Origin of the sequence: Sporosarcina koreensis (genome assembly GCF_000826145.2) — a bacterium.
GTDB classification, from domain to species: domain Bacteria; phylum Bacillota; class Bacilli; order Bacillales_A; family Planococcaceae; genus Sporosarcina; species Sporosarcina trichiuri.
In genome coordinates this window covers 1-115,343 of sequence record NZ_LN651335.1, presented here as the reverse complement: position 1 = coordinate 115,343, position 115,343 = coordinate 1, and the positions used below count along the sequence as shown (strand labels likewise).

Below are 115,343 nucleotides of genomic sequence, written 5' to 3'. Positions count from 1 at the left end.
GGGATGGGCACCGACTGCCGTTCCATGCGTTTGGGCAAGCTCCACGGCCTTCCGCATCACAGAGGGATCCCCTGCATGGAAGCCGCAGGCAATGTTGGCAGATGTTATGTAGTTCATCATTTCCGCGTCTCTTCCTATTGAATAGGCACCGAAACCTTCACCGAGATCGCAGTTCAAATCGATTTTCACTGTTATTCAATCCCTTCCTGGAGTTTCAGGCGGACGGCTGTCTGAAACTCAGCCAGCGCCTGCTCCTGTTTCTGCAGCAGACGGTGCGCCTCTGCAAGGGAGACTTCCTCAAACCGGATGCGGGTCCCCGGCCGCGCTTGTGCAAGCGATGGCAGATCCGCCGTAATGATCTGCGCGATTTCCGGGTAGCCGCCCGTTGTCTGCCGATCCGCCATCAGAATGATCGGCTGCCCGTCCGGCGGCACTTGGACGGTACCGAACGTCACCGATTCCGATGTCAGTTCCTGTGACTTCTTCAGCTGCAGCGCAGCCCCCTGCAGCCGGTATCCCATCCGGTCCGACTGTGAGCCTGCCGTATAGGCTGTCCGGCGGAAGTTATTCAGGCTGCTGCTGCCGAACAGCTGGTAGTGCCTGCCGCGGAGCCAGCGGATGGTGATCTCCGGACCAAGTACAGGACGCAGCCAGCCGGATACCGACCAGCTGGCTGTCCGGAATGGCTGCGCGAAGCTATTTTTCTGCTGCGGCCGAGGAACGGTTATCCGGCCTGGCATTAGTACATCCCCTTTCCGTAGTGCCCGTCCCTCCATTCCGCCGATTCCTGCTCGCAGGAACGTAGACCGGCTGCCGAGCACTTCGGGGACATCGATGCCGCCGGGCAGGGCCATCACAAGTCGGCTGCCCTGTGCCGCCGACCCGGTGGTCAGTATACTCCCCTCCCTGGCATAGACAGGCCGCCAGAGAGGCACAGGCGCCCCATCGATCTCTGGATGAAATTCCCCCCCGCACAGCGCAATCAGAGTCGCCTGCCGGAAATAGATAACCGGCCCGGTCAGCGTCATCTCAAGAACCGCTTCACTCCCGCTGTTGCCGACCAGAAGATTGGCAGTGCGCATCGAAAGCCGGTCCATCGTGCCGCCAGGCGTGATACCGTACTGCTGCCAGCCGGTCCGTCCGGCATCCTGCACCGTGTCCATCAGTCCGGCCCGGAGTAGTTCAAGCATGATGTTTCCTCCCTTATTTCATCATACTGCTGCTGTGTGATCGGGCAGAATTCCAGCAGATCTCCCGGCTCCAGCAAACTGGGCGGCTCCCGGTCCGGCATGAACAGGTCGACCGGTGTCCTGCCGATCAGCTGCCAGCCGCCCGGTGTACTGATCGGATAGACACCTGTCTGCCTGCCGGCAATGCCTACAGAGCGTTCCGGAATACTGAGACGGGGTGTTTGCTTCCTCGGCATGGACAGCGCGGCAGGAAGCCCTGACAGGAATGGAAACCCTGGTGAAAATCCGATCATCCGGACAATATAGCGTCCGGCTGCATGCTGCCGGACGACCTCGTCTGGAGTCATACCGGCGATAGACGCAACATACAGGAGGTCCGGGCCTTCCATGCCGCCATACAGCACAGGCAGCCTGACCGTCCTGCGCGGTATCTGCGTTGCAGGGTCAAGTGACCCGATGAGTGTCGCCAGCTGCTGGCTGACATGATCGTAAGGAGATTTGCCGGCCGGGCAATTCCGGATATCGTAGTAGACTGTGACTGACGTGTAGGAAGAGACGTACTCCGTCAGCCATACAGGCGGCCGGTCGGTAAGCGCCGCGGTCACGCTGCGTATCTTCAATTCGGTGTCGTCCGCATCGGCATCCCCCAGCCTGCAGATCACAGCCTGGTCGCCGAGCGGGTGGATTGTACATTCCATCGGGCACCTCCTCAGTTTCTTTCCTCAAGTATACAAAAAGCCGCCCCTCAAGAGAACGGGCGGCCCTTTCATGATATGGAAAAACCGCCCCTTTGAAAGGGACGGTTCACTTGGATCAGCCTCCGGCGACAGCGTTCTCGCCTTCGACGTTCGGACGGTTGTCTTCTCTGATCAGGGAAGCGGAAATCGTTCCGATGACCAGAAGGAATGCTGCAAAGTAGAAGCCCATGTCCAGGCTTCCTGTAATATCTGTCAGGAACCCGGTGATGTAAGGAGCCAGGATGGATCCGCACATTCCGATGAAGTTATAGACACCGAATGATGTCGAGTATGCATTTTTCGGAGCGTTATCCGCAACGACTGCAACGAGTACTGGGTTCGTACTGATCTTACCGAAGATCCCATACCCGATCAATGCCGCATACAGAACGTACATGTTATCGAATGCCACGATCGATACAAGAGCGATCAGGGACAACGGCAGCATGACGAGCAAGACGGGACGGCGCTTTCCGAGACGGTCAGCGACCCAGCTGAAGAAGATCGAGCCCGGGATGGCAGCCCAAGGGACGAGTGAAGAAACTGTCGCAACTGCGCTTCCTTCGATTCCGCGGGCGTGCTGCAAGTAGTACGGCATCCATGTCACAACTACGAAGAAACCGTAGATTGCACAGAAAATCGTGATATATGACATGACCAAGTTGCGGTTCTTGAACAAGGTGCTCATCTTGAGCTTGTCCTGCTTGTCGAGAACTGCTTTTTTCTCTTTTCCATACGGGTTCTCTTTTACGAGCCACCACATCAGCAGACCGATAATAACAACCGGGATTGCTACGATGTAGAATGGTGCTCTCCAGCTCATACCTGCTTCAAGCGTATAACTTGAAAGGAAGTAACCTGCAGAAAGACCGAAGGCCATACCGCTGTTGATGATTGCAGAACCGACTGTCAGGTGCTTCGGCGGAATCGCTTCAGAAGACAGTCCGTACTGAGGACCATAGTAGAATCCTTGGAACACACCAACCATCAGCCACATTAAGACGAACAGCACAAAGTTCGGCATTGTTCCGGCGATTGCTGCAAAGAGACCGAAAAGGATAATTCCTGGGACCAATACTTTCTTTTTACCGATTTTGTCACCTAAAATACCGGATGGGATGTTAAGACCTGCATAACCGATGAAGAATATAGAGCTGATCATTCCGAGTTGTCCGGCAGACAGACTGAACTCTTCCTGAATGTTATCCATGACAGGGTTCAAAATAGCACGGGTTCCGTATATCGCAACCCATCCCAAGAAGAATACGAAAACGGCTTTCATCCAATAGGGAATCAGTTCTTTTTTCTCGCCGGTTTCGTGTACTTGCTTAGCCATCGAGAGTTCCTCCTCTTTTTTTCTATTGTGTACCTTCAGTAAAATGATCATTTACCTTACATTGGTATCATACGGCAGTTTGCATTGCAGACGAATAAAATCGATTCAGGCAACCTTGCCAAAACATTAAATTTCGTGAACAAATTTGTCTGATCTGCCAGGACTGTGCCGATACCTGCTGTTATCCTTCCCGCTGACTGAGCATTCATGTATAGTACGGACAAATTATATACCGCGGATTGTCCGGCTGTCAGTTTTGGGAGGGCGAGACACTCTTCAGCATGTAGCCGAGCCCGGGATACGTGATGATATACTCCTCCGGCTGCTTGAGCCGTTCTTTGATCTTCCGCCGGATCCGTGCGATGCCGACACGAAGGTACTCTACGTCGTCTCGGTACTGAGGTCCCCACACTTCGGACAGAAGCGTCTCATGCTGGACGACCTTATCCAGATTCAATGCCAGGATCTCAAGCAGGGAGAACTCTGTCTGGGTCAGTTTCAGCTCTTCTTCGTCGATCCAGATCCGCTTGCTTCCCACATCCACTTGGAGTGAACCTGTTTCGATGACGGACGATGCACCGGCTGAACCGTCTGACAGTGCCGGCTGGCTCCTTCGCAGGACAGCATTCACGCGGGCGAACAGCTCATCCAGCGAGAACGGTTTCGTCAGGTAATCATCCGCCCCGAGATTCAGGCCGTTCACCTTATCTTTCGGATTGCTGCGCGCCGTCAGCATGATGATCGGGGTATGGGAAAACTTGCGCAGCTCTTCGAGGACGTAGAAGCCATCCTTCCCCGGCATCATGATATCCAAAAGAATCAGGTCCGGCGAAATCAGATCGTACTTTTCCAGAAGTTCCTCCCCTGAATCAGCGGTGACGACGTCATAGCCGACCGACCGCAAGTTCGCAGAGATGAACCGCAGGATCTTCGCCTCATCATCCACTACGCATATTTTCTGTTTCATCCCTTACGCCCCCTCTCTTAACGGAAAGTAAAGCATAAACGTACTGCCTTCGCCCGGTGTACTCTCCACTTCGATCTTCCCTTCATGCGCCTCCATGATCCCTTCACAGATCGACAGGCCGAGACCTGTACCGCCAGAACGGCGGGTGGCTGTGACATCGACCTGGTAGAAGCGGTTGAAGATCTTCTGAAGATGCTCTTCCGAAATGCCGATCCCGTTGTCGGAAACGGCGATCGTCAGATAATCGCCTTTTTTCTCAAGTGTGACATCGATGCGTTTATGATCACTGTCATTATACCGCAGTGCGTTCGTGAACAGATTGACAAGCACCTGCTGGACACGCGTTTTGTCCGCGTAGAAGAACAGATAATCCTCCGCCCTGTTGTGGAATTCCAGAACGGCGTCTTCCTTCAAGGCGATCGGCACAAGCTCAATCGATTTCTCGATGACATGGTCGGCACGGATCATATTCCGTTCGATATACATGGAGCCTGATTCTATTTTCGAAATATCCATCCAGTCATCGACAAGATGCTGGATACGTTCAATATCTTCATGCACTCCTTCAAGAAGTTCATACTGGAAGTCCGGCTCCCATTCGACGTCTTCACGCAGAAGGGTTTCCACACTTCCGCGGATATTGGTGATCGGCGTCTTGAACTCGTGGGAGGTCAGGGAGATCAGATTGTTCTTCAACGTATCGATCTCTTCTTCTTTCGTAATGTCCCGGATGAGGAGCCCTTCCCCGATCTTCTTATCATCCGAAACGACCGAGAACTTATGGAGCATATAGAAATCGGTATTGCCGGATTTTGTCTTGTACTCGAGTTTCAGTTCACTGTTTTGGTCGTCGAAGAATGCGGTCAGTTCATCCGCAGTGATTTCAAACAGTTCATTGATGCGCCGGAAGACATCGGCCAGAGTGGTCAGCGGGACAGCTGCCCATTCCCCGTCGATGACATTCAGGAAGAACTCGTTCACGTAGTCCACTTGGCTGTTATTGTTCAGCAGCATGATGCCTTCCGACATGCTCTCGAGCACGGCGTCGAGTTCCGCATGCTTGTTGCGGTACCGCTCGAACAGTAATTTGTTCTGCAGCATGATTGCAAGCGATCGGGAAAACGTCTGCAGGAACGACTGCTCTTTCTGGCCGATCATCTGACCTTCCTGCAGGTCGATGATCAGGTACCCGTTCGGCATGCCGTCCAGGATGATCGGTTCCATGTGGTGGTTTGTCCCCTGTACATAACCTTCCAAATATTGCTGAAGACTGATCTCTTCGTAAATCTCATCACGGGTGACCGCCAGCTCACGGAACCAGATGTGCAGGGAGAACGGCACGGTCGGTGCGATATTCTCCAGGCACAATTGGATGAAATGGGGCAGGTCCATCTTGGAAGAGACTGGTGTGATGAGCTGACTGACGGCCTGCAGTTCCGCATTCCGGCTTTCGAGCTTGGCTGTCCGTTCCTGGACGCGTCCTTCCAGCTCGGTGTTCAGGGTGATCAATTCTTCGCGGTTCTCTTCGATTTCGAACAGCATATCGTTGAAATGAGTCAGAAGGTCGGTCATCTCTTGGGGTCCTTCAATCCGCTCGGCGACCTGCACAGGCTGGTTCGTCTTATAGCTTGCGGAATAACGCCGGATCGTATCCAGCAGGTTGCGGATCGTCCGCTCCAGCCGCGCTGTCAGGAACAGGCTCGCCAGTACGACGAACAGGGCCGTCAGTGGGATGAACCAAAGAATCGTACCGGCCGCTTCCCGCAGCGGCTTGGTAATGTGGGTCGACGGATTGGCGATCCAGACCGTCCATCCGAGTTCGGGCGTCTTCGCATAAGTGATGAATTCCTTATCATGGCCTTCTTCTTTGATGGTCAGACTCTTAACTGGGCTGTCCGCATTCCGGTTGATGCTCTTGATAATTTCCGAGTTCGTCAAATTGACCATTTCCGTTTTGGTGTCAACGTCTGGATGGACAATGACATTGTTGGCCTGATCCAGCAGCACCGCATAGCTCGCTTCCCCGGAAATCCGGTTGGAGACATACTTCTCCAGTGCGTTCAGATCGATCGCGCCCAATATATACCCCTGCATCTTGCCTGCAGAGTTGAATATCGGAGACACGATGGCGACGAGCAGTGTGTCCGTTCCGCCACGACCGTGAAACACGTGGGAGACGACCTGTTCATTGGTTTCCAGCAGCTCCTTATAATAGGACCTGTCGCTGAAATCCAAATGCTCCCGTTTCGCTCCGTCCGTATAGACCGAAGGGTAGAAAACGAGTGACTTTCCGTTTTTGTCCCCTACGTACAGATTGACGAACCCCGGATAGTTCACTTTGATATCCCTCAGATTCTCTTCAATCTTGCCCGTATTCCCTTCTTCCAGGGCAGGTGCGATAGCGCTGGACATCGTCTGGATGACCCGGCCGTGCTGCTCCATGTAACTTTCAATATTATCCTCCAGGAACTCAGTCACTTTGATCTGGCTGTCCTGGTTGTCGCGGATCAATGAAGAGAGCTGGAAATATTGGAAGACACCGAGCGATATGATGGATGCCAGCCCGATCGTGAGAAACGAATAAATAAGTTCTTTTCTGAATGAACGCGACTGCCTCTTCTTCATCCGGTCTCCCCCCTCTCCTCTTCACGTCCCGCCGCTTATGTAAACACGCAATTACCCTGGCAAAATAGCAAAAGGGTATTGGCGCCGTACGGTGACGGCAGCCAATACCTTTCAATCTCTTATTTCGTGATTTGCGTACCTGCTTTTCCTTCGACAGCCAAGTCGGCTTGACCGAGTGAACAGATGATCGCGCGTCCGCCCATTTCAGCGAATTTCATAGCTGCTTCCATTTTAGGACCCATGCTGCCTGCAGAGAATTGACCTTCGTCTGCATACTTTTTCGCTTCATCCAGCTTGATGGAGCCCAAAGCTTTCTGGTCCGGTTTTCCATAATTGACGTATACGTTGTCCACGTCCGTCAAGATCATCAGGACATCCGCTTTTGCTTCTTCCGCAAGACGGAATGCACTGCGGTCTTTGTCGATGACCGCTTCGATTCCTGTCAGGCTGCCGTCTTCTTCACGGACGACCGGAATTCCGCCGCCGCCGGAAGCGATGACGATCACTTCGTTGTCCGTCAGCATCTTGATCGTGTCCGAGCTGAGGATGGATTTCGGATTCGGTGATGCGACCACACGTCTCCAGCCGCGCCCTGCGTCTTCTTTTACGACCCAGCCTTTTTCTTTCGCCAGCTGTTTCGCTTCTTCTTCTGAATAGAAGACACCGATCGGTTTCGAAGGGTCCTTGAATGCTTCGTCGTTGCGGTCGACTTCCGTCTGTGTCAGCATGCTGACGACTTGGCGGTTCTCACCGAGTTTCGTCAATTCGTTCTTGAGTGTCTGTTCCATCATGTAGCCGATGAACCCTTGGGATTCAGCACTGCATACATCCAGCGGCAATGCAGGAACGACGTCTTTCGCCTCTTCGTTCTGACGGAGGATATTACCGACTTGCGGTCCATTTCCGTGTGTCACGATGACTGTGTGACCGTTCTTGACAATCTTTGAAATGATTTCCGTACTGATGCGGACGTTCTCACGCTGGTTTTCATATGTCGCTTCCTGTTTAGGCTGAAGGATAGCGTTCCCTCCGAGTGCGATCACTACTTTTTCTGCCATTCCTGTCTCCTCCTTAAGGCTAATAAGCCGAGTAACATGCCGAACACCGTATCCGCCCCTGAACTGTGCCCCATCTCGAGCAATTCAGTGAGCAGCGGTTTCAGCTTATAAATTTCTGTCTTCCTTGTCAATTCCGAAACTGGCCGGACAACCGTCGAACTGAACTGACCATCCAGCGCATAGAGCAGATACTCCCGTCCGATATCGGTCGTCAGCTTTCCGTGGGTCACCAGGCGGCGGAGCACGCTCCTGAATTCATCCGACAGCAGACCGGCTGCCGTATCGATTGCGAGCAGGCCGACGAGGTGATCATCGCCGGATGGCGTCAGCCCCTGTCCGCGTCCCAGGAAAAACCGAAGCAATTCTTCGACTTCTGTTTCGTCTGCTGAATTGACTGCAGCTATCAGATGCCGTATTTGCGTTTCTGTCCAGCTTGAAGGTGCCCGATCTTCCAGATAGGCCGCCAGAAATTCATCGATTTCGACGTCCAATCCTGTTTTCACCGGGGTCTCCAGCAGAACAGCCGCAAGCAGTGCCAAGTTGTCTGTCAGATCGGATACCGATACTTCCCGACGGGGCAGCGTCCAATGGTAAGGTATCGCTTCCCCGAGGGACACGGCATTTTCAGGTCTGCCGATAAGGACTGCCTGTTCTCTCTGGTCCCAGACAGCCAGGTCCCCCTGTTCGATTCCTTCCAAGAGCTGCTGCAATTCACCTTGCGGCAGATGGATACCAAATGGAAGCTGGCCGTTTTTCACCGTACCGATGAAAAACAGCCGTTCCCCCATCCGGATATTAGCCCCGTTCTGAAAGACGCTGTGGACACACCCTTCAGGCTGTTCAGAAAGCAGCAGAGGGATGTGCTGCTCGTATCCCTCTGCCCTCATGACTGGTCCTATTCCGGATGGTCTGTCCATCAGATCAAGCCGAGTTTGACTGCGTAGGCTTCCAATGCTTTTTCGAAGCATTCTTTCGGTGCACGCACTGTACCTGCGCCGACTTGTCCCATTCCTGCTTTTTTGTTTGCAATCCCTGTGTTGATGATCGGCTCGATGCCGGTTTCAACGACTTTACGAGCGTCAATTCCGAGGCATGCACCCTGGAAGTCCCACGTTGGGATTGTGAAGTTACTGTTTTGGGAAATACAGATTTCTGTCATTTCGTTGCTTGTTGCAAGCGCATCGTCAAATCCGCCTGCACCGACGAAACGAGTAACACCTGGTGCTGCGATCATAGCCATACCGCCGACACCGAATGTTTCCGTGATGGCACTGTCACCGATATCCGGATTCGCATCTTCCTGTGAGAAGCCTGTGAAGAACAAACCTTGCGGCGTGTTGACAGGTGCTGTGAACCATTCGTCACCCATTCCGCTGATCCGGATACCGAAGTCTTTACCGTTCCGGCACATTGCAGTGACAACTGTACCATCCTGGATCTGACGGGCAGCATCCATGACCGCTTTTCCTGTCGCCATCGCGATGTTCAGGAAGAACTGGTCTGTATCCGCGAGGAACTGGATGACGTCTTTGCGGTCTTTCTCATCCATATCGAGCTGTACGATGTACGGGCTGATCTCTTTCAGGAAGATGAGGGACGCTGCAATGTTACGCTGGTGGAACTCATCGCCCATTGTAATCGCCTTCGCAATGATGACGTTGAGGTTTAATCCGTCTTCCGTCAGTTTCAGCGCTTTTGCAATGGTAGGACCGAGGATGTCCTGCATCCACTTCAGGCGGTCGATAACTTCTTTCGAGTTTGCGCCGAAACGGAGCACTTTCCCGATTCCTTCGTTCATGATGCAGTACGCTTCGTTGCCGTCTGTACGGTTCTCGACGACAAATACCGGCATGTTCGCAGACGTGATGCCACCCATCGGTCCGACTGCATTCACATGATGGCAAGGGATGAATTTCACTTCACCTGCAGCCAGCTGCTTTTCCGCTTCCTCCTCTGAAGAAGCCCATCCTTCATAGATGGATGCACCGATACATGATCCCTGCATCGGACCTGTCATATCGTCCCACTTGATCGGCGGGCCTGCATGCAAAAGGACTTTTCCGTCATTCAGTTCTTTGATCTTCTCTTTTGCTGGAACTACGTCCACCAGGAAAGGTGCTGATCCTGTGATCTTGTCAATAACTGCTTTGTTCGCTTCATCCATTGACTTATAATTCATAACCGTTCCACCTCATTCATCGTATTTACAGACGCTGCCGCCTGCATGGAAGAGGTCCAGTCCGAACCGGATCAGGACCTCACAAATTCACCACGCTGAAATTATTTAAGCAAGCTAAGGATCTTCGCCATGCGCGCATTGCCGCCGGCAACCGGACGCCAGTCATACTGGACGAACTGTGTGCCTGTGTCTTCCAGCGCTTCTGTGAAGCCTTTCAGACCGACGTTGATGACACGCGGACGCTCTGTTACGAGGTTTGTCAGCTCTTCGGATACGGACAGATCGAACTTCTTGTCCGACTTTCCGCCTTCGACATGTTTCTTCTCATTGTCTTCCACGCTCAGGCCGACAATGTTAAGAGCCGTGCGGACTGCTTCGTTGTTCGTTTCCTTGACGATGACACCCGCTTCTCTCAATTCTTTCACGTGACCGTCATAGCTTTGCGGATCGTTCTTCGTACCGCAGACAGTTGCAACGACGTGAAGTGTGCGGCCGTCTTCTTTAGCGGAAGACACTGCCTTTTTAATGGAAGGAAGCAATGCGCTTGCCATATCGTCGTGAGATCCGTACCCAAGGACGAAGTCGAGCAGGATGACTGCTGTCGATTTGTCAGCGCCGGCTTCTTCGATGAATTTCGAACGTGTTTCCGGATCGATCATCGGGTGCGGCTTTCCTTGTGTATACTTATCGTCTCCAAGGTCGACGATTTCGTGGCCTTCATGCTTCAGCACATAGCCTTCTTCGTTCTTGATGTGCGTGCCGAGTCCGAGTGCATCCGAGATGAGGACAGCTGCTTCGGATGCGAGCGTACCGCCTGAATAGAGGCCTTTCAGTGTTTTCTGGCCTTCTTTCAGGTTTTTGTTCTCCACAGTGAAGTCGCCTGAGTTATAGTCCGGCTTCACGTCGTTGCCGCGTGCAAGGTCGACAGCGATGTGCGCTGTTTCAGCAAGTGTGTACGCCTGGTAGACATTGCCGACATACTCTTCCGGCTTTTCACCGAGGAAGACAGCGACAACAGGCTTCGAAAGGCTCTGCAGAAGTTCCATGACTTCGTTGCGCACGTGCTCTGCAGGCGGCTTCGAGATGATTGTGATGATTTCTGTCTGGCTGTGGTTTTCAAGCGCACGGATTCCATCCATCATCGTGATTGCACCGATCGGATCCTTCAGGTCACGGCCGCCTGTACCGATTGCGTGGCTGACGCCTTCGCCGAGGCGGTCGATGATTGTGGAGACTTCCTGGATCCCTGTGCCGGATGCACCGACAAGACCGATACGCCCTTTGCTGACAACGTTCGCGAATGCAAACGGAACACCGTCAAGAATGCCTGTACCGCAGTCAGGCCCCATGACGAGCAATCCTTTTTCGTGTGCTTTCTTCTTCAGGCGCAGTTCGTCTTCGACAGATACGTTATCACTGAACATGAACACGTGAAGACCGCGGTCCAATGCCTTGTCCGCTTCGTCTGCTGCATATTGGCCGGGCACGGAGATCATCGCAACGTTTGCATTCGGCAATGCGTCGACTGCTTTGTCCCATGTACGGACTGTTTCAAATCCTTGTTTCTTGTTGCTGATGGACTGGTCTTTCAAGTACTGGTCCACTTTCTCGAGCACTTTGTCGACCATGCTGTCATCTTCTGTATCCATGACGATTGCCATGTCGTTCGATTCAGCCGCTTCGAGTTCGTCTGTATGGAGACCGGCATCTTTGAAGATATCCTTGTTCGCCGGTGTCGCCATCATGATTTGCACTTTGTTGAGACCTTCCATCGTTGACACTGAGTTCGTGAGCAGCATCAGGTTGATGGAGTCTTGGTACGAGTTCTTCTTGATAATCGTATGAAGCACAAAAATCACCCCTGTAGTAAATTTTTAAAATCAGCGTACCTACGCTACCATTTGATTCCCTAAAAACCCATGGCAAAACTGTACGAAGGCTGGTTTTATTTTATCCATATCCATTGTAGGGCATACAGCATTGCAGACGAATAAAATCCGGGAGCCGAACATTACAAAAACGTAAAAGATGAAGGCGAATGCTGTATTCTGCGCGATTTGTGACGTACCATGGTAGGTGAATCACCATCAGCAGACGCTGTGAAGAAGGAAATTTCCATGCAGCGGAGAAGTATAGAGATCCAGAGAAGGGGATGCATCATGGCAGAGACATTCGTGTATAAGCAGACAGAAGAGAACAGGATCGAAGGTGTCCTCCACCGCACCCGGGAACCACACGCCCCGCTGCTTGTCTTCATCCACGGCGGCGGCCTGATCTGGGGAACGAAGGATGATATGCACAAGCAGCAGATCGAACGGTACACGGAGGCCGGCTTCCATGTCTTCTCCGTCGATTACCGGCTTGCGCCGGAGACACCGCTGCCGGGCATCCGTGATGATATCAAAAGTCTTCTGGAGTGGCTGAAGACCAAAGCGCCCCGGCAGTTCGGCTTCGACACGGGCCGTATCGCTGTCACGGGCAGTTCGGCAGGCGGCTACCTAGCTTTGCTTTCCGGTACATTCAGCGTCAAGCCGGATGCAATCGTTTCGTTTTACGGATATGGACAGGTGACGGGTGATTGGTACCGCAATCCGAGTCCGCATTTCACGAGCATGCCGGCCGTTCCGGAAATGCTCGCGAAGCAGCTTGTGAAGCCCGCGCCGATTTCCGCGGCACCGATCCAGCAGCGGTACGCCATCTACCTGTACTGCCGGCAGAACGGAACGTGGCTCGACTGGGTGGCAGGTCCGGAACTTGCGGCGGACACCGTGCAGCTGCAGCAATTCGCGCCGGTGCTGCTGGCGGATGCATCCTATCCGCCGACACTGCTCATCCATGGAGATGCGGATGAAGACGTGCCGTACGAAGAGTCTGTCGCCATGAAAGGAAAACTGGACGGAGCAGGTGTGCCGAACGAGCTGCTCACCATTTCAGGCGGCGAACACAATTTTGATGCGAATATGGATGATCCGGACTCTGTCCATGCTGTCAATGAGACGATCCGCTTTTTAAAAGACCGCTTTGCCATGTCGTAAACTACCCGGCAGCTGCTGCCAGAAGGAGTATGGAACATGATTGTGAGCTATGAGGAGATTCGGGAACTGATCGCACGGAAACTGGAAAAAGCAGGCCTGCAGAAAGACCATGCGGAAGTTGTGGCGGATGTGCTGGCACATGCCGATGCACGGGGCATCCACTCACACGGCGCCATGCGGACGGAATATTACGCGGAACGGATCGCCAAAGGCGGCATCACGGCAGATCCGAAATTCAACTTCGCCAAAACCGGACCGGGGACGGCTGTCCTGGATGCGGATAACGGCGCCGGTCACGTTGCCGCGAAGGAAGCGATGGAACATGCAATCGAAATGGCGCGCGAGAATGGAACAGCGATCGTCGGCATCCGGCGCATGAGTCACAGCGGCGCGATGTCATACTTCGTCCAGCAGGCAGCGGAGGCCGGGATGATCGGCATCTCACTCTGCCAATCCGATCCGATGGTCGTGCCGTTCGGCGGCGCGGAACCGTATTTCGGAACAAATCCGATCGGCTTCGCAGCGCCGGGAGTAGGGGATGACAAAATCATCTTCGATATGGCGACGAGCGTCCAGGCATGGGGCAAGATCCTGCATGCCCGGTCGAAAAAAGAATCGATCCCCGATACGTGGGCGGTGGACAAGGACGGCGTGCCGACGACCGATCCGTTCAAGGTGACGGGACTTCTGCCGATTGCCGGCCCGAAAGGCTACGGGCTGATGATGATGGTCGATATCCTCTCGGGTGTCCTGCTCGGCCTGCCGTTCGGCAAACACGTTTCATCGATGTACCATGATCTGACAGCCGGCCGCGAACTCGGTCAGCTGCACATCGTCATCGATCCCGGTGCGTTCACAAGTGCTGAACTGTTCCGGGAACACATTTCCGGGATGATGAAGGAACTGAACGAGGTGAAGCCTGCGCCGGGCTTCGACCAAGTCCTGTACCCGGGACAGAATACGACGCTCCAGGAACAGGCATCGATGAAGAACGGAATCGAGATCGTCGATGATATTCTCGACTATCTGCGGAGTGACACCGTGCACAACAATCAGTATGATCATAAAGATCCTTTCGCCAAATAACAAAAGCGGACCGCGACAGTGCGGTCCGCTTTTGTTATGGGGTCGTCAGATTCCGGATCACGGTCAAATGACGACCGCCTGTCTCAGCAGCATGTCCCGCAGCACTTCAGCTCCAGTCAGCAGCTGTTCCATTGCGGTGAATTCTGCAGGGTTATGGCTCAGCCCATCTTTTGAGGGAACAAAGATCATGCAGGTCGGACAGAAACGGGCCATGTTCATGGCATCGTGACCCGCGCCGCTCGGCATTTCGAGCCAGGTCACGCCATGTTCCCGACAGACGTCTTTCAGCTCTGCAACGAGTCCTTCATCCATCTCGACCGGACTTTCATTCGAGATTTCGTCGATCCATACGTCGAGACCCCGCTTGGCGGCAGCCGCGTCAGCAGCCTCCTGCAGCGCATCCGCCACCCGCTGACGAGATGCCGGTTCCGTTCCGCGGATATCGACATCGAGCTCAGCGGCACTCGGCACAACGTTCATGGCACCCGGTTCGATCGAGAACACCCCCACTGTGCCGACGGTGCCATACCGCAGCTCGGCAAGTGCTGCCTTCTCGACTGCAAGCGCGATCTCTGCGCCGCCGAGCAGCGCATCATGCCGGTAATCCATCGGGGTCGTCCCCGAGTGATCCGCCGTTCCGCCCACATGGACATGGAACCGGACGGGGGCTGCGATGGCCGAGACGACACCGACCGCCGTCTCCCGCCGTTCAAGAACAGGTCCCTGCTCGATGTGGAGTTCAACGAATGCCTTGAACTCATCCCGGAACCGTTTCGCAAGATGGACCTCCTCGAGATCGAGGCCATTCTCTGCGAATGCCTGCATCAGCGTGATGCCGTCCTTGTCCGTCAGCGAGCGGGTGTACGCCGGATCGAGCCGGCCGGACATCGCTTTGCTGCCAAGGGTCGAGACGCCGAAACGGGCGGATTCCTCGCAGGCGAAAATGATCACTTCGATCGGATGCTCCGTCTCCGTGCCGTCATCTGCAAGGGAGCGCATCACTTCGAGTGCAGCCAGGACGCCTGCGGTGCCGTCATAGGCACCTGCTGCATAGACGGAATCGATATGCGAACCCGTCGCCACCACCGGCAGCTCCTCATTCCGGCCGTTTCGCCGGGCGATCACATTCCCCGCATAATCGGTACGGACAGTCATGCCCGCCTGCTCGAACTGTTCGATCATATAGCCGCGTGCCTTGCGTTCCGTCTCCGTATACGCGAGCCGATTGATGCCCTCCCCGTTGTCCGTGAATGCTGCCAGTGCTTCAAATGACTGTCGGAGCCGTTCCAGATTCATCGTCATTTCCCCTCTCCCGCTGATTGGTATGGCCTTTCGAAGTCCCTGTAGTTCCCGTACTGAGCTGCCGCTGTCCGATTCCTCTAATTGTCAAACCGATTCTTCCGGCTGCGGCTCCCCGACAAACTTGTTGCGGCCTGCGCCGATTCCGGAGGCGGTCAGCAGGAGACACATACCTGTCAGCACGGCAAGAGGAATCGTCCAGCTGCCGGTCATGTCATAAATCAGTCCAATGGCAATCGGGCCTGTGGCCGCCAGCAGATAGCCGATCGACTGCGCCATGCCGGACAGCTGGCCTGCCTGCCTGCCGTCACGTGCCCGCATGCCGAGAAACGCAAGGGACAGGCTGATCGTTGCACCGGATGCAAGTCCGATCAGCATGCTCGATACGATAAGGAATGCATGCGAGCCGCCGAGCAGCAGGCCGCCATATCCGAGTGCATACATGAGACCTGCAGCGCCCGCAATTCCGGACTGATGGCTGAATTTCTCCGCGAGGAGCGGAGCGATGAATGTGGAGGGGATGCTGACCATCTGTGCGATGGACAGCACCCAGCCGGCCGCGGACGGAGTAAAACCGTAGTCGGTCAGGATCTGCGGCAGCCAGGAGACGAGTGTATAGAATCCGAATGACTGCAGTCCCATGAACAGGGTCACCTGCCAGGCGAGCATGGAACCGAACAGCCCTTTCTGCTTCCGGGCGACAAAGACTTTCATTTCATCTTCCGGTACGGGGTCTTCCCGTCTCATGACAACGATCCACAGCACGGCACCGGCAGCGGACAGGAGTACCCAGGAACCGAGTGACAGCTCCCAGCCGAGCCCCGCACCTGATGCAAGCGGTATGGAGACACCTGAAGCGGCAGCGGCAAATATGCACATGGCCGTGGAGTAGATACTCGTCATCCGGCCGACTTTGCCGGGGAACTTCTCTTTGATGAACGCAGGAAGCAGCACATTCATCAGTGCAATGCCGAGTCCGATCATAGCCGTGCCGATGAAGAGAAGCGGCGTGTAGGCGACCGAACGGATGATGATTCCGACAGTCAACAGGATGAGTCCTGTCAGAATCATCCGCATGTTGCCGAAACGGTTGCCAAGCCGTGCGGCAACTGTCGACATCGCAGCGAAAGCGATGAGCGGAAGACTCGTGATAAGGCCTGCACTCCAATTCGACAGTCCGAGCTCATCCCGGATGGTGCCGAGCAGCGGACCGACGGACGTTATCGCCGGCCGCAGGTTGAACCCGATGATGATGATGGCAATCAGCAGCAGTGTCCGTTTTGCAGAAGAGGGACGCTGGATCTCTGTTTTTCTCATGGATCGGTCCTCCTTCAAATTATAAACAACCGGCACACTGTCTGGTGTATCGACTGCAGTTTCAACAGTCTATGTTTCCGTACAATTTTCTGCCATATATTATGTGAAGTCAAGGGCTGCAGGAGATTCATTGGATTTTCCATGTTTTTAGCCAAAGTGAAAAGCCGGCTGCTGACAAGCTATCTGTCGGCAGCCGGCTTCTCCAGAAGGGCAAATCAAGCTTGCCACTCCCCTTCCCCCTCGTCTTTTATGTGTTCTTTATGTTCTTCCGTCTTGCTGATCAGCGCGGTACCGACGAGGTCGCCGGTGACATTGAGGGCGGTCGCTCCCATACCGATCAGCGCATCGATCGACGTCAGCAGTGCCACTGCTTCCACCGGCAGTCCGAGCTGGACGAAGACAGTGGCGATCATGACGATCCCTGCTCCTGGCACGCCCGCTGTGCCGATGGATGCCAGCGTTCCGACCAGGACAACCATCAGCATATCAGTGAGTGATAGCGGCGTATTGGCGATATTCGCTGCGAAGACAGCGGACACGGCAATCCGGATGGCAGCCCCATCCATGTTGATTGTCGCGCCGAGCGGGAGGCTGAACCCGTACAGACTGCGCGGCAGCTTCAGGTCTTTTGCAGCTTTCAGTGACAGCGGAAGCGTCCCTGCACTGCTCTGCGTGACGAATGCCGTGACGATGGGTGTCCTCGCATGTTTGAAGAATGTCAGAGGATTGATTTTGAACAGCAGCATGGCAACTGTATACAAGACGATCTGCGCCAGCAGCGCCGCGTACAATACGCCGATCATCCCGCCGAGCTCCACAAGCGTATGGACCCCCTGGCTGCCGACCGTCTTCGCCATGATCGCGAACACACCGACCGGTACGTACTGGAGGATCCCTTTCAGGATGATCAATGCCGCCTCATTCAGTGCTGTGACTGTTTTCAGCAGGTGATCACCGAGCTCGTTCATCTTTGAGGAACTCCGTAGTACCGAAATGGCGATTCCGAATGTCAGCGCCGTGAAGATGATGCCGAGCAGATTCATCTCCGTGAAGGCGCTGGCGATATTCGACGGTACAATATTCAGCAGGACGCTTACGATGCCCGGGTTGTCCGGCACGTCGAATGTTTCGTTTCCACCGAGCGACATTCCCTGGCCGGGCTGGAATAATGAAGCAACGGCAAGACCGACCATGATGGCAGCCGCCGAGCTGAGTGTGTAATAGATGAATACCTTTCCGCCCATCCTCCCCAGATTTCCGATGGTCGTCTGGTTGACACCGACAATCAGCGTGAACAGGATCAGCGGAATGATCAGGAATGTCAGAAGACGTATCAGCAGATCACCAAGCGGGGCAAAGACCGCCGCCTGCTCTCCCATCAGCAGTCCGGCGGCCACACCGAGAATAAGTGCGATAGTAATCTTGAGGATCAAAGATGCGGATGCATACCGATTCCATAGTCTTTTCAAAATGCAGGCATCTCCTTTATCAGTTATTTATTCAATCCCTATATATTTAGTAGGAAATATACTTTTCTACAATAATACAGCGCAGTCACCCTGTCAATTTCATTGCCTGTTTTCCATACTTCCCTGTTTGACGCCCTGTTACTCTGCTGCCGGTCTAATTTCCAGAATATTGTAAGAATAACTGTTTCATAGGCAGCGGTTTGTGGTACTCCTACTAACTAGAACAATGATTTGAAAGGAGGACTCCCTTTGTCCAATCAGGTGAACCAGCTGTTTAACGAAATCTTGGATGAGAACAAACAGGCAGTCGAACAGATCGGCACGTATGATCACCCGCTCCTGATTCTGCTGAAGCAGTCCCTGCAGGATCAGCAATCCGCTCTCCGTGACCTATTGCCGGAATTCGAAGCGACGGAACAGCCGCAGCTGTCTTCCTTCAAAAATCCCTGCACACACGTGTATCATGCAAACGAAGTCTCCATGCCGTTCTATGAGTCGTGGAAGCGCGCAATCGGCTGGATGCCCGACCCGTCACGGGAAATCGAAAAAGACCTCAGCCGTCTGATGGAGAACATGCATCACCATCTTCTGGAAGCGGCTCAGCAGCTCGAATCCGAGTATGGAACCCAATCCGTCAAATATGTCATCCCCACATTCTACTTACCCGTAACACAATAAGGAGGCGAACGTCATGTCTTGGCAGGAAGAACGAATCGACCAGAATGTCTACAGCCAGGGAGACCCTGACAAGTGGGTCTATAGTACATGCAATATCTGCTCTGTCGGCTGCGGTTGCTATGTTGCCGTCAAAGACGATCAGATTGTAGGTATCAAAGGAAACGGAGACCACCCGACAAACCGCGGACGACTCGGACCGAAAGGCGAGAATCAGTGGCAGGCCAACCAGGCGCCCGACCGGCTGATGTCCCCGATGATCCGCAATCAGGACGGCCAGCTGGTGAAAGCATCGTGGGATGAAGCGATGGAACTGATCGTGAAGAAATCGAAAGAATCGATGGAGAAACTCGGGCCGAACAGTATCAGTTTCTACTCGACGGGACAGGGATTCCTGGAAGACTACTATACGACCGCGAAAGTCGGGCGTGCCGGTCTCCGCACCCACCTGCTCGATGCGAATACACGGCTCTGCACAGCGACGACGGAGTTCTGCCTGCTCCAGTCATTCGGCGCTGACGGCACGCCGGCCTCGTTCGATGATGTCGACGAAACCGACGTCCTCATGCTGTTTGGCCATAACCCGGCCGAAACCGGCACGGTCTTTTTCGAGCGTGTGATGGACAGGAAGCAGCGGACCAGCAAGCCGTATCTGATTGTCGTGGATCCGCGCGAGACACTGTCCGCGAAGGAAGCCGATCTGCACATCCCGCTCAAGCCGGGATCGAACCTGCCGCTGCTCAACGGCGTGCTGAACGAAATCCTTCAGAACGGCAAGCTGGATCAGGCGTTCATCGACAGCCATACGGTCGGTTTCGACAAGATGAAGGAATCAATCGGAGATTGGACGCTCGAGCATGCAGCTGAACTGACCGGACTGCCTCTTGAAAAACTCCGGAAACTCGCGGACGTGCTCGGGACATGTGATTCCCTCGTCACGACGACACTGCAGGGGGCATACCAGAGCAGCAATGCAACGACGGCCTGTGTGGCGGTCAATAACCTGCACCTTGTCCGCGGGCTCATCGGCAAGCCGGGGTCAGGCCCGCTGCACATGGCCGGACAGCCGAGTTCTTCCGCCAACCGGACGGCCGGGGGTGTCGGTACCTATCCTGCCCACCGCAATCCGACCAACCCGGTCCATCTGAAAGAGATGGCCGAGCTTTGGAACGTGGACGAATCCACATTGCCGGCAGGACCGGAAAAAGCGATCGAAGACATCATTTCATTGATCGAAAAAGAGAAGGTCGGCGTCTTCTGGAACATCGGGACCAACCCGATGGTGTCGCTGCCGAACCGCGAGCGCGCCCGCAAAGCGCTGGAGAGCACATTTGTCATCGTCCAGGATCCGTTCCTGACGGAGACCTCTTCTGTCGCGGACGTCATCCTGCCCGCTGCCCTATGGGGTGAAAAGGAAGGGACGATGGAAAACGCCGACCGGACCATCAATATACTGAGGAAAGCCATCGAGCCGCCGGAAGGCATCAAAAGTGACTTCGAGATCCTGCTCGATTTTGCAAAACGGATGGACTTCAGGGACAGAGACGGGCAGCCGCTGATCCAGTACAGCACGCCTGAAGCCTGCTTTGAAGAATTCAAGCGGGTGTCAAAAGGACGTCCCTGTGATATGTCCGGCATCACGTATGAACGACTCGAGAAGGAAAACGGACTCCGCTGGCCCGTGCCTGATGAAAATTCGAATGGAACACCGCGTCTCTATACGGATTTCAAGTTCCATACGACGCCTGACGATGCGCAGACATTCAGCAAGGACCAGCTGACGGGCCGTGCGCTCTCAAAAGAGGACTATACGGAAATCGGTGCAAACGGACGCGCGATCCTCCAGCCGACTCCGTACGTACCGCCATACGAGCAGCCGAATGATGAGTACCCGACATGGCTCACGACAGGACGTCTCGTCTGGCACTGGCATACCCGGACGAAAACCGGGCGGTCCCCGCTCCTTCATATGGCTGCGCAGCACGGCTATGTGGAAATCAATGAAAAAGATACAGCGGATATGGGGATCGCAGAAGGTGAAGTCGTCCGTGTGTCCTCACCGCGCGGAGAGATCGAAGTGCCTGCCCGCGTCGGCACGGCCGTTCAGCCGGGACTTGTCTTCGTTCCATTCCATTTCGGGAATCTGGATAAGAAAGAAGCGGCCAACGCACTGACGATCGATCTTGTCGATCCTCTTTCGAAGCAGCCGCTGTTCAAGCAGGCGGCCTGCCGGGTGGACAAGATCCGGAAGAATCACGAAGTGAAGGAAGGCGACACACTGGAGTCGATTGCCGCGAATTATGGCATTACAGCAGAAGACCTGAGGAGAGCCAATCATATCGAAACCCCTTATGAGATCCAGATGGGCATCTCCCTGGAAGTCCCTGCATCGGTCATCAACACACCGATCCAGCCTTATCTGCCGTACCGCAACAAAATGTAGGACCTTGCGAAGACCGCCCACCCGGCGGTCTTTTCCGGCTGATCCGCAATGGGCGATTCTCCATCTATCGGAACCGGCAGTTTTTCCGTATAGTTAAGGCAGGTGATGATAATGAAAATGAAGATAATCGGAAACGATCAAACATGGTTAGGCGGAGTCACATTGCGGGACCCTTCAGCCCCTGAAGAGAACAATATGGCGCTGCATGCATGTAAGGATCCGGACGCAGTACTCGGGAACCGGGCAGCACTTGCAGCCGTTCTTGGATTCCAGGCACAGGACCTGACCTGCGCCAATCAGACACACAGTGCGAACTTTCATAAGGTGACGAAGAAAGATATCGGCCGCGGCGCGCTCAGCCTGACGGATGCCATCCCGGATACGGATGCGCTGTATACAACGGAACCGGGCCTCCTGCTCGCGGGCTTCATGGCAGACTGCGTACCGGTCCTGCTCGTCAATGAACCGGCAGGCGTCGCAGCGGTCGTCCATTCCGGCTGGCAGGGGACGGTGAAGGAGATCACGCCGAAACTGCTGCGCCACCTGGAGACAGAGGAAGGCTGCCGGCCTGAAGACTTCATTGTCCATATCGGCCCTGCGCTGAGCCAGGAGAAATTCCAGGTGGATCAGGACGTCTGCGACCGGTTCCGGGCACTCGGATACGCCGGACCGTTCATTCAATACAACGAGGAAACCGGCAAATTCCATATCGACAATAAGCAGACCGTGAAAACGCAATGCGAACGTGCAGGCATAATTACCGAAAATATTACAGTCGATCCCACCTGCACCTTCAAGAGCGGGGATGGTTTCTCATACCGCGAGAACAAACAGGCCGGGCGCCATCTGGCGTTTGTCGTCCTGCGGTGACCTGAGGAGGGATTCTATGAAAATCCTCATTGCACCGGATTCGTTCAAAGGAAGCCTGACGGCAGGCGACGCAGCTGCCGCGATTGCTGCCGGTGTGCAGCAGGCGGTTCCGGATGCTGACTGTGTCCTTCTGCCTGCAGCAGACGGCGGTGAAGGAACGATGGAGAACCTTGTGAATGCGACAGGCGGCCATACGGTCAGCATAATGGCCGAAGATCCCATCGGCAGGATGGTTTCCGCACGGTACGGCGTACTCGGAAGCGAAACGGCCTGTGTTATCGAGCTGGCGGAGAGTTCAGGGCTGATGCGCCTATTGTCTGATGAATACGCGCCGCTGACCGCATCCACTTATGGCATGGGGCAGCTGCTGCGGCATGCGCTCGACGAAGGTCACCGCAACTTCCTGATCGGTCTCGGCGGCAGTGCGACGACAGATGGAGGGGCCGGACTCCTGCAGGCGCTCGGCATGCAGCTGCTCGACAGCCGCGGAGAAGAACTTCCCCGCGGCGGGGCAGCACTGGCACAGCTGCAGGAGATACGGATGGAATCGTTCGATCCGCGCATCGCAGCCTGTACGTTTCGGATCGCCTGCGATGTGACGAATCCGCTGATCGGACCGGGAGGCGCAGCCGCCGTATTTGCTCCTCAGAAAGGCGCAGGTCGGGAAGATGTTGTACGGCTGGAAACCGGGCTCACGCAGTTTTTACAGGTAATTGAGCGGGCGACCGGCCAGGATCTCAGCCTGACGCCTCACACAGGGGCTGCCGGCGGGACGGGTGCGGCGTTCGCCGCTTTCTTCCCTGCCGAGTTCCAGCCGGGGATCGACCTTGTCCTGGAAGCGCTCCTTTTCCGGCACCATTTGCAGGATGCCGACCTGGTCATCACCGGCGAAGGCCGGTCGGACCAGCAGACGCTTGCCGGGAAAGCGCCGGACGGCATCGCGAGGATCGCAGACGAGTACGGAGTCCCTGCCGTATTGCTCTCGGGAATGATCGACGAACAGGCCATCCCTCTGCTTCAGGCCCGTTTTTCATCCCTGCACAGTCTCGTCACTCCGCACGTGACACGCTTGCAGGCGATGGCGGACGCAGAGTATCTGCTGCAGCAGACGGCATACAGGATCCTGAAAGAACGGGTTGATGGGTGAAATTACCCTGACCAAAAGTGAAACATACGTTCCCTTTCCGCTGGACAAGTCCAACTGTCTGCGGTATACTGTTCCTAACAACGGATCGGAGGGGCTTGCATGATGGAAGAGAAGATTATGCAATTGCTGCTGGATCTCTCAGCGGATATGCGGGACGTGAAGAAAGATATCGGCGGATTGAAAGAAGACGTCGGCGGGCTGAAAGAAGACGTCAGTGGATTGAAGGAAGACGTTGTCAGTTTGAAGACGGGGCTCAATGACTTGCGGACGGAAATGGACAGGCGGTTCGATAAAGTCGATCGGACACTGGAAGGGATCGGCGGTCAATTCGAGCATCAGACGGCCCAGCGTCTGGCCGATAGAAAAGAGATTGACGCGGATATCAGCTCCATTAAAGTCCGGCTGTTCGATTTGGAAACGAAGATGAAGCAGGCAGAATGAAGAAAGCAGACAGCTCTCCTAAAGGGCTGCCTGCTTTCTTTGCTTATAAGTCTGATTCCGCAATCGCCGTCACAATCGCATCTTCGATCGGTGTGACCGGCCCGGTGATGTAGTTATTGATCATGATCGAGAAGACGACGGGAGTTCCCTTGGTCGTCTCGGCATAGCCGGACAGTGCGGAAACGCCGGTGATCGATCCGGTCTTTGCAGCGACTGTTCCTTTCGTCGCCTCCCCTTTCAGCCGGTTGCGGAGCGTCCCGCCGACCATCCGATCCGCTTCCCCTGCGAGCGGCAGCGATTCGCGGTACGCCGGATACCACGGCTCCTGCTGGGCCCGGATCAGCAGCGCCGTCAATGTTTCGGAGGACACGAGGTTTTTGTGTGACATACCCGACCCATCGCGCAGTACGACCGTGTTTTTCGGGATACCGAGCCGTTCCAGCGTATCTCCCATGACGGCAAGACCAGCGTTCCAGCTGCCCTCCCCCTTTACAGTGCGCCCCATCTCCTTGACGAGCATCTCTGCATGGCCGTTGTTGCTCAGCTTCATGAACGGGATGAAGATTTCGCTCAGCGGCATCGACTCCTTGGAAGCGAGCACTTTGGCCGACCCAGGAGCGGCCGCACGCTGCAGCCCTTTCTTGCCGAGGACTTGGATGCCTTCCGCTTTCAGGGCATTTCCGAATACATCGAGCGTCATCTCGGAAGGTTCCCAGACCGCAGTCCACGAACGGGAGGGGGACGCGCCTGCAGGAATGGCTCCCTCGACGATAATCCGGTTCGTTCCGTGTTCGCGGTGGATGGAAATGGACTTCTTCCCGTCCGCTGCCACTGTCTTCGCTTCGTTTACAATTACTGAGGTTTCTGTTGCGGGTGTCAGCGTCACAGACGGCTTGTCACCGGCTGCGGCTCCCGGTTTTACTTCCACGATGACGGTGCCTGTATCATAGTCTTCGTTCGGTGACAGATTGAGCGCAGATACTTGCGCACCGACGTAATTGAATTCGTCCGACCAGTTCAGGTCCTGGGAATAACGGTCATCGTCGTACCACGTGTCGTCCGCGTACAGATCACCCTGCACTTTGCGGATCCCCTGCTGTTTTAGCTGTTTCGCAAACCCTTGCAGGTCACGTTCCAGCAAGGTGGGGTCCCCTTTCCCTTTCAAATAGAGGTCCCCCTTCAGGACGGGTCCTTTCTGTTTTCCTGTTGTCAAAATTTCCGTCTCGTATGTGTAATCGGAACCGAGGACGTCCAGCGCGGCTGCTCCTGTCAGTAATTTCATATTGGACGCGGGGCGAAGACGGATGTCCGCCATATTGGAATAAAGGGTATCTCCCGTATCGGCATTCCGGACACTGACGCCGGTGATGCCGCCCTTCAGTTTCGGATCCGCCAGCAGGATATCCAGCTTTTTCGATAACGAAATGTGAGCGCTTGCAGGCGGGGCGATGAATGCCGCCGAGGCTGTGAGAACAGGCACTGTATGCTCATAGGCAATCGGCAGGACAGCGACGCCCGCAATCGCAACTGCGAGAAAAGCTTTTTTCAGGAAATGTTTGGATACCATTCAACAGCACAACCTTTCAACTTTTCTCCAGTATACCAAGAATTCGGGATAGAATGATGTTATAATAATGAATAATCGGAATTGATAAATTTGTTGTAACCTCTCACACTAGGCCGCCTGTCCTATAGGAGGTCCGTGGATAGATTACGCTATGCATCTGACCGGCCCTGTATTCGAACGGCTATGCAGAGTCCGGCAGGCGGAAAGGAGCGGTTCCTATGCGAGAGCGGACACAGGACGAAACGGTGAATACGCCTTATGACGGTGTGCATCTTGTCATCATCTTGCTGGTGGCGGGAATCGGGTCCTGGCTGCATGTCCCGGAGTGGATCGTTTCAGTCATGCAGGTCGGCTATCTGTTCGTATTTTCCATTTTCACACGCCAGTTCAGCCGGCAAGCATTCATCCGGTATTCCGGGTTGATCGTGGTGCTGCTGTTGCTGCAGAGATTCGTATTCTCATAAGAAAGGACACAGACGGCAGATTCCGTCTGTGTCCTTTTTGCAATTCATCTTCTTTTTTGTACAGCCTCCCGCACACGCGGCGCAACTTCCGCTCCGAGCAGGCGGATGGCGCTCATCACCTCGTCATGCGGCATGGAGCCGACCGGCACGTGAAGGAAGAAACGTGTGATGCCAAGGTCCTTCTCCAGTTTGATGATCTTCTTTGCGACATACTCGGCATCACCGACGTACAGGGCGCCTTCCAGACTGCGGGCCTCGTCGAACGTTTCCCGTGTATAGGGTCCCCAGCCGCGCTCCCGCCCGAGGACGTTCATGGCATACTGGGTCGACGGGAAGAACGCGTCTGCCGCCGCCCTGGTTGTTTCCCCGACAAATCCGTGCGAGTGGACAGCGATCTGCAGCTTACTGACGTCATGGCCTGCCGCAGCCGCTGTCCGCTTATACAGGCGGACCAGCGGCTCAAACCGGGACGGCTCCCCGCCAATGATAGCGAGCACGAGCGGCAGACCGAGCTCGCCAGCGCGCCGGACGGAGTCAGGATTGCCGCCGCTGCCGATCCAGATGGGCAGCGGGTCCTGGACGGGCCGCGGATACACACCGCGCCCGTCAATCGACGGCCGGTGTGTCCCCTGCCAGTTGACGACTTCGTGATCCCTCACTTTCAGCAGCAAATCCAGTTTTTCATCGAACAGCTCGTCATAATCGGCCAGATCCTGTCCGAACAGCGGAAACGATTCGATGAACGACCCCCGGCCCGCCATGATTTCCGCCCGGCCGTTCGAGATGCCGTCCAGCGTGGCGAATTCCTGGAATACCCGGACCGGATCGGCGGACGACAGGACGGATACCGCACTCGTCAGCCGGATGGAGAACGTCTGCGGGGCAGCCGCTGCGAGCAGGACTGCCGGCGATGAGGATGCATAATCTTTCCGGTGATGCTCACCTACACCGAACACATCGAGACCCACTCGATCTGCAAGCACAATTTCTTCCACTACTTCCCGCAGACGCTCCGCGTGGCTTTTTGTCTCTCCCGTCGCCGGATCCGGTGTCGTTTCGACGAACGTACTCACTCCAATTTCCATTCCTGCTCCCCCTCGTGCTTGTTTGTTGTCCCTATTGTAATCCTTCAGGCGGCTGAATGGCGTGTCAGACGCTCCATTTTTGTACGGACTGCCTTCGACACATTCCTTTCTCATAAAAACCGGAACGTTTCGGGTAGTGGTCCGTATACTCAGACAGGGATGAAATCCAGAACCATTCAAAGGAGGCATACATCATGGAACAGACTCCGATTGTGGAGCTGAAGAATTTATCGAAGTCCATCCGCGGCAAGAAGATCATCGATGATGTCAGTCTGCTGCTGTACCCGGGGCAGATCACCGGGTTTCTCGGACCGAATGGGGCCGGGAAGACAACCACGATCCGGATGATGGTCGGGCTGATGAAAAAAAGCGGCGGTGAGGTGGTCATCGACGGCCAGACCCTGTCCGCCGGTTTTGAAGAAGCCCTGTCCAAAGTCGGTGTCATCGTGGAAAATCCGGAGATGTATAAGTTCATGTCCGGTTATAAAAACCTGCTGCATTTCGCACGGATGCACAAAGGGGTCACCAAAGAGCGCATCGAGGAAATCGTTCAGCAGGTCGGGATGCAGAACCGCATCCATGAAAAAGTCGGCACCTATTCCCTCGGTATGCGGCAGCGGCTCGGTCTGGCGCAGGCGTTGCTGCACCGGCCGAAGTTCCTGATCCTGGACGAACCGACCAACGGACTCGACCCGGCCGGCATCCGGGAGTTCCGGACCTACTTGCGCCGGATTGCGGAAACGGAAGGCGTTTCGGTGTTTGTCTCGAGCCATATGCTGTCCGAGATCGAGCTGATGTGCGACCGGATTGCCGTCATCCAGAACGGGAAACTCGTAGATATCCGGGACGTCCGGGAGACGAACGAATCGCATGTCTACATAGAAGCGATGCCTGCCGGAAAGACGGCCCAGCTCCTGGAGACCGCTGGTTTCCCTGCAGAGCCGCTGCAGGATGGATTCATCATCCAGGCAGAGAAGGCCCAGATCCCCGCGATCGTCCAGACGCTCACCACGGAAGGGCTCGATGTTTTCACCGTCCAGCCGCACCGCAAGACACTGGAAGACCAATTCCTAGAGATGACAGGGGGCGGGCAGATTGCTGAAACTTCTGCAGAATGAATGGATGAAGTTGTGGTCGAAAAAAGGGACCTGGGTGATGGCAGGCCTGGTCGTCCTCCTCGTCATCGGGATGGTCGGTCTTGTCAAATGGACGGAAACGCTGACGGCTGACGACGGTACGCCTGATTGGAGAACCGCCGCCCAAGCCGAACTTACCCAAGATAAGAGTTCTCTCGATGCTGACTTGCTGAAGGGCGAGAGCAAACGGATGACCGAAGAGCGGGTGATGATGAATGAATACCGGCTGGCCAACGATATCCCGCCTATCGGGGATATCAGCCGGGAAGGGATGATCTATGATCCGTCCGTCGGCAGCATCGCCCTGCTTTTGACAGTCATCGTCGCAGCCGGCATCGTCGCTTCGGAGTTTTCCCAAGGGACGATCAAAATGCTGCTGACCCGACCGGTCAAGCGATGGAAGATCCTGACGTCCAAGTACGCAGCCGTCCTGCTGTTCGGCGTCCTGCTGATGATGATTGGTTTCGCGACGACAATCCTCTGCGCGTTCATCTTCTTCCCGGCCGGCGGCGGCCAGGCGCTTGCCGTTTCGGGAGGGAAGGTCGTGGAAGTATCCGTCTGGAGCCATGGCCTCTACGTCCTGCTGCTGTCGTTCGGCAACGTGGTCATCACGGCCTCCTTCGCGTTCATGATCGGCAGTGTCTTCCGCTCGAGCGGCATGGCGATCGGCTTGTCGCTGTTCATCTATTTCACCGGCAACATCGTCGTCTCTCTGCTGAGCCGATTCGAGATTGTGAAGTACCTGCTGTTCACACATATGGATTTGACGATCTATGAGTCGAATTTCCGGCTGCATGATGACATTACACTGCCGTTTTCACTTGCCGTCCTGGCTGTATATTGGGTCATTTTCCTGATCATCAGCTACGGAGTTTTCACAAAACGGGACATCACAGCCTGACCGGCAACCGTCTGCATGTTTCTGCAGACGGTTATTTTAATGCTGTGGAAACGGTCTCCAACATCTTTTCTCACTCCATCTCAGCAAGACCCAACTTTGTAACATTTGTAACAAAACTTTAAAGCTAATGAGCATTTATTGTTTATAGCTTCATTTTGCGGGGTAAAATGGCATAAGAGGAGGGACAGATTATGCAGACAGAGTGCGAAAATTATGTGATGATCCGTGAGTTACATCACCTCAACAAAGAATTTCAACTTGCGCCCGCCCAATTGAAGCCTGATATCCTCACTGACATTAACCTGATCCAAAGTGCCCTCAGCCTTTTGAAAATCGATATGTACCCCACCCTATAATGACTCTGATGACTAGGAACTATCATAAACAAGCACAATCCCATTACGGGAAGACACTGGCGTTAACGAAACCGGCATCCAGCAGAAGATTTCACTGCGGCGAGCGCTGGTTTTTTTGTTTTCTTCCTATTTGGGGCTTTCTGTTATGATAGTGATCATAAATTCCGAGTTTTGCCCATAAACCTGGAAAAGTGATCATAAATCCCTGATTCCGTTCATAAACTCACGAAAGTGATCATAAATCCCGGTTTCCGCACATGAAGGAAGCAAGTCAACAACTTGCTTACTCAAGTAAATAATCCCATCTGTTTAAAACAAAGCAAAACCAGCAAACGGCGCTGTGCCGCTTGCTGGTTTTAAAGTACTCTTATTTCGTTTTCACCAGACGATCATCCAGCACTTCTGCTGCATCGATCGTCTGTCCGGCTGCTTTCATGCCGCGCAGATAATCTGCGAACAATTCACGCTGGAAGTCCGGTGTTGAGGTCCACTCCACTTCTCCGAATGTGTCGAAACCATCACCTTCACCTGTTGCAAGGAAATTATTGGTCGCTACGGACACTTTCATATCCGCGAACTTACCATCCTTATAAAGGGATGTACCGTCATTCAGTGCGATGGAGAGAATCCGGTCACCATGCGGCCGGTCTGCGTCAAACTCGACTTTCAACCCTCCATACTGGATGGTCAGGAAGTTGGATCCGTCTTTCAGCGGTCCTTCCAGGATGGCTTTGATCTGCTGTGGTGTCATTTCGGAGACGACATTGTAGTTGTCGAACGGAATGACGCTGAACACATCACCGTACGTGATGTCACCGCTTTCGATCGCTGCCCGGATACCGCCGATATTCTGGAAGGCAACTTGGGTTTGCGACTTTTTCAGCATAGCATCGCTGATCATGTTGCCGAGCATGCTGACACCGTATCTGCCTTCGGTCGGCGTTCGGGACAGGTCACCTTTTGTCGTGCTGACGACTTCTGCTGCAATCTCTTTCACTTGGTCCTGATAGCCCGAGACAATGTCCGCCACCTGCTGGTCCTCTTTGGTCAGTCCCAACTTCGTTTCCAGGATACCTGATTCCGATGAATAGACCTGTTTCGTCTTTTTGTCCACGAACAACTGGATGTGGCCCATTGCCGCCGTGTAACTCTGTGCTTCCACTACCGGGATGTTGTTGACATGGCCAGAGACGCGCTTATGGGAGTGGCCGCCTACAATGGCATCCAGGCTGCCTTTTGAAGCCATTGCAAGGTCTGTCAATTCACCGATGATTTCATCCGAATCCTTTGCATGCTCACCCGGCAGGTGGGATGTCACGATAACGAAATCCGCGCCCTGTTCCCGGAGCTCTGCTGCAAGTTCCTTTGCAATCGGTGCAGGCGTCGGGAAGGACAGCCCCTCTACATGGGTTGCCAGTGTGGTTGCAGGTGTCAGAGGCGTGGCGAACCCGATGATGCCGATTTTATATCCGCCTTTTTCCACCATCGTATACGGCTCCGCCCAATCGACGCGCTTGTTTGTCTTTTCATCGTAAATGTTTGCACCCATCACCGGGAATTTCGCCTGAGCAATCCGGTCTTTGAGCACATCGACCCCCCAGTCGAATTCATGATTGCCGATGGCTGCCGCATCATATTGGATAGCATTCATCGTATCGAACGTCGATGCACCTTCAAACGAGTTGGAGATGAGGGTTCCTTGGAAGATGTCACCGCCGTCAACAACTACTGTGCCGTCAGGGTTCACCGAACGGAATGCATTGACCAGACCGCCGATGATCGCCATTCCGCCGTTCTGGAACTTTTCGTCGAACTCGATATTGCCATGGATGTCATTCGTCGTGAGGAAGTCGATGACATCGAAGACGACCGGTTTGAATGCTTTGGATGCTTCCTGACGGGTGATCTCTTTTTCATAATTGAAAGGCTTGCCATACTCCACGTCAAACGCACCGCCCAAAATGGCATAGGCGATATATGGTTTCATGTAGGCAGGTATTTTCGAAGCATCTGTATAGTTGTTGAGAATGGACAAATCGACCGAAGGAACTTTTCCGCCTGTTTCACTCAACGTGAAAATGACAGCAAACTGACCTTTCGTGAGCGAACCGTTCGGCTTGAACGATTGTTTCGAATATCCGCTGACCAGCTTTGCCTGAACTGCTTTTGAGACGACGTCCTGGTATTTCCCCGGGACGTCCGTGAATGTCAGTTTCGCTTTCTTCCCGTCCAGTTTCCCCGCACGGTCGAGCATCATCAGCAGTTCCACGCGCTGCAGGGCATCATTCACTTTCAAATCGCCATTCGGCAGTCCGAGCAGGATTCCCTGATCCCGCATCAATTCAGCCGGCTCTTTGACGACCTTGTCGAAATTGGTGTTGGCCTCCGCCTGTCCTGCGCCGAACAGTGTCAGCGCCGCTACAGGTGCAGCCAGTGCCGCAAGCACTTTCTTTTTCATTCCCTCTCCTCATTCCCCTATGAATTAGTGACAATTTGTCCATTTCTGCATGTAAGCCCTTACATATAAAAGTAAGACAGGCAGCTGGACAGCAGTCTCATTGTCAACCATACCAAAATCAGCCAGACGCGACAATATGATTTTAACGACAGAACACAGAAAATCCCCGGCAGCGATACCGGGGACTTCATGGTCAGTCTGACGTGCTTCTCCGTCCACCCACCAGCCCGCCATACATCACAAGCGCGAGCAGGCTGCAGGCGAGGATGACGAGGGCGAGCGGCCAGGCGGACTGGTCGCCCGCGAGCCCGACGAGCGGTGACACGATTGCGCCGCCGACGAACGGCAGCAGGCCGAGGAACGCGGATGCGCTGCCCGCCGACTGGCCCTGCTGCTGCATGGCGAGCGAAAATGCAGAAGGCGAGACGAGCCCGACGCTTGCGACGACGAGGAAGAGGGCCGCTGCGATCAATGCGAGCGGTCCTTCCACCGCGACGGCGAGCAGAAGCAGCAGTCCCCCGGCGATCGAGGTCAGCACACCGGCGAACAGGAAACGTCTTTCACCGAATCTGTGGGACAGCCGCCCGGTCAGCTGTGCGGCCGCGATGATGCCCAGCCCGTTCAGCGCGAAGAACAGGGAAAACTGCTGAGGCGACACGCTGTACATGTTCTGCAGGACGAACGGCGAGCCTGCAATGTACGCGAACATCGAGGCCATGATGAACGCCTGCGTCAACGCGATGCCCATGAACGTGCGGTCCTTCAGCAGACGGGAGAACGTCTTGAAGACGGCCAGCACCCCTTTTTCCGCGCGCTGGTCCGGCGGCAGCGTATCCGGGAGGAAGCCTGCCGTCCCGGCAAACATGAGAAATCCGATGGCCGCCAGGACGAAGAACACGACCGGCCAGTCGGCGTACGTCAGGATGACGCCCCCGGCGATCGGCGCGAGGATCGGCGCCGCCCCGTTGACGATCGACAGCAGCGCCATGAATTTCGTCAATTCGTGACCGGCATACAGGTCCCTGGCGCAGGCTCTGGCGATGACGATGCCGGCTGCGCCGGTGAGCCCCTGGACGAACCGCAGGAGGATGAACGGCCAGATCGCCTCCGAGAAGGCGCAGAGCAGGGAGGCGATCGCGTACACGGCCAGCGTCAGGACGAGCGGCTTGCGCCGCCCGTAGATGTCACTGAGCGGGCCGAACAGCAGCTGACCGGCCCCGAGGCCGATCAGACAGGCGGTCAGGCTCAGCTGGACCAGTGACGTCGTCGCTCCCATATCGGCCGCCACAGCCGGCAGCCCGGGCAGGTACATATCCATCGACAGCGGGCCGAACGCTGTCAGCGAACCGAGGAGGACGACGAGCCAGAATGTCGGCAGCGGCGGTTTTTCAGCTATGTTAGTGTTCATGTATCCCAAATCCTTTGCTATGTAATGGAGAGGCCATGGAACGGAGTATAGCATAGATGACGGGTATCCGAGGGAGTGGTGCTTGAGCGCGGGGTTGGGTTGCTTGAGCGTTTCTGCGGCAGTCTTGAGCGCGGAACGTCTTCCTTGAGCGTTTCCGATACTGCTTGAGCGTGGGCAGGATATCTTGAGCGCCGCACCTCTACGCTTGAGCGGTTCGGCGGTTTTCATCCTGGCTGGCACAAAAAAAACAGGGAAAGAGGATCTCCTCTTTCCCTGTCCATTCAGGTTCCGCAATAGGTCCGGTATGGCACCGACGGATCGGCAGCGGCTGTGAAGGGCTCCTGATCCGCCGAGTAGGCATACGGGTCTGCGAGCACCCGGTTCAGCGCATGCACTGGCTGCCAGTCGCCCTGCTCCGCAGCGGCAATCGCCGCCTCCACCTGATGGTTCCGCGGGATGACGGACGGATTGCTCGTCCGCATGCGGTTTCGAATCGCTTCTTCCGCCGCGGGCTGCTGGCTGCGCCGGGCCTCCCATTTGTTCCGCCATTCCCGGAATGGAGGAAGCGCGAACCATGCCGGCGGCTCCATGGCACTGTCGGTCAGTGCCCGGAATGTGTTCGTGAAGTCGGCTTGGGATTCCTTCATGACCAGAAGCAGCTCTTTGGCAAGGGCTTCATCGTCCGGCTGCTCGTCCAGCAGCCCGAGTTTCGCCCGCATCCCTTGCAGCCACTCCCGTTCGAACAATGTCCCGAAACGTGCGAGCTGTCTCTCCGCAATCCGGATGGCCGCCTCCCGATCGTCCGCCAGCAGCGGCAGCAGGGTTTCCGCGAATCGTGCAAGGTTCCATGACGCGATGCCGGGCTGATTGCCGTACTTGTACCGGCCATGGCGATCGATCGAACTGAAGACGGTGTCCGGATCATACACGTCCAGGAACGCGCAAGGCCCGTAATCGATCGTCTCCCCGCTGATCGTCATGTTGTCCGTATTCATGACGCCGTGTACGAACCCCGTCAGCTGCCACTTGGCGATCAGGCTCGCCTGCCGCCCGATGACACCGGCAAGCAGCTGTTCATACGGATTGTCCGCTGCCGCAGCTTCCGGATAGTGACGGGCGATCGCATAGTCTGCAAGTTCCTTCAGATCCTCATCCACCTGCCGGGCTGCTGCATATTGGAATGTGCCGACGCGCAGGAAACTGCTGGCGGTCCGCAGGAGGACGGCCCCTTGCAGAACAGACTCCCGCTGGACGCCATGCCCCGTCAGCGTCACAGCCAGCGAGCGCGATGTCGGAATGCCGAGCGCCTGCATCGCTTCACTGATGATATATTCCCGGATCATCGGCCCAAGCGCCGCCAGGCCGTCACCTCCGCGGGAGAACGCGGTCGGCCCGGATCCTTTCAGTCCGATATCCACTCGTCCTCCGTCCGGCGTCAGCTGTTCACCCAGCAGCAGCGCACGTCCGTCCCCGAGCATCGTGAAGTTCCCGAACTGGTGACCCGCATACGCTTCTGCAATCGGCTCCGCCCCTTCCGGCAGTTCACTTCCCGACAGCACTGCCGCCGTCAGGCCGTCCTCCTGAAGTCCGAGGGATGCCGCGAGCGATAGGTTCAGCAGTACTGTTTCAGGGGCTGCCGATTCTTCCGGAATTTCTTCTGCAAAGAATGCCTCAGGCAGACGCCTGTACGTATTATCGAATTTCCATCCTGCGCTTGTTTTCATCCGATCACCTCTTTTACTACATCGTACCGGCTATGCTGCAAAATAACACGGTTCCCGCTCAGCCGTCAGAACAGCAAAAGCAGCACGGCGTACCCGGCCAATCCGGCAAAGAAAGCCGGAAAACTGCTTTCCCGTTCTTCCGGCAGCTCCTCTTTCATGACGTTCAGCACGACCCCGCCCGCAAGGAACGCCGACAGCACGGACAGCAGGACGTCATTCACTTCGAACAAAGCCCCGGCCAGCCAGCCTGCAAAAATGGAAACCGCCAGCAGCCACCGCCCGTACCGGTCGTAATCCTCCTTATGAGTCGCACGAAGTCCCTTGTCGTTCGTGATGAAATGCACTCCCATGGCGGTGAAGTAGAAGACCATGCCCCAGTGGCTCTGGTACTCGCCTTTCAGCAGCAAGTACCCGATGATCGCGTTGTAGAGGGCGAACGATCCGATATGGAGCCAAAAGACACCGGCGGACGCTTTCGCTTCCTGTCCCGCCTCGGCATTCTGCTTCTTCGACGATTTCGCGAGCTGCTCCAAGCCATAGAACAAGGCCAGACCGAGCATGGCAATGATATAGATGTGGTGCTCCAGGAAATGCAGGCTCGCCTTCAGCTTGCCCTGCAGCTCGTCCTGATAGTCACTAAGCTCCGGCAGCAGATGCAGGAAGACATAGGCGACCGCAATCCCGCCCGCAATGGACAGGAACCGGCTGCGCGGCGCTTCGCTCAGGAATTTCAAGTTTTTAGAGAGCAGGTGGATGACGATGAAGCCGATTGTGAACACAAGGCTGATCCAAGTTTCCAACTGCGACCACCGCCTTTCTTGCTAGATAGTCTCCTATATCCTGAGAGGGAAGAGATAGTGGTGTTTATTAAATGACAGTTCGTTCGATTCGCAAAAAAAGAGCAGCAGATGATCTCTCCGCTTCCCCTGCTGCTTTTATTGGTCGTTCAGCTTGGCTGTATCGATAATATAAATCGGAGTATCAGGTCCTTCCCCATTCACGATTAGCTGGCCTGATTGTGTAAAACGGGGTTTCACCAACCGGTCCGGTGAGCCTTCCAGCAGGCTGAGGGACTCCATCTGATCGTTCATCAACCGATACAAAGCAACGGTGTCCGACTCACCGTCAGGATGACTGATGGCGAGATAGCTGCCATGAACTGCAAAATCCCCGTCACTCGCCGCAGCAGTCGCTTGGTACTCTCCACTGTCCAGGTCCACATAGCCGACAGCCATTTTACCGGCCTGATCCGTGAACCTGCCGTACACCCTATTTCCGTCCAGCTGAAGACCCGCGGCGTCTGCAGCCTGCAGTTTAATTTCCTTCATATGGCTGCTGGTCTCCCAGTTATAGACAGTCAGATACACGAACACCCCTTCTGCAGTCTCCCGCTGTTCCACGGCTACAAACAGATTGCCTGTTACCAGAGGTTCGCTGTGGCTGACGCCGTCCAAGTCATGGAGTTTTGTAATCTTGCCTGACAACAAGTCTCTGGTGAAATAGGCCATTACCCGCCCGTCCGGTTCTATGTCGTCTATATAGAACAGCCGATCATCCCGAAGCAGCTGCGTGCCGAGTACAGAATCCAGGCCCAGGTGATCACCGGTCTGCCGGTCCACAATGTGCAGAATGTCTGTCTCCCAGACGAGCCAGCGGGCGTTCGCTTGGATCGTCACGCTGGAAAAGGGTGTGTCCGATGGAAGATCCGCCAGCTTTTCATCAGTCCGGTTAACAATAGAATACGTATAGATTCCGTCGCTTTTCGCATGGATGATTTCATCATTTTCCTCTACAAATACTGATGTAATTAAATCTGGATAAGGCGTGTCAGGAATCACCGCTTTCCGGATGACCTCATGTTTGACGGCTTCTTCGAATGCATGCTTATTCTGCATGTGATCAGCGAACGGGATCAGCAATAAAACAGTCAGTACAAGAGCTGCTGCGCCAGTGATCAATGGAACTAAATTTCGGCGCGGTTTCATAGATCCACCTTCGAACCTTTTCTGTGCCCGCTGCAGAGTCTGCTGTTTCAGTTCCTCGGTCATGCCCTCGTCTTGCGGGCAGGCCACTTCCAGCTGCCTGCGGATCTGTTCAGTCATCAGAGGTTCCCTCCTTCAAGTATCCTTTCATCAGCTTCCGCCCGCGGACAAGCCGGGTTTTCACCGTATTTGCAGAGCACTTCAAAACTTCTCCTACTTCAGCCACGGACAATTCGGCATAATAATGAAGCCAGATCACTTCTTTATATTTCAAGGGAAGCCGATCCAGCAGCCGTTTTATCTCTTCTTGTTGTTCTTTGACTGCGGCCTGTTCTTCCAGGTTCACTGAGGAGACGATCCAGGCTCCCGCCTGCCGGGAAAATTCCAACTTGCGGTAATGCCAGCTCTTGAACAGATTCCGGCATTGGTTGATGGCAATCCGGTACAAATAGGTTTTGACGGAGGATCGGTTTTCGAATTCATCGGTATGCAGGTAATACTGGATGAACACCTCCTGGACGATATCTTCCGCTTTCGATGAATCTTTCACGATTGCCCGCACGACGTGCAGCAAGTAGTCGCCATAAGCATCCATCGCTTCTATAAGCTGCCTGTCACGCTCCAGTCTCTCCAACACACCACCCCCAACTCTCTGTCTGTTAGACAACGCACATCGTGTTCCGGTTTCACTTTCATCTGATTTGCGTGAAAAAGCGGGGAGCTGCGATGCTCCCCGCCCACTTTCGCCCTTACTGCTTCAGGTTTCGCAGTTGCCGGGCCAACTCATTGAACTGCCGATCGAGCTCAGCATATGCCGGGCTGCCGGCGGTCGCCAGGCTCAATTTACCGAGTACTGCCTGTAATTCGGTTTCCAGGCGCATCCGATCCGCCTCGATCGGCTGCTTGGTGCCAACAGCTTGCCGGGCTTCCCATTCCTGCAAACTATATGGCACTTTGCGGATGGCTCCGTCTCCGAACAGCAGCAGACCGTCCGCCATCCGTTCTGTGAAATACCGGTCGTGCGAGGCGAACAGCAGCGTCCCGGGATAGTCCAGCAGCGTACGCTCCAGTTCCTCGCGGGACGGCAGATCCAGATGGTTCGTCGGTTCATCCAGCAGCAGGACATCGGTTTTCCGGCGGATGAAATCGAGCAGTTTCACCTTCAGCCGCTCCCCCTGGCTCAGTGCGCCGAGCGGCAGGTGCCACTGATCTGCTGTGAAGCCGAGATTCGTCAGCTGAATGCGGATCAACCCCTGTTCGTCGAACGAGGGAGTATGGAAGTATTCCGCCATCGTCCGGTCATCGGGCAGGTCGAACGCCGTCTGCCGGAGATAGCCGACTGTCATGCCCTCCGACAGCCAGACGCTGCCGTCATATGGCGTCTCACCGGTCAGCATCCGGAACAGGGTCGTCTTGCCGCTTCCATTCGGGCCGGTCAGCGCAAGCCGTTCCCCCGCCTGGACAGTGAAGGAGACATCCCGGAATACTGTTCTGTGGCCGAAAGACTTCCCGGCGCCTTTCAGTTCCAGGACCCGTCTCCCTTTCGCCCGCGCCCCTTCCAGATCGAATGAGACCGCCGTCTCCTGTTCCGGTGCGTCCACACCGTTCTTCTCCAGTTCTGCCGCCAGCCGTTTCTTCATGGAACGGATCTGCACATTCCGTTTCTTGACCTTCTTCCGGAAGTATTCCTTCGAGCCTCCGCGGGTGCGTGAGGAAGCATGCCCTTTCGCCGACCATTCGTCGAGACGTGCGATCTTCTCCTCCGTTTCGCGGATCAGCTGCTGCTGTTCGTCATACTGCTTCTGCTGCAATGCCCGCTCGTGCTCCTTCTTCTGACGGTACTCCGTGTAGCCGCCTTCATATACGTTGAGTGCCCGGTGATCCAGCTCAAACACCAGATTCGCGGTCCGGTCGATGAAATATCGGTCATGGGATACGAAGATAACAAGCCCCTCGTACACGTTCAACGTATCGATAAGCTGTTCAGTACTGTCCGCATCCAGATGGTTGGTCGGTTCGTCGAGCAACAGCACTTCCGCCTGCTCGGCGAATGCCGCCGCAAGACGCATCTTCACCCGTTCGCCGCCGCTCGCTTTGCTGTATGCCGTCCCATCCGGCACATGCCATCGGCTCTCCTGGGCAAACTGTTCCGTGTTCGACCAGTCTCCGGGCTGCTCCGTTTCCTGCTCTTGCCGATAATAAGCGATGGACGGTTTGCGGCCGATCCACTCGACATGCCCAGCGTCCGGCAAACGTTCGCCTGCCAGCAGTTCAAGCAGCGTCGTCTTGCCGGCGCCATTCGGCCCGACAATCGCTATTTTTGCACCTTCCGGCAGTTCGGCCGCCAAACGGCTGAAAATTGTTTTGTCGCCATATTCGGCTGTCAGTTGATGAAATACTCCTCGGTTCAAAGCCATTCCTCCTAGTTGGAGGGAACACAAAAAGATCCCTCCGTGATTTTCCGGAAGGATCGGTTCTGTCGGTATCTTCAAATAAGCCGCACCCGCTGCAGGGCAGACCGCATACCGTGCGGTGCTCTGAGGGTGAAGGCAGCCTATGAAATGGACAGACCAATCCTGTTTTTCGTACGAATCCATCATTCGTTTACGAGAAATCAGAGATCAGTTATCCATCCGCCACCCTCAGCCCTTTCTGTCATATGGTCTTTCCAGTATACCAAACACCGAATAGTTCGCAAGTGGAGAATTATTTCCCGACAGAATCTCTGTATTTCCCGGGAAATAACTGCAAATTCGACAGGCTATTTCCCGGGAAATCGACAAACGGACATTTATTCCCCCATCACCATGCATTCATACCGCCTTTGACGTTGATGACTTCAGAGAACCCTTTTTTCATCAGCAGACTTGCCGCCCGGCCGCTGCGCATTCCGCTCTGGCACATGACATAGACAGGCTTGTCCTGGTCAAGTTCTCCGAGACGTTTCGGCAGGTCGTTCAGCGGGATGTTTTTGAACTCTTTCACATGCCGGCCGCTATATTCTCCCAGCGTCCTCACGTCGATGAATTGATTCCCTTTCTGCTTCAGCAGCGGTTTCACTTCTTCCGGTGCAGCGATCCGTACTCCTTTCGCAGGCATGGTCCGCCATACGATCAATCCGATCACCAGCAGGATCACAATCCAGCCCATCACAATCTCCCCTAACTGTTTTTCATCAAATATACACTGAGGGGTATACATTATCAATGAATCCGCTTGAATCTTCCCGTAAACAAGTCCCGCGAGGAAACGGGACTGCAGGTCATTTCTTATCCGACAGAGCCAGGAAGAAAGTCGCCACCGGACCAAGCAGCAGCGAGAGCAGGAACCAGTTCAGCCCTGAACGGTTCTTTCCTTGTGCCAGAACAGCGTTGATAAGTGCGAGTGTCCCCCACCCTGCGAAATATCCTTCATTCATCAACATCGCCTCCAGTAAGTATATACGGATTCCTGTATGTCGAAGTTTCACTGTTCCGGCCAGCGGGAATCTATCATACATAGTATTTGGCAATATCTATAGTCAATGATTGCAGCGTGCCAGCTGGATCGCCCGATTCCTGCATGTCTGCAGATCTCCAGTTATCGGTGTATACATTCCCTGGAAAATAGAAGGCTCATTCCACCCCCTCTTAGCAGCATGATGACTGATTCCCCCTTTATAGATACGGTCTGCATCTTCTACAGAGAATCTGAAGAATCATCTTTCCTTTCCAATCATCCAGAATTCCTATACCATTTAGTGCGCGGAACTGCTATTCATGCGCAATGATTTTCCGGTTAATAACCCTTGGCAGCATGCTCCTAAGTAATGCAGGAAGATCCGGTGACTTGGTACTTCCTTCATGCCGACATTCCGTTCAGATAAGTCAGTCGTTTTTCAGCCCGCTATGATAGAATAGGAACAGCTCTGAACGCTACTTATTAACGACCCGGCTCAATAATAGGAGTGTCTGTCTGCTGCCGGCACTCCAAATAATCAAATCCACACCAATAAAACTTCTTAGTCAGGACGTGTTGAAGATGAAATCATTACCTCAATCCACCCAGAATCAATTACTCGAAGCCATGCTCGATGGCAGCCGGGTCGCTGCCCTGGTGACCGATCCGGCACAGCCTGACAACCCGATCATCTATGCGAACCGGACGTTTGAACGAATGACCGGTTACCCAATGGAAGAGACACTTGGAAGGAACTGCCGTTTCCTCCAGGGACCAGAGACCGATCCCTCCACAATTGAGAGGCTGCGTCAGGCAATCGCTGACAAAACAACGATCACTGTAGTGCTGAAGAATTATAGGAAAGACGGGTCGCTGTTCTGGAACCGATTGACTGTCTCACCAATGGAAGCGGACGGCCACGAATTCTTCATCGGAACCCAGACGGATGTCTCTGTCGAATACGCCCAGCGGAAGGAGCTCGAGGGAAAGGAGCTCGAAATCGAGGAACTGATGCTGCCGATCATGATGATCCGTGATGACCTGGCTGCCGTCTCGCTGATCGGGGAGATGAGTCCCCAGCGGTTCTCGGTCCTGACCCAGAAACTCAGTGAGTTCGTCCAGTCGCGCGGGGTCAACAATGTCATCATTGATATCACAGGCCTGTATTGGGATCACGAGTCTCCCCTCTCCAGCCTCCTTGCCGTCCAGGATGTGATGAAGCTGATGGGCTCCCGGCTGTACATTACCGGGATCACGCCGAAAGTGGCGCAATTGCTTGCAAGGGCCGGTTCGATGGAAGAACCGCTTCAGACATTCGCAAACATCCGCCAGGCCATTGAACGGATCCAATGATGCTGAACCGGTTGCCAGCTTCCTGTACGCTGTGCTAGACTCATAGACAATCGAATACGATTCCTTCGGGGCAGGGTGAAATTCCCTACCGGCGGTGATGGGCGGCATGCCCTCAGTCCGTGACCCGGCTGCAGTTCTTGCAGACGGTGGATTTGGTGAAACTCCAAAGCCGACAGTGAAAGTCTGGATGGGAGAAGGAATTCAGCGTTTTTCAAATTTTTCATTTGACTGACGCTTATTTTGTCATGCTTATCCGCCCCGCAGCTGTTTTGCGGGGCTTTTTGTGTTACATGAGGAATCCATATCTTGGGAGTGTTGTACCTTTTGGATAGCGAACAGTATATGCAGCTTGCGTTTTCACTTGCAGCAGGCGCAGCAGGACAGACGTCCCCGAATCCGCCAGTCGGCGCTGTCGTCGTAAAAGACGGCCGTATTCTCGGGATGGGTGCCCATCTGCAGGCCGGCGGGCCGCACGCCGAACGCGTGGCGCTCGACATGGCGGGACCGGCTGCGGAGGGAGCTGATCTCTACGTCACCCTCGAGCCTTGTTCCCATACCGGGAAGACACCGCCGTGTACGGAGGCCGTGCTTGCTGCCGGCGTCCGGCGTGTCTATTTGGCTGCGCAGGACCCGAATCCGCTCATCTCGGGTTCAGGGATCCGTCTGCTGACGGAGGCCGGGCTCGATGTCCGGACCGGCGTATGTGAATCAGCGGCACAGGATCTCTATGCACCTTTTTTCCATTTCATCCGAACCAAACAACCTCATGTGACCATCAAAACAGCAATGACTCTGGACGGTAAGATCGCCGCCTCATCGGGGCACAGCCAATGGGTGACGAGCGGAGAATCCCGGCTCGATGTCCAGTCTCTTCGGCATGCCCATGATGCAATTCTCTGCGGCGTCAATACCATCCTTCACGATAATCCCCTTCTCACCGCCAGACTGCCCCAAGGCGGACTTCATCCTATTCGAGTGATTTTAGATACACAGCTGAAAACACCGCTGGATTGCCGGCTTCTGCTGGATAACAGCGCACCTGTATGGATCTTCTGCGGGTGTGATGCGCCTTCTTCAAAAGAGAACGCGCTTGCGGAGGTGCCGCATGCGGAAGTGATCCGCCTGCCGGAACCGGAAGTCGCGATCCCCGCCGTTCTGAAGGAACTCGGCGCCCGCGGCATTGTCACATTACTGGTCGAAGGCGGCGCAGCGGTCAATGCATCCTTCCTTAGCGCGGATGCCGTGGACCGCATCATTGCCTATGTCGCACCGAAGCTGCTGGGCGGATCCGGGTCGCTGACTCCTGTCGGCGGCAGAGACCCGCTCCGCATGGACGAGGCGGCGGAGTTCGAATTCAGGGAGTTTGAACAGATCGGCCCCGATTTGAAAGTGACCGCAGTTCGGAAAGGACGTGACTGAGTATGTTCACAGGTATCATCGAGGAAATCGGCATCGTCCGGCGAGTCAAAACAGCCGGGCAGTCGATGGAACTCACCATATCAGCGGACGTCGTGCTGGCGGATGTCCGTCTCGGCGACAGCATCGCCGTGAACGGCACCTGCCTGACCGTAACCGGGTTTACCGACCGAGACTTCACCGCGGATATCATGCCCGAAACGTTCCGGGCGACCTCCCTTCACCGTGCAGGTTCCGGCACCCGGGTGAACCTGGAGCGCGCCATGCGGGCGGATGGCCGGTTCGGCGGCCACTTTGTCACCGGTCATGTCGATGGCACAGCTGTTGTCCGGGACTGTACTTACACGGAGAATGCGCTCGTGATGGAGCTGACACTGCCGCCTGAAGGCCGTGCCTATGTGCTGCCGAAAGGTTCGATCGCATTCGATGGCACGTCGCTGACGATTTTCAATGTGCAGGACGATACGGTCACCATTTCGCTGATCCCGCATACGCGTTCAGCGACAGTGCTGGCCGACCGGAAACCGGGGGACCGGGTCAACGTCGAGTTCGACATGCTGGCGAAATATACGGAGAAGATGGTGGTCCCCGCGGATCCTGCAAAACAGCCGCTGACCGCCTCGTTCCTGGAACAGCACGGATTCAAGTGAGGAAAGGATGATCAGGATGTTCGATTCGATCGAATCTGCAATTGAGGATTTACGGCAAGGGAAAGCGGTCATTGTCGCGGATGATGAAAACCGTGAAAACGAAGGGGATTTCGTCTGTCTCGCCGAGCATGCGACCCCCGGAATGATCAACTACATGGCGACGAAAGGCCGCGGTCTCATCTGCACGCCGATCACGGAACGTCACGCCGCCCGGCTCGGTCTGCCAATGATGACCGATCGGAACACGGATGCCCACGGAACAGCATTCACGGTCAGTATCGACCATGCCCAGGCGGCGACAGGTATCAGTGCGTTCGAACGGTCGGAAACGATTTTGAAAATTCTTGATCCAGCATCGGTGCCCTCCGATTTCAGGCGGCCTGGCCATGTCTTCCCGCTAGTCGCGCGGAATGGAGGTGTTCTCGCCCGGACCGGCCACACGGAAGCCTCTGTCGACCTGGCACGTCTTGCCGGCAGTGTACCGGCCGCCGTCATCTGCGAAATCATGAACGACGACGGCTCGATGGCCCGCGTGCCGGAGCTGCGGAGGCTCGCGGATGCGGAGGACCTGAAATTCATCAGCATCGAGGACCTGGTGGCCTACCGGCGACAGCACGAGCGGGCCGTCCAGCGGGAGGCGCTGGTTGCACTGCCGTCGTCATTCGGTTCGTTCACCATGATCGGCTATACCGAGCCGTCGACCGGCAAGGAGCACGTCGCTCTTGTGAAGGGGGACGTAACGGCTGGCGGTCCTGTCCTGACACGGATTCATTCCGAGTGCCTGACCGGCGATATCTTCGGCTCGGCCCGCTGCGACTGCGGCCCCCAGCTGCATGCCGCCCTTGCACAGATCGAAGCCGAAGGACGGGGGGTGCTCGTCTACTTGCGGCAGGAAGGGCGCGGCATCGGGCTTATCAATAAGCTGAAAGCATACGAGCTGCAGGAACAGGGCCTCGATACGGTCGAAGCGAACGCAGCGCTTGGGTTTGCCGATGACCTGCGCGACTACAGCGCAGGGGCAGGCATCCTGCAGGATCTCGGTATTTCGGATGTCCGTCTGCTGACGAACAACCCGCGCAAACTGGACGGCCTCGAAAGCTGCGGCATCCGGATCACCGAACGGGTGCCGATCGAGCTGCCGGTGCTGCCGGAGAACAAAGCATATATGGAAACGAAATCTGAAAAACTCGGTCATCTGCTGACCGTCTAGGAGGCAATCGGAATGGGACACGTATTTGAAGGACATCTCGTCGGCACCGGATTGAAGATCGGCATGGTCGTCGGCCGGTTCAATGAATTCATCACAAGTAAATTATTATCAGCTGCACAGGACGGGTGCATCCGCCACGGCGTATCGGAAGAGGATATCGATGTCGCCTGGGTGCCGGGTGCGTTCGAAATCCCGATGATCGCGAAGAAAATGGCGGAGTCGGGAAAGTATGATGCCGTCATCACACTCGGCACGGTGATCCGCGGGGCGACACCGCATTTCGATTATGTGTGCAGCGAGGCGGCGAAAGGGGTTGCCGCTGCCGGAATGGCCTCGGGCATCCCTGTCATTTTCGGCGTCCTGACGACCGATTCGATCGAGCAGTCGATCGAACGGGCGGGTACGAAAGCGGGCAACAAAGGATGGGACGCGGCCGTATCCGCCATCGAGATGGCGAACCTGTCAAAGCAATTCTCTTAAAACTTCCAGCGGTTTCAAGTAGAATGGGTGTGAACGCTTTCAACCACAGTCACCAGAAACCGGGACGGGGACCGTTTTCCGTGCCGGGCAGAGGGAGGTTTGATGAATGACGATCACGTATACATTCGAAACGGACAAGCTGACGAAAGAGAACCTGCAGGCGCTGTTCGAGTCGGTGGAATGGGAATCCGCTTCCCATCCGAATGACCTGTATCACGGCATCCTGAACTCGGATTCCGTGGTCACCGCCTGGGACGGCGGCAAGCTGATCGGGCTTGCGAATGCACTGTCCGACGGGGCCATGGCGGTCTATTTCCATTATGTGCTGACAGATCCGGCATACCAAGGGCAGGGGATCGGCAAGCAGCTCATGAACCGCATGCTCGAGAAATACGCGCATATGCATACGAAAGTTCTTGTCTCCTACCCGAAGGCAGTCGGCTTCTATGAAACGCTCGGCTTCGAACCGGAAGAGACGAGCACACCGATGTATGTCTTCTCGTAACCGAAAAACGCACACACAGCCAGACGGCCGTGTGTGCGTTTTTTCATCGGGTGAAATCTATTTTCTTTGAAAGAGCGAGCATGATCGCGCCGCCGACGGACATCGACAGCAGTTCGCCGACACCGACCGTGAACCACGTGAGCCAGAACGGCATGCCGTACAGCAGGGTCAGCTGGCCCGCCACGGTGAACATCGAGACAGCGAAGATGAGTGCGGTCCAGACGAACTTCGCCTTGATCGACTTCAGCTTCTTCGTGGCCATCCGGCTGATAAGCAGGACAAGGAACGTCGCGATGCCGCCGACCGGCACGTCCAGGAACCAGGTCGGTGAAAAGAAGTTCGCGAGCACGACGCCTGCTGTCACAGCGATGATATACCGTTTGTGGAACAGGGCGAGATAGTTGAACATCTCAGACAGCCGCAGCTGCACTGCGCCGAAGCTGATGACAGCAAGTGTCAGCGTCACAGCGACATACAATCCGGCCACGATGCCCATCTTCGCAAGCTCGCCGACTGCGATCCGCTGCCGCTCTTTTACGAGAAGTGTCATAGGGAATCCTCCTTTGTAAGACAGCTTGCCGACTGTCTTAGTAGTAACTGCGGCCAAAGGAAGAAAGAGCCGATCGCTCCGTCAAAAAGTGCCGCAGTGCAGGCGAAAAACCTGCCTGCCCAGTATACCAGAAATGCTTGTCCGCTGTGTGGATTATTTTGCGGTCCAGCCGCCGTCGATCGGGATGACCGCCCCGTGGACGTAGTCGGATGCTCTGCCTGCAAGATACAGTGTCAGGGCCGCGACTTCTCCCGGCTGCGCCCAGCGGCCGGCCGGTGTTTCGTCTGCGACCTGTGCCGCCATCTCTCCCGCTCCTGCGAAGTCCGCCGCATTCATCGGCGTCTCGATCGCACCCGGTGCGATGGCGTTCGCCCGGATGCCTGCTCGGCAATAATCAAGATCGACCTGTTTCGTATAGCCGATCACCGCATGCTTCGAAGCCGTATAGGCCGCACCGCCACCTCCACCGACCAGGCCTGCAATGGAGGCCATATTGACGAGGACACCCTTCCCGTTTGCGATCATATGCGGGAGGATGGCGTTCGTCGTCAGATACATCCCTTTGACATTCGTCTCCATGATCCGGTCCCAGAGCGCTTCATCCGTCTCCAGTGTCTTCGTGAACCCGTCGAGCACGCCTGCCGTATTGCACAGGATATCGATAGACCCAAACGCCGCAAGTGCCTGTTCTGCGGCCTTCGCGACGTCCGCCGCCTTCCGGACATCGCCCTGCCTGTATGCAAACGTCCGGGGATGCTCCGCACTGAGCTGCCGAAGCCCTTCTGCGTCCTGATCGAAGCCGAAAACAGCGGCCCCCTGTTCGATGAACGCCTCTGCCTGAGCCCGGCCGATGCCCGATGCCGCCCCGGTGATGAAGACCGTTTTCCCTGCAAATTCTCCGTGTGTCATCCGTTCAGTTCCTCCAATCGAAAAAAGCCCATGATTTCTCATGAGCTCAAGTTTTGGTCATTCGACCGTCGTCCAGTCATCCGCGAGTATATCGCAGACTGTCGGGGTGAACATCGTGTAGCCTTCACCTGTGACGTTAATGACGAAATACGGATTCATCGTCAGTCCGTCCAGTGTGCCCGGTTCCATGAGTTTCACATACAATTCAGCGCCGCCCCAGCCACTGCGGATCACCTTGCTGCCCGCTTTCAGGCGCGGCAGGATTTCTTCAAATGTCATCTATTCTCACCCTTTTTTGTAATTTAGTCAGTTGCGGCTTTATCCGGACAGCCGCCGTTTTCTTTCACCCACGCGAGGATTGTACGGATTACCGGCTCGAAGGCATGCCCTCTGCCGGTCAGTTCGTACTCGACTTTGCGTCCGCCCGGTACGGTCCGTTTCACCGCGAATCCATGCGCTTCGAGTTCCTTCAGCCGTTCCGTCAGCAGCCTGTCAGAGATGCCGTCAATTTCTGAAGCCAATGCGTGGTAGCGTTTCGGTCCGTCCAGCAGATGGTAGATGATGATGCCCATCCACCGTTTGCCGATGAATTCGATCGTCGCATGGAAACTGTCGCACGCGGCGGTTTTCGGTGCTGCGGATTGAATGAGATCTTCAGTTTTCTCCATCTGTACTCCCCCATTCACAGTATAGTTCCACTTTACCACAGTCCCAGTTGACAAACAAACTTACGAATAGTAAGCTTTTGTTCAGTACTTACTAATGGTAAGTTGAATCCAATCTTTCATCCAAAGGAGTTTACCCCATGTCAGAATTATACAAGCCATTGTCCGAAGTGATCCATGCCCGGAAATCCGTCCGCAAATACGATCCCGGCTTCACAATCGATCCAGCTGAAATCGAAGAGATGCTGAAGGAAGCGTCCCTGGCCCCTTCTTCCAGCAATCTGCAGCCTTGGCGGTTCCTCGTCATCCAGGACGATGCGGCGAAACAACGCATCAAGGAATTCTCATTCAACCAGGAGCAGATGGAGACGTCCTCCGCGCTGATCGCCGTCATCGCCGACACGGAGATGTATGAGCATATCGACGAGATCTACCTGTCCAACCTGGAAGCGGGCAATATCGATGAAACGAACGTCCAGGTGCAGATCGCGAATGCGAAGGCGCTCTATCCGAACGCGCCGAAAGAGGCACGGCTCAACATTGCAGCGTTCGATGCGGGTCTGATCTCCATGCAGCTCATGCTGATCGCAAAGGCGAAAGGGTATGATACCGTGCCGATGGGCGGGTTCGACAAAGCGGCATTTGCAGAGGAGTTCGGCCTGGAGGAGCGCTATGTGCCGCTCGTGCTGATCGCCATCGGCAAAGCGGCGGCGCCGGCCTACGGCTCGACCCGACTGCCGCTTGAGAAGATTGCGAAATTCGTATAATAGTTCCATTGGAAAAGGCCCCTGGCGAGGGGCCTTTTTTACATATCTTTCACAGTGAGCGCGCAGACGTACTGCCGATCCTCTTCACTGACGCTCAGCCGGTTCATGTGCCGGCGGAAGGCGCCCATGACGAACGAGTGCATGAACGCCTGCGTGAAGTAGTAGACGAACCACGGCAATGACGGCAGGTAGTCGTGGATTGCGATGATCGCTTCATCCGCCCCCGGGATCTTGCGGAATTCCATCCGGCCGCGCTCGTTGTGCTGCGTATCCGTCAGCAGACCGCCGGTGATGTAGTAGAGGGCCCGGTCCTCCGTACTGCGCTCCCCTGAATACGACAGCTCGAGCAGCGTATGGTCCCCGAGGAAGCCGATCTTGCAGTTCAGCTCGTTATCCGCTGCCGTATGGACCCACGGATTCAGGAACGTCTCGAGCCATCGGACGTAATAGCGGGCAGCTTCATCCGCCGTCCAGCCGCCCGGCAGCCGGATGCGCTGGACGGACCGCACGTCCTGTTTGAGCGGGCCGAAATTCGGCAGGAGCGAGCCCGCCCGCTTCTGCTTCCCGGAACAGCGCTCTTCGTCGAGTGCGATCCGGGCCGCTTCCCGGAACGGTGTCTGGCCGTCGCTCACCCCTTCGACGTAATGGCCCGGCTGGATGACCATCGCATGCCGCAGGCTTTCGACGAGCGGGTACACCATCTCCTTCGGCGTATTCGTCACGAGCCGCAGCCAGAGGCGCGACAGGGTGAGTGTGAAGAACGGCACCCCGATCATCTTCGGGTTCTTGCCCATGACTTCGGCCGTCGCTTTCATCATCGTCCGGTAGGTCATGACGTCCGGGCCGCCGATGTCGATCGACCGGTCCTCGAGTTCGGTGTCGAGGATGACGGCCGTCAGTCCGCGCAGCACATCCTTCAGTGCGACCGGCTGTGTCCGGGTCTTCGTCCACTTCGGCAGCACCATGACCGGCAGCCGCTTGACGAGCTTGGACAGAATGGGGAATGAAGACCCTTTCGGCCCGACAATCAGACCGGCTCTAAGTGCGGTCACCGGCACCCCATAGTCGCGCAGCACGCGTTCCACTTCAAGCCGGCTCTTCAGGTGGCGTGACAGATGGGTTTCATCCTCCTCCGGCACGATACCGCCGAGATAGATGATCTGCTGCACGCCCTGCTTCTTCGCTGCCTGGGCGAAGTTGTCGGCGAGGATGACATCCATGTCCTCGAACGTCCCCTGCGTCAGTTTCGCCGACTTCAGCATGGAATGGACGAGGTAGACGGCGATGTCCGCCCCCTCGAGCCCCTTTTCGGCGTCTTTCATTGAAAACAAATCGCACGAACGCCACGTGACATCCTCCGTACTCTGCCGCCGGCCGCCGCTGCGCGACAGCGCGATAACGTGCGCCTTCCCTTTCAGGCAATCCAGCAGGTTGTGGCCGATATAGCCGCTTGCGCCGGCGACCGCCACTACCGGTTTCCTCGTCTGCATATGTACTCCGCCTCCCTGTTCTCTCGATCTATGGATGCTGTACCCTTCTTTCAGCAGGGGTAAGCGCTGGGGGATGGGTGTTTCAGCTGGCGGCTTGAGCGGTTGATGCGGGGGCTTGAGCGTTTCGCTGTTTGCTTGAGCGTTCGGCTGCTCACTTGAGCGGTTCGACCGGATGCTTGAGCGAATCTGCTTCGTCTTACTTCCAAGATAAATGCCGGCTTGTCTGTTTTCTGCGCGCCGCCGGAGTTCACAGGAAGGGTGTGTGTCCCCGCGGTCTCGGAATTGTGTGCGGATGCCGATAAATTCGGTGATGTGTCCGATACTTCACAGGTTATGTCCGATATGCCGACCGATACGTCCGATACTTCCCAGGTTATGTCCGATACAGCCGCTGAACTGTCCGATAAGGGATCCCGCCCAGCGGCAGGTCGGTGGACGGGCGCACCGCCGGGCCTGGTTACCCGGATTAAATCCCGAGAGACCGGAACTTTTCCTGAGACGCAGCGTACAGATAGTATCAGATTTCCAGGAAAGGGGGATGGCGGATGAAGAAGTCCATCTGGCTGACGGCTATCGGCATGCTCGTGCTGGTTGCGGCGGGTGTCTACAGTGCCATGCACGGTCCGCTGCCGCACGCGCTCCTCACGTCAGCGGACGTCCCGGCATCCGCCGTGTCCGATGGCGCCGAAGACACCGTGTTCCGGACATACCGGGATGGGGAGGATCTATACGTTCTGTATCAGCATGACGAGCGGAACGCCTACGTCGACATCTCAATGGAGGCTTACCGCAAGTTCTCAAAACCGGTCGTGACGGCGACCATCCGCCACGCCCATAATGAGGCCCCTGACATGGGGATCGGCGTGCTGAAACTCCCCGGCCTGGCCGGAGAACGTGTCGCGCTGAAAATCCGTGATGAGCGGTAACCAAATACAAAGCCCCCCGTTAGTTGTCAGAAGGCTGGCGGGGGGCTTTCTGTCAGGCCATTCCTTTCACCGGCAGGACCGTCCGCCAGCCGATGATGCAGGCGATCGCGATGAGGACGAGGTAGATCCACGACCCGTACGGAAGGCCGGCGAGTATGATGTGCGGGATGACGAAGGCGCCGATCAGCAGCATGAAGATGATCTGCTTGGCAGTGCCCGACTGGAGGGACTCGCCCATCGGCCGGGAAAACGGGAGGACTCCCCGGCTGCCCATCCCATAACAGATCGCTGCGTAGAGCACCGCCGCGATCAGGATACCGAGGATGTCGGGAATGATCCGTGCACCGAACAGGATGCCGAATAGCACGGCCTGCAGCAGGTAGATCGGCAGGAACAGCTGCGCCAGGCTCGCCTTCAGCGTACCCCGTTTCAGAACACCCGGCTGCCGGATCGGCGTGACCTCGAAGAGCCAGGCGCCTTTGTACTTTTCCGAGTAGCTGAGCATCATCGTCAGCGTCGCTATGACGAGAAAACTGAAGTACAGCATGTAGAACTGATCCGACTTCCCGATGCTTGAGATTGGCCCCTCCTGCAGGAAGATATACAGGAACAGGAACGGGGCGATGAACCCGATGCCGAGCGATGGATACACTTTCAGCTTGAACTCCCGCTCGCGCTTCATGAGCTGCCAGGCGAACCGGAAACACGCCCGCTCTTCCTTGTCCCGGCACAGAAGTTTTTCCCAAAATGTCATCAGGAACGCACGCGGCGGTGTGCCGCCTTTCATCTCAGAGAGCAATTTCTGCAGGTTCTGCTCGAATTGCGGCATCGTGCGGATGTACAGCGTAATTGCGAGCAGCGGGATCACAACGGCCATGGCGGATAACACCTTCAGCACCGGATCGCCATTTCCGCCGGGCAGCCACTCGAACGGCGCGGCGAACCAGAGCGGCGGCAGCAGCAGATGCCACCAGCGGAACACATACTCGACGGACAGGCCGACAAAGTCGAACGAGCGGATCAGCACCTGGTAGCCGGCGAAAAGCCCGATCGAGAGGGCGATCTGGACGTAATTGATGTAGTCTTTCAGCCGTTCACCGTCGAACAAGCGCAGCATGACCATATAGGTGATCGCGGTCAGCGCGATGATCAGCAGCAAAAGAAGCCCCAGCATCACCAGGAACAGCAGAAAGAAAACCGGGCCCTTCACCGCCAGCATGACAATCGACGGGATGCCGAGCAGCGCAAGGGTCATCAAGGACATGTAGATCGTGATATGGACGAGTTTTGCGGCATTCAGCGTGCGGTCATCGACGGGTGCGGCGGCCAGCAGGACACGGTCGCGGACGTCTAGCAGCACTGTCGAGAAATCGGCGATGAGCGACGTCATGATCATGAACATCGAAATGCCGAACACGAACCCCATCTGCAGCATCGGGCTGTCGCCGAAGAACAGGAACGGGATGGTGACGAGTCCATACAGCACGTAGAGAGCGAGCGATTTCATGAACTGGTTGCCCTCTTTCAGCTTCGTCTGCGAAAACACGACGGGCACCCGCCGTTCATCCATCGTCAGCTTCAGGCCGACGATCGCCCGCATGGCGGGATAGCTGACACCGAATTTGCGGAACATCCCCTGGAACCGGTCGAGGATACGGAGGGAACGGAAGTCAGTCAACGGTTCCACCGCCCGTCACTGTATCGACGAACCGCCGGGCCGTCTGTTCATGCTGATCGAAGCCGGTCAGGGAATTGAAGATCGTCTCGAGCGTCCCCGTATCGTCTTGCCCTTTCAGCTCTTCGAACGTTCCGTCGGCTGCGATCAGTCCGTCATTCAGCAGCACAATCCGGTTGCTGATCTTCTCGACAACATCCATGATGTGGGACGAGTAGAAAATCGTCTTGCCGTTCGCCGCCAGCGTGGCCAGGATATCCTTGACGACCATGACACTGTTTGCGTCCAGGCCGCTGAGCGGTTCATCCAGGAACAGGATATCCGGATTGTGCAGCAGGCTCGAAATGATGAGCACCTTCTGCCGCATCCCTTTGGAGAAGGACGAAATCCGTGTATGGAGCACGTCTTCCAAACCGAGGATCTTCATCAGGTCCCGTGCTTTCCGGCCCGCCAACGTACGGTCCAAGCCATACAGCTCGCCGATGAAGGTCAAGTACTCCATCGGCGTCAGCGTATCATAGATCTCCGCGTTTTCCGGCACATAGCCGATACGGCGTTTCATGTCGCGGTCATCATCCTTCAGATCGCGGCCGAAGATCTCGACCGTCCCCTTGTAATCGCGGATCAAGCCGAGCAGGATCTTGAGCGTCGTACTCTTCCCCGCCCCGTTCGGCCCGATATAGCCGATGATCTGGCCGCGGAATACGTCGAGCGAGATGCCGTCCAGCACCTGCTTCCCCGGAAACTCCATCCTGAGTTCGCGGATGGAGATGATCGGTGTCGTGTCCATCTGAATTCCCCCTGCTTTCGATTGTCTTTGGTGTAAGCCTAACAATAGCGGCCGAAAATTCCAACTATTTTTTTGGGGAAATAGGTGTAATTGGCTGCTTTTTTGAGCGATTCTCTCCCTTGCTTGAGCGTTCCTCCCCCTGCTTGAGCGCTCCTCCCCTTGCTTGAGCGTTTCTCCCCTTTGCTTGAGCGCCCCCACTTCCCGACCCATCAAAAAAACCGCCGACCGGCGGTTTTTTCACTTCTTATGCTTCTGTTCATGCGCGAGGAGCCATTCTTTCCGCCACATGCCGCCGGCGTAGCCGGTGAGCGTGCCGTTCTTGCCGATGATGCGGTGACAGGGCAGGAGCAGGGTCAGTTTGTTCTTTCCATTGGCGGCCCCGACGGCTCGCACCGCCCGTTCACTGCCGACCGCTTTTGCGATGTCCCCGTACGAAGCCGTCCCTCCGTATGGGATGTCCGTCAACGCCTGCCAGACAGCCCGCTGGAAGATGGTACCGTTCACGGTCACCGGCACATCGAAGTCCGTCCGGGTGCCGGCGAAGTACTCATCCAGCTGGCGCAAGCACTCGGCCACAGCTGCTGGTGCGTCTTCCGCTGCCGGGACATCAGCCGGCGGTTCATCCTCCAGGAACAGCACCGAGGACACCGCCTCGTCCGTCCCGGTGATTTCCAGGATCCCAAGCGATGACTTGTAATAGACTGTCCTTCCTGATGACGGCATGTTCTCCTGCACAATTGTAATCGGCAATCTCGCCACCTCTTTCGCTAAATATGTCCAACCCATTTTCTTACGGGCGGGATAGTTTCCGCCCGCCGGTGCATCCTACAGGAAAACGAGGTGTCTATTGATGATGAAACTTGCCCTCGCCGTTATCCTGTTCATTCTTCCGCATGCATCCCAGCCTCTGACCGCCGTCGGTTTCATGGAAGCCGGAACCCCGAGCTATGCAGAATGGTCGCGTCTCGCCATTCAGCGGGCACAGGCGCACTATCCGGACGCGCAGATCATCGACTACTTATATATGGGCAGCCATCAGAAAGACGACGTTACAGAAGAATCGTTCCGCCTCTGGCTGCGCGAACGGGGGCGCGAATATGCCGTTGTGGTCCGTGTCACGTATTTGACCGAGACCGGCAAATTGAAGGACGTCCAGTTCCAGGAGATCCAGCCGCCTGAGTGAAGTCCGTCAGATGAAAAAACGCCTCTCCGGCCTCATGGCGAGCCGGACAGGCGTTTTGCCGTTCATCGATCGACGGTATCGGCCGATTTCTGGCCGTCTGCGATCGCTTTCGCTTCCGGCTGGCGATCCATCATGAACGGTTCCATGTGATCGAGCTTCAGCGTCTTGGCCGTCGCATCTTTGACGTCATGGAGCATCGACGGATTCTCCGCCAGCTTGATGCCGTACGACGGAATCATTTCCTTGAATTTCGCCTGCCACTCGTCCGCCCGGTCCGGGAAGCACTTGTTCAGCAGGTTGATCATGACATGGACCGCTGTGGAAGCACCCGGCGAGGCGCCGAGAAGGGCTGCGATCGAGCCGTCTTTCGCGCTGACGAGCTCCGTCCCGAACTGGAGCGTCCCTTTGCCGCCGGCTTCGGTCTCCTTGATGACCTGCACCCGCTGGCCTGCAACGACGGTGTCCCACTCGTCGACTTTCGCATCGGGCACGAACGCACGCAGTTCTTCCACCTGCTGCTCTTTCGTCAGCATGAGCTGCTCGACGAGGTACTTCGTCAGTGCCATCTCCTTGACGCCGGCCGACAGCATGTTGACGACGTTGCCCGGTTTGACGGACGTGATCAGGTCCATCATCGAGCCGGTCTTCAGGAACTTCGGTGAAAAGCCTGCGAACGGACCGAACAGGAGGGATTTCTGGTTATTGATATACCGTGTGTCCAAGTGCGGAACGGACATCGGCGGCGCGCCGACTGACGCTTTTCCGTACACTTTCGCATAATGCTGCTCCGCCACTTTCGGATTGTTGCAGACGAGGAACAGTCCGCTCACCGGGAAGCCGCCGATGCCTTTGCCTTCCGGAATGCCGGATTTCTGCAGCAGATGCAGACTTCCGCCGCCGGCTCCGATGAACACGAACTTCGCGGTATGACGCTGCACGTCCCCGCTGACCAGGTTGCGCACTTTCACTTCCCAGCGGCCGTCGCTCTTCTGCTTCAGCCCTTCCACGCTGCGGCGGTATTCCACATGGACACCTTCGCGTTCCAGATGGTCGAACAGCATGTTGGTGAGTGCCCCGAAGTTGACGTCGGTCCCCGCATCGATTTTGGAAATGGCGATCGGCTCCTCCGACGCCCGGTCCTTCATCATGAGCGGCACCCATTTTTCGAGTGTCTCCGGGTCTTCGGTATACTCCATGTCGTCGAAGAGCGGATTCTGCTTCATCGTCTCATAACGCTTCTTTAGGAAGGAGACATTGTCCTTGCCCTGCACGAAACTCATGTGCGGGAGCGGGCGGATGAAGTCCTCCGGATTGTGCAGCCGTCCGTTGTCCACGAGGAACGACCAGAACTGCTTCGACACCTGGAACTGTTCGTTGATGTTGATGGCTTTGCTGATGTTGACGGAACCGTCTTCCTGCTCGATCGTATAGTTCAGCTCGCACAAGGCCGCGTGTCCGGTTCCGGCATTATTCCATTCGTTCGAACTTTCCTCGCCGGCCTCCGACAATTTTTCAAACACGGTGATGTTCCACTCGGGCACCAGCTCCTTCAGCATCGTGCCGAGCGTTGCGCTCATGATGCCTGCGCCAATCAGAATCACGTCTGTATTCGTTTCTCCGTTGCTCATTTGACCCATCCTTACACACTGAATTTGCAAAAGAGAGACAGGTTCCTTTTCAAGGAACTACCTCTTTTGTATTGCTGTTCCTCACTCGAATCTATTGGGAGCGATCAGTTAATGAATATACGTTCTTTACCCTACCAATTATAGACTAATTCGAGGAGATACAAAAGGGAGATGTTCGAGATGGCGTCTGATTCCCTATAATCCCTCCAGTCCCCCTTACCTTAGGGACCGGACGGCATGGGAATCAGCCATCCGGTTTCGCAACCCAATGCCCTTCCTTCACTTCCACTAACACTGTATTGGTTACATCAAACATCCTTTCCACTGCCGAGTCTTTACCTGCCGCCTGATGAGGGGCTGTTCTCAGTTTCGGGTCGGGTATCGGGATTGCGGACAATAAAGACTTTGTGTAGGGATGGAGCGGGTTGGTATACAGCTCTTCACTTTCCGCCAACTCGACAATCTTGCCGGCGTACATGACAGCCACACGGTCACTGATATGTTTCACCATCGACAAATCGTGTGCAATGAACAAGTACGTAAGGCCGAGTCGATGCTGCAAATCTTCGAGTAATTTCACAATCTGCGCCTGAATGGATACGTCGAGTGCGGAAAGGGGTTCGTCACATACGATGAAAGCCGGCTCTACTGCCAATGCTCGGGCAATACCGATCCGCTGACGCTGGCCGCCCGAGAATTCGTGTGGATACCGCATGGCGTGTTCCGGTTCCAGCCCTACCATCACGAGAAGATCCTCCACCCGTTTCTTCCTCTCTTGTTTGCTTTTGCTCAATCGATGGATATCGAGTGCCTGCCCGATTATATCCAGCACTTTGAATCGCGGATTCAAAGACGAATACGGGTCTTGGAAAATCATCTGCATATGCCGCCGCATCGCTTTCATCTCTTTTGCAGAAAATCGGCTGATGCCCATTCCTTGGTAGAGCACCTCACCGGCGGTAGGCTCGGTTAACCGGAGGATTGCCCGGCCTGTCGTGGATTTCCCTGAACCGGATTCCCCCACCAGTCCAAGTGTTTCTCCAGGGCGTATGTGGAAGCTGATATCATCCACTGCCTTCGTCACCCCTTTTTTGCCGTTTCCGAAATGCTGCTGGAGCGAGTTCACTTGGACAAGCGGGACAGCCCGGTCCATCCCTTCCCGCAGCTGCGGCACCCGTTTCTCTTTCTTTTTGTCATCCAACCGGGGCAGTGCATTCAACAATCGTTTCGTATAAGGATGTTTCGGACTCTCGAACAATTCAAAAACAGTGCCGGATTCCACGATCTCTCCTTCTTTCATCACGACAACGCGGTCGCACATCTCCGCCACGACGCCGAGATCATGTGTAATGAGGATGATCGAAGTGCCGAAGCGCTGCTGAATACTTTTCATGAGCGATAAAATCTGTGCCTGTATCGTGACGTCCAATGCGGTGGTCGGCTCATCCGCAATCAGCAGGGCGGGCTTACAGGCGAGTGCCATCGCAATCATCACCCTCTGACGCATGCCTCCTGAGAACTCATGCGGGTATTGGTCCACCCGTTCCTCGCTGTTTTGGATACCGACTAATGTAAGGAGCTCGATCGTCTCCTTCCTCGCTTCTTTCTTAGACACTTTCATATGTTTCACTATGCTTTCGGCGATTTGGCCTCCGATTTTCTTTGTTGGATTCAATGAGGTCATCGGGTCTTGAAAAATCATGCCAATGCCGTGGCCACGGATGCTCTCCATATCCTTCTCCGTTTTCAAACTCAGATCTTCCCCTTGGAACTCAATTACTCCCTCTTTTACATAGGACGGCGGAGACGGAAGCAACCTCATGATAGAACGAGCTGTTACACTTTTCCCACTGCCTGATTCGCCCACAATACCCAGTGTTTCTCCTTTGCCGACCTCGAAACTGACCCCGCGGACAGCATCGAAGTCCTTCTGTCGTCCCGTGAATGAAACGTGCAAGTTCCTCACTTTTAAAATCGATTCCATTATGAATACGCTCCTTTTGTCATACTTGATGATTCAAAAAGATAAAATTGACAATCAATAGTGTATATCCTATAGTTTAGTATACCAATCGGAATTAAACAATATGAAGGAGGTGAATTGGATGTCACGCACAGTAATTTCGCTTTTTGAACGCTCTTATAAGAAAGCCAGGGGCCATACCGCCTACCAAGTACTTTTGCTGCTGGCCGGACTGCCTCTCCATCTTTTCACGTATTGCAGTTATATATGGAATAGAAAAGACCGGCAGTACTCGAGCATGCTGAACGCTGCAAGGGTACAACTGGCGGACGAGGGGCGGAAGGAAGAATGGCTGGAGGAGTACAAGGATCAGCTTGAACGGAAGCGGAAATTTTTCGGTGAAAACGTCAGCTCGGCTGACATACACCGGGAAGCAGAGAAGCTGGCAGATGAAAAACTGACCGCAGAGAGTGAGCGGCTCAGTGAGATGCAGCTCACACAGATGGGGAGGCAAAAGGAGACGTACTTTACGTACTTTCAATCGCTTCTTCGGAACCCTGCATTTTTGATCGTTTCGCTGATTCCCGGATTCTTCATGTATGTACTGCTGTTCCTGATGAGCAATCCATTCATCCTCTATATCACAGAGCGGCTTTTGCAAAGCATAGGGGTGATCATCGGAGTTGCCGTTCTGGTCTTTACGATTCTCTATGTCTCTCCGTTCGACCCGGCCACCAACATCTTAGGAGAATCGGCAACGCAGGAACAAATTGCGAATTTCAACCGATTGCATGGGCTCGATTTGTCCTACTGGCAGCAGCTCTGGAACGCTTTGAAAGGAATTGCAACGTTCGATCTCGGGTCTTCGTTCGCGGGGAATGAAAATGTGGCAGCCAGTATTTCCAACAAGTTTCCGGTCACGTTAACGATCGCGTTGTTTTCCGTCATCATGGCGATTGTGATTGCGATTCCTGTGGGGATCCTATCTGCAACGCGGCCCAATTCGTTCCTGGATTATTCGTTCATGTTCGTCGCGCTGATCGGGCTGTCGATCCCGAACTTCTGGCAGGGGCTGATCTTCATCCTCGGGTTTTCCATTCATTTGAATTGGCTGCCGGCGACCTACAGCCCCGGGCATGCGCTTTCACTGATCATGCCTGTTGTCGTGCTTGGAACCGCGCTTACCGCTTCCATCGCGAGAATGATGCGCTCCTCCCTTCTGGAGATCATCAATGAAGACTACATCATTACAGCCCGGGCAAAAGGTTTGGCTTACGGACAGGTGCTGTGGAAGCACGCTGTCGGGAACGCCATGATTCCTGTGATCACCGTGATCGGACTATTATTTGGCGGCATGCTCGGGGGAGCGGCGGTAACAGAAAAAGTGTTCAACATTCGGGGGATCGGCAGCTACATCGTCGACAAGCAGTTCATCCCCGATATTCCGGCGATCATGGGCGGTGTCGTCTACGTCGCCATCACTATTTCGCTGGTCAATTTAGTGATCGATATTTTGTACGCATTGCTGGACCCGCGTATCCGTTCGAAGATTGACCATTCATGAGGCAGGTGAAAGCTATGAAAAAAACAATACGGAAACGTCATTCGTTAGCCGTTTCCACGGAATACACGCAAGCGAATTTCACGTGGGTTCTGTCGCTCGTCCTTACAGGGATCTTTCTCTGGAACAGCATTTCGTTCAAGACCGGCGATATACACCCCTTTGCCTTCAGCCTGTTCGGCGTCTGGGCAGCGACTACTTGTTTTCAGGTGTACATCACTCGGAAGATGAAGAAAGATCTGCTCCAGACGGGTGTCATTCCACCAGCCACGAGACGTCTTGGCTATGTCCAGCTCGTAAGTCTCGCAGCCGGCAACATTTTCGCAGGGGCTTTCGCTTTCAATCTAATCAACGCGAAAAAGTCTGTGGAATATACGTTTGCGGCGTATACGCTGCTGACACAGTTTACGGTGCTCGCCATCAGCGCGGTGAATCTATTCAAACCTTATGTCAGCGATACCTTTTTACCGTCCATGGGAACTCTCCTGCTGATCGGGGTTTTCTATCTCGCCGTACTCATCTTGGTCGTTCGCCATGTACAGGAGTATGAGGCGCCTCGCTGGATGACTTGGGTGGCGCTCTTGCTGCTGGCCAGTGCTGTAACCGGAAACTTATTCGCCCTTCTTTTAGGATGGACTCTCCTCATGAAAACGAGGAGCTCTGATCGATCGCGAATGCTGAAGTGGAACGTCATGTGGGAAAAGATCACACGGAACTCGACCGCGATGCTCGGCATGTTTTTCATCCTCCTGATGCTGGCGATCTCCATTACGAGCCGGTTTACATTCGATTATGCGCTCGCCGTGGAGAATAACTACAGTGCGATTTTGCAGCCGCCGAGCGCTGCCTACCCATTCGGAACAGATAATTTCGGGCGGGATGTGTTTTCGCGAATTGTGTTCGGAGCGAGAATTTCCCTGCTCGTCGGGTTTGCAGCCACCATTCTCCCGGGTGTGATCGGCGGATTTTTAGGCGCCATTGCCGGCTACTACAGCAATCATGTCGATAACTGGATCATGCGGCTGCTCGATATCCTGTATTCCATTCCGGGCATCCTGCTGGCCATTGCAATTATTGCGGCTTTTGGCGCGAATACGGTCAATCTGATCATCGCCCTCAGTGTAGGCGCCATCCCGACCTATGCCCGTACGATGCGGGCGAACGTCCTCATGGTCTCCAATTACGACTTCGTGGATTCGGCGAAGGCGCTCGGCGAATCGAATTTCGCCATCCTGTTCAAACAGGTCGTCCCCAACTCGCTTGCACCGATGATCGTCAAGTCGACACTGACCATCGGCGGGGCCGTCATCGCGACGAGCAGCTTGAGTTATCTGGGACTCGGCGTAGAGCCCCACATCCCCGAATGGGGGAATATTTTAAAAGTCGGAAGTGCATATCTTGAGACCAATTCGTACCTCGCCATCTTCCCGGGACTAGCGATCATCCTGCTCGTCCTCTCCTTCAACTTTTTAGGAGACGGGCTGCGCGATGCACTCGACCCGAAGCTTGACTGATTACAACTACCTACTGTGGAGGGATTCATCGATGGGAAAGAAATTACTATCACTCGCATTGCTGCTCGTTCTTGTGCTGGCAGGGTGCGTGCAGACGAAATCAGAAGTGGAAAAAGAAGGTAAAGACACCGACACCAAAGTCGGACCGGAAGAGAAAGTGAAAATCGAGGTTCTCGGAATGGGGTCAGGTGAGGAAGACCTGAACATTGTGCGCGACCAGCTCATTAAGAATGGATTCGACGTAAAGCTGAACATCCAGCCCGATTACGGCACATTCAAAGCCCAGCAGGAAGCCGGCAACTATGACCTCGCCCTATCCAGCTGGACGACAGTGACCGGGAATCCAGACTATGCAGTTCGTGCGTTATTCAAATCCGATGGAGCGAACAGTCTCGTGGACGATGAAAAAGCCGATGAACTGATTGAGCAGGCAAGTACAGAAACCGTGGATGAATACACGAACTCGTACAAACAGCTGGAACAGCGGCTTGTTGCAGAAAAGGCCTATATCGCTCCGCTTTATAACTCGTTTAAGGCGCAAGGCGTCAATAAGATGGTCTTGAACCCCGACACGGTCCGCCTCGCGAAATCACGTGCAATCGCCTGGGAAACGATCGACTTCAATGACACAGCCAAACGGGCAACTGAACCGCTCGTGACACAGCAGGCGATCGGCGACTTAACATCGCTCGACCCGATCAAAGGAAACGACGGTTCCATCAATACTCTGAACACGAATATGTACGTACGCCTGGTCAATTTGACAGATGACGATAAAGTGGTGCCGGACGGTTCACTTTCTTATAACTTTGCGATGGCAGAAGGGAATTCCGACTACTACTTCCTCCTCCGCAATGACATTAACTTTGCAGCCGTCTCAGATGGAAAAGCGGTCGATACAGGAGAACGTGTCGGAGCAGAGGATGTTGTATTCTCGCTGAATCGCGCAAAAGACAAAGACTCCGTTCCGGATCACCGGACATACAGCCTGCATGAACATATTAAAAATGCAGAAATCGTAACAGATCTCAGTGAGCTGGAAAAAGCGACCGTTTCCGGCAGCGATGAAACCGTTCAAGCAGCTCTCGAAGACGGACTGGACACCAAAGTGTCAGAACTGGTCGATGACAAAACGAAAGCGGACAACAGCAAAGGCAGCTACCAAGTCGTGAAAGTCACAACAACCGAGCCATTCCCGCAAGTGCTGAACTACTTGGCTCACCAATCTGCCGGCATCGTATCGGAGAAGCAAGTGAAAAACATCAACACATATGACGTAGCTTCGTTCGATGTGGACAAAGACATTCCTTACGGTGATCAGCGCACAGTAACGGAAGGCGCCGGTTACAATAACCAACTGTATGCAAGCGGGCCTTACATCCTTGTGAAGAAAAACGATTACCAAGCTGATTTCGTCAAGAACCCCGCATACCGTGCCGGAAGTGAATTTGAACCGAAGATCCCGGCTGTCACTGTACGGTTCATCGAAGACGCGGACAGTGCGCTGTCTGCATTGCGAAACGGAGAAATCCACCTGTTCAACGGAGTTCCCGAAACGAAGTATGACCTCGTCGAAAAAGATGATAACCTGCTGCTGCAAAAGAGCGACAGCAATGCCGTCACCTATTTACAGTTCAATACAACTGGCAGAACCGTCTCGGACAGCGAGAACTTGCGCAAAGCGATCTTGTTCTCCATCAACCAAGATGAGTTCTTAAATTACTACCATGGCAATAAGAAAAAAGCATATTCCACGCTCAGCCCGCTCGTCGATACAGGCAATGAGCTGATTGCTGATCCAAATCAAGTAAACGAGTTCTTAGAAGCCTACCGCAAGGAATAGAAAGTAAGCCGCCCTGCCGCCTGTATAACCAGGTGGCGGGGCGGCTTTTATTGCGGTTGCACGCGTATGTCCGGAGCGGCACAAATAGAGAATCGTGAGAGCTGCTCATAAATCTTGCAAAACGCTCATAAAGCAGCGAAAGTGATCATAAACTCAGGTTTCCGCTCATAAACCACCGCCCATCGCTCATAACTTCACAAACGCGCCGCGCAGAAAAGACAGCAAGTCAAAAGTCTGGCTTGTGGCTCCGCTCTGCTCCGCATTTTCTGTAGAATCGTACCGGCATCGCAGACTTTCATTGAATTACGACTCGAACAGCTCTTCCTCCAGCAGCGTGAACCCTTCGATCATTGTATCTTCTTCCACCTCGATCAGAATACAGCGTTTGCCGTCGACGTTGACCTGCTTCACATACTTCAGGTCCTGAGGGCTGATGGAGATGTTGGCGACTTTCGTGCTGATCTTGATGGATTTCGTATTGTAGTTCGGCACGACGTGGCTCGCTTTCAGCTCGTATGCCTCATCGTCGACAATCGTCTGGAACGCCTCGCGCACTTTCTCGGTGTCGACGTCCTCGATGCCGCTCACTTTCAGCACACGCTCGATCTCCTTCGAGTCGAGCACCGGCACGTAGTCGGCCTCCTCATCCTCTTCTTCCACCGTCGTCATCCTATGAAGTTCATCGTACACACCGGCCAGTGTCTGTGTATTCACCTCGTCGCCGACGACCTGCCTGACGATCTCCTCGAACACCGCCTTGTCGTCCTCCGCCGTCATGATCTCCTCGCCGTCGAGCACGTTTTCGATGAAGGCGTAATCCGGCTTGTTCACCTTTCCGGCCGCATACAGGATATGGTTTACGTCTGCTGCATTGTCCGTGAAGCACGGGAACAGGAAGCCGCCGACCGGTGAGGCCAGTTTGACGACGGGGTCCGCCAGTTCGCTCGACTTGAACTCCCTGCCCGTGAAGTCGAAGATGAGCGACGGCTTCGGCAGCTCGGTATGGTTCAGGCTGCAGAGGATGAACGGCGTCGTATACGTTTCGTCCCGCTCGCCCATCTCACGCTCTTCCAGGTCGTCCTTCGAATGCGTCGGCTTGAAGTACTGCCCGCGGATGAAGGTGATGACGAGATCCTTCTCATGCTGCGCATCCGCTACCATCTTCTCGGCGATCAGCTGCATCTCCCGGCGCCAACCGTCGGCGTCTGCCGCATGCAGACCAGCGTACAGCAGCTGCTGGGTATGGTTCCGCTGGCCTTCCTGGACAGGTGCGAAGCGGACTTCGAACAGCTTCATCGCAAGCTTGCCGCCGAGCACTTTCTTGAAACTCGTCAGGAACAGTTCCTGCCGGTCACGGTCGAGCAGCTCGAACGCCTGGCTTTCTTCATGATAGATCTCACTGCTCTCCTGGCGCACGTAGACGTTGTAGATATCCTGGATCGTCAGCAGATCGGCCTCCGGTTTAAATTGCTTGCGGATTGCAGCAATGTCTTTCTTATTCATGGTATTTCCCCTGCTTTCTCTAGATACAGACTGTAGCCGCCGCGCCACATCAGCGGCGGTTCTCGCATTTTTTCATTATAGCAAGGATTGACGATGCTTAACATGGAAGCAAAGCGGGTATAGAACGGACAGCGTCAAAAAACGATAAGATGAGGAGAAGTGATCACATGGCAGAAACACTATTCACATCCACAGCGACCGCAAAAGGCGGACGGGAAGGGCATGTCCAGTCTTCCGATAATGTCGTCAGTTTTGACACAGCGATGCCCGGTACGAAACGGGCCAAAGAACTCGAGAATTCAACGAATCCAGAGCAGCTGTTTGCTGCAGGATATGCAGCCTGCTTCGACGGAGCACTCCAGCTGGTCGCAGGCAAAGAGAAGGTCAAGTTCGACTCCGAAGTGACAGCGAATGTCAGCCTGCAGAAAGACGAAGCTGACCAAGGGTTCAAACTGGCCGTCAAACTCGAAGTCAAAGGGACAGGGATCGAGAAGGACAAACTGCAGGAGCTCGTCGAAAAAGCGCACCAAGTGTGCCCGTACTCGAAAGCGACACGGAACAACATCGAAGTCACTTTGGAAGCGCAATAAATCCGAAAGAGCGGATCCCTTTCCGCTCTTTTTTCATGCCGGCGCAAGCGGCTTCCGCAATCGGCAAGCCGTGCATATAGTAAGAGGAGTCAAGATGAAGACACAGGAGGAATCGTTTTGGGGAATTTCGGATCGTTCACCGGTACTGTCATGGATATCGAGGACGTGCCGATCGGGCAGCATCAGGAGTCGGACTGTTATAAAATTTATACCGTCGAGCAGGCGACGGATCAGATTGTCCGCTTCACCGCGTTGCCGACGACCTATTTCACCGACCAGGCCGTCGTCATGCCGGGGGACACGGTGACGGGCTTCTATGACGCGGATGCGCCGGTCATCCTGATCTACCCGCCGCAGTACAGCGCGCTCGTCATGAGCAAAGAGATGCCCGGGCAGTTCACGGCGGTCATGCAATTCGATGAGTCGCTCATCAGCAGCGACGGCTCCCTGCAGCTGCTGCTGGACGACGACACCCCGGTCTTCCTGCCGAACGGCCAGCCGTTCAACGGCAGCCTCGCGAACCGGGACCTCATCGTCACCTACAGCCGCACGACCCGCAGCATTCCGGCGCAGACGACCCCAAGCCGGATCGTCGTGCTGTGCCGGCAATAAGAGGAGCAGCTGCATACCAAAAGCACCCAGACGCAAGCGGCTGGGTGCTTTTAGTATGGAGACTTCTTGCTATTTAAGAGTGTCCTGAGCCACCGACAATCAGCCGGTGGGAAGCTGGACGATTCAAATCCTAGCTTTCATCGCCTCTGCTACTAATCTTGAATTTCCGTCTTTTTCTTGATGTAATTTAGAAACGATATGATGATAATCTTCTGCACTTCTATTTTGACTCAATTTATAAGCAGCCTGGACATCTTGCACTTTCACTTCAAAGCCGACAATTCCGGCAATCTGCTTCTTTGTCTGGGAGGAGAGTGTCTCCCACAAAACAGCATTTTTACGACCCTGCTCGTATTTTTGCAATAGAAGCATCAGATCTTCCTGCAATTCCTGCTCACTCAGTATGCGGCCTGCGCCATATACATGGATGGCTTGATAATTCCAAGTAGGCACTTCTTCAGACTGGTACCAGGAGGATGATATATAAGCATGGGGACCTTGAAACATGACCAGAACACTTCCTTGTTCATCCGGGAAAGTCCTCCATTGAGGATTCGTATGAGCCATATGCCCGGTTATATAGTAGTCATCCCCGCGCTTATGCATCTGAACAGGCAGGTGAGTTGCCAACGGTCTGCCTTGGTCGGTCGTCACAACCGTACCAAACGAGTTGTTTTGGATGAATTCTTCAATCTCCCTGAAGTCCTCGACCTTATATTGTTTAGGGATATACAAATCAATCCGCCTCCCATCTACTGACTGAGTGTTTTTATCATAATAATATCCGTCTGTCCTTCATCTCCCATAAAAAAGGAGTGGGAGTCTGCAGATACAAATCCCATCTTCTCGTAAAACGAAAGAGCATTTTCATTCTTTTCCCAAACACCGAGCCATACTTGTTCTTTACGAAGCGAAACCGCTATTTCCAGTGCTTTGAGAAGCAGATGTTTGCCAATCCCTTGTCTTTGAAAGGTATGTTTCACATAGATCCTTTCAATCTCAAGAGAGTCCGCACCCATTTCTTCCGTCTGGGCACTTCCCGTATTGACCTTTAGATATCCAGCCAATTCGTCTTCCACACGAATGAAAAAGAATTGAGAAGCCGTATTGACGAGTTCCCGTTCCAATTTCCTGATGGAAAACGCTTTTTCCAGATATGCTTTCAAGTTCTCAGGGGTATTTTGTTCCTTGAATGTGTCTTGGAACGTTTCAATACTGATTTCCTGCAGGATTTGTAAATCATCGCGGGTGCATCTTTCCATTATGATATCCATAGGCAATTTCCAGCTCCTGTCGCTCATTAGTAGCTTCGCTTATTTCCCTTTTTGACGAATTCCCAATCTTTTTCTATATTCTTTCTGACTCTCTGAAGAAGAGAAAAAGTGAGTTCCATTTCGCTCTCGGAAAATCCTTCAAAGGCATTCTTATTTGAATGCTCATTTTCTCTCAGGATGAAAGGATATACACGCTTCCCTATTTCAGTCGGAACAAGTCTTCTGATTTTTTTATTCTGCGGATCATTCTTCTTCTCGATGAATTCGTTCATTTCCAGTTTTTTTACGGCCCGGGCTGCTGTTGTGCGGTCCACTTTTATCATATCAGCCAGTTTTTCCTGTATGATTCCCGGGTTCTCACAGATGCGTACCAGATACAAGTACTGCCCTTTGGTCAGGTCGTATTCCTTGAATTCAATATTGCTTATGGAATCCAGCGCTCTTGCGATCATTCCGATTTCACGAAGTATCTCAGTCATACGGACCTCCTCTGCCAGCAGATGAACTGCTGTACTATAGTCTACGTGTTTATTGTTGTATTTGCAACAATAAAAAGATTGCAGGGAGTCGGTAAACAGAGAATGACAGCAAGGACCTCCACCGGTGCCAAATAGGCTCGGTCCTTACTGGACTGCTCTCTTTTTCCGGAACGGCCAGCAGAAAACAATCAGGATACCGCCTGCAATCATCGTCAGCAGCGGATGTAACAGAGGGAAGAAGAAAGAGGGATAGGCATGCCACAGGTCGGTGTAATATCCGACTGACGTCGGCGCCAGATGGCCATTCGCCAGCAGTTTCGTTTCAAAGCCATCCCGATCCGCATACCCGAAGTCGGTGCGCGTCACGTCCCCGGCATCACTCACCCTGTAGTAGGTATACTGCAGTTCCTCTTCAGGCACCCATCCGATATGGTCTCCCTCTGCATTTGCGGAAATTGTTTCTTTCGTCCGTTTCAGCGCCAGGACAAACGAAGTCTCGCCCGCCTTCTTATCCTCCACGAGGAAATACGCAATATCTCCGAAATAGCGGTTCAGGCCCTCTTGCTCCGATCGGACGGGGTACGCCGGCAGCCGATCGATTTCTTTTCCGTTCACCTTGACTGCTATATCGGAAAACGACATTTCATTCTCCCACGGGTCTATGTACTCAGGCTTCTCCAATGGCGTTTCGTCAATCGTGATTTCCTGGCCGTTGAACTTGTACAAGGCAGGGGTCGGCGGTTCTCCTTCGGAAATGTCAGTGAACCGGTACTTCCCGTCCATCCGCTGGTCATGGATATATTCGAGCGCCATCGGACCCGCCCAAGGCAGTGAGACTGCCAGCAGCACAATGCCGATGATGAACCCTGTTGCTTTTTTCATTCAATCACTTCCTCATCTAAAGACATGAAATATTGAGGAATTCCTTACTGCCCATCCAGCCGCTTCAGCAGATGGCTGGTGAACGCTTTGAAGTCTTCCAAATGGTTTCTACGATGGATTGAAGGATATTGCTATCGATCACCTGATAATCATGGACAGCAATATTGCGAAAACCGATCATCCGAATCAAATTCTGAGCAAGTTCTTTAGATATAATTTCATTATCCTGCAAAAGTACAAAAGCTTCCCGACTGGCTTTCGGAATTCCTAACCGGTCCTCACTGACAATATGCATTGCCAAATCAATACTAGCTTCACAAGCTCGCTGTATATTCAGGACGATACTATCCTGCTTTGTATAATCCGCCAAATTTGCAGGATTGCCTTCATAAACTTCATGAATACGGGAAGTACACCATTCGATAATAGCCGCCTTATTTAAAATGATGTCTTCATTCACCGTATACACTTCCTCTCTGCTTAATCGCCTCGAGTATGCCTGCTCTCTGCTCATTTAAGACTGCATACATTTTGTAGGCCAACACACGCTGTTTGATGAATTCATCAGTATCACGACAAGATATCTTTATACCTGTGGAGAATATTTGGAAGGCGAGAACTGTATCTGCATCTCGTAAGTTAACGAGATCTACATCGCATCCTGCAATGGCCGCCAACTCATTAGCAAGCATCATACGATCATAGCCAGATAACAACTTTTCACAGTAATAAGCAATATCCAGATCGCTGTCTGTGTGCGCTGTTCCTTTTGCGTAAGAGCCGAAAAGAATGACAAAGGCAGGGTTCACTCGTTCTTCCAAATGAGCCACAACGTATTCAATATTGTCTGGTCCTAACATCCGCTCCCTCTCCTTTCCATCCATCTCCGTCACCCCCGACCTTTCAGAATATCAATGAAATGCTTCAGGATACGGGCAGTCAGTCCCCAAACCGTATAGCCCTCATAGTCGAAGAACCATTCCTCCTGCATGCGGTTCGCCCATTTGTATTTCTTGCCGTTATAGATCTTATCGAACGGGAAATCCGGCAGCGGAGCCGGCTGGACGGGCACCTTGTGAAGGACCGGTTCGTGTGCGAGCAGCCAGTCGAGCGGGATGGCGAACACTTCCTCGACTTCCGCGCGGTTGTAGGAATGGGCGATCTCATGGTAGTCGCAGATGCCGACGAACGGGTAGACGACGAACGACGGGGACGCGATATACGGACTCAGCTTGCCGGCGATCCGGACGGTTTCCGGATCAATGCCGAGTTCCTCATGGGTCTCCCGCAGCGCCGCCGCCATTGGCGAGGCATCCTCCGGGTCGATCCGTCCGCCCGGAAAGCTGATGTCCCCCGGCTGCTTACGCATTGAAAACGCGCGGACTTCGAAGACGACGTGCCACTCTCCTTCGTGCTCAACGAGCGGTATGAGCACCGCTGCGCGGAATGCTGTTTCCTCGCCGATGAACAAAGCATCATTTGCGGCCAGCCGCCGCTCCAATCCGTCGATATCCATCTCCATTGCCCCCTATGCACCGTGTTTCCTTCATCGTATCATTGATTGCCGAAGGCGGAAAGACCGGTCATTTTTCCGGCATGGCCGCCATCGCCTTCCGTTCAAACCCGCTCTCCCGCATAGCGGCGGCCAGGTCCTCACGCAGGGCAGGGATGTCCCGGCCGACCGGCTTCTTGTCCGCAACGACCTGCTGGCCGCCGATGAACACATCCCGGACATTGCCGGCGTTCGCCGAGTAGACGAGCGCCGAATACGGATCGAATATCGGGAACATGTTGACCGACTCCGTCTCGATCAGTACGAGGTCCGCCTGCTTGCCGATTTCGAGGGAGCCGATCGCCTCCAGGAACTCCACAGGCGTCTGGCCATGCTGCTGCCGGAACTGCTCCACCTCGAAATCCATTTCGCTGACATGCATCGTCCACGGCACACCATGGTCCGCCGACAGCCGATCCGCCCGCTGCAGCGATTCGACGGTATTCGTATACGGCGCATGCGGCGCGACCGTGGCCCGGATCCGACCGTGCTTATCCCACTTCGGCATGAACCGTTCCGCATACGCAAGACCGCCGAGCGGTTCCGGCACGTCCACCGTCACCGAATCGATCACCGTTTCCGCCAGTAACGCCCGCGCGTTCATCTCTTCTGCTGCCTGCGCCAGCGCCTCCTCGAAATAATACATATCGAAAAACGCCGTCACCCCGGCGAGCTGCATTTCCGCAATGGCATACTTGCCGCTCGCCGCTGCAAGCGCACTGTCCATGCACTCATTCTCCAGCGGGAACAAAAACCGCCGCAGCCGGTCCGGACAGTCATCCCCGAGCGACCGGAACGGGATCATTCCGATGTGGGTGTGCGTATTCACCATCCCGGGCATGAGGATCGCCCCGCGCGCATCGAGATGGCGGTCATACGCCACATCGGCCGGCAGGTCCTCCATCGGCCCGATGGCGAGGATCTGTTCCTCCGCCAGCACATAGCCATGCCGGTACTCCTCCATCTGTTCGTTCATCGTGAGAATCCATGCATTCGTGATCAGTGTCTTCATGGTCTTCCGCCTTTCCTCTCAGGGAGCCGTCCCAAATGTGCTTTATGTATTATCGTATCATGGATGGACAGGGCGGAGAGAGCCCTGTGTCCGGAGTATCGTAATGTGGCAAGACAATACAGGACTTGATAAAAAACATCTGCAAAAACGCATGAATTGCCTCTGCCATGCGCTTAGGTTTTCCATTTTATTCACCAGCCTGCTGCCTATACGCCGCCTGCACTATTTTCTGTTCACCCAAAAATTCTTTTGCCATCCTGGAATTACAAATAAATTAAACAGCAGTCATCGTCCCGAGAGAAATTCATCATGTTTCACGTGGAACTGCGGATGCTGAGGTTTATGGATACTCAGATGCTCCTTTCTACCCCATAAAACCGCTCCGTCGTTCTGAGCAGCTCCCGGTACACGGTGCCCGCCGGCAGTTGTTTCAGGCCGGCAATCGCCATGACACTTGCATGCAGCATGCGCGGGTCGGTCCGCTGCCCGGTGAACGGGCCTTCGAACGGCCACGGTCCGTCGGTTTCGACCATGAGTTGCGCGAGCGGGACGCGGCGGGCGATGTGCTGGATCTTCGGCCGGTAGACGACTTCCGGTGTGACTGATACGAGCCAGCCGTTCGTGATGATCCGATCGAGCGTGCGGTCGCTGCCTTTGTACCAGTGGAAATGCGCCTGTTCTGCGCTGTGCAGCTCGAGCAGTTCGCAGACAGTCTCGGCATCCTTATAGACGGCATGGAGGGCAATCGGCAGTCCGCAATCCACCGCTTTCCGGATGAACTGCGACAGCACTTCTTCGTAGGGCGTACGGTCGATTGTCGGATCCCCCAGCCGCATGTACCACGGCAGGCCGACTTCCCCGACCGCTGCGATTCTGTGCTGCTCTTCGTCGATCAGCTGCAGCAGGGCGCCGAGCTCCTCTTCTGAAGGCAGCGGCTGTTCGGGATGAAACCCGATTGCCGGACGAATGCGGCTGTCCTGCCGGGCCAGCTCGAGTGTGCGGTGGGCCGATGCAAGATCGGTGGAGACGGCGACGAGCGCCCGGATGTCCGCCTCTTGCAGGCCATCCAGCAGCTTTCTGCGGTCCGCCTCTTCGTACTGATCCAGATGGATGTGTGCGTCGATCACCGGTTCCTTCGTCATTCCAAGCTCACCATCCGATTCTCAAGATATCGTGCATTCCCAAAAAATTCACCCAGCAGCCCATTGACCCGCTCCGCTTCCTCCAGATGCACCCAGTGGGTCGCGTTCTCGAAATAGACGACCCGGCCGTCGTCACAGAAATCGAGACTCCGGAGTGCGAGTCCCCGGCCGAGGAACTGGTCCCCCGCTCCCCAGATGACGAGGACAGGCACCGGCACCCGGAGCGGCGGCTGCGGGGAGAACAGCGTCTTCGCGTTCGCGCGGTACCAGTTGATCATCGACCGGATTGCCCCGGGCTGTGCCCATGCCTGCTTGTAGGCGGCCAGATCCTCCTCCGTGAAGGCGCCCGGACGGCTGCTCGCCTCCAGCATGGCCGCCATCGGCTTGAATCCATCTGCGCTTAGCATCTTCTCCGGCACGCCGCGCAGCTGGAAGAACCCTGCGTATGAACTGCGCAGCAGCTGCAGCGGATGCGTCGCCGTATAGCCCGCCATCGCCGCCTCGTGCGGCGCATTGAGGATAACGAGCCGGTCAACGAGGTCCGGATACCGCCGGGCGACGTTCCACGCGACGATACCGCCCCAGTCATGCCCGACGACTATTGCTTTACCGCGTCCGGATGCCTCGATCAGTCCTGCAACGTCCGCTGCAAGCTCCTCCACCCGGTAGGCGGACACCGGCTCCGGTTTATCGCTCCGGTTATAGCCCCGCTGGTCGGGCGCCCACACTCGGTACCCCTGTTCTGCCAAATAGTCCATCTGCTGATGCCAGCCGTACCAGAATCCCGGGAACCCATGCAGCAGCACAACCAGCTCTCCCTCCACGGATCCCTGCTGGACGACATGGAGGAGGACACCGTTCACGTCGATATACGTATGTTCTCGTGAAGAAGACATGAAAAAACCCTCCTTTATAGGATGAATGAATCCGTTCCGCTGCCTGCATACCGCGGACAGCGCTCTGGTTTCATCTATACCCTGAAAAGGAGGGGTGTATCCGGCCGCCGAGGATAGCGCGCGCCGCGTGGTAACCGCTCAGCGCAGACGACAGCGTTCCCGGGCCGGGAAACGACTGCTCGCCGGCCAGGTAGAAATCCGGCAGCGGCGAGCGCACGCTGTTCGGCTGGAGAATGGCATTCCGCACGGTCAGGGGGAACCCGCCGACCGCCGTCTTGCCGATATAGCGGTCATAGGTCGCCGGTGTTCCCGCGTCCGAGCGATGCACATAGCGCTCGATCGGCATCACGTCTTCGATTGCGGCAAGCATCGCATCCGCCAATGCCCGTTTTTTCTCGGCATATATCTCCTTCGGCCGCCGTTCCCAGCCGCCGGGCTCCGTATGGATGGAACAGGTCATCATGATTTCGCCATTGATCGGTTCACCATGCCCGTCTGCAGACGGCAGGAACGTAACGTACACTGGTCCGTGGCCGCCTGCCTCGTAGACCGGGTGTCCAGCTGCCGGTTGGATCTGCAGCGCGAACGGCAGCGTCCGGCCGGCCAGGTGCTCCTCAGCAAATCGCTCATCCAGCACCGCGTCGATCCGGAACGCCCCCCACGAGAACGCATCGTCCTCCGCATGGCTCGTTCCGATGCCGAACGACACACCCGTGCTGTTAAGGACCACGTCATATAGGTCGCTGCGTTTCCGGGTCACAACCCGCCAGCTCGAATCCTCCCGGATGAGAGACGTCACTGGGGAACTCATCACGACTTCCCCGCCAAGCCCGCGGATCCGGTCTGCCAGCAGCTCACTCAGCTGCCCGAGACCGCCCTCGACGAAGTAGCTGCCCCGCCGGTAAATGTCGAGTGCAAGACTCGCCGGCAGCAGTGCCGCGTGACCGCAATCCGTCTGCGCCGCATCCATCAGCTGCGCATCCAGGAATTGCCGGAACGGCGCATACGACCCGAGTCCGTGGGCGTTCAGCAGATCCCCGACCGTCCAGAGCGCACGGCGGGCGACCGGCAGCAGCCGCGCCGGGTGACGCAGCGCGTACCCCGGCAAGTGGCCGAGATCATACAGCCGGCGCACCGGCAGCGACACGCCCGTCGCCGTCACACCGAACACCGTCCCGCCGATCTGTGACAGCTCCTTCCAGAACGCCAGCACCTCCGCCGCCCTTTCCGGAAACACCCGGGCCAGCTCCGCCTTCCACCGCAGCCGGTCCTGGTACACCGACACCGTCCGATCCGGCAGCACCACATCCATCGGGTGCGCAAGCCGCACCGCGGGCACCTCGATTCCGAGACCGCCGAACAGTCCCGTCAGGAGCCCGCCGTCCTCCAGCCCGAACGCCACCGTCGCCCCCGCCGGAAACCGCCGGTCCTGCCGCACATATGCCCCCGCCGAACCGCCCACCGTCTTCGCCTTCTCCAGCACCGTCACCCGGCACCCCGCCTGCGCCAGAAACGCCCCCGCCGTCAGCCCGCTGATGCCGCCGCCGAGGATGCAGATGGATTGGGTCATGGGATCACTACCTTTCATTGGGTAATAAGTCAGCCTTTCCGTCTGCCAGCTGTTATTTAGATAACCTTCTTTGTCTCTCGTTACTCTCTCTCTGGACTAATGGGTTGAACTACTAAGGAAAACTTACAAGTTCAAAAAACTATTACATTACCTTCGGCATCCCTTCACTTCTATTTATGATACGGTTCCCCCCGCATAATCCGAAATCCCCGGTACACCTGCTCCAGCAGGATCAGCTTCATCAGCTGATGCGGGAACGTCATTTTCGAGAACGACAGCAGCTCATCCGCACGCTTGTACACATCTGCATGCAGGCCGAGTGAGCCGCCGATGACGAAGGTGATTTTGCTTTTGCCGTACGTCATGAGCGACTGCAGGGTGTCGGCGAGCTGTTCGGATGTTTTTTGTTTGCCTTCGATGGCGAGGGCGATGACATGCGCGTCCGGGGAGATTTTCGCGAGGATGCGGTCTCCCTCCTTCTTTTTGACGATGTCCATGTCTGCCTCACTCAGCTGTTCGGGGGCTTTTTCGTCTGCGACTTCGATCAGATCGATTTTCGCATATGCGCCAAGCCGCTTCGTATATTCCTCGATGCCCATCTTCAAGTATTTCTCTTTCAGTTTTCCGACTGTTATGATTGTAATATTCACAGCGTTGTCCACCTTTTTTGAAAAGTTATTCACAATAGTTATGCACATATCCACACAGTCAGCTAGATGTTGTGTCCGATTGTACGTTCGTCACAATATATATTGGGACCTGGTCACAGTAACTGCATGTTGTGGATAACTTGACATCTTTTTTGACAGGTTCCATGGCAGGAAATGTTCCCTCGTTTGCAACGTACTCGTCAAGTGCCCGGTTTATATGGCTTTCACAGCTATAAATATTCAATTCTACCGCCTCTTCCGTATTTTATTTTCCCCACACACTTATGCACAAATTTTCTGTTTTATCCACAAACCCGGTTTTGTTGATAAAAAAAGCAGGCACAATAGCGCTTTCTCTGCTATCGTGCCTGCTGTGGATAACTAAACGGTTTTGGTTATGCACATGTGCATCAGAACGAGTTGCCGTCTTTCAGCACCATGTCAATTGTAACAGGCTTGCCGTCCCGGTACACTTTCATGGTCATCTTGTCGCCGACCCGCTTCTCGTTGTACAGGTGTTTCCGGAGTTCGACCATATTGGTGATCTTCTCCCCATCCATTTCCACTATTGTATCATACTTTTCAACGCCTGCTGTCTGAGCCGGAGTATTCCGGAACACTTCTGTGACAACGACGCCGTCTTTCACATCTTTCGGCAGCTTGAGAACATCCTGCTGCTGGGCCGGTATCGTGCGCAGGTCGAGCAGGGAGACGCCCATCGTCGGCCGGTTCACTTCGCCGGTCTCTTCCAGCTGCTCGATAATTGGCAGCGCCAGATTGATCGGGATGGCGAGGCCGATCCCTTCGACCGTTTCTTCAGAAATCTTCATGGAGTTGATGCCGATCAGCTGGCCCGCCATGTTGATAAGCGCACCGCCGGAGTTGCCGGGGTTGATGGCTGCATCCGTCTGGAGGACATCCGCCTGCCAGTCGATGTTGCCGTCATTGTTCAGGTCCACCGGAATGGAGCGGTCCTTGCCGGAGATGACGCCGACTGTGACGGATCCTGCGAAACCTTCGCCGAGCGGGTTCCCGATCGCGATGACCGATTCTCCTCGCTTCAGTGCATCCGAATCTCCGAACTCAATCGTCGCGCCGATATCTTTCGCGTCAACAGTCACGACAGCGAGGTCCGTCCAGATATCACTGCCGACCAGTTCTCCTTTCAACTTGGTGCCGTCTTCCAGAGAAACTTCCAGTGCATACGCATCCTCGACCACGTGGTGGTTCGTGACGATGTATGCTTTGCCGTTCTCTTTTTTGTACAGGACGCCTGACCCCGTACCGATCGCCTGCGGGGCAGAGGACTGCGGGGCAGAGGACTGCGACCAGAAATCCTGGCCGCTCTGCAGGTTGGTGATACCGACGACTGTGTCGAGTGATTTGCCGACAACGTCCGTGATGTCACTGCTGATGTCGACGCTCACCTGCTGGCTGCTGCCCGGAGTATCCTTGACGGTTCCTGCCGTCTTCTCGACCGTTCCGTCTTTCGTTCCGCCTGTCGCAAACATGAGCAGCCACACGAGCAGGCCGCCAAGTATGGCACCAAATAAGGCAGGCAAAAAGCCGCCTCTCTTCTTGGGCGGTTCAGGGGGCGGCGGCGGGGTCTGCCGTCTGTACACCGGCTCCTCCGGCGATGTCAGCGGCTCGGGGGTGTCCGCCATCCGTTCAGCGTCCGGTTCCGTCGGCCGATGCAGCCGATCCTCTTCTCGTTCTCGATTGTAGTCATCCATGGCACTCGTCCTTTCGATTCAATTGTCTCTTACCACTGTACCCCAATTTGCTGATTTTAAAATGGAATTAGAGGGGGTCTCGGTAATTTAGACGTCAGGGGAGGAGGAATCGTTCCATTAGGGAGAGGAAGTAGGTGAGCAGGCTTGCTCGGATGCCGGGATAGCTTGAGCGTTCTGTCGCCCGCTTGAGCGTTCCGCCGCTCGCTTGAGCGTTTCGCCGCCCGCTTGAGCGCATCGCCGCCTGCTTGAGCGTTCCGCCGCCTGCTTGAGCGCATCGCCGCATCGCCGTCAAAACAAAAACCCCCGCAGCTGCGGGGGTTCCTAATCACACGAGGACGAGATCGGTCGGATTTTCTGCATCGGTATCGTGCAGATGGACATATTCGCCGGTTATGATGCCGCATGTCTGCAGTGTCTGTTCGACGCTCATGCGGGCGAGGTCCTTCATGTTGTTGTCGCGGCTCAGGTGAGACAGGTAGATCTGGGTCTCTTTCTGGCTGATGACGTCGTTCATCGCGATGGCGGCGTCCTCGTTCGAGACGTGGCCGACGTCACTCAGGATCCGGCGTTTGACGCTCCATGGGTAGCGGCCCATCTGCAGCATGCCGACGTCGTGGTTCGATTCGAAGACGAACGAGTCGGCGCTTTTGATGATGCCTTTCATCCGGTCGCTGACATAGCCGGTGTCCGTGATGATCGCGAGTTTCCGGTCCGCTTCATGGAAGACGTAGAACATCGGATCGGCAGCATCATGAGAGACGGCGAACGACTCGACTGACAGGGAGCCGAACGACTGGACGGTTTCCATGTCGAACTGGAACCGCTGATCGAGCGGAATCTCCCCGACCAGGCCGTCCATCGCCTGCCATGTTTTCTGGTTGGCGTAGATCGGAACACCGTGCTTCCGAGCGAGTACGCCGATACCTTTGATGTGATCGCTGTGCTCGTGTGTGACAAAAATTGCATTTATATGTTTCATCGAACGGCCGATTTTCGCAAGCTGTGCTTCGATCCGCTTGGCGGTGAATCCGGCGTCGACCAAGTAAGCGCCCGTGTCATTTTCGATATAGATGGAATTCCCAGTGCTGCCACTGGCAAGAACGCTGAATCGCATAGCTCTTTATCTCCTTACCCGAGCTCCTCTTCGTTATCAAGGGGCTCCTTGTCGAGTTGAAACTCGATGACTTTTCCTTCGTTTGCGTTGAGGAAGTGATGTTCGATTTCCCCATCCTTCAATTTTACTTGAACATCCCAGGTCGGTGCAAATACTTGGGTTTCCGTCAGACGCACGAGCGTGGAATAGCCCATCTTGACATCGGTCACTTCGGATTCCTGTTTCAAAAGTCCTCGTGATGCAAGCGAACCGATGATCTCCAGAGGCGACAGGAGGTCTTTTTTATTGAAGTTCGCAAAGTTCTTCAGCATCCGCTGGTCATACGACTTCAGTTCCTCTTTGTCATCCCAGGAGACCGTCAGCATGGCACTCGGGCTGTAGTAGATCGGCCGGCCGTCGAATTGCTGGAAGAAGACCGCTTGCTGTTCGTCTTCATCCATTGACCACAGGACGTATTCACTGCCGTTCAGGATATATTGCGAAAGGAAGGCTTTGAAGTCATCCTTTTTCGCGTCTTCCAGCGGCAGCTTGTCCGTCAGGCTGGATGTCAGGACGTTATCTCCGGAAATGGATGTCTTCTGGCCCTTCAGATCTTTCAGCGACTCCTTCTTGAAATCCACGATATCTGCTGAAACGAAGGAGGCTTCCTTATCGATGAACGGCGGCAGCTTGTACTTGATCTTTTCCTGTTTCAGAATTTCCTCCATCGACGTCTTCCCCATCACTTCCACGTTCTGAATGTCCGCATTGCGGTTCAGATAAAGAGAATAGAGGAAGACGTTAAGGATTGAAAAGACAATGATGAAGATGGTTTTGGTTTTACTCCAGTCCAAGAAGGCCGCCTCCCTTCCGCGCCTGCACGTCCTTGAAGACTTCCCAATTCCCTTTGATGTAGTAGAACCAGTATGGCTCAAGCCTCATGACGCCTGTTTCCGTATCATGGAACATGAGATAACCCGGTTTGATTTCTTCAAGGCCGGTGGCATCAAGTTCATCGGATTCCTGCAGAACCTTCGCTACTTCTGTAGCAGCGGGCAGTGTCTTCTTATAAGTCTTAATAGGCGAATTCAATGTGTAGTACGGCCGGATATATTGATGGATCCGGTTATCCCCGAGGATTTCTGTGATCTCCGTTTCATTCGGGATATCGCTGAACACCGGCAGGCCGCCGTCATACAGCTGGAACTGGATATAGCGGGATACCGGGTTCATATAGGAATAGCGGTAGTCGTCGGTCCAGCCATTGTGGTCATTGACAAATTCGATGGATGTACTCATCAGTTCCGACGGGATGGCCAGCTCCTGACTGTCCGGCGGGTAGACGAACCGCAGCACTTTGGTCTTCGTATTGACGTTCATGAACGCATGGTCATCCCCATATTCCTCGGTATTCGTATCGATGAGATTACGCCTAACTGCATTCGGGTCGTTGAAGAGTGCGTCCTTGAACAGGGACGGGTTTATCTCCTCCACAATGTAGGTCGCGTGGTCCAGTTCCAGCGGTTCGTCCGCCACCGTCAGGGTTCTCGTCTCATCCACCGGCACTTCCTTGTAGCGGCCGAGCTGTTTTCCTTTTTTGATGATGGACTTCTGGAATTGCTGGGTATCCTCCATCTTCACTTTCGCCTTGTAGTGAGTTTTGCTCACCGTACTGACAAAGTGGATTTCCGGGAGGCTGTCTTCAGGGTTCCAATTGACGATAAGCCGGTTGAACAGTACTTCCGGTACGTTCTTGTCCTCGATTTCCAGGACGTCCTTATAGACGCCGATCGGCACTTCCCCCGGATAATAGAGTACGTACTGGTTGCTGCGTTTCAGAAGGGCATCCAGTTCAGCTGGCGTCATCTGCTGGTCGACAGCGGTCATCCCGAACATCTTCCACCTCATCATTTCAGACAGGACCGGCTCGATATCCTGAGGATCCGTCGTACCGAGCAGGTCGTCTTCCCCTAGCTTGAACACCCATTTGTACGGAAGCACGATATCTGACACCGGCCGTTTATCCGTTACATTTGTAACGGACCCCTCGACCGCCTGGTTCGAATCGATTGTTTTGAATTTCGGCGCATACGACCAGATCGAGAATGTGAAGGTGATGCTGAGTATGACGAGCAGCAGCAGCACTACGGACTTGATCGCTTCGATATGTCTCATACATCCCACTCCCCATCATCATGCTGTTCGTATGGCAGGGTGAAGAAGATCGTCGTGCCTTCCCCTTCCACACTGTGCGCCCAGATCTTGCCGCCGTGGGCATTGATCATCTCTTTGGCGATCGCGAGGCCGAGGCCGGTACCGCCCATCGCCCGGGAGCGCGCTTTGTCCGCCCGGTAGAACCGGTCGAAGATGCGGTTGACGTTCGATGGCGGAATGCCCATCCCTTCGTCCGAGATGCTGATCCGGATCTCGCCTTCGAGAACCGCCACATGGAAGCGGACGATGCCGCCGTCCGGCGAATACTTCAAGGCGTTCGAGATGATATTGTCGATGACCTGCGTCAGTTTGTCCGTATCGATCTCGACGAACAGGTCGTCCGGCGGAATGATGCGCCGGAAGCTGACATTCTCGGACTTCGAGAATTCAAATCGATCGATGATCGAGGTGAAGAACGTATTGAAGTCGACCCATTCGGTATTCAGCTCGTATTCGTTGCTGTCCATCCGGGAGAGCTTGAGCAGATCGTTGACGAGGCGGATCATCCGCTCCGTTTCCGTCTGAGTGACATTCAGGAAAGCCGGCGCGATATCTTCATTTTTCCAGGCACCGTCCGCCAATGCTTCCAGATAACTCCGCATCGTCGTCAATGGTGTCCGCAACTCATGCGAGACGTTCGAGACGAACTCGCGGCGCTCCATGTCGATCTTCTCCTGTTCCGTATTGTCGTGCAGCACGATGATCAGTCCGTTAACGAACCCCGTTTCGCGCTGGGTGACAGAGAACGTAGCACGCAGGATGGAAGGTTCCGTCTCCGTGCTGAAATCGAGCGGTATGGACTCGCGCATTTCGATCAGATCTTCGAAGGAGTACTCCTTCTCGATGCCGAGCAGGTTCGTGATCGGCCGGTTCAAGACGAGATCACTCGTCATCCCGAGCATGCCGAGTGCCGAATCGTTGATGAGGCTGACACGTCCTTTGCGGTCCGTCGAGATGACGCCGTCCGTCATGTTTTCAAGGACCGAGGCGAGCTTCCGCCGCTCGGCTTCTGTCGTCGACTGTGACTCGAGCAGCTGGTTCGTCAGATGGTTGAACGCAATGGCGAGCTGCCCCATCTCATCGTTCCCGTATACCTTTACTTTACGGGAGAAGTTCCCTTTCGCCATCGCCTGCGCCTGACGTCTCATATCGGAGATCGGCCGTGTGAACGTCTGGGCGATGAAGATGCCGATGATAATCGTGATGGTGAGGGAGACGGCGGCGCCGCCCGCAAGGATCCGGTTGATTTGATCGATCTGGGTGAACACGTTCTCGATATTTGACTCGACATAGAGGGCGCCGATCACTTCCATGCCGTCCATGATCGGGAATGCCTGGATCATGACCCGTTTCTCCGTACTCTTATCAAATCGCGTGACCGGCTGGGATGGAGTTTCCGAGATGATCGTCCGTTTGACAGTATCATCGGTCGACTTACGCCCGACGAGCGATTTTTGATGGTCGTATACGGAAGAAGCCAGTATCCTGTACTTCGAATCGACGACAAGGACTTCGTTGATATCATTCGAACTGAAGCCTGTCAGGACGGTCCGCAGGCTTGACTCCTGGGATGGATCATCTGCTGTCCGTTCCTTCAGCATCTCTTCCCTCACGCTGAACTCCACCAGGTTGATGCGGTCCTGAATGGAGTTTGTGAAATTCTCCTTTAATGTTGACTCCAGACCGCTTGAGAAGTACAGGCCGATGATCTGCAGCGCCAGCAGGATGAGCATGACGTAGATCAGGATGAACTTCACATGGATGGAGTTGAAGAATCCTGTTTTCCGCATGGATCAGTCCTGTTCCGGATCGCGCAGATAATACCCGACACCCCGGCGCGTCACGATCCAGGTCGGATGGCTCGGTGTGTCTTCGATCTTCTCGCGAAGTCTGCGGATGGTCACGTCGACTGTCCGGACATCGCCGAAATAGTCGTAGCCCCAGACGGTCTGCAGCAAGTGCTCCCGTGTCATCACCTGGCCGATGTGGTTTGCCAGGTAATGCAGCAGTTCGAACTCCCGGTGGGTCAGTTCGATCGTCTCCCCGCGTTTTTGTGCGAGGTAGGCATCCGGCTGGATGACAAGGCTGCCGACGGTGATATCGTTCGTTTCCTCTTCCGCTTCATCGGCTGCGGTCTTCTGATGGCGCCGCAAGTTCGCTTTGACCCGGGCAATCAGTTCCCGTGTCCCGAACGGCTTGGTCACGTAATCATCGGCCCCGAGCTCAAGGCCGAGCACTTTGTCGATCTCGGAATCTTTCGCTGTCAGCATGATGATCGGGAAGTCGTACTTCTTCCGGACTTCCCGGCAGACTTCCATGCCGTCCTGTTTCGGCAGCATGATATCAAGCAGCATGATGTCCGGCTGCACCTCTTCCACCTTCTCCAGCGCTTCGTCTCCGTCGTATGCTGTATAGACGGTGAACCCTTCTTTCTTCAGGTTGAATTCCAATATATCCGCAATCGGCTTCTCGTCATCGACGACGAGGATCGTTTTGTTTTGCATCTGTCCTACCCTTTCCGGCCGAGTCGGCACATTTACTTGGTATCCTTTTACTCTACCATTCTTCGGGTGTTTTCGCACGTTCCAATCATTTCATGATAAGGGGCTGAATGCAGTCAGGAAAGGGGTTCAGCGAACATGCCCCGGTTATTTCCCGGGGAATATTTCCCGATTGCTGTCGAAATTTCCCGCTCAAAAAAGCACTTCTCCAGCCGCCGGCAGGCAGTCGGAGAAGTGCTGTTCAAGTTTGTTTACGGACGCCAGACGCTTTTGATGACGTTCGTCTGTGTGCGGTCCGGACCGACGGAGAACATGGAGATCGTGACGTCCGTCAGCTGGGAGATGCGTTCGAGATAGTGGCGCGCGTTGTCCGGCAGTTCATCCAATGACTTGCACTGGGTGATGTCTTCCGACCAGCCCGGCATCTCTTCGTAGATCGGCGTGCATTTCGCAAGCATGTTGAGGTTCGCAGGGTACTCCGTAATGGTTTCCCCTTCGTACTCGTACGCTGTGCAGATTTTTACGGTATCGAGTCCGGTCAGGACGTCGATCGAGTTCACGGACAGGTCTGTCAGTCCGCTGACACGGCGTGCATGACGGACGACGACAGTATCGAACCAGCCGATACGGCGCGGACGGCCAGTCGTTGTGCCGAACTCCTTGCCGACCGTACGGATCTGGTCACCGATTTCATCGAACAACTCCGTCGGAAATGGGCCGTCACCAACGCGGGAAGTGTACGCTTTACACACACCGACGACGTGATCGATCTTCGTCGGGCCGACGCCGGATCCGATCGTCACACCGCCCGCGACCGGGTTGGAAGACGTGACGAATGGGTATGTCCCCTGGTCAATGTCGAGCATGACGCCTTGCGCGCCTTCGAACAAGACACGGCGTGCCTGGTCAAGTGCATCGTTCAGCACTTTCGATGTATCCGTTACATACTTCGCGAGTTCCTGGCCGTAGCCATAGTACTCCTCCAAGATATCTTCGAGCTTGAAGCCTTCCGTATCGTACATCTTTTCGAACAGGCGGTTCTTGTCCTGCAGGTTCATGCGCAATTTCGCTTCGAACACTTCGTAATCGAGCAGGTCCGCCATGCGGATGCCGACACGGGCCGCTTTGTCCATGTAGGCAGGTCCAATCCCTTTACCTGTCGTGCCGATCTTGTTCTCCCCGCGGCTCTCTTCCTCCACGAGGTCCTGCTTCAGGTGATACGGCAGGATGACGTGAGCACGATTCGAAATACGCAGGTTGTCCGTATTGACACCACGGTCCTGCAGGCCTTTCAATTCACTGACGAGCGCTTTCGGATCAACGACCATACCGTTTCCGATTACGGATGTCTTCTCTTTATAAAAAATGCCGGATGGCACGAGGTGAAGTTTGTACGTATCTCCGCCGAAGATGATCGTATGGCCGGCGTTGTTTCCGCCCTGATACCGTGCGATGACTTCTGCGTTCTCCGAAAGGAAATCGGTGATCTTCCCTTTCCCTTCATCTCCCCACTGTGTTCCGACAACTACTACTGATGGCATTCTAAAGCACCTCCGCTGGATGCGTCTGCATCCTCATTCAAACAGCTTTCATTGTACCAACTCCGCCATGCCGCGTCAAGAAAAAACACGAACGTTAGAGAACTGCTAATCTCTCACATTCGTGTTTAGGCACCGAACGAATCATGCTGCGACCAGTCGATGTTGAGGAACTTGTTATATTCTTTCGCAAAGGCGAGCGTGACGGTGCCGGTCGGGCCGTTCCGCTGCTTCGCGATGATGATTTCAATCATATTCTGATTCTCGGTCTCTTTGTCGTAGTAGTCTTCCCGATACAGGAATGAGACGATATCGGCATCCTGCTCGATACTCCCCGATTCCCGAAGGTCGGACATCATCGGACGCTTGTCCTGCCGCTGTTCCACTCCCCGGGACAGCTGCGACAGGGCGATGACCGGAACCTTCAGCTCACGGGCGAGCGCCTTCAGTGAGCGGGAAATCTCCGATACTTCCTGCTGGCGGTTCTCGCCGGAGCGGCCGCTGCCCATGATGAGCTGCAAGTAGTCGATCATGATCATGCCGAGCCCGTGCTCCTGCTGGAGACGGCGGCATTTCGAGCGGATTTCGTTGATACGGATGCCGGGTGAGTCGTCGATGAAGATCCCGGCGTTCGACAGGCTCCCCATCGCCATCGTGAGCTTACGCCAGTCCTCGGCTTCAAGGTTCCCGGTCCGCAGTACGGACGCGTCTATATTGCCTTCTGCACAGAGCATCCGCATGACGAGCTGCTCGGCGCCCATCTCAAGGCTGAAGATCGCAACGTTCTCATCCGTCTTCGTCGCGACGTTCTGCGCGACGTTCAGGGCGAACGCCGTCTTCCCGACAGACGGACGGGCGGCGACGATGATCAGGTCGTTGCGCTGGAACCCGGCTGTGATCTGGTCGAGGTCGCGGAATCCGGTCGGCACCCCGGTGATATCGCCTTTCCTCGTATGGAGGATTTCGATATTGTCGTACGTCTCCACAAGGACGTCCTTGATGTGCCGGAAGTCACCGGCGTTTTTCCGGTTGGCGACTTCCATCATCTTCTTCTCGGCTTCCGACAGCAGTTCCTCGACTTCGTCTTCCCGCGTATAGCCGTCTTCCACGATTGTGGTGGCCACCCGGATAAGGCGGCGCAGGAGCGCTTTCTCTTCGACGATCCGGGCATAGTATTCGATATTGGCGGCAGTCGGCACGGAGTTCGCAATTTCGGTCAAATACGAAATCCCGCCGACGTCCTCCAGCTCTTTCTTGGCAGACAGCTCTTCTGTGACAGTCACCACATCGATCGCCTGTCCCTTGTCACTAAGAGCGAGCATCGTCGCAAAGATCTTCTGATGCGACGTCCGGTAGAAATCGTCCTCCATCAGCACCTCGGCCGCGGTGATCAGTGCCTGCGGCTCGAGGAAGATGGCGCCGATGACGGACTGCTCGGCTTCGTTATTGTGAGGCGGGGTGCGATCTATCATTTGATCCATCAGCCTGTCTCCTTATCATTCTTCTGTAACGTGGACTTTCAGCACCGCGCTGACGTCATGGTGAAGCTTCACCGGCACGTTCGTGTAGCCGAGCGCCCGGATGGCATCAGGCAGCTCCATCTTGCGTTTGTCGATCTTGATGCCGTGCTGCTTCTCCAGGGCGGCTGCAATCTGCTTGGATGTCACCGAGCCGAACAGGCGGCCGTCCTCGCCGGATTTCGCTTTCAGCTCGACAGTGAGCCCTTCCACTGTCTCTTTCAACTGTTTCGCTTCCTGCAGTTCCTGCTCTGCGTCTTTGGCCTGGCGGTTCTTCTGGCCTTCCAGCCTGCTCAGCTCAGCAGGCGTCGCCTCGACAGCCATATTGTTCTTCAGTAAGAAGTTCTGTGCATATCCGACGGAGACTTCCTTGACGTCCCCTTTTTTCCCTTTACCTTTAACATCCTTCAAAAAAATCACTTTCATGATCAGTCTCCCCTTTCTTGGTCATTCAGGATCACTTGCTTCAGTTGGGCCTCGGCCTCCTCGACCGTTCCGACGGACAGCTGGGCTGCCGCATTGGTCAGATGGCCGCCGCCGCCCAGCTCTTCCATCACCCGCTGGACGTTCAGCTCCCCGAGCGAACGGGCGCTGATACCGATCTTGCCGTCTGCCCGCGGTGCAATGACGAAGGAGGCCGATACCCCCTGCATCGTCAGCAGGATGTCCGCCGTCTGGGCGATGAGAACCGAGTTGTACGGTTCCCCGTTCTGCCCTTTCGCGACAGCGACACCGCCATCCATGATGTCCACCGTCTCAATCAGACGGGAGCGCTCGATGTACGTTTCAATATTCTCCTTCAGCAGACGCTGCACGAGGACCGTGTCCGCCCCGTTCGTCCTAAGATAGGACGCCGCTTCGAATGTCCGCGAACCGGTACGCAGCGTAAAACTTTTCGTATCGACGACAATGCCCGCAAGCATCGCGGTCGACTCGAGCATCGTCAGCTTCTCATTCTTCGGCTGGTATTCGATCAGCTCCGTCACGAGTTCCGCTGTGGACGACGCATACGGCTCCATATAGACGAGCATCGTATTCTGGACGAATTCCTCGCCCCGCCGGTGATGGTCGATGACGACGAGCTTCTCGGCTTTGTCGATGACCCGTTCGTCGATCACCATGCTCGGTTTGTGCGTGTCCACGATGACGACGAGCGAACGGCCTGTCATCTTCGCGAGCGCTTCGTCCGGGTGGATGAAGTGCTCATACAGCTCCGGATCCTGTTCGATTTCCTGGATCAGCCGGTTGACACTGGCATCCAATTCGTCGAAATTCACGACGACGTATCCCTCCACATTGTTCATGCGTGCCATTTTCCGGACGCCGATGGCTGCCCCGATTGCATCCATGTCCGGCATCTTATGACCCATGACGAAGATCTGGTCGCTGCCCTGGATCAGGTCACGCAGCGCATGGGAGATGACCCGCGCGCGCACACGCGTACGTTTCTCGACGGGATTGGTCTTTCCTCCGAAGAATTTCAGCTTGCCGTCCGACCGTTTGATGGCCACCTGGTCACCGCCGCGTCCGAGGACGAGGTCGAGACTGGACTGTGCGAGTTCGCCGAGTTCGATCAGCGATTCGGAGCCGGCACCGACACCGATACTTAATGTCAGGCCGTTGCTCTGTTTGGCTGTCTTCTCCCGGACATCGTCGAGGATGGCGAACTTTGTCTTTTCCAGCTCACTGAGCATGGATTCGTTGAAGACCGCGAGGAACCGGTCGGAGGCCACCCGTTTGACGAAGATGCCGTTGTCTGCGCCCCAAGTGTTGATAAGCGATGTGACCAGCGAGTTGAGCTGACTTCTGGTCTGGTCGTCCATCGTCTGGGCCAGCTCGTCATAATTGTCGACGAGCAGGATGCCGATGACGGTGCGGTCTGCATAATATAACGACTCGATTGCACGTTTCTTCGTTACATCAAAGAGATAGATGAGCCGGTCTTCCGCTTTATAGACAAGGCGGAAGGACCGCTCGCCCACTTTCAGGAACAGGTCCTCGGGCACATCATCTTTGAGGAGCGGACGGAACTGCTCAGACAGTTCGAACAGCTCTTCGCCGATCAGCGATTCTTCCTCGAAAATCTGAGCGGCAAACGGATTCGCCCATTCGATGAATTGCTTTTCGTTCAGCAGAATGATGCCGATCGGGAGTTCCAGCAATGCTTCTTCCCCGACCTTCTTCATCCGATAGGACATCGTTTCGATATGCTTTTCCGTGTCCACGTATGTCTGTTCTTCAAGTTTCCAGGAAGCGCCGATCAGCGCAAAAAACAGGACGGTATAGGTAAGCCCGACCCAGAAATTGAACAGGAACAGGAAGACGGCCGCAAGTACGCCGAGGAGTGAGATGGCGGCCAGCGGATAACGGATTCTCCGTTTTCTAAAAAAAGATGTCATGTCTCATCCTCCTAGTTCACCTTGTCATTTCCGATCCAAGCGCGGATGTTGATGGCCGTGTCAAGAGTTCCGAGTAGAATGGTCATCGGGTTCAGCATCAGTGCAAAAATCGTGGCGATGACCGTGACCGCACGAGGCGTCTTCCGCTCATGGAGGAAGTAGTAGATCAGCGACAGTCCCTGCAGCAGGAAGGCAAACCGCAGGATCAAAATGGCGTTCATGTAGATCAGGTATCCCGTGGACGTCGTGTCTTTCCCTAAAAAGAAGGACAGCAGCACGACAGCTGCGTACACGACAATCGTCGCGAATGGCAGTTTCATCTCGCGGAATGGCGGGAACTTCTGTACGTCCGCTCCGACGCGGCCTGCCGTATAGAAGTTTGCAGCCACGAACAGATAACCGCCGAAAAGGGATGACAGCATCACCATCGCCGGTATAGTCGAACGGTAGTACTGGAATGTGTCGTCAATGGTCTTCTGTGCGTCTTCCGGAAGGGTGCCCATGTCCGACATGAAGTCGGTCATTCTCTGCTGCGCCTGCTGGAACATATCCATCATGGCATCAATCGCATTGAATTGGAAAAAGAGGACCCCGCCCACATATGTAGCAACAATGGACAGCAGCAGAGCTGTCCCTGCAGCCATCACTGTATAGAATTTCGATTTTCCCGCCCGGACAGCTTCCCCCATGACAAACCCGATCACGACCAGTGTCAGGGCTGCCGGAATGGAAAGAAATCCGCCTAACAGCGCTGAAATCAGAACAGCGGCAACGGCCACCAAAAGTGAAGCACTTCTGTCGTAACGAAGGCGGTAGAGCATGATAGGCAGCGGTATGAAGAAAAGAGTCACGCTGCCAAGCAGCGGTATGAAAAGACTGACCGCAAACAGTACTGCAAACAGGGCGATCATCATGGCCCCGTATGTCAGTTTCCGTGCATTGTCCTGCATAATCTGGATTCCTCCGGTTCGTCATACATCTCTTTAAAAAAATACATCCTGCCCGTATCGCAAGCCGGATGTTCCCCTTTGATTGTATCACGATTGGGGACTAGAAACCAAAGCCTGACAGCCGGCCCGTGCCAGGTCTGAATAGAAAAACCGTCTTGCTCTCCCGGAGTACGGGACAGCAGGACGGTTTTATAGGTCGGGTCTTATTTGTCTTCTGCTACGAACGGTAGCAAAGCCATGATCCGTGCGCGTTTGATAGCGGAAGTCAGTTTACGCTGATACTTCGCGCTAGTGCCTGTGACGCGGCGCGGCAAGATCTTTCCACGCTCAGAAATGAATTTCTTGAGCAGGTCCGCATCTTTGTAGTCGATGTGTGTAATATTGTTAGACGTGAAATAACATACCTTACGACGTCTTTTTCCTCCACGACGTGGTGCCATAATCGTTTCTCCTCCTTCGTAACCGGATGGTCGGAACCGCTTCGATCAGAATGGCAGGTCGTCGTCCGATACTTCGATCGGACCGCCGCCAGATGAAAACGGATCATCATCGGTGCGTGTATAGTTCTGCTGGTTCGGTTGATAAGATGGCTGATTCTGCTGCTGATTCTGATTATACGGACGGTCATACTGCTGGTTTCCGTACGATGGAGCCCCGCCTTGTGAGCCGGAACGATCCGGATTCGCATTTTTCGGTTCCAGGAACTGCACGCTGTCTGCCACCACTTCCGTCATGAACACACGCTTGCCGTCCTGTCCTTCGAAGTTGCTTGTCTGAATGCGTCCGTCGACACCCGCCAGGCTTCCTTTGCGCAGGAAGTTCGCCGTGTTCTCCGCCTGTTTCCGCCAAGCTACACAGTTGATGAAATCCGCTTCCCGGTCTCCCTGCTGGTTCGAGAACGGACGGTTCACGGCCAGTGTGAAGCGGGTCACCGCGATTCCACTCTGTGTATATTTGAGTTCAGGATCTTTTGTCAATCGGCCGACCAATACGACACGGTTAATCATCAGAATTCAACCTCCCTCATCGTTGTGTACGCTCTATTCTAAATTATGCGTCGAGGCGAACAGCCATATGACGAAGGATGTCTTCGTTGATGTTCGCAAGACGTGTGAATTCGTCGATTGCTTCTGCGCCTGCGTTGAGTGTCACCAGCTGGTAGAACCCTTCACGCAAGTCGTCGATTTCGTATGCAAGACGGCGCTTGCCCCACTCTTTCGACTCGATGATCTCCGCACCGTTAGAAGTTAGGATACCGTCGAAACGTTCGATCAATGCTTTTTTCGCTTCGTCTTCTACGCTTGGGCGAATGATGTACATGATTTCATACTTTCTCATCTGTAGTCACCTCCTTATGGACTTGGGCCCTGCTGCTTGGCAGCGGGCAAGGAGTAAGTAAATTTGTTTACTCACATCAATATATATTACCATAGATATGATTGGAAGACAAGCGTTGGTGAGGGGTAATTTGAATGAAGAGGGTAACGGTGTTGCACGGCTGTCTTACATGGAACACGTGATTTCCGTTTCGGGGGCGGGCGTTAAGCCTCCTCAGTCGCTTTGCTCCTTGCGGGTTCTTAACTGGCCCGCTAATCCCCGGGCCGCCAGGACGGCGGTCATGCAGCCGTTGCCGCAGGACGCGGCGTTCCTAGGCTGCCAGGAGTCGGCGCCCTTCACTACAATCACTGGAGAATCCTTTCAATAGGAAGTTGACTTCGGTGAACATGCGATTCCCATCCCGGTGGTGGAATAGAGATAGAACAATCCAGCAGGAGGCGTATATATGAGAGTTTCAGAGGAGCCGGTGAAGGTGATTGATCTGGATCTGCAGAAGGTGGCGCGTCAGGGGCTTTGGCTGACGGTTGTGGTGACGGCGGGATTGTTGTTGGCGGACGCGGTGATCCGTCTGCTGCTGCGGCAGGAGTATATGTTTTCGGTCACTGTCTGGAAAGTGCTCGGTGTGGTCGGCGGGTATTTTGTGCTGATTGTCGTCCATGAGCTGTTCCATTTGGTCGGGTTCCGGCTGTTTGCGCATGTGCCGTGGCGCAAGATGATCGTCGGGGTCAATCTGAAGCTAGGTATTGCATATGCGACGACGGACGAATGGATGACGAACAAGGCGATCCGCAAGGCGCTGCTGCTCCCCTTCTGGACGACAGGTGTCATCCCGGCACTGGCGGGGCTGTGTCTGTCGGACGGGGCGCTGCTGACGCTCGGTGGTCTGCTGATCGGCGGTGCGGCCGGGGATTTCGCTATGTACCAGGAACTGCGACACTGTCCGGACGAGTGGCTGGTCAAGGATGACCCCGAACGGCCGCGGCTGTATCTGCATGAACGGGTGGAGTGAAGAGACAGACAGAAAGGCCGCACGGATCGATGTCCGTGCGGCCTTTCTGTCTGTCTTATACGTTGAAACGGAAGAGCATGACGTCGCCGTCCTGGACGACATAGTCTTTTCCTTCTAGACGGACTTTGCCCGCCTCTTTTGCAGCCGCCATGGAACCGGCCGCCATGAGGTCTTCGTACGCGACCGTTTCCGCTCGGATGAAGCCCCGTTCGAAGTCGGTATGGATGACGCCGGCACACTGTGGAGCTTTCATCCCTTTCCGGAATGTCCATGCCCGCACTTCCTGCACACCCGCCGTGAAGTAAGTCGCAAGGCCGAGCAGGCGGTAGGCGGCGCGGATCAGCTGATCGAGTCCTGATTCCTGAATCCCGAGTTCGTCGAGGAACATCTGTTTTTCGTCTTCATCGAGTTCCGCCATTTCTTCTTCGATCTTCGCACAGACGACGATCACTTCCGCGTTGTCCTTCCGGGCGAAGTCCTTCACCGACTGGACATACTCATTGTTCTCCGCGTCTGCAATTTCATCTTCGGAAACGTTTGCGACATACAGCATCGGCTTGATGGTCAGCAGATGCATCCCTTTGACGACCGCTTGCTCTTCCGGTGTCAAGTCGACGGAACGTGCGGAGTCCCCTGCTTCGAACGCTTCTTTCAGTTTCAGCAGCACCGGCTCCTCCATCATCGCTTCCTTGTCCTTCTGCTTCGCCATCTTGGTCACCCGCTGAAGACGCTTGTCGACGCTTTCCATGTCAGCGAGGATCAGTTCCAGGTTGATGACCTCGATGTCAGACACCGGATCCACCTTCCCGCTGACGTGTGTAATGTTTTCATCCGCGAAACACCGGACGACCTGGCAGATGGCGTCCGTCTCCCGGATGTGCGAGAGGAACTTGTTGCCGAGCCCTTCCCCTTTGCTCGCCCCTTCGACGATTCCCGCGATATCAGTGAATTCGAACGCCGTCGGTACGGTCTTTTTCGGCACGACGAGCTCCGTCAGTTTCTGGAGCCGCTCGTCCGGCACTTCGACGATCCCGACGTTCGGGTCGATCGTACAGAACGGATAGTTCGCCGCCTCCGCCCCCGCTTTTGTAATTGCATTGAACAATGTCGACTTCCCGACGTTCGGAAGACCGACGATACCAGCTGTCAAAGCCATATTATTCCCAACCTTTCTTGGTCCGTAAATTATCATATTTTCTTTTTTTGATTGTCGTTGAGGTACTTGATTTCATCTTACAGCCAGCATGCCGCTTCATCAGGCAGCTCTTCCATTATAAGGAGCACACACAGTTCTGTCCATTCAGTCCTGCTGTGCTGCGTGCTCCGTGACCCGCTTCATCTTCTTCGCGAATTCGTTCCGCGGGATCATGATGCTGTGACCGCACCCCTGGCACTTGATACGGATGTCCGCACCCATGCGGATGATCTTCCAGGAGTTGGTCCCACACGGGTGCTGTTTCTTCATCTCCACTACATCATGCAGTCCGAACTGTTTCCCTTCCATACCGCATCCTCCTCTTCCAACCTCGTAATAGGCACGTGTATAAACGTGCTTTTCTTTGAGTATACTTCAGGACACCATCCATTCCCACTACTATTCCTGGACAGGAGCCTGATTATGCGAAACTTCGATCATGCCGAATTGAACATCCGTATCCACTACAAAGAAACCGGAGCCGTCTGGAAGCTGAGCACATTGTTTCTCGACAACATCCCCTTCACAACAAAAGAAGTACTGTTCCTCTGTATCGGAACCGACCGATCGACCGGTGATGCGCTCGGCCCGCTGATCGGTTCCCTGCTGACGGAGAACAAGCTGTTCCCGTATCAGGTGATCGGCACGCTGGAGAACCCGCTGCACGCCCTGAACCTCGAGGAGACGATCGCCCTCATCCAGCGGCATCATCCGGATGCTTTCCTTGTCGCCATCGATGCGTGTCTCGGGAAAAGTGACTCCGTCGGCCAGCTGCTCATCCAGGACGGCCCTCTCCATCCCGGCAAGGCGGTCGGGAAAGAACTCCCTGCCGTCGGTAATCTTGCCATCAAAGGCGTCGTCAATATCGGCGGGTTCATGGAGCATTCCGTTCTCCAGAGCACCCGGCTGCACCTGTCCTACGAAATGGGACGAACTGTTTCACGCGCTATGCAGCTCGCCTCGGGGCGGTCAAAGACCAAGCAGACGCATGACCATCACGATGACCGCCACCACGGCGATCGCAGGGATGAAATTCGCTACACGGATCTTCGTCAGGCCGATTAAGTTCAGACCGATGGCAAAGATCATCAGACCGCCTGTCGCTGTCATCTCGGAGATGAAAAGCTGAAGCAGATCATCGGGCACAACCCGGCTGATCTGCGTGGAGAACAGCGTGATAATCCCCTGATATAAGAACACCGGCACCGCCGCGAACAGGACGCCGATGCCAAGCGTCGAACTGAGGATGATCGCCGTGAAGCCATCGATGATCCCTTTCATCATCAGGACGGAATGATCATTGCGGAGACCGCTGTCAATGGCGCCGATGATCGACATCGAACCGATGACGAAAATCATCGTCGCTGTCACAAACCCCTGTGAAATGCCTGGTCCATCTTTCTGGACAGGCATTTTGGATTCCAGCCATTTCCCGGCCTGTTCCATCATGTGATCAACATTTACCCACTCGCCGATCACCGAGCCGAGAACAATACTGATGATCACAATGAGCAGCTGTGTGCTCTCGAATGTCATCTGGATCCCGATTGCCATGACCGCTAATGCAATCCCATACATGACGGTCTGTTTCATGCGGTCCGGTATGTTTTTAAAGATCCTGCCGATCAAGGATCCTGCAATAATAAGCGCTACGTTTACAAGCGTTCCATATAACACCACGACGTCCACATCCTGATCTGTAAAAAATAAAACCTATCCCGCCGCTGCGGAATAGGTACACGGTCAATCATTCAGCATATCCATGATCCGTTCAAAGTCTTCTTCAGAGAAAAATTCGATTTCAATCTTCCCTCTGTTCTTTGTTTTCTTGATGGATACATTCGTGCCGAAATGCTCTCTCAGTGTTGTTTCCTGCTCAATCAAAAAGACATCTTTCTTATCGTTCTTCTTCGTTGTTTCACGTGAAACATTATCGTTCAGCTTCTGGACGAGTGCCTCGAGCTGACGGACATTCAAGCCTTCTTTCATCGTCTTTTCAGCGATAATACCAATCTGTTCTTTCTTTCGCAGGCCAAGCAGCGTCCTGCCATGCCCCATTGACAACTTGCCGTCCGTAATCTCTTTCCGGACCTTTTCCGGCAATGCGAGCAGACGGATATGATTGGCGATATGCGGGCGGCTCTTCCCAAGCCGGAATGCGAGTTGTTCCTGTGTCAGACTGAGGCTGTCCATCAGGTTCTGATAGGCTTCCGCTTCCTCGATGGGAGACAGGTCTTCCCGCTGAAGGTTTTCCAAGATCGCCAGTTCCATCGATTCGGCGTCCGTCAGCTGGCGGACGACCGCAGGAATCTCTTTCAGACCGGCAAGTTTCGCAGCCCGGAACCGGCGCTCCCCTACGACGATTTCGTTTGCCGATCCGACTTTGCGGACGATGATCGGCTGCAGAACCCCGTGCTCTTTTATGGACGCACTTAATTCCTCGATCGCTGATTCATCGAACCGTTTCCTCGGCTGATATGGATTGACTGTGATGCTTTTCAGATTGATCTGCTCAACTGTTTCCGCTTGTGCAAGTGACTCTCCTGGAAATAATGCGTTGATGCCTTTGCCAAGACCTTTAGCCATTATGAACCACTTCCTTTGCCAGCTCTAAGTAAACTTCCGCACCCCGTGATCGTGCATCATAGATGATGATCGGCTCCCCGTGACTCGGTGCTTCGCTCAACCGTACGTTCCGCGGGATGATCGTTTTATAGACCTTGTCCTGGAAATACTTCTTCACTTCGTCGATTACCTGGATCCCCAAGTTGGTACGCGCGTCGAACATCGTCAGCAGTACCCCGTCGATCACGAGCTGTTCGTTCAAGTGCTTCTGAACAAGCCGGATCGTGCTCAGCAGCTGGCTCAGTCCTTCGAGCGCATAGTATTCGCATTGCACCGGGATAATGATCGAGTCGGAAGCAGTGAGTGCATTGATCGTCAGCAGTCCGAGCGATGGCGGACAGTCGATGATGATATAATCATAGTCCTCTTTCACTTCCTGGATGGCATGTTTCATACGCACTTCCCTGGAAATGGTGGACACCAGTTCAATTTCCGCACCTGCGAGCGAGATGGTAGCGGGCACGCAGTCCAGCTGCGGCACTTTTGTCGGCAGAATGACATTCTTCATTGGGACATCGTCAATGAGGATATCGTAGATGCAATTCTGTACATCCCCTTTGTTGATGCCCGCGCCGCTCGTTGCGTTTCCCTGCGGATCGGTATCGATCAGCAGTACTTTCTTTCCGATATGTGCAAGACAGGCGCTGAGGTTCACGGAGGTTGTTGTCTTTCCGACGCCGCCTTTTTGGTTGGCTATTGCGATGATTCTACCCAAACGAGCACCTGCTTTCTTTCCAGCATTCAAACTACATGATGACCTGCTGACCCTTGTTCTATCTTTCAGTTTACCAAAACCGCACGGGAATTGGTACGGATAACAGCGCAAAAACTCTTGCATTGACGATTGCAAGAGTCATTGACGTGAGAAACTCATTTCGATTTCGGGATTTTCACGGTGAATGTATAGAAGTCTTCCGAGTCCTCTTCTTCCGTCGTAAGATCGATCCCACTTTTCGTCACCATGGTCAGTGACTGGCGGATTGTATTGACAGCAATCCGGACATCCTTGCTCACGGATTTGCGCTTTGGTGCCTGCTTCTTCTCTTCTTTCGGCTTCAGCACTTCCTGAATGCGGGCTTCCAACTGTTTGACGTTCAGCCCTTTTTCAAGCGTTTCCTGAAATACCTGCCGCTGCAGATCGGGATCCTTCAAAGCAATCAATGCCCTCGCATGGCGCTCCGACAATTCTTTCGAGAGAATGGCCTGCTTGATCTCCTCCGGAAGTTTGAGCAGCCGCATTTTATTGGCAATGGTCGACTGTCCTTTTCCAAGGCGCTGTGCCAGTGCTTCCTGTGTAAGCGAATGCAGTTCGAGCAGCTGCTCATACGCATAGGCCTCTTCGATTGCAGTCAGCTCTTCCCGCTGCAAGTTCTCGATCAGCGCGATGGAAGCCGTTTCTTTGTCGTCCAGATTGCGGACGATGGCCGGGACTTCTGTCCAGCCGAGTTTTTTCATCGCCCGGTAGCGGCGCTCTCCGGCAATGATTTCATAACTGTCCTCTTCTGTCTGTCGGATGACGATCGGCTGGATGATACCATGTGTATGGATAGTGCGCGCAAGCTCTTCTATTTTTTCTTCAGAGAATATTGTGCGGGGCTGAAAGCGGTTCGGTGAAATGAGGTCGATGCGGATCTGTTCCACCGATTCATTCACCAAAGGCTGTTCAGCTTCTTCGATTGGAGGGAGCCCTTTTTCACTATTCCCAAAAAAACGTGAAAAAGTATTTTTCATTCCAGACACCACCTTCTAAAGACTATCCTCTGTTGTACTTCCACTCAGTGGCTGCAGAGAGGATGAATACCACCCGCCATCCGCTCGTCTGCTGAACTGAATGGCAACAGTCCTGTCATGTCCTGACTGACCGTACATACGTAACAAAGCGTCTTGATAACCGCTGATTCTATAAAACGATGCAGTAATGTTCCACGTGAAACAGTTGGATTATCGGATAGGCGTCTTATTCGGCGTGCCTGGTTTCCGTGGATATTTAGCAGGTGTTTTCTTATTCTTTGAAAAAATGAATACCGTACGTTCACTCGCTTCAAGAGGAAGCGAGAATGTATATTCATCTTCTAACACAACGCCGAGAGTTTCAAGTGCTTTTTTTGCATCTGTAAGTTCGTCTTCGGCGGCTGCACCTTTCATGGCGATGAACTGCCCCCCTACTTTCAGAGCGGGAACACATAGTTCTGCCAATACACTCAGCCGCGCCACTGCCCGGGCAGTCACGATGTCGAACCGCTCCCGGTATGCGGGATTCTGACCGAACTCCTCTGCCCGTGCATGGACAAACTGCACATCTTTCAGCTGCAGCTGGTCTGCCAGTTCATGCAGGAATGTGATCCGTTTGTTGAGCGAATCAACAATGGTCACATGTAGGTCCGGGAAGCAGATCTTCAGCGGAATGCTTGGAAATCCCGCCCCGGCACCGACATCACACAGTGCGGCTTCCTTATCGAAATCCGCAAAGAAAGCGGCGGATACCGAATCATAGAAGTGTTTTAAATAGACGGATGGCGCATCCGTGATGGCTGTTAAGTTCATCTTTTCATTCCACTCGACCAGCAGCTCGAAATACTTCCGGAACTGTGCAGCCTGATGGTCGGACAGGGAAATGCCTTTTTCGTTGAGAGCTGCAATGAATTGTTCTTCGTTCACTGGAATCCACCTTTCAAAAAAAAGCTAATACGGACTGGATATCCGTATTAGCTGACAGTCAGCCGGATATTTTCGCGATTTTCCCCTGCTCAATATAGACGAGAAGGATGGAGATATCGGCAGGATTGACTCCCGAGATCCGGGAAGCCTGCGCAATGGACAACGGACGCACTTCACTCAGATTGGCCCGCGCCTCTTTGGCGATTCCAGAGATGGCGTGGTAATCAATGCCGTCCGGGATCCGTTTGTTCTCCATCTTTTTCATCCGGTTCACTTGCTGCATCGCTTTTTCGATGTAGCCTTCGTACTTGATGGAGATTTCCACCTGTTCCGCGACGTCAGGCGTGCACGGAACGTCAGGCGGAACGACTTTGCTGATCTCCGAGTACTTCATCTCCGGACGTTTCAGCAGGTCAGCGGCTTTCATCGGCTCGCGGAGCGGCGTGCCTCCTGCTGCTTCGATGATGGCCTGTACGTCTTCTTCCGGTTTTATGGAAATTGCACGCAGCCGTTCGATCTCTTCCTCGATCTGCTGTTTCTTCACGATGAACTTGGCGTACCGTTCATCGGTGATCAGGCCGAGGGAATGGCCGATGTCCGTCAGCCGCAGGTCGGCATTGTCATGACGGAGCAGCAGACGGTATTCCGCACGTGATGTCAGGAGACGATACGGTTCGCTTGTCCCTTTCGTCACGAGGTCATCGATCAGTACACCAATGTAGGCGTCTGCACGGCCAAGTACGGTTTCGTCTTTACCGAGGACGTTACAAGCTGCGTTGATGCCTGCCATGATACCCTGCGCTGCGGCTTCTTCGTATCCTGACGTCCCATTGATCTGTCCGGCTGTATATAAGTTCTTGATTTTTTTCGTTTCAAGTGTCGGCCACAGCTGGGTCGGTACGATCGCGTCATACTCGATCGCATAGCCGGCCCGCAGCATTTCGGCTTTCTCGAGTCCCGGGACACTCTCGATCATCTTGCGCTGGACGTGTTCCGGAAGACTCGTCGACAGTCCCTGGACGTACATTTCCCGTGTATTGCGGCCTTCCGGCTCGAGGAAAATCTGGTGACGGGACTTATCCGCGAAGCGGACGATCTTATCCTCGATCGATGGACAGTAGCTCGGCCCCTTCCCTTTGATGACACCTGAATACATCGGTGACAGGTGAAGGTTGTCATTGATGAGCTGATGGGTGAGCGGTGTCGTGTAGGTCAGCCAGCAAGGCAGCTGGTCGGTGATGAATTCCGTCGTTTCAAAACTGAATGCGCGCGGTTCATCATCCCCCGGCTGGATTTCGGTCTTGCTGTAGTCGATCGACTTGCTGTTGACCCGCGGCGGCGTCCCCGTCTTGAAACGGACCGTATCGAACCCAAGATCCCGCAGGCTGTCCGCCAGGCCGATGGACGGCATCTGGTTGTTCGGCCCGCTCGAGTATTTCAAGTCTCCGATGATGACTTCCCCGCGGAGGAATGTACCTGTCGTCACGATGACGGTCTTTGCCCGGTAGACGGCGCCGATCTGCGTGACGACCCCTTTGACTTCCCCGTCTTCGACGATCAGTTCTTCGACAACGCCCTGATGAAGCGACAGGTTCTCCTGGTCTTCGAGCGTCCGTTTCATCTCCTGCTGGTAAAGGACCTTATCGGCCTGCGCGCGGAGTGCCCGCACGGCCGGTCCCTTCCCTGTATTCAGCATCCTCATCTGGATGTGTGTTTTGTCGATCACTTTCCCCATGACGCCGCCAAGTGCATCGATCTCTCGGACGACGATCCCTTTTGCAGGACCTCCGAGTGACGGATTGCATGGCATGAAAGCGATCATATCAAGATTCATGGTGAGCACAAGTGTTTTTGCACCCATTTGTGCAGCCGCATGGGCTGCTTCTGCGCCAGCATGGCCGGCACCGATTACTATGCAATCGAACGTGCCTGCTTCAAATTGTGGCATGCTCGTTCATCCTTCCTATATATGAACAGCAGACGGCCGCCTGCTGTCAAATTTGTTATTTTCCGAGGCAGAACTGTGAGAATAATTGGTTGATGAGACTGTCCTGTACGGTATCCCCGACAATTTCGCCAAGCAGTTCCCAAGTGCGGGTGATGTCGATCTGGATCATATCGACCGGCACGCGGGCTTCCGCTGCCGCAATCGCATCCTCGATTGCCGACTTCGCCTGATGCAGCAGGGCGATGTGGCGCTCATTCGATACATACGTCGGATCCTGGGCTTCCACGCCGCCGCCGAAGAAGAGTCCGGCGATCGTCTGTTCCAGCTCTTCCACCCCTTCGTCCTGCAGGATGGATGCTGTGATGATCGGTTTGTCCCCGGCGCGGGCACGGACATCCGCCAGATCGAGCTGCTGCGGCAGATCCGTCTTGTTGACGAGGATGATCGCATCCATCGGCCGGACGGTCTCCAGCAGCCGCCCGTCCTCCTCTGTGAGGGCTTCGGACCCATTCAGCAGCAGAATGACAAGATCCGCATCTTTCAGCACCTGCCGGGACCGTTCCACGCCGATCCGTTCGACGAGATCTTCCGTCTCCCGGATCCCTGCCGTATCCACAAGCTTCAGCGGAACTCCCTGGACATTGACGTACTCCTCAATAATATCACGAGTGGTCCCTGCAATGTCAGTTACGATCGCTTTATTTTCCTGGACGAGGCTGTTGAGCAGGGAGGATTTCCCTACGTTCGGCCGGCCGATGATGACCGTCGACAATCCCTCACGCAAAATGCGGCCTTGCGAAGACGTGGCGAGGAGCCGCTCGATCTGCGTCTTCACCCAATTCCCTTTTTCGATCATGAGCGGGATGGTCATCTCTTCGACATCGTCATATTCCGGATAGTCGATATTCACTTCGACCTGCGCCAGCGTTTCGAGGAGCGCCTGCCGCAAGTCCCCGATCAGGCGGGACAGCTTGCCATCCATCTGATTGAGGGCGACATTCATTGCACGGTCCGTTTTCGCGCGGATCAGATCCATGACGGCTTCCGATTGCGATAAGTCGATACGCCCATTCAGGAAAGCACGCTTCGTGAATTCTCCGGGTTCCGCCAGACGTGCGCCGAATTGGAGCACGAGCCGCAGCACCCGGTTGACGGAAACAAGTCCGCCGTGGCAATTCAGTTCCACAACATCTTCCCGCGTGAATGTTTTTGGTGCTTTCATTATAGAAACCATGATTTCTTCGACGGTCTCTCCCGTCGCTGGGTCCACCAGATGACCATAGTGGATCGTATGGGAATCAGCATCCGCCAATTTCTTCCCGGACGGTGACCGGAACAGCCGGTCGGCGATCTGGACGGCCTCGTCCCCGCTGATCCGGACGATTGCGATCGCCCCTTCTCCCATCGGCGTTGAAATCGCCGCGATTGTATCAAACTGCACGCTGTCTCACCTTCCTGATCTGTCGTTATCCACATGTGCATAACCTATTTCCGGGCGTAACTTTCTAACAGTAAATTTTAGCACAAATCGTGCCCAAGTCCTAGTGCGGGAATTGAACTTTTTGTGGATAACTGTAAAAAATGGCCGAAATCCGGCCCATACACTTTCCGGAGACCCGCAGCGTATTCTTTTTTCATAAAAAAACCGCCATGACCGGTGAGGGCCATGGCGGTTGGACTGTATTCATTTGATCGGTTCGATGACGAGATAGCGGCGCGGATCTTTGCCTTCCGAGTACGTTTCGATGTCCAGACGATCGGCAAGTGCATTGTGGAGCACTTTCCGTTCACTGGACGGCATCGGCTCAAGCTCCACTTTGCGTCCGCTGCGCACGGCTTTGTCCGCCATGCGCTCCGCCAGCAGTTCCAGTGACTGTTCCCGCTTCAGCCGGTAGTCACCGACATCGAGCCGGACGACTTTGTACGGGTTGTCACCTTTGTTTGCAACCAGCTGGGCGAGCTGCTGGAGTGCATTCAATGTGGCACCCCGCTTCCCGATAAGGAACGCCGCTTTTTCGCTTTCCAGCTGGTACTCCAGAACTTTGCCTTCCAGCGTCCAGGTGATGTCCAGATCAGTGACGCCCATCCCTTCTGCAATCTGCAGCAGATACTGGGATGTTTCCGCCGCCACATCTTCGTCGGAACGGCCGGCTTCTGCGGATTCCGCTTCGGTTTCTGCACTTTTTTCATCAGATCCGGGCGCGTCCGGCCGGTCCGGCTCCGTGTTTTCCGCAACCGGTTCGGCTGGTGTTTCGGGTACCGGCGGCAGATCGGCAGGCTCGGGTGCGGGCGGTTCCGGCAGGCGGGTCACCACCACTTCAGCAGGTGCAGCGCCAAAACCGAGAAACCCTTTCTTTCCTTCAGTGATCACTTGGACATCGACTTGTTCCCGTAAAGCGTTCAATTTCTCCAATGCAGAAGCGATTGCCTCTTCCACGGACTTGCCGGACTGTCTGATCTCACTCATTTCCGCTTCGTTCCCCCTTTGCCTTTTGCTTTCGGCTGTTCAATGACGACTTCCTTCTTCTTGAATGGCTTATAGATGAAGAAGTTCTGAACGATCGAGAAGATATTTCCCACTACCCAGTAAAGCGCTAGCGCAGCCGGCAGGAACGATCCGAAGACCATGATGAACACAGGCATGATGTACATCATGACTTTCATCTGCGGGTTGTCCATTGCGGGACCGGTGCGCAGTACAACGAACTGCATAAGACCGGCAATGACTGCGAGCGTGATGCTTGGTGCCGCCAAGTCGAATACGAGAAACTTGCCGAGCGGGATCTCCGGTGTCGCATTCATCCGATTGATCGCATGGTAGAAGCCGATCAGGATCGGCATCTGCACGAGGACGGGCAGGCAGCCTGCCACCGGATTCACTTTGTTTTCCGTCATGACCGCCTGCATTTCTTCGCGGTACTTCTGCTGGGTGACGGCATCTTTCGACTTGTATTTCTCTTTCAGCGCATTCAGTTTGGGCTGGATTTCCTGCATCTGTTTCGAACTTTGCGTCTGCTTCAATGTGAGCGGCAGTAAAATCAAGCGGATGATGACGGTGACGGCGATGATCCCGAGACCGTATGTACCGAGCAGCTCCTTGAATGTCTCGATCAATGAGACGAGCGGCCAGACGATATACTTACTCCAAAATCCTTCACTCGACGCGGATATCGGTTCCTTGAAATCTCCGCAGCCGGCCAGTAAGACGGACATCACCGTCAGCATGACGAGCAGTCCTGCTTTTTTCTTCACTCTGGTTCCCCCATATCTCTATACAATTTTCAGTCAGATTAGTGACAGTGTATCACGGATGAATCTTCCTGTTCTACTTCTTCTTCAGAACACGGGCAATCCTCAGCACATGCTGCAGACTCTTTTTCGTTTCGTGGAAGTCGAAATCGACAGCCGGATGTCTTGCGATGACGACATAATCACGGTCCTGCCGCAGTTCGTCCTTCAGTTCGAGGAACGTCTGCCGGATGTACCGCTTGATGCGGTTGCGTGTCACCGCATTTCCAAGTTTCTTGCTGACGGACAGGCCGATCCGGAACTCCGTGCGATCCGGCTGCGGCAGCACGTAGACGACAAACTGCCGGTTCGCAAACGACTTCCCCTGTTTGAACACCTTCTGGAACTCTTCATTCTTCTTGATCCGCTGTTCTTTCTTCATTAACAAGCACCTGCTTCATCACGTGGTTTGATTTTGCATGGGTAATCCTTGAAAACCGTTGATCTCCGTTCCAGGAGCACGCTTTCCGGGGGCTCGATCTCAGCCTCCTCGCTGCTGCGCAGCTGCGGGGTCTTCGATCTTCGCGAATCCCCAGGAGTCGGCTCCCTGCACTCCGATCAACTGCAGTAGGAATCCTGCGGTAATTTTATAGATTGGTTTTACAATAATCGATCGCAGACATAAAAAAAAACCACTGAATGTTCAGTGGCTTACGCTGAAAGAACTTTTCTTCCTTTTCTGCGGCGGGCTGCGAGGACTCTGCGTCCGTTTTTCGAGCTCATCCGTGCACGGAAGCCGTGGACTTTGCTGCGTTTACGTGTATTTGGTTGGTACGTACGTTTCATAGTAGAAGACACCTCCTGCTTTACTGACTCAGTTGCTTTTGCATATAACAGTCTTGACAAGTATAGCTGTCCATTGTCTGAATGTCAATCTGTTTTTCAGCAAGGCTTTTCCTGCCGCCCGATCGGGTCATGCGCCAGACCCGTTTTCCTCGCAAAAAGGTTATCCACAGTTCATCCGGAAGCCGGCAGTTGCCGCTGTGAATCCCCCCATGTTTGAGTTTTTCAAAAAACCGGCATTTGTCGACAGCTTTTTCACATACCCCGTCTTGTGGATAACGTTTCTATCCACATCTGCGGGCCGTGTGCATAAGTGAACCCATCCCTTGCGGATAAAGCGATTACCTGATACAATGAGAAGGATTTTGCTGTGCATATAATTTCATACAACATCTATTATCCACAATTGTTAATAAGTTGTGGATAATTTTTTCAACATCTTTTGGATAATAGTTACCCACAAGCGTGGAATCTGTGTATAATACATACTTCCGGGTTTAGTTCGGCGTAAAGGAGGTTCACTAGTGGAGCATTTAGAAAACCTTTGGCAGGAAGTACTGTCGAAAGTGGAAGAAAAAATATCCCGGCCCAGTTTCGAAACGTGGCTGAAATCGACAAAGCTTTTATCGTACGGGACGGAAAACGTCACGATCGCTGTCCCGAATTCGTTTTCGAAAGAATGGCTGGAGAGCCATTACGTACACTTACTGACAGGTATTTTGTCTGAGCTGACAGGGGAAGACCGGCTCATTCAATTTGTCGTGCCTGAAGATATGGCAGAGAAGGACTTCGCGGTGCCGAAACCCGTCGTCAAGAAGGCGGAGAAATCACCCGTTGCCACGACAGCTGCCATGCTGAATCCGAAATATACATTTGAGACATTCGTCATCGGATCCGGCAACCGGTTCGCCCATGCCGCGTCACTTGCGGTAGCAGAAGCGCCGGCGAAATCATATAATCCGCTCTTCATCTACGGAGGGGTCGGACTGGGTAAGACCCACCTGATGCATGCGATCGGCCATTATGTGCTGGAGCAGAATCCCTCACTGAAAGTGGTCTATTTGTCGAGCGAAAAATTCACCAATGAATTCATCAACTCGATCCGCGACAACAAGGCGGGTGAGTTCCGCGACCAGTACCGGAACGTGGATGTACTGCTCATAGATGATATTCAGTTTCTCGCCGGAAAAGAACAGACACAGGAGGAATTCTTCCATACGTTCAATACGCTGCACGAGGAATCGAAGCAGATCGTCATCTCGAGTGACCGGCCGCCGAAAGAAATCCCAACGCTCGAAGACCGGCTGCGTTCCCGTTTCGAATGGGGCCTCATCACGGATATCGCTCCGCCTGATCTCGAAACAAGGATTGCGATCCTGCGTAAGAAGGCGAAAGCGGATGGTCTTATTGATATCCCGAATGAGGTGATGCTATACATTGCCAATCAGATCTACACCAACATCCGTGAACTGGAAGGGGCCCTGATCCGTGTCGTCGCGTATTCGTCACTCGTCAATATGGACATCACACCGGATCTTGCTGCCGAAGCGCTGAAGGATATCATTCCGAACGCGCGACCGCGCACGGTCACCATCGTCGATATCCAGAAGACCGTCGGCGAGCATTTCAATGTCCGGCTGGAAGACTTCTCGGCAAAGAAACGGACACGTGCGATTGCATTTCCCCGCCAGGTCGCCATGTATCTGTCACGGGAGCTGACAGACGCTTCCCTGCCGAAAATCGGTTCGGAATTCGGCGGACGCGACCATTCGACGGTCATCCATGCGCACGAAAAGATTTCGAAGATGATGAAAGACGACAAGTCACTCCAGCAGGACATCGAAGATATCCGGGCTGCACTCGGCAGAAGCTGACAGTCTTAGCCCTGTGGATAATCGGGGATAACCCGTGCAAGTCCAATCACAGCTTATACACATGTGGGAAACCTTGCTCTGATTCCATTCAGCCTGCTTATCCACATGTGCACAGGCCCTACTACTATTACTACTATCTTTAAAACAATTAATTCTCTATATAAGCGAGGGGTATCTATGAAATTCGAGATCATGAGAGACAAACTGCTCGAAGGGCTCAGCGATGTTATGAAGGCGATCAGCCAGAAGGTGACGATCCCGATCCTGACCGGTATCAAAATCGAAGTGAATGACAAAGGACTTACGATGACAGGAAGTGATTCCGACATTACGATCTGCACATCGATCCCTGTCGAACAGGACGGCGAACAGATCATCCAGGTGATCGAAAGCGGCATGATCGTCCTCCAGGCGAAGTTCTTCAGTGAAATCATCCGGAAGCTGCCGACCAATGACGTCATGATCGAAGTGACAGACGGGATGCACACACACATCCGTTCCGGCAAATCGGAGTTCCATCTGATCGGATCGGATCCTTATGAATATCCGATCCTGCCTGATGTGTCGGATGAACACCGTATGTCACTGCCGTCGGATCTCATCAAATCGATCATCCGGGAAACCGTGTTCGCGGTCTCGCAGCATGAAACACGCCCGATCCTGACAGGGGTCCATTGGGAGCTGAAAGACGGCCGTCTCGTCTGTGTGGCGACTGACAGCCATCGTTTGGCGAGCCGAACCATCACACCCGAAACGACACCTGATGAGCCGTTCAGTATCGTCATCCCGGGCAAGAGTCTCCAGGAACTGAACAAGATCCTGCCAGATTCCCAGGATCCCGCAGAAATCATCTTCGCGGATCAGCAGGTGCTGTTCAAAACACGCAATGTCCTGTTCTACTCACGTCTGCTCGAAGGCAATTACCCGGACACTTCCCGTCTGATCCCGTCAGAGTACAAAACATCGGTGACCGTCAACGGCAAGCATCTGCTGCAGGCGATCGACCGTGCTTCCCTGCTCGCAAGGGAAGACCGGAACAATATCGTCCGTTTTGCTGCAGAGGGCGGCAATACGCTTGAAGTTTCTTCAAACTCCCCGGAAATCGGGAAAGTCGAGGAACTGATCGAAGCACAGGAAGTGACAGGGGAAGAGCTGAAGATTTCATTCAGTGCGAAGTATATGATGGATGCCCTGAAAGCGATCGACGGACAGAATATTGAAGTCCATTTCACAGGCACGATGCGTCCGTTCATCCTCAAGGCGACGGATGATGACTCAATCCTGCAGCTCATTCTGCCAGTGCGGACATATTAAGACGAAAAGGATGGCCGTAATGCGGCTATCCTTTTTACTTATAGCCGGAAGTCCGGTAAAATAGAGATATCAACTAACATTGTGAAGGATGGCGTGCAGATGGAAGACTTACACTTCGACACAGAATACATTACGCTCGGCCAGCTGCTGAAAATGGTCAATGTGATCAGTTCCGGCGGGATGGCCAAATGGTTTTTGAGTGAAAACGTTGTCTACGTCAACGGCGAAGGCGAGCAGCGCAGAGGACGGAAACTGTACGGCGGGGATGTTGTCATGGTGCCGGGGGCAGGCAAGTTCAAACTGTTCGCTGCGCCAGATGGAACCCGAGATGCACATTGACCACCTCGCTTTAACGAACTACAGGAATTACGCCTCCCTTGAGCTGTCCTTTTCCCCGCATATCAACGTATTCATCGGCGAGAATGCGCAAGGCAAGACGAACGTCATGGAAGCGATCTACGTTCTGGCGATGGCGAAATCCCACCGTACGTCGAATGATCGTGAACTTATCCGCTGGGGCCAGGAGTATGGTAAAATAGAAGGGGATATCGAACGCAAATACGGCCATCTTCCGATTGAACTGGTGATTTCCAAAAAGGGGAAGAAGGCCCGTGTGAATCATATCGAACAGAACCGGCTGAGTTTGTACATCGGGCAGGTGAACGTTGTCATGTTTGCGCCTGAAGATCTCAATCTCGTGAAAGGGAGCCCGCAGGTGAGGCGGCGCTTCCTCGATATGGAGATCGGACAAATATCGCCGGTCTATCTGCATGACCTGCTTCAATACCAGAAACTCCTGAAACAGCGCAATGCAATCCTTAAAACGAACCGCAGCGGACGGCATCTGAATGATGTCATGTTTGACGTCTATACGGAGCAGTTCGCCGAAAAAGCGGTCCAGATCATAAAGAAGAGATATTACTTCCTGGAACTTCTTCAGAAATGGGCCGGTCCGATCCATCACGGCATATCCAGGGGGCTTGAAACCCTTGAAGTCTCGTACCGGACACTGAAGGAACTCTCCGAAGACCAGACGGAAGACGAAATGAAGGAAATCCTGCTGGCAAAACTTACGGAAGTGAGGGCACGGGAGCTGGAACGCGGCGTGACGCTCGTCGGTCCGCACCGGGATGATCTGGCGTTCACCGTGAACGAGTATGACATCCAGACCTACGGCTCGCAGGGACAGCAGCGGACAACCGCCCTGTCACTGAAGCTCGCGGAGATCGAACTCGTGCGCCAGGAAACAGGAGAAGCACCGATCCTGCTGCTGGATGATGTGCTGAGTGAATTGGATGACTACCGTCAGTCCCATCTTCTCAATACGATCCGGGGGCAGGTTCAGACATTTGTAACGACGACCACCATCGCGGGGATCGAGCACGAAACGATCCGCCAGGCAGCCATCTATGAAGTGACCGCCGGTACGGTGACACAGCGTGAAGAAGCACGGCCCCCCGCGGGGGATGAAGATACCGGAAACTAAGACCGGCTAGCCGGCATGTTCGGAAAGGAAAGGTGAACAGTTTGGCCATGGAAGAAAAAGAGCTGCAGCAAGCATATGATGCCAATCAGATCCAAGTGCTCGAAGGGCTGGAAGCGGTGCGCAAACGGCCTGGTATGTATATCGGGACGACAAGCGGCAAAGGACTGCACCACTTGGTATGGGAAATTGTCGACAATAGTATCGACGAGGCACTGGCCGGCTATTGCGACCACATTGAAGTGGCAATCGAGAAAGATAACTGGATCCGCGTCGATGATAACGGACGCGGCATTCCGGTCGATATACAGGAATCCACAGGACGGCCGGCGGTGGAAGTCATCATGACCGTTCTGCACGCCGGCGGTAAATTCGGCGGCGGCGGCTACAAAGTATCCGGGGGTCTGCACGGCGTCGGGGCCTCTGTCGTGAATGCCCTGTCTTCGGAGACGGAAGTTTTCGTACGGCGGGACGGCAAGCTGTATTCCATCAAATTCAGCCAGGGACGGGTCATCCAGGAACTGACGGAAATCGGTACAGCGGAAGAGACAGGGACGTCAACACGCTTCAAGGCCGATCCGGAAATCTTCACCGAGACGACGGTCTATGAGTACAGCGTCCTGGCCCACCGACTCCAGGAACTTGCCTATCTGAACCGCGGCCTGCGCATTTCCATTACGGATGAGCGTGAGGAAGACGGCCAGTCGGATACGTTCCACTACGAAGGCGGCATCAAGTCATACGTCGCCCATCTGAATGAAAACAAGGAACCGATCTTTGAGGATCCGATCTTCATCGAAGGGGAGAAGGATGGCATCTCCATTGAAATCGCCATGCAGTACAACAGCGGCTATGCCGATAATCTGCTGTCATTCGCGAATAACATCAACACCTACGAAGGCGGCACCCACGAGTCCGGATTCAAGACCGCGCTCACCCGGGTCATCAACGACTATGCGCGCAAGAACGGCCTGCTGCGCGAAGCAGACCCGAACCTGACAGGGGATGATGTACGGGAAGGATTGACGGCGATCGTCTCCGTTAAACACCCGGATCCCCAATTCGAGGGACAGACGAAGACGAAGCTCGGCAACTCGGAAGTGAGTACGATCGTGAACTCACTGTTCGCGGAGAAGTTCCAGCGGTTCATGCTGGAAAATCCGCAAGTCGCACGCAAAGTCATTGATAAGAGTCTGATGGCGGCACGCGCCCGTGTGGCTGCGAAGAATGCACGCGAATTCACCCGCCGTAAATCGGCGCTGGAAGTGTCAAGCCTGCCGGGTAAGCTGTCCGACTGCTCATCACGGAACCCAGCCATCAGTGAACTGTACATCGTTGAGGGGGATTCCGCCGGCGGTTCGGCAAAGGGCGGACGGGATCGTCACTTCCAGGCAATCCTGCCGCTCCGCGGTAAGATCCTGAACGTGGAGAAAGCCCGTCTCGACCGGATTCTGAGCAATGAGGAAATCCGGATGATGATCACGGCACTCGGCACAGGGATCGGCGAGGAATTCAACCTGGAGAAGGCCCGGTACCATAAGATCGTCATCATGACGGATGCCGACGTCGATGGTGCCCATATCCGCACGCTGCTGCTGACATTCTTCTTCCGGTTCATGCGCCCGCTGATCGAAGCGGGCTACGTCTATATCGCCCAGCCGCCGCTCTACCGGGTGAAGCAGGGCAAGAACGAAGAATACTGCTTTGATGAAGAGGGGCTGCAGGCGATCCTCGAACGACTTCCAGCCAGTCCGAAGCCGATCATCACCCGTTACAAGGGTCTCGGCGAAATGGACGCAACACAGCTTTGGGAGACGACGATGAATCCTGACCAGCGGACTCTGCTGCAGGTCCATCTGGAGAATGCGATCGAAGCGGATGCGATCTTCAACCGCCTCATGGGTGACGAAGTCGCACCGCGCCGTAAATTCATCGAAGACAACGCAATTTACGTCAAAAATCTGGATACCTGATCATCTGGCATCCGGACGGTTATGGATAGCCGTTTCTTTTACAATCAGCAAAAAGAGGAACAGGTTGAAAGGGGTATGACAACATGGCAGATCTGCCAAACCGCGGTGTGCAGGAAATCAATATCAGCAAAGAGATGGAGACGTCATTCCTAGATTATGCGATGAGTGTCATCGTCTCCCGGGCGCTGCCTGACGTGCGGGACGGATTGAAACCGGTCCACCGCCGTATTTTGTATGCGATGCAGGACCTCGGGAATACAGCGGACAAACCGCATAAGAAGTCGGCGCGTATCGTCGGGGACGTCATCGGTAAGTACCACCCGCACGGAGACAGTGCGGTCTACGATACGATGGTCCGGATGGCGCAGGACTTCAACTACCGGTATATGCTCGTGGACGGCCATGGCAACTTCGGTTCCGTCGACGGCGACTCTGCCGCTGCGATGCGTTACACGGAATCCCGTATGTCCAAGATTGCGATGGAACTGCTGCGGGATATCAACAAAGATACGATCGATTACCAGGATAACTATGACGGACAGGAAAAAGAACCGATTGTCCTGCCGAGCCGGTTCCCGAACCTGCTCGTCAACGGGACATCCGGAATCGCGGTCGGTATGGCGACGAACATCCCGCCGCACCATCTCGGGGAGACGATTGACGGGGTGCTCGCACTTGCCGACAATCCCGCCGTCACGACCGAGGAATTGATGGAAATCATCCCGGGTCCCGACTTCCCGACAGGCGGGATCATCCTCGGACGAAGCGGTATCCGCCGAGCTTATGAGACAGGCCGGGGATCGCTGCTCGTGCGGGGGAAAGTCGAAATCGAACAGGCAGCAAGCGGCAAGGAGACGATCCTTGTCCATGAACTGCCGTATCAGGTGAACAAAGCGCGTCTGATCGAAAAGATCGCAGAACTCGTGCGGGAGAAGAAAATCGACGGCATCACCCATCTGGCGGATGAATCCGACCGGACAGGCATGCGAATCGTCATCGAAGTCCGCCGCGACGCAAATGCGAACGTCGTGCTGAACAATCTGTATAAGCAGACGGCCCTCCAGTCCAGCTTCGGCATCAACATGCTCGCCCTTGTGGAGGGGCAGCCGAAAGTCCTGTCGCTGAAGGAGATCCTGTTCCATTACCTGGAGCATCAGAAAGTGGTCATCCGCCGCCGGACGCAGTATGATCTCAAAAAAGCGGAGGACCGGGCCCATATCCTCGAAGGTCTGAGGATCGCCCTCGATCACATCGATGAAATCATTGCGCTGATCCGCGCGTCGAAGACGACCGACGAAGCGAAGACCGGCCTGATGGAGCGCTTCGACCTGTCCGACCGGCAGGCCCAGGCGATCCTGGACATGCGTCTCCAGCGGCTGACCGGACTGGAACGTGACAAGATCGAAGAAGAATACCAGCAGCTGGTCGCGCTCATCAATGAGCTGCGTGCCATTCTCGCGGATGAACATAAACTGATTGAAATCATCAAGGAAGAACTTCTTGAAGTGAAACAGCGTTTTGCGGACAACCGCAGAACCGATATCACGGTCGGCGGAACGGACATGCTTGAAGATGAAGACCTCATTCCGGAGGAGAATTCCGTCCTTACCCTGACGCATCACGGCTACGTCAAACGCCTGCCTGCCAGTACATACCGCAGCCAGCGTCGCGGCGGCCGGGGAATCCAGGGGATGGGGACGAACGACGATGACTTCGTCGAGCACTTGCTGAATACGTCGACACACGATACGATCCTGTTCTTTACGAGCAAAGGGCGCGTATTCCGTAAAAAAGGCTATGAAGTGCCGGAATTCAGCAGAACAGCGAAAGGCCTGCCGATCGTAAACCTGCTGGATGTCGAAAAGGATGAGAAAATCACAACCATGATACCTGTCCGTAAATTCGACGAGACCCAATATCTCTTCTTTACAACGCGTGAAGGTCTCGTGAAACGGACGTCTGTCGCAGCATTCGCCAACATCCGCTCAAACGGACTGATCGCTCTTCGTCTGCGCGAAGAGGATGAACTGATCAATGTCAAACTGACGGATGGCAGCGAAACGATCGCTATTGCAACGCACGACGGGATGATGATCCAGTTCAAAGAGGACACCATCCGTCCGCTCAGCCGGACGGCAAGCGGCGTCAAAGGGATCGGCCTCCGCACCGGAGACTATGTCATCGGTATGGACATCGTGCGGGAAGACGGCGAAATACTTGTCGTCACCGAAAAAGGGTTCGGGAAACGGACACCGGTCTCCGAATATCGCCTGCAGTCCCGCGGCGGCTTCGGACTGAAGACGCTGCACGTCACCGAACGGAACGGGAAGATGATCGCCATGAAAGCTGTGAACGGCACCGAAGACCTGATGCTGATCACACTGCATGGTATTCTGATCCGGATGGATGTCCATGACATCTCGATCATCGGACGGAGCACACAAGGCGTCCGGCTCATCCGTCTCGGCGAGGATGAATCCGTTGCAACCGTGGCGAAAGTGGAAAAAGAGGAACTGGAAGAGTTGGAGGACGACGAAGCGCTGAGCGAAAGTGAACAGCCGGTCCTCGAGGAAATTGAAAATCATCTGAAGTCCGAAGACAGTCTGGCGGAAGCACCGGACGAGGCGGAGGGTGAAGATATCTGATACAACAGCCGGCTTGGGAAATTTCCAAGCCGGTATTTTTTTACTGCCGATAGTACTGTATGATAGGGATATAGGAACATAGTAAGAGAACAAGCTTCAGGAAAGGAACTGCGGTGAACAGCAATGGAAACATACAGAAACCTGGGCGACCTCCGTCCGGGAGCTATACTCGCTGAAGATGTCTTTGCCAATACAGCTCATCCGATAGTAAGAAAAGGAACAACACTCGACATGGAGCACCTGGAGATCCTGCACCTGTTTGCCATCAAACGGGTCAAGGTCGAAGAGCGTATCGTGAACCGGGTGCAGCCGGAACAGACTGCTGGCAGCCCCGCAGGAACCATCGAAACCGATCTGGATCAGCTGCTTGAAAACAAAGTCAGCCGGACGAAGGACCTGCATACAATGTATAACAAGGCGGTCAACGAATACAAACGCGAATTCACGTCTTGGCGTTCGGGCATGAAGCTGGATATTGCGAAAGTCCGTCTGCTCATCATGCCGCTTCTTGAAACCTATATGGAACATCGTAAACTTCTTGTTATACTGAACGAGTATTCCAATAGAAAAGAATATATGTACCATCATGCCGTATCTGTCGGTATGCTGACGGCTGCACTGGCCAGCGAGCTTGAGTACCCGAAAGGCATCACCCTGCAACTCGGCCTGGCCGGCACACTGGCGGACTGCGGGATGGCTAAGGTGCCATCTCAGCTGCTCGAGAAAGCGGCATTTCTGACTAAATCCGAATTCTCAGAAGTGAAGAAGCACCCGATACTGAGCTATCAGATGATGCAGGATTCCCCGCTGCTTCGCCAGGAGATGAAACTGGCTGTCCTGCAGCACCATGAACGGCTGGACGGAAGCGGCTATCCGAGAGGGGACCAGGGAGAGAAAATCTCCCAGTATGCACAGGTGATCGCGGTCGCAGATGTTTTCCATGCGATGACGTGTGAGCGGGTATACCGTTCCAAAGAGTCGCCATACAGAGTTGCAGAGATGCTGAAGGAAGAGGACTTCGGAAAGTTCGACCCGGCTGTGGTGGACGCCCTCTATGATATGATCGGCATGCCGGTTGCGGGCGATCAGGTGATCCTGACCAATGGAGATTCCGGAAGTGTTGTAATCGGCAACCCGGCATTCCCATTCCGGCCTGTCGTGAAAGTGAAAAACACTGGGGAAGAAGTGGATTTGACAGCACACCGTGCGGTCTCCATCGAGAAAGTCATCGGTTGATTCTGTGAATACTCTATTGAAAGAGCGTCTTCCGGTTGGCCTGGAGGACGCTCTTTCAATAGAGTGGCAGGGGAGCAGGAAACCTATATAAACTATTTTGCTAAAAAAGCTTGCAGCCATGAAAGAGGCATGGTAAGATAGAACACGTTGCTCTTACAGGACGAAAAAAACATCCCGATGAGTCAACTGAAATAACTTTGAAAAAAGTTGTTGACTTCATGAATACAGGGTGATATATTATAAGAGTTGCTGAAACAACAAAGCGACAGCATGAACCTTGAAAACTGAACAGCAAAATGTCAACGAATCAACGTTTGGGAAGCCGACCCCGTCGGCGGAACAGACAAAACCAGATCAACAGATCTGATAGACATCTTAAATGATGCCAGCAAGAAT

At 54.6% G+C, this 115,343-nt stretch carries 108 protein-coding genes, 1 pseudogene and 1 riboswitch (1 of these 110 running past the window's edge); of the genes and pseudogenes, 34 read left to right on the top strand and 75 right to left on the bottom strand.

Features of this window, described 5'->3' with window-relative positions:
• The 10 genes from BN1190_RS02075 to fdrA all read right to left on the bottom strand — a co-directional run.
• On the bottom strand, positions 1 to 189 hold the beginning of the coding sequence (locus BN1190_RS02075) for a LamB/YcsF family protein (protein ID WP_040285376.1). The gene continues 576 nt to the left of window position 1, outside the view; the window shows 189 of its 765 coding nt (coding positions 1-189); it begins with the start codon at positions 187 to 189; its stop codon lies off the left edge, out of view.
• Positions 190 to 191: 2 nt separating this feature from the next.
• Complete coding sequence (locus BN1190_RS02070) at positions 192 to 1,190, bottom strand: biotin-dependent carboxyltransferase family protein (RefSeq protein ID WP_040285375.1); 999 nt, start codon at positions 1,188 to 1,190, stop codon at positions 192 to 194.
• Positions 1,163 to 1,888 (bottom strand): 5-oxoprolinase subunit PxpB, encoded by a 726-nt coding sequence (gene pxpB / locus BN1190_RS02065; protein WP_040285374.1) that lies wholly within the window; start codon positions 1,886 to 1,888, stop codon positions 1,163 to 1,165. Before pxpB ends, BN1190_RS02070 begins: the two co-directional genes overlap by 28 nt.
• 115 nt (positions 1,889 to 2,003) lie before the next feature.
• Positions 2,004 to 3,263 carry an MFS transporter gene (locus BN1190_RS02060; RefSeq protein ID WP_040285373.1) on the bottom strand — a complete coding sequence of 420 codons (1,260 nt, stop codon included), beginning with the start codon at positions 3,261 to 3,263 and terminating at the stop codon, positions 2,004 to 2,006.
• Between the two features lie 250 nt (positions 3,264 to 3,513).
• Positions 3,514 to 4,230: a response regulator transcription factor gene (locus BN1190_RS02055; RefSeq protein ID WP_040285372.1), complete on the bottom strand. Its 717-nt coding sequence runs from the start codon at positions 4,228 to 4,230 to the stop codon at positions 3,514 to 3,516.
• A gap of 3 nt (positions 4,231 to 4,233) precedes the next feature.
• Positions 4,234 to 6,855 carry a sensor histidine kinase gene (locus BN1190_RS02050; protein ID WP_040285371.1) on the bottom strand — a complete coding sequence of 874 codons (2,622 nt, stop codon included), beginning with the start codon at positions 6,853 to 6,855 and terminating at the stop codon, positions 4,234 to 4,236.
• A 119-nt stretch (positions 6,856 to 6,974) separates the two neighbouring features.
• Positions 6,975 to 7,913, bottom strand: a complete 939-nt coding sequence (gene arcC, locus BN1190_RS02045) for a carbamate kinase (RefSeq protein ID WP_040285370.1) — start codon at positions 7,911 to 7,913, stop codon at positions 6,975 to 6,977.
• A complete protein-coding gene (locus BN1190_RS02040; protein ID WP_052461650.1) occupies positions 7,898 to 8,800 on the bottom strand; it encodes a DUF2877 domain-containing protein in 903 nt (300 codons plus the stop codon). Before BN1190_RS02040 ends, arcC begins: the two co-directional genes overlap by 16 nt.
• A gap of 29 nt (positions 8,801 to 8,829) precedes the next feature.
• The gene (locus tag BN1190_RS02035) at positions 8,830 to 10,092 is read right to left on the bottom strand and encodes a DUF1116 domain-containing protein (RefSeq protein ID WP_040285368.1); all 1,263 of its coding nucleotides are present in this window, start codon (positions 10,090 to 10,092) and stop codon (positions 8,830 to 8,832) included.
• A 101-nt stretch (positions 10,093 to 10,193) separates the two neighbouring features.
• Positions 10,194 to 11,942 (bottom strand): acyl-CoA synthetase FdrA, encoded by a 1,749-nt coding sequence (fdrA, locus tag BN1190_RS02030; protein WP_040285367.1) that lies wholly within the window; start codon positions 11,940 to 11,942, stop codon positions 10,194 to 10,196.
• Positions 11,943 to 12,251: 309 nt separating this feature from the next.
• Here fdrA and BN1190_RS02025 point away from each other — a divergent pair, with 309 nt between their 5' ends.
• Together BN1190_RS02025 and allD are read left to right on the top strand one after the other, a co-directional pair.
• The gene (locus tag BN1190_RS02025; protein WP_040285366.1) at positions 12,252 to 13,127 is read left to right on the top strand and encodes an alpha/beta hydrolase; all 876 of its coding nucleotides are present in this window, start codon (positions 12,252 to 12,254) and stop codon (positions 13,125 to 13,127) included.
• Between the two features lie 36 nt (positions 13,128 to 13,163).
• A complete protein-coding gene (allD, locus tag BN1190_RS02020) occupies positions 13,164 to 14,213 on the top strand; it encodes an ureidoglycolate dehydrogenase (RefSeq protein WP_040285365.1) in 1,050 nt (349 codons plus the stop codon).
• A 63-nt stretch (positions 14,214 to 14,276) separates the two neighbouring features.
• Here the strand turns inward: allD and BN1190_RS02015 are convergent, their stop codons facing one another.
• From BN1190_RS02015 to BN1190_RS02005, 3 genes are all read right to left on the bottom strand, one after another.
• Entirely contained in the window at positions 14,277 to 15,515 is a 1,239-nt protein-coding gene (locus tag BN1190_RS02015) for a Zn-dependent hydrolase (RefSeq protein WP_040285364.1), read from the bottom strand.
• Between the two features lie 84 nt (positions 15,516 to 15,599).
• Positions 15,600 to 16,829, bottom strand: a complete 1,230-nt coding sequence (locus BN1190_RS02010; protein WP_040285363.1) for a CynX/NimT family MFS transporter — start codon at positions 16,827 to 16,829, stop codon at positions 15,600 to 15,602.
• Positions 16,830 to 17,044: 215 nt separating this feature from the next.
• Positions 17,045 to 18,298: a dicarboxylate/amino acid:cation symporter gene (locus BN1190_RS02005; protein ID WP_040285362.1), complete on the bottom strand. Its 1,254-nt coding sequence runs from the start codon at positions 18,296 to 18,298 to the stop codon at positions 17,045 to 17,047.
• A gap of 249 nt (positions 18,299 to 18,547) precedes the next feature.
• Between BN1190_RS02005 and BN1190_RS02000 the strand changes: the two genes are divergently transcribed.
• The 5 genes from BN1190_RS02000 to BN1190_RS01980 all read left to right on the top strand — a co-directional run bounded on the left by BN1190_RS02000 (position 18,548) and on the right by BN1190_RS01980 (position 23,874).
• Positions 18,548 to 18,976, top strand: coding sequence for a hypothetical protein (locus BN1190_RS02000; RefSeq protein ID WP_040285361.1), 429 nt, complete (start codon positions 18,548 to 18,550; stop codon positions 18,974 to 18,976).
• A 13-nt stretch (positions 18,977 to 18,989) separates the two neighbouring features.
• Positions 18,990 to 21,416, top strand: a complete 2,427-nt coding sequence (locus BN1190_RS01995; protein WP_040285360.1) for a molybdopterin-dependent oxidoreductase — start codon at positions 18,990 to 18,992, stop codon at positions 21,414 to 21,416.
• A gap of 111 nt (positions 21,417 to 21,527) precedes the next feature.
• Positions 21,528 to 22,286 carry a peptidoglycan editing factor PgeF gene (pgeF, locus tag BN1190_RS01990; RefSeq protein WP_040285359.1) on the top strand — a complete coding sequence of 253 codons (759 nt, stop codon included), beginning with the start codon at positions 21,528 to 21,530 and terminating at the stop codon, positions 22,284 to 22,286.
• Between the two features lie 16 nt (positions 22,287 to 22,302).
• A complete protein-coding gene (locus BN1190_RS01985; RefSeq protein ID WP_040285358.1) occupies positions 22,303 to 23,433 on the top strand; it encodes a glycerate kinase in 1,131 nt (376 codons plus the stop codon).
• Positions 23,434 to 23,532: 99 nt separating this feature from the next.
• On the top strand, positions 23,533 to 23,874 hold the full coding sequence (locus BN1190_RS01980; protein WP_052461648.1) for a hypothetical protein: 342 nt from the start codon (positions 23,533 to 23,535) through the stop codon (positions 23,872 to 23,874).
• A gap of 43 nt (positions 23,875 to 23,917) precedes the next feature.
• Here the strand turns inward: BN1190_RS01980 and dacB are convergent, their stop codons facing one another.
• Positions 23,918 to 25,441 carry a D-alanyl-D-alanine carboxypeptidase/D-alanyl-D-alanine endopeptidase gene (dacB, locus tag BN1190_RS01975; RefSeq protein ID WP_052461647.1) on the bottom strand — a complete coding sequence of 508 codons (1,524 nt, stop codon included), beginning with the start codon at positions 25,439 to 25,441 and terminating at the stop codon, positions 23,918 to 23,920.
• 218 nt (positions 25,442 to 25,659) lie between these two features.
• On the opposite strand from dacB, the gene BN1190_RS01970 reads away from it, so the two are divergent.
• On the top strand, positions 25,660 to 25,905 hold the full coding sequence (locus BN1190_RS01970; protein WP_040285357.1) for a hypothetical protein: 246 nt from the start codon (positions 25,660 to 25,662) through the stop codon (positions 25,903 to 25,905).
• Positions 25,906 to 25,949: 44 nt separating this feature from the next.
• On the opposite strand, the gene BN1190_RS01965 is transcribed toward BN1190_RS01970, so the two are convergent.
• Complete coding sequence (locus tag BN1190_RS01965) at positions 25,950 to 26,990, bottom strand: LLM class flavin-dependent oxidoreductase (protein ID WP_040285356.1); 1,041 nt, start codon at positions 26,988 to 26,990, stop codon at positions 25,950 to 25,952.
• Between the two features lie 194 nt (positions 26,991 to 27,184).
• Here BN1190_RS01965 and BN1190_RS01960 point away from each other — a divergent pair, with 194 nt between their 5' ends.
• The 3 genes from BN1190_RS01960 (at position 27,185) to BN1190_RS14960 (ending at position 29,383) form a co-directional block, all read left to right on the top strand.
• Entirely contained in the window at positions 27,185 to 28,108 is a 924-nt protein-coding gene (locus tag BN1190_RS01960) for an ABC transporter ATP-binding protein (protein ID WP_040285355.1), read from the top strand.
• Positions 28,086 to 29,027: an ABC transporter permease gene (locus BN1190_RS01955; RefSeq protein WP_040285354.1), complete on the top strand. Its 942-nt coding sequence runs from the start codon at positions 28,086 to 28,088 to the stop codon at positions 29,025 to 29,027. The genes BN1190_RS01960 and BN1190_RS01955 overlap by 23 nt, the downstream gene beginning before the upstream one ends.
• A 191-nt stretch (positions 29,028 to 29,218) precedes the next feature.
• Positions 29,219 to 29,383, top strand: coding sequence for a hypothetical protein (locus BN1190_RS14960; RefSeq protein ID WP_179860731.1), 165 nt, complete (start codon positions 29,219 to 29,221; stop codon positions 29,381 to 29,383).
• 367 nt (positions 29,384 to 29,750) lie between these two features.
• On the opposite strand, the gene BN1190_RS01950 is transcribed toward BN1190_RS14960, so the two are convergent.
• The 9 genes from BN1190_RS01950 to BN1190_RS14955 form a co-directional block, all read right to left on the bottom strand.
• Entirely contained in the window at positions 29,751 to 31,841 is a 2,091-nt protein-coding gene (locus BN1190_RS01950; RefSeq protein WP_052461646.1) for a 5'-nucleotidase C-terminal domain-containing protein, read from the bottom strand.
• A 193-nt stretch (positions 31,842 to 32,034) separates the two neighbouring features.
• Complete coding sequence (locus tag BN1190_RS01945; RefSeq protein ID WP_052461645.1) at positions 32,035 to 33,249, bottom strand: multidrug effflux MFS transporter; 1,215 nt, start codon at positions 33,247 to 33,249, stop codon at positions 32,035 to 32,037.
• 281 nt (positions 33,250 to 33,530) lie between these two features.
• Complete coding sequence (locus tag BN1190_RS01940) at positions 33,531 to 34,973, bottom strand: protein adenylyltransferase SelO (protein ID WP_040285353.1); 1,443 nt, start codon at positions 34,971 to 34,973, stop codon at positions 33,531 to 33,533.
• 65 nt (positions 34,974 to 35,038) lie between these two features.
• Positions 35,039 to 35,773 carry a hypothetical protein gene (locus tag BN1190_RS01935; protein WP_040285352.1) on the bottom strand — a complete coding sequence of 245 codons (735 nt, stop codon included), beginning with the start codon at positions 35,771 to 35,773 and terminating at the stop codon, positions 35,039 to 35,041.
• A gap of 135 nt (positions 35,774 to 35,908) precedes the next feature.
• On the bottom strand, positions 35,909 to 37,075 hold the full coding sequence (locus BN1190_RS01930) for a hypothetical protein (RefSeq protein WP_040285351.1): 1,167 nt from the start codon (positions 37,073 to 37,075) through the stop codon (positions 35,909 to 35,911).
• Complete coding sequence (locus BN1190_RS01925) at positions 37,068 to 37,592, bottom strand: sigma-70 family RNA polymerase sigma factor (protein WP_244898658.1); 525 nt, start codon at positions 37,590 to 37,592, stop codon at positions 37,068 to 37,070. The genes BN1190_RS01930 and BN1190_RS01925 overlap by 8 nt, the downstream gene beginning before the upstream one ends.
• Before the next feature lie 112 nt (positions 37,593 to 37,704).
• Complete coding sequence (gene abc-f, locus BN1190_RS01920; protein ID WP_244898657.1) at positions 37,705 to 39,366, bottom strand: ribosomal protection-like ABC-F family protein; 1,662 nt, start codon at positions 39,364 to 39,366, stop codon at positions 37,705 to 37,707.
• A 391-nt stretch (positions 39,367 to 39,757) separates the two neighbouring features.
• On the bottom strand, positions 39,758 to 40,105 hold the full coding sequence (locus BN1190_RS01915) for a rhodanese-like domain-containing protein (protein ID WP_040285348.1): 348 nt from the start codon (positions 40,103 to 40,105) through the stop codon (positions 39,758 to 39,760).
• 112 nt (positions 40,106 to 40,217) lie between these two features.
• Positions 40,218 to 40,373: a hypothetical protein gene (locus tag BN1190_RS14955; RefSeq protein ID WP_179860730.1), complete on the bottom strand. Its 156-nt coding sequence runs from the start codon at positions 40,371 to 40,373 to the stop codon at positions 40,218 to 40,220.
• A gap of 602 nt (positions 40,374 to 40,975) precedes the next feature.
• Here BN1190_RS14955 and BN1190_RS01910 point away from each other — a divergent pair.
• The 6 genes from BN1190_RS01910 to BN1190_RS01885 all read left to right on the top strand — a co-directional run bounded on the left by BN1190_RS01910 (position 40,976) and on the right by BN1190_RS01885 (position 46,007).
• The gene (locus tag BN1190_RS01910) at positions 40,976 to 41,746 is read left to right on the top strand and encodes a PAS domain-containing protein (RefSeq protein ID WP_040285347.1); all 771 of its coding nucleotides are present in this window, start codon (positions 40,976 to 40,978) and stop codon (positions 41,744 to 41,746) included.
• 57 nt (positions 41,747 to 41,803) lie between these two features.
• Positions 41,804 to 41,949: riboswitch (FMN riboswitch) on the top strand.
• A 121-nt stretch (positions 41,950 to 42,070) separates the two neighbouring features.
• A complete protein-coding gene (gene ribD / locus BN1190_RS01905) occupies positions 42,071 to 43,165 on the top strand; it encodes a bifunctional diaminohydroxyphosphoribosylaminopyrimidine deaminase/5-amino-6-(5-phosphoribosylamino)uracil reductase RibD (RefSeq protein ID WP_040285636.1) in 1,095 nt (364 codons plus the stop codon).
• A 2-nt stretch (positions 43,166 to 43,167) separates the two neighbouring features.
• Entirely contained in the window at positions 43,168 to 43,812 is a 645-nt protein-coding gene (gene ribE / locus BN1190_RS01900) for a riboflavin synthase (protein WP_040285346.1), read from the top strand.
• 16 nt (positions 43,813 to 43,828) lie between these two features.
• Positions 43,829 to 45,022 carry a bifunctional 3,4-dihydroxy-2-butanone-4-phosphate synthase/GTP cyclohydrolase II gene (locus BN1190_RS01895; RefSeq protein ID WP_040285345.1) on the top strand — a complete coding sequence of 398 codons (1,194 nt, stop codon included), beginning with the start codon at positions 43,829 to 43,831 and terminating at the stop codon, positions 45,020 to 45,022.
• A 12-nt stretch (positions 45,023 to 45,034) separates the two neighbouring features.
• Positions 45,035 to 45,502 carry a 6,7-dimethyl-8-ribityllumazine synthase gene (gene ribH, locus BN1190_RS01890; protein ID WP_040285344.1) on the top strand — a complete coding sequence of 156 codons (468 nt, stop codon included), beginning with the start codon at positions 45,035 to 45,037 and terminating at the stop codon, positions 45,500 to 45,502.
• 106 nt (positions 45,503 to 45,608) lie between these two features.
• Positions 45,609 to 46,007, top strand: a complete 399-nt coding sequence (locus BN1190_RS01885; protein ID WP_040285343.1) for a GNAT family N-acetyltransferase — start codon at positions 45,609 to 45,611, stop codon at positions 46,005 to 46,007.
• Positions 46,008 to 46,050: 43 nt separating this feature from the next.
• Here BN1190_RS01885 and BN1190_RS01880 read toward each other — a convergent pair whose 3' ends face one another.
• From BN1190_RS01880 to BN1190_RS01865, 4 genes are all read right to left on the bottom strand, one after another.
• The gene (locus tag BN1190_RS01880; protein WP_040285342.1) at positions 46,051 to 46,557 is read right to left on the bottom strand and encodes a QueT transporter family protein; all 507 of its coding nucleotides are present in this window, start codon (positions 46,555 to 46,557) and stop codon (positions 46,051 to 46,053) included.
• Between the two features lie 153 nt (positions 46,558 to 46,710).
• Complete coding sequence (locus tag BN1190_RS01875) at positions 46,711 to 47,466, bottom strand: 3-oxoacyl-ACP reductase (protein ID WP_040285341.1); 756 nt, start codon at positions 47,464 to 47,466, stop codon at positions 46,711 to 46,713.
• A gap of 57 nt (positions 47,467 to 47,523) precedes the next feature.
• On the bottom strand, positions 47,524 to 47,745 hold the full coding sequence (locus BN1190_RS01870; protein ID WP_040285340.1) for a DUF2829 domain-containing protein: 222 nt from the start codon (positions 47,743 to 47,745) through the stop codon (positions 47,524 to 47,526).
• 23 nt (positions 47,746 to 47,768) lie between these two features.
• Positions 47,769 to 48,134 (bottom strand): winged helix-turn-helix transcriptional regulator, encoded by a 366-nt coding sequence (locus tag BN1190_RS01865; protein ID WP_040285339.1) that lies wholly within the window; start codon positions 48,132 to 48,134, stop codon positions 47,769 to 47,771.
• 137 nt (positions 48,135 to 48,271) lie between these two features.
• On the opposite strand from BN1190_RS01865, the gene BN1190_RS01860 reads away from it, so the two are divergent.
• Positions 48,272 to 48,898: a nitroreductase family protein gene (locus BN1190_RS01860; protein WP_040285338.1), complete on the top strand. Its 627-nt coding sequence runs from the start codon at positions 48,272 to 48,274 to the stop codon at positions 48,896 to 48,898.
• A 38-nt stretch (positions 48,899 to 48,936) separates the two neighbouring features.
• Here the strand turns inward: BN1190_RS01860 and BN1190_RS01855 are convergent, their stop codons facing one another.
• A complete protein-coding gene (locus tag BN1190_RS01855) occupies positions 48,937 to 50,388 on the bottom strand; it encodes an NAD(P)H-binding protein (RefSeq protein ID WP_040285337.1) in 1,452 nt (483 codons plus the stop codon).
• A gap of 545 nt (positions 50,389 to 50,933) precedes the next feature.
• Here BN1190_RS01855 and BN1190_RS01850 point away from each other — a divergent pair.
• Positions 50,934 to 51,314, top strand: a complete 381-nt coding sequence (locus BN1190_RS01850) for a hypothetical protein (RefSeq protein WP_040285336.1) — start codon at positions 50,934 to 50,936, stop codon at positions 51,312 to 51,314.
• Positions 51,315 to 51,366: 52 nt separating this feature from the next.
• Here the strand turns inward: BN1190_RS01850 and BN1190_RS01845 are convergent, their stop codons facing one another.
• From BN1190_RS01845 to BN1190_RS01835, 3 genes are all read right to left on the bottom strand, one after another.
• Positions 51,367 to 52,992 (bottom strand): hypothetical protein, encoded by a 1,626-nt coding sequence (locus BN1190_RS01845; RefSeq protein ID WP_040285335.1) that lies wholly within the window; start codon positions 52,990 to 52,992, stop codon positions 51,367 to 51,369.
• Positions 52,985 to 53,779 (bottom strand): ABC transporter ATP-binding protein, encoded by a 795-nt coding sequence (locus BN1190_RS01840; protein WP_040285334.1) that lies wholly within the window; start codon positions 53,777 to 53,779, stop codon positions 52,985 to 52,987. The genes BN1190_RS01845 and BN1190_RS01840 overlap by 8 nt, the downstream gene beginning before the upstream one ends.
• 237 nt (positions 53,780 to 54,016) lie before the next feature.
• Complete coding sequence (locus BN1190_RS01835) at positions 54,017 to 54,502, bottom strand: methylated-DNA--[protein]-cysteine S-methyltransferase (protein WP_040285635.1); 486 nt, start codon at positions 54,500 to 54,502, stop codon at positions 54,017 to 54,019.
• A gap of 127 nt (positions 54,503 to 54,629) precedes the next feature.
• Between BN1190_RS01835 and BN1190_RS01830 the strand changes: the two genes are divergently transcribed.
• A complete protein-coding gene (locus BN1190_RS01830) occupies positions 54,630 to 54,962 on the top strand; it encodes a DUF3889 domain-containing protein (protein ID WP_040285333.1) in 333 nt (110 codons plus the stop codon).
• A 62-nt stretch (positions 54,963 to 55,024) separates the two neighbouring features.
• On the opposite strand, the gene BN1190_RS01825 is transcribed toward BN1190_RS01830, so the two are convergent.
• Both BN1190_RS01825 and BN1190_RS15280 read right to left on the bottom strand, forming a co-directional pair.
• Positions 55,025 to 56,590, bottom strand: a complete 1,566-nt coding sequence (locus BN1190_RS01825; protein WP_082023231.1) for a malate:quinone oxidoreductase — start codon at positions 56,588 to 56,590, stop codon at positions 55,025 to 55,027.
• A 244-nt stretch (positions 56,591 to 56,834) separates the two neighbouring features.
• Positions 56,835 to 58,574 (bottom strand): ABC transporter ATP-binding protein, encoded by a 1,740-nt coding sequence (locus tag BN1190_RS15280; protein ID WP_040285332.1) that lies wholly within the window; start codon positions 58,572 to 58,574, stop codon positions 56,835 to 56,837.
• A gap of 121 nt (positions 58,575 to 58,695) precedes the next feature.
• Here BN1190_RS15280 and BN1190_RS01815 point away from each other — a divergent pair, with 121 nt between their 5' ends.
• Genes BN1190_RS01815 through BN1190_RS01805 form a run of 3 tightly spaced genes read left to right on the top strand, consistent with a single transcriptional unit; the run spans position 58,696 to position 63,471 of the window.
• On the top strand, positions 58,696 to 60,117 hold the full coding sequence (locus tag BN1190_RS01815) for an ABC transporter permease subunit (protein ID WP_040285331.1): 1,422 nt from the start codon (positions 58,696 to 58,698) through the stop codon (positions 60,115 to 60,117).
• Between the two features lie 14 nt (positions 60,118 to 60,131).
• Complete coding sequence (locus tag BN1190_RS01810) at positions 60,132 to 61,628, top strand: ABC transporter permease (protein WP_040285633.1); 1,497 nt, start codon at positions 60,132 to 60,134, stop codon at positions 61,626 to 61,628.
• A gap of 31 nt (positions 61,629 to 61,659) precedes the next feature.
• Positions 61,660 to 63,471: an ABC transporter substrate-binding protein gene (locus BN1190_RS01805; RefSeq protein WP_040285330.1), complete on the top strand. Its 1,812-nt coding sequence runs from the start codon at positions 61,660 to 61,662 to the stop codon at positions 63,469 to 63,471.
• A gap of 303 nt (positions 63,472 to 63,774) precedes the next feature.
• Here BN1190_RS01805 and BN1190_RS01800 read toward each other — a convergent pair whose 3' ends face one another.
• Positions 63,775 to 64,974 (bottom strand): DUF4317 domain-containing protein, encoded by a 1,200-nt coding sequence (locus tag BN1190_RS01800; protein ID WP_040285329.1) that lies wholly within the window; start codon positions 64,972 to 64,974, stop codon positions 63,775 to 63,777.
• Positions 64,975 to 65,141: 167 nt separating this feature from the next.
• Here BN1190_RS01800 and BN1190_RS01795 point away from each other — a divergent pair, with 167 nt between their 5' ends.
• Together BN1190_RS01795 and BN1190_RS01790 are read left to right on the top strand one after the other, a co-directional pair.
• On the top strand, positions 65,142 to 65,564 hold the full coding sequence (locus BN1190_RS01795; protein WP_040285328.1) for an organic hydroperoxide resistance protein: 423 nt from the start codon (positions 65,142 to 65,144) through the stop codon (positions 65,562 to 65,564).
• A gap of 117 nt (positions 65,565 to 65,681) precedes the next feature.
• Positions 65,682 to 66,176: a hypothetical protein gene (locus tag BN1190_RS01790; protein ID WP_040285327.1), complete on the top strand. Its 495-nt coding sequence runs from the start codon at positions 65,682 to 65,684 to the stop codon at positions 66,174 to 66,176.
• 123 nt (positions 66,177 to 66,299) lie between these two features.
• Here BN1190_RS01790 and BN1190_RS01785 read toward each other — a convergent pair whose 3' ends face one another.
• From BN1190_RS01785 to rpsF, 27 genes and pseudogenes are all read right to left on the bottom strand, one after another.
• Entirely contained in the window at positions 66,300 to 66,911 is a 612-nt protein-coding gene (locus tag BN1190_RS01785) for an FMN-binding negative transcriptional regulator (RefSeq protein WP_040285326.1), read from the bottom strand.
• A 17-nt stretch (positions 66,912 to 66,928) separates the two neighbouring features.
• Positions 66,929 to 67,450 (bottom strand): GNAT family N-acetyltransferase, encoded by a 522-nt coding sequence (locus BN1190_RS01780; protein ID WP_040285325.1) that lies wholly within the window; start codon positions 67,448 to 67,450, stop codon positions 66,929 to 66,931.
• 26 nt (positions 67,451 to 67,476) lie between these two features.
• A complete protein-coding gene (locus BN1190_RS01775; RefSeq protein WP_040285324.1) occupies positions 67,477 to 67,929 on the bottom strand; it encodes a MarR family winged helix-turn-helix transcriptional regulator in 453 nt (150 codons plus the stop codon).
• A gap of 144 nt (positions 67,930 to 68,073) precedes the next feature.
• On the bottom strand, positions 68,074 to 68,811 hold the full coding sequence (locus tag BN1190_RS01770) for a hypothetical protein (RefSeq protein ID WP_040285323.1): 738 nt from the start codon (positions 68,809 to 68,811) through the stop codon (positions 68,074 to 68,076).
• Between the two features lie 44 nt (positions 68,812 to 68,855).
• Positions 68,856 to 69,271: pseudogene (gene hepT, locus BN1190_RS01765) on the bottom strand (type VII toxin-antitoxin system HepT family RNase toxin).
• On the bottom strand, positions 69,264 to 69,671 hold the full coding sequence (gene mntA, locus BN1190_RS01760; protein ID WP_040285632.1) for a type VII toxin-antitoxin system MntA family adenylyltransferase antitoxin: 408 nt from the start codon (positions 69,669 to 69,671) through the stop codon (positions 69,264 to 69,266). Before mntA ends, hepT begins: the two are co-directional and overlap by 8 nt.
• 29 nt (positions 69,672 to 69,700) lie before the next feature.
• Positions 69,701 to 70,327 (bottom strand): NUDIX hydrolase, encoded by a 627-nt coding sequence (locus tag BN1190_RS01755; RefSeq protein WP_040285322.1) that lies wholly within the window; start codon positions 70,325 to 70,327, stop codon positions 69,701 to 69,703.
• 67 nt (positions 70,328 to 70,394) lie between these two features.
• Positions 70,395 to 71,375, bottom strand: coding sequence for an amidohydrolase family protein (locus tag BN1190_RS01750; RefSeq protein ID WP_040285321.1), 981 nt, complete (start codon positions 71,373 to 71,375; stop codon positions 70,395 to 70,397).
• 350 nt (positions 71,376 to 71,725) lie between these two features.
• Positions 71,726 to 72,517, bottom strand: a complete 792-nt coding sequence (locus tag BN1190_RS01745) for a TatD family hydrolase (protein ID WP_040285320.1) — start codon at positions 72,515 to 72,517, stop codon at positions 71,726 to 71,728.
• The gene (locus BN1190_RS01740) at positions 72,514 to 73,413 is read right to left on the bottom strand and encodes an alpha/beta fold hydrolase (RefSeq protein ID WP_040285319.1); all 900 of its coding nucleotides are present in this window, start codon (positions 73,411 to 73,413) and stop codon (positions 72,514 to 72,516) included. Before BN1190_RS01740 ends, BN1190_RS01745 begins: the two co-directional genes overlap by 4 nt.
• A gap of 70 nt (positions 73,414 to 73,483) precedes the next feature.
• The gene (locus tag BN1190_RS01735; RefSeq protein WP_052461643.1) at positions 73,484 to 74,983 is read right to left on the bottom strand and encodes a phytoene desaturase family protein; all 1,500 of its coding nucleotides are present in this window, start codon (positions 74,981 to 74,983) and stop codon (positions 73,484 to 73,486) included.
• 170 nt (positions 74,984 to 75,153) lie between these two features.
• A complete protein-coding gene (gene rlmH / locus BN1190_RS01730) occupies positions 75,154 to 75,633 on the bottom strand; it encodes a 23S rRNA (pseudouridine(1915)-N(3))-methyltransferase RlmH (RefSeq protein WP_040285317.1) in 480 nt (159 codons plus the stop codon).
• Positions 75,634 to 75,691: 58 nt separating this feature from the next.
• On the bottom strand, positions 75,692 to 75,877 hold the full coding sequence (locus BN1190_RS01725; RefSeq protein WP_082023229.1) for a CxxH/CxxC protein: 186 nt from the start codon (positions 75,875 to 75,877) through the stop codon (positions 75,692 to 75,694).
• 166 nt (positions 75,878 to 76,043) lie between these two features.
• Positions 76,044 to 77,366, bottom strand: a complete 1,323-nt coding sequence (locus BN1190_RS01720; protein ID WP_082023228.1) for a S1C family serine protease — start codon at positions 77,364 to 77,366, stop codon at positions 76,044 to 76,046.
• A 325-nt stretch (positions 77,367 to 77,691) separates the two neighbouring features.
• Complete coding sequence (locus BN1190_RS01715) at positions 77,692 to 78,480, bottom strand: MBL fold metallo-hydrolase (protein ID WP_040285316.1); 789 nt, start codon at positions 78,478 to 78,480, stop codon at positions 77,692 to 77,694.
• A 14-nt stretch (positions 78,481 to 78,494) separates the two neighbouring features.
• The gene (locus BN1190_RS01710) at positions 78,495 to 79,313 is read right to left on the bottom strand and encodes a two-component system regulatory protein YycI (RefSeq protein ID WP_040285315.1); all 819 of its coding nucleotides are present in this window, start codon (positions 79,311 to 79,313) and stop codon (positions 78,495 to 78,497) included.
• Positions 79,300 to 80,634, bottom strand: coding sequence for a YycH family regulatory protein (locus BN1190_RS01705; protein ID WP_040285314.1), 1,335 nt, complete (start codon positions 80,632 to 80,634; stop codon positions 79,300 to 79,302). The genes BN1190_RS01710 and BN1190_RS01705 overlap by 14 nt, the downstream gene beginning before the upstream one ends.
• Positions 80,631 to 82,463: a cell wall metabolism sensor histidine kinase WalK gene (gene walK / locus BN1190_RS01700; protein WP_040285313.1), complete on the bottom strand. Its 1,833-nt coding sequence runs from the start codon at positions 82,461 to 82,463 to the stop codon at positions 80,631 to 80,633. The genes BN1190_RS01705 and walK overlap by 4 nt, the downstream gene beginning before the upstream one ends.
• Before the next feature lie 3 nt (positions 82,464 to 82,466).
• Entirely contained in the window at positions 82,467 to 83,177 is a 711-nt protein-coding gene (gene yycF / locus BN1190_RS01695; protein ID WP_040285312.1) for a response regulator YycF, read from the bottom strand.
• A gap of 248 nt (positions 83,178 to 83,425) precedes the next feature.
• Positions 83,426 to 84,715: an adenylosuccinate synthase gene (locus tag BN1190_RS01690; protein ID WP_040285311.1), complete on the bottom strand. Its 1,290-nt coding sequence runs from the start codon at positions 84,713 to 84,715 to the stop codon at positions 83,426 to 83,428.
• A 125-nt stretch (positions 84,716 to 84,840) separates the two neighbouring features.
• Positions 84,841 to 86,193: a replicative DNA helicase gene (gene dnaB / locus BN1190_RS01685; protein WP_040285310.1), complete on the bottom strand. Its 1,353-nt coding sequence runs from the start codon at positions 86,191 to 86,193 to the stop codon at positions 84,841 to 84,843.
• A 15-nt stretch (positions 86,194 to 86,208) separates the two neighbouring features.
• Positions 86,209 to 86,655, bottom strand: coding sequence for a 50S ribosomal protein L9 (rplI, locus tag BN1190_RS01680; RefSeq protein ID WP_040285309.1), 447 nt, complete (start codon positions 86,653 to 86,655; stop codon positions 86,209 to 86,211).
• A gap of 2 nt (positions 86,656 to 86,657) precedes the next feature.
• Positions 86,658 to 88,628 carry a DHH family phosphoesterase gene (locus tag BN1190_RS01675; protein ID WP_040285308.1) on the bottom strand — a complete coding sequence of 657 codons (1,971 nt, stop codon included), beginning with the start codon at positions 88,626 to 88,628 and terminating at the stop codon, positions 86,658 to 86,660.
• Positions 88,629 to 88,639: 11 nt separating this feature from the next.
• Complete coding sequence (locus BN1190_RS01670) at positions 88,640 to 89,578, bottom strand: YybS family protein (protein WP_040285307.1); 939 nt, start codon at positions 89,576 to 89,578, stop codon at positions 88,640 to 88,642.
• A 203-nt stretch (positions 89,579 to 89,781) separates the two neighbouring features.
• Positions 89,782 to 90,021 carry a 30S ribosomal protein S18 gene (gene rpsR / locus BN1190_RS01665; RefSeq protein ID WP_251639997.1) on the bottom strand — a complete coding sequence of 80 codons (240 nt, stop codon included), beginning with the start codon at positions 90,019 to 90,021 and terminating at the stop codon, positions 89,782 to 89,784.
• 42 nt (positions 90,022 to 90,063) lie between these two features.
• Positions 90,064 to 90,585, bottom strand: a complete 522-nt coding sequence (gene ssb, locus BN1190_RS01660; protein WP_040285305.1) for a single-stranded DNA-binding protein — start codon at positions 90,583 to 90,585, stop codon at positions 90,064 to 90,066.
• 43 nt (positions 90,586 to 90,628) lie between these two features.
• Positions 90,629 to 90,916 carry a 30S ribosomal protein S6 gene (gene rpsF / locus BN1190_RS01655; protein WP_040285304.1) on the bottom strand — a complete coding sequence of 96 codons (288 nt, stop codon included), beginning with the start codon at positions 90,914 to 90,916 and terminating at the stop codon, positions 90,629 to 90,631.
• A gap of 445 nt (positions 90,917 to 91,361) precedes the next feature.
• On the opposite strand from rpsF, the gene BN1190_RS01645 reads away from it, so the two are divergent.
• Positions 91,362 to 91,925, top strand: coding sequence for a DUF3267 domain-containing protein (locus BN1190_RS01645; protein ID WP_040285302.1), 564 nt, complete (start codon positions 91,362 to 91,364; stop codon positions 91,923 to 91,925).
• A gap of 55 nt (positions 91,926 to 91,980) precedes the next feature.
• Here BN1190_RS01645 and ychF read toward each other — a convergent pair whose 3' ends face one another.
• Positions 91,981 to 93,081, bottom strand: a complete 1,101-nt coding sequence (gene ychF, locus BN1190_RS01640; RefSeq protein ID WP_040285301.1) for a redox-regulated ATPase YchF — start codon at positions 93,079 to 93,081, stop codon at positions 91,981 to 91,983.
• Between the two features lie 144 nt (positions 93,082 to 93,225).
• Positions 93,226 to 93,429 carry a DUF951 domain-containing protein gene (locus tag BN1190_RS01635; RefSeq protein WP_040285300.1) on the bottom strand — a complete coding sequence of 68 codons (204 nt, stop codon included), beginning with the start codon at positions 93,427 to 93,429 and terminating at the stop codon, positions 93,226 to 93,228.
• 114 nt (positions 93,430 to 93,543) lie between these two features.
• Here BN1190_RS01635 and yyaC point away from each other — a divergent pair, with 114 nt between their 5' ends.
• Positions 93,544 to 94,185 carry a spore protease YyaC gene (gene yyaC / locus BN1190_RS01630; RefSeq protein ID WP_082023227.1) on the top strand — a complete coding sequence of 214 codons (642 nt, stop codon included), beginning with the start codon at positions 93,544 to 93,546 and terminating at the stop codon, positions 94,183 to 94,185.
• Here yyaC and BN1190_RS01625 read toward each other — a convergent pair.
• From BN1190_RS01625 to rpmH, 11 genes are all read right to left on the bottom strand, one after another.
• Complete coding sequence (locus BN1190_RS01625; RefSeq protein WP_040285298.1) at positions 94,090 to 94,800, bottom strand: DUF554 domain-containing protein; 711 nt, start codon at positions 94,798 to 94,800, stop codon at positions 94,090 to 94,092. The two genes, yyaC and BN1190_RS01625, sit on opposite strands and share 96 nt — an antisense overlap.
• A 63-nt stretch (positions 94,801 to 94,863) precedes the next feature.
• Positions 94,864 to 95,706 carry a ParB/RepB/Spo0J family partition protein gene (locus tag BN1190_RS01620; RefSeq protein WP_040285297.1) on the bottom strand — a complete coding sequence of 281 codons (843 nt, stop codon included), beginning with the start codon at positions 95,704 to 95,706 and terminating at the stop codon, positions 94,864 to 94,866.
• A complete protein-coding gene (locus tag BN1190_RS01615; RefSeq protein WP_040285296.1) occupies positions 95,699 to 96,460 on the bottom strand; it encodes a ParA family protein in 762 nt (253 codons plus the stop codon). The genes BN1190_RS01620 and BN1190_RS01615 overlap by 8 nt, the downstream gene beginning before the upstream one ends.
• 155 nt (positions 96,461 to 96,615) lie before the next feature.
• Positions 96,616 to 97,476, bottom strand: a complete 861-nt coding sequence (noc, locus tag BN1190_RS01610; RefSeq protein ID WP_040285295.1) for a nucleoid occlusion protein — start codon at positions 97,474 to 97,476, stop codon at positions 96,616 to 96,618.
• A 210-nt stretch (positions 97,477 to 97,686) separates the two neighbouring features.
• The gene (gene rsmG, locus BN1190_RS01605) at positions 97,687 to 98,403 is read right to left on the bottom strand and encodes a 16S rRNA (guanine(527)-N(7))-methyltransferase RsmG (RefSeq protein ID WP_040285294.1); all 717 of its coding nucleotides are present in this window, start codon (positions 98,401 to 98,403) and stop codon (positions 97,687 to 97,689) included.
• 58 nt (positions 98,404 to 98,461) lie between these two features.
• Positions 98,462 to 100,351, bottom strand: a complete 1,890-nt coding sequence (gene mnmG / locus BN1190_RS01600) for a tRNA uridine-5-carboxymethylaminomethyl(34) synthesis enzyme MnmG (RefSeq protein WP_040285293.1) — start codon at positions 100,349 to 100,351, stop codon at positions 98,462 to 98,464.
• A gap of 55 nt (positions 100,352 to 100,406) precedes the next feature.
• Positions 100,407 to 101,792: a tRNA uridine-5-carboxymethylaminomethyl(34) synthesis GTPase MnmE gene (gene mnmE, locus BN1190_RS01595; protein ID WP_040285292.1), complete on the bottom strand. Its 1,386-nt coding sequence runs from the start codon at positions 101,790 to 101,792 to the stop codon at positions 100,407 to 100,409.
• Between the two features lie 243 nt (positions 101,793 to 102,035).
• Positions 102,036 to 102,818 (bottom strand): RNA-binding cell elongation regulator Jag/EloR, encoded by a 783-nt coding sequence (gene jag / locus BN1190_RS01590; protein ID WP_040285291.1) that lies wholly within the window; start codon positions 102,816 to 102,818, stop codon positions 102,036 to 102,038.
• The gene (gene yidC / locus BN1190_RS01585) at positions 102,815 to 103,603 is read right to left on the bottom strand and encodes a membrane protein insertase YidC (RefSeq protein ID WP_040285290.1); all 789 of its coding nucleotides are present in this window, start codon (positions 103,601 to 103,603) and stop codon (positions 102,815 to 102,817) included. Before yidC ends, jag begins: the two co-directional genes overlap by 4 nt.
• A 73-nt stretch (positions 103,604 to 103,676) precedes the next feature.
• Positions 103,677 to 104,021 (bottom strand): ribonuclease P protein component, encoded by a 345-nt coding sequence (gene rnpA / locus BN1190_RS01580; RefSeq protein ID WP_040285289.1) that lies wholly within the window; start codon positions 104,019 to 104,021, stop codon positions 103,677 to 103,679.
• 269 nt (positions 104,022 to 104,290) lie between these two features.
• A complete protein-coding gene (rpmH, locus tag BN1190_RS01575) occupies positions 104,291 to 104,425 on the bottom strand; it encodes a 50S ribosomal protein L34 (RefSeq protein ID WP_040285288.1) in 135 nt (44 codons plus the stop codon).
• A gap of 521 nt (positions 104,426 to 104,946) precedes the next feature.
• Here rpmH and dnaA point away from each other — a divergent pair.
• The 7 genes from dnaA to BN1190_RS01540 all read left to right on the top strand — a co-directional run bounded on the left by dnaA (position 104,947) and on the right by BN1190_RS01540 (position 114,947).
• Positions 104,947 to 106,296: a chromosomal replication initiator protein DnaA gene (gene dnaA / locus BN1190_RS01570; RefSeq protein ID WP_040285287.1), complete on the top strand. Its 1,350-nt coding sequence runs from the start codon at positions 104,947 to 104,949 to the stop codon at positions 106,294 to 106,296.
• Positions 106,297 to 106,473: 177 nt separating this feature from the next.
• Positions 106,474 to 107,610, top strand: a complete 1,137-nt coding sequence (gene dnaN, locus BN1190_RS01565) for a DNA polymerase III subunit beta (RefSeq protein ID WP_040285286.1) — start codon at positions 106,474 to 106,476, stop codon at positions 107,608 to 107,610.
• A 99-nt stretch (positions 107,611 to 107,709) separates the two neighbouring features.
• A complete protein-coding gene (yaaA, locus tag BN1190_RS01560; protein WP_040285285.1) occupies positions 107,710 to 107,949 on the top strand; it encodes a S4 domain-containing protein YaaA in 240 nt (79 codons plus the stop codon).
• Positions 107,939 to 109,096 carry a DNA replication/repair protein RecF gene (recF, locus tag BN1190_RS01555; RefSeq protein WP_052461642.1) on the top strand — a complete coding sequence of 386 codons (1,158 nt, stop codon included), beginning with the start codon at positions 107,939 to 107,941 and terminating at the stop codon, positions 109,094 to 109,096. The genes yaaA and recF overlap by 11 nt, the downstream gene beginning before the upstream one ends.
• 47 nt (positions 109,097 to 109,143) lie before the next feature.
• Positions 109,144 to 111,066 (top strand): DNA topoisomerase (ATP-hydrolyzing) subunit B, encoded by a 1,923-nt coding sequence (gene gyrB, locus BN1190_RS01550; RefSeq protein ID WP_040285284.1) that lies wholly within the window; start codon positions 109,144 to 109,146, stop codon positions 111,064 to 111,066.
• A gap of 83 nt (positions 111,067 to 111,149) precedes the next feature.
• Entirely contained in the window at positions 111,150 to 113,711 is a 2,562-nt protein-coding gene (gene gyrA, locus BN1190_RS01545; protein WP_040285283.1) for a DNA gyrase subunit A, read from the top strand.
• A 123-nt stretch (positions 113,712 to 113,834) separates the two neighbouring features.
• The gene (locus BN1190_RS01540; protein ID WP_040285282.1) at positions 113,835 to 114,947 is read left to right on the top strand and encodes an HD-GYP domain-containing protein; all 1,113 of its coding nucleotides are present in this window, start codon (positions 113,835 to 113,837) and stop codon (positions 114,945 to 114,947) included.
• The last annotated feature ends 396 nt before the right edge of the window (positions 114,948 to 115,343 follow it).

Bases quoted from the DNA above. Each gene is read 5' to 3' on its own strand.
- rpsF (WP_040285304.1), bottom strand. From the start codon at position 90,916: ATGAGAAAGTATGAAATCATGTACATCATTCGCCCAAGCGTAGAAGAC.
- BN1190_RS02055 (WP_040285372.1), bottom strand. From the start codon at position 4,230: ATGAAACAGAAAATATGCGTAGTGGATGATGAGGCGAAGATCCTGCGG.
- BN1190_RS01675 (WP_040285308.1), bottom strand. From the start codon at position 88,628: ATGACATCTTTTTTTAGAAAACGGAGAATCCGTTATCCGCTGGCCGCC.
- BN1190_RS02040 (WP_052461650.1), bottom strand. From the start codon at position 8,800: ATGAGGGCAGAGGGATACGAGCAGCACATCCCTCTGCTGCTTTCTGAA.
- BN1190_RS01705 (WP_040285314.1), bottom strand. From the start codon at position 80,634: ATGAGACATATCGAAGCGATCAAGTCCGTAGTGCTGCTGCTGCTCGTC.
- BN1190_RS01645 (WP_040285302.1), top strand. From the start codon at position 91,362: ATGAGAGTTTCAGAGGAGCCGGTGAAGGTGATTGATCTGGATCTGCAG.
- rnpA (WP_040285289.1), bottom strand. From the start codon at position 104,021: ATGAAGAAAGAACAGCGGATCAAGAAGAATGAAGAGTTCCAGAAGGTG.
- BN1190_RS01810 (WP_040285633.1), top strand. From the start codon at position 60,132: ATGAAAAAAACAATACGGAAACGTCATTCGTTAGCCGTTTCCACGGAA.
- BN1190_RS01965 (WP_040285356.1), bottom strand. From the start codon at position 26,990: ATGGAAATTGGAGTGAGTACGTTCGTCGAAACGACACCGGATCCGGCG.
- rplI (WP_040285309.1), bottom strand. From the start codon at position 86,655: ATGAAAGTGATTTTTTTGAAGGATGTTAAAGGTAAAGGGAAAAAAGGG.
- mntA (WP_040285632.1), bottom strand. From the start codon at position 69,671: ATGTTAGGACCAGACAATATTGAATACGTTGTGGCTCATTTGGAAGAA.
- BN1190_RS01540 (WP_040285282.1), top strand. From the start codon at position 113,835: ATGGAAACATACAGAAACCTGGGCGACCTCCGTCCGGGAGCTATACTC.
- yyaC (WP_082023227.1), top strand. From the start codon at position 93,544: ATGCGAAACTTCGATCATGCCGAATTGAACATCCGTATCCACTACAAA.
- BN1190_RS01950 (WP_052461646.1), bottom strand. From the start codon at position 31,841: ATGAAAAAGAAAGTGCTTGCGGCACTGGCTGCACCTGTAGCGGCGCTG.
- mnmG (WP_040285293.1), bottom strand. From the start codon at position 100,351: ATGCCACAATTTGAAGCAGGCACGTTCGATTGCATAGTAATCGGTGCC.
- recF (WP_052461642.1), top strand. From the start codon at position 107,939: ATGCACATTGACCACCTCGCTTTAACGAACTACAGGAATTACGCCTCC.
- BN1190_RS01885 (WP_040285343.1), top strand. From the start codon at position 45,609: ATGACGATCACGTATACATTCGAAACGGACAAGCTGACGAAAGAGAAC.
- BN1190_RS02010 (WP_040285363.1), bottom strand. From the start codon at position 16,829: ATGAGAAAAACAGAGATCCAGCGTCCCTCTTCTGCAAAACGGACACTG.
- BN1190_RS01715 (WP_040285316.1), bottom strand. From the start codon at position 78,480: ATGCGATTCAGCGTTCTTGCCAGTGGCAGCACTGGGAATTCCATCTAT.
- noc (WP_040285295.1), bottom strand. From the start codon at position 97,476: ATGAAAAATACTTTTTCACGTTTTTTTGGGAATAGTGAAAAAGGGCTC.
- BN1190_RS01850 (WP_040285336.1), top strand. From the start codon at position 50,934: ATGAAGAAGTCCATCTGGCTGACGGCTATCGGCATGCTCGTGCTGGTT.
- yaaA (WP_040285285.1), top strand. From the start codon at position 107,710: ATGGAAGACTTACACTTCGACACAGAATACATTACGCTCGGCCAGCTG.
- BN1190_RS01815 (WP_040285331.1), top strand. From the start codon at position 58,696: ATGTCACGCACAGTAATTTCGCTTTTTGAACGCTCTTATAAGAAAGCC.
- BN1190_RS02025 (WP_040285366.1), top strand. From the start codon at position 12,252: ATGGCAGAGACATTCGTGTATAAGCAGACAGAAGAGAACAGGATCGAA.
- BN1190_RS01880 (WP_040285342.1), bottom strand. From the start codon at position 46,557: ATGACACTTCTCGTAAAAGAGCGGCAGCGGATCGCAGTCGGCGAGCTT.
- BN1190_RS15280 (WP_040285332.1), bottom strand. From the start codon at position 58,574: ATGGAATCGATTTTAAAAGTGAGGAACTTGCACGTTTCATTCACGGGA.
- BN1190_RS02050 (WP_040285371.1), bottom strand. From the start codon at position 6,855: ATGAAGAAGAGGCAGTCGCGTTCATTCAGAAAAGAACTTATTTATTCG.
- ychF (WP_040285301.1), bottom strand. From the start codon at position 93,081: ATGGCTTTGACAGCTGGTATCGTCGGTCTTCCGAACGTCGGGAAGTCG.
- BN1190_RS01745 (WP_040285320.1), bottom strand. From the start codon at position 72,517: ATGACGAAGGAACCGGTGATCGACGCACACATCCATCTGGATCAGTAC.
- BN1190_RS01795 (WP_040285328.1), top strand. From the start codon at position 65,142: ATGGCAGAAACACTATTCACATCCACAGCGACCGCAAAAGGCGGACGG.
- dacB (WP_052461647.1), bottom strand. From the start codon at position 25,441: ATGGTATCCAAACATTTCCTGAAAAAAGCTTTTCTCGCAGTTGCGATT.
- BN1190_RS01985 (WP_040285358.1), top strand. From the start codon at position 22,303: ATGAAAATCCTCATTGCACCGGATTCGTTCAAAGGAAGCCTGACGGCA.
- BN1190_RS02015 (WP_040285364.1), bottom strand. From the start codon at position 15,515: ATGACGATGAATCTGGAACGGCTCCGACAGTCATTTGAAGCACTGGCA.
- BN1190_RS14960 (WP_179860731.1), top strand. From the start codon at position 29,219: ATGCAGACAGAGTGCGAAAATTATGTGATGATCCGTGAGTTACATCAC.
- BN1190_RS01805 (WP_040285330.1), top strand. From the start codon at position 61,660: ATGGGAAAGAAATTACTATCACTCGCATTGCTGCTCGTTCTTGTGCTG.
- BN1190_RS01915 (WP_040285348.1), bottom strand. From the start codon at position 40,105: ATGGGCTGGATTGTGATCCTGCTGGTGATCGGATTGATCGTATGGCGG.
- ssb (WP_040285305.1), bottom strand. From the start codon at position 90,585: ATGATTAACCGTGTCGTATTGGTCGGCCGATTGACAAAAGATCCTGAA.
- BN1190_RS01800 (WP_040285329.1), bottom strand. From the start codon at position 64,974: ATGAATAAGAAAGACATTGCTGCAATCCGCAAGCAATTTAAACCGGAG.
- BN1190_RS02060 (WP_040285373.1), bottom strand. From the start codon at position 3,263: ATGGCTAAGCAAGTACACGAAACCGGCGAGAAAAAAGAACTGATTCCC.
- BN1190_RS01860 (WP_040285338.1), top strand. From the start codon at position 48,272: ATGTCAGAATTATACAAGCCATTGTCCGAAGTGATCCATGCCCGGAAA.
- BN1190_RS01945 (WP_052461645.1), bottom strand. From the start codon at position 33,249: ATGAACACTAACATAGCTGAAAAACCGCCGCTGCCGACATTCTGGCTC.
- walK (WP_040285313.1), bottom strand. From the start codon at position 82,463: ATGCGGAAAACAGGATTCTTCAACTCCATCCATGTGAAGTTCATCCTG.
- dnaB (WP_040285310.1), bottom strand. From the start codon at position 86,193: ATGGATCAAATGATAGATCGCACCCCGCCTCACAATAACGAAGCCGAG.
- BN1190_RS01830 (WP_040285333.1), top strand. From the start codon at position 54,630: ATGATGAAACTTGCCCTCGCCGTTATCCTGTTCATTCTTCCGCATGCA.
- BN1190_RS01840 (WP_040285334.1), bottom strand. From the start codon at position 53,779: ATGGACACGACACCGATCATCTCCATCCGCGAACTCAGGATGGAGTTT.
- BN1190_RS02035 (WP_040285368.1), bottom strand. From the start codon at position 10,092: ATGAATTATAAGTCAATGGATGAAGCGAACAAAGCAGTTATTGACAAG.
- arcC (WP_040285370.1), bottom strand. From the start codon at position 7,913: ATGGCAGAAAAAGTAGTGATCGCACTCGGAGGGAACGCTATCCTTCAG.
- BN1190_RS01620 (WP_040285297.1), bottom strand. From the start codon at position 95,706: ATGGCTAAAGGTCTTGGCAAAGGCATCAACGCATTATTTCCAGGAGAG.
- dnaN (WP_040285286.1), top strand. From the start codon at position 106,474: ATGAAATTCGAGATCATGAGAGACAAACTGCTCGAAGGGCTCAGCGAT.
- rpmH (WP_040285288.1), bottom strand. From the start codon at position 104,425: ATGAAACGTACGTACCAACCAAATACACGTAAACGCAGCAAAGTCCAC.
- BN1190_RS01670 (WP_040285307.1), bottom strand. From the start codon at position 89,578: ATGCAGGACAATGCACGGAAACTGACATACGGGGCCATGATGATCGCC.
- BN1190_RS01735 (WP_052461643.1), bottom strand. From the start codon at position 74,983: ATGACCCAATCCATCTGCATCCTCGGCGGCGGCATCAGCGGGCTGACG.
- BN1190_RS01960 (WP_040285355.1), top strand. From the start codon at position 27,185: ATGGAACAGACTCCGATTGTGGAGCTGAAGAATTTATCGAAGTCCATC.
- pxpB (WP_040285374.1), bottom strand. From the start codon at position 1,888: ATGGAATGTACAATCCACCCGCTCGGCGACCAGGCTGTGATCTGCAGG.
- BN1190_RS01750 (WP_040285321.1), bottom strand. From the start codon at position 71,375: ATGAAGACACTGATCACGAATGCATGGATTCTCACGATGAACGAACAG.
- BN1190_RS14955 (WP_179860730.1), bottom strand. From the start codon at position 40,373: ATGAATGAAGGATATTTCGCAGGGTGGGGGACACTCGCACTTATCAAC.
- BN1190_RS01930 (WP_040285351.1), bottom strand. From the start codon at position 37,075: ATGACTGAACAGATCCGCAGGCAGCTGGAAGTGGCCTGCCCGCAAGAC.
- BN1190_RS01825 (WP_082023231.1), bottom strand. From the start codon at position 56,590: ATGAGCAACGGAGAAACGAATACAGACGTGATTCTGATTGGCGCAGGC.
- pgeF (WP_040285359.1), top strand. From the start codon at position 21,528: ATGAAAATGAAGATAATCGGAAACGATCAAACATGGTTAGGCGGAGTC.
- BN1190_RS01855 (WP_040285337.1), bottom strand. From the start codon at position 50,388: ATGCAGACGAGGAAACCGGTAGTGGCGGTCGCCGGCGCAAGCGGCTAT.
- BN1190_RS01970 (WP_040285357.1), top strand. From the start codon at position 25,660: ATGCGAGAGCGGACACAGGACGAAACGGTGAATACGCCTTATGACGGT.
- BN1190_RS01980 (WP_052461648.1), top strand. From the start codon at position 23,533: ATGATGGAAGAGAAGATTATGCAATTGCTGCTGGATCTCTCAGCGGAT.
- ribH (WP_040285344.1), top strand. From the start codon at position 45,035: ATGGGACACGTATTTGAAGGACATCTCGTCGGCACCGGATTGAAGATC.
- gyrA (WP_040285283.1), top strand. From the start codon at position 111,150: ATGGCAGATCTGCCAAACCGCGGTGTGCAGGAAATCAATATCAGCAAA.
- BN1190_RS02070 (WP_040285375.1), bottom strand. From the start codon at position 1,190: ATGCTTGAACTACTCCGGGCCGGACTGATGGACACGGTGCAGGATGCC.
- yycF (WP_040285312.1), bottom strand. From the start codon at position 83,177: ATGCAAAACAAAACGATCCTCGTCGTCGATGACGAGAAGCCGATTGCG.
- ribE (WP_040285346.1), top strand. From the start codon at position 43,168: ATGTTCACAGGTATCATCGAGGAAATCGGCATCGTCCGGCGAGTCAAA.
- BN1190_RS01755 (WP_040285322.1), bottom strand. From the start codon at position 70,327: ATGGATATCGACGGATTGGAGCGGCGGCTGGCCGCAAATGATGCTTTG.
- BN1190_RS01940 (WP_040285353.1), bottom strand. From the start codon at position 34,973: ATGAAAACAAGCGCAGGATGGAAATTCGATAATACGTACAGGCGTCTG.
- BN1190_RS01895 (WP_040285345.1), top strand. From the start codon at position 43,829: ATGTTCGATTCGATCGAATCTGCAATTGAGGATTTACGGCAAGGGAAA.
- BN1190_RS01995 (WP_040285360.1), top strand. From the start codon at position 18,990: ATGTCTTGGCAGGAAGAACGAATCGACCAGAATGTCTACAGCCAGGGA.
- BN1190_RS01835 (WP_040285635.1), bottom strand. From the start codon at position 54,502: ATGCCGTCATCAGGAAGGACAGTCTATTACAAGTCATCGCTTGGGATC.
- BN1190_RS01740 (WP_040285319.1), bottom strand. From the start codon at position 73,413: ATGTCTTCTTCACGAGAACATACGTATATCGACGTGAACGGTGTCCTC.
- BN1190_RS01775 (WP_040285324.1), bottom strand. From the start codon at position 67,929: ATGACTGAGATACTTCGTGAAATCGGAATGATCGCAAGAGCGCTGGAT.
- BN1190_RS01865 (WP_040285339.1), bottom strand. From the start codon at position 48,134: ATGGAGAAAACTGAAGATCTCATTCAATCCGCAGCACCGAAAACCGCC.
- BN1190_RS01690 (WP_040285311.1), bottom strand. From the start codon at position 84,715: ATGCCATCAGTAGTAGTTGTCGGAACACAGTGGGGAGATGAAGGGAAA.
- BN1190_RS01910 (WP_040285347.1), top strand. From the start codon at position 40,976: ATGAAATCATTACCTCAATCCACCCAGAATCAATTACTCGAAGCCATG.
- BN1190_RS01635 (WP_040285300.1), bottom strand. From the start codon at position 93,429: ATGGAAGGGAAACAGTTCGGACTGCATGATGTAGTGGAGATGAAGAAA.
- allD (WP_040285365.1), top strand. From the start codon at position 13,164: ATGATTGTGAGCTATGAGGAGATTCGGGAACTGATCGCACGGAAACTG.
- BN1190_RS01780 (WP_040285325.1), bottom strand. From the start codon at position 67,450: ATGGATATCATAATGGAAAGATGCACCCGCGATGATTTACAAATCCTG.
- BN1190_RS01720 (WP_082023228.1), bottom strand. From the start codon at position 77,366: ATGGATGACTACAATCGAGAACGAGAAGAGGATCGGCTGCATCGGCCG.
- jag (WP_040285291.1), bottom strand. From the start codon at position 102,818: ATGAGTGAGATCAGACAGTCCGGCAAGTCCGTGGAAGAGGCAATCGCT.
- BN1190_RS01875 (WP_040285341.1), bottom strand. From the start codon at position 47,466: ATGACACACGGAGAATTTGCAGGGAAAACGGTCTTCATCACCGGGGCG.
- BN1190_RS01770 (WP_040285323.1), bottom strand. From the start codon at position 68,811: ATGAAAAAAGCAACAGGGTTCATCATCGGCATTGTGCTGCTGGCAGTC.
- BN1190_RS01870 (WP_040285340.1), bottom strand. From the start codon at position 47,745: ATGACATTTGAAGAAATCCTGCCGCGCCTGAAAGCGGGCAGCAAGGTG.
- gyrB (WP_040285284.1), top strand. From the start codon at position 109,144: ATGGAAGAAAAAGAGCTGCAGCAAGCATATGATGCCAATCAGATCCAA.